This is a genomic window from Mesorhizobium sp. M0923 (assembly GCF_040319365.1).
GTDB lineage: Bacteria > Pseudomonadota > Alphaproteobacteria > Rhizobiales > Rhizobiaceae > Mesorhizobium.
On sequence record NZ_JAMYNW010000030.1, the window covers coordinates 1 to 82,465 of the forward strand.

77 protein-coding genes and 12 pseudogenes are annotated in these 82,465 nt (G+C 60.9%); 56 read left to right on the forward strand and 33 right to left on the reverse strand.

Annotation, left to right across the window (positions count from 1 at the left end):
- Positions 1-710 precede the first annotated feature (710 nt).
- Complete coding sequence (locus NKH89_RS31905) at positions 711-1,100, reverse strand: hypothetical protein (protein ID WP_352453859.1); 390 nt, start codon at positions 1,098-1,100, stop codon at positions 711-713.
- Positions 1,101-1,701: 601 nt separating this feature from the next.
- On the opposite strand from NKH89_RS31905, the gene queC reads away from it, so the two are divergent.
- The 3 genes from queC to queE are packed head-to-tail and all read left to right on the forward strand — an operon-like array spanning position 1,702 to position 3,487.
- Positions 1,702-2,400: a 7-cyano-7-deazaguanine synthase QueC gene (queC, locus tag NKH89_RS31910; RefSeq protein ID WP_031194962.1), complete on the forward strand. Its 699-nt coding sequence runs from the start codon at positions 1,702-1,704 to the stop codon at positions 2,398-2,400.
- The gene (gene queD, locus NKH89_RS31915; protein WP_352911256.1) at positions 2,400-2,756 is read left to right on the forward strand and encodes a 6-carboxytetrahydropterin synthase QueD; all 357 of its coding nucleotides are present in this window, start codon (positions 2,400-2,402) and stop codon (positions 2,754-2,756) included. The genes queC and queD overlap by 1 nt, the downstream gene beginning before the upstream one ends.
- Complete coding sequence (gene queE / locus NKH89_RS31920; RefSeq protein WP_352453860.1) at positions 2,753-3,487, forward strand: 7-carboxy-7-deazaguanine synthase QueE; 735 nt, start codon at positions 2,753-2,755, stop codon at positions 3,485-3,487. The genes queD and queE overlap by 4 nt, the downstream gene beginning before the upstream one ends.
- Positions 3,488-4,046: 559 nt before the next feature.
- On the opposite strand, the gene hemN is transcribed toward queE, so the two are convergent.
- Positions 4,047-5,396, reverse strand: a complete 1,350-nt coding sequence (hemN, locus tag NKH89_RS31925) for an oxygen-independent coproporphyrinogen III oxidase (RefSeq protein ID WP_352901858.1) — start codon at positions 5,394-5,396, stop codon at positions 4,047-4,049.
- Positions 5,397-5,550: 154 nt separating this feature from the next.
- Between hemN and NKH89_RS31930 the strand changes: the two genes are divergently transcribed.
- The 12 genes from NKH89_RS31930 to NKH89_RS31985 all read left to right on the forward strand — a co-directional run bounded on the left by NKH89_RS31930 (position 5,551) and on the right by NKH89_RS31985 (position 18,697).
- Positions 5,551-6,297 carry a Crp/Fnr family transcriptional regulator gene (locus tag NKH89_RS31930; RefSeq protein ID WP_352453609.1) on the forward strand — a complete coding sequence of 249 codons (747 nt, stop codon included), beginning with the start codon at positions 5,551-5,553 and terminating at the stop codon, positions 6,295-6,297.
- A gap of 256 nt (positions 6,298-6,553) precedes the next feature.
- Complete coding sequence (locus NKH89_RS31935) at positions 6,554-6,856, forward strand: hypothetical protein (protein WP_352453610.1); 303 nt, start codon at positions 6,554-6,556, stop codon at positions 6,854-6,856.
- 45 nt (positions 6,857-6,901) lie between these two features.
- Positions 6,902-8,533 (forward strand): cytochrome-c oxidase, cbb3-type subunit I, encoded by a 1,632-nt coding sequence (gene ccoN / locus NKH89_RS31940; protein WP_352911259.1) that lies wholly within the window; start codon positions 6,902-6,904, stop codon positions 8,531-8,533.
- Positions 8,524-9,255, forward strand: a complete 732-nt coding sequence (ccoO, locus tag NKH89_RS31945; protein ID WP_352756841.1) for a cytochrome-c oxidase, cbb3-type subunit II — start codon at positions 8,524-8,526, stop codon at positions 9,253-9,255. The genes ccoN and ccoO overlap by 10 nt, the downstream gene beginning before the upstream one ends.
- Before the next feature lie 11 nt (positions 9,256-9,266).
- On the forward strand, positions 9,267-9,416 hold the full coding sequence (locus NKH89_RS31950; protein WP_023679629.1) for a cbb3-type cytochrome c oxidase subunit 3: 150 nt from the start codon (positions 9,267-9,269) through the stop codon (positions 9,414-9,416).
- Between the two features lie 2 nt (positions 9,417-9,418).
- The gene (gene ccoP, locus NKH89_RS31955; protein ID WP_352516163.1) at positions 9,419-10,282 is read left to right on the forward strand and encodes a cytochrome-c oxidase, cbb3-type subunit III; all 864 of its coding nucleotides are present in this window, start codon (positions 9,419-9,421) and stop codon (positions 10,280-10,282) included.
- Between the two features lie 111 nt (positions 10,283-10,393).
- Positions 10,394-11,953: a cytochrome c oxidase accessory protein CcoG gene (gene ccoG / locus NKH89_RS31960; RefSeq protein WP_352911263.1), complete on the forward strand. Its 1,560-nt coding sequence runs from the start codon at positions 10,394-10,396 to the stop codon at positions 11,951-11,953.
- Positions 11,950-12,447, forward strand: coding sequence for a FixH family protein (locus NKH89_RS31965; RefSeq protein ID WP_352517892.1), 498 nt, complete (start codon positions 11,950-11,952; stop codon positions 12,445-12,447). Before ccoG ends, NKH89_RS31965 begins: the two co-directional genes overlap by 4 nt.
- Positions 12,444-14,732, forward strand: a complete 2,289-nt coding sequence (locus tag NKH89_RS31970; protein WP_352668540.1) for a cation-translocating P-type ATPase — start codon at positions 12,444-12,446, stop codon at positions 14,730-14,732. The genes NKH89_RS31965 and NKH89_RS31970 overlap by 4 nt, the downstream gene beginning before the upstream one ends.
- Positions 14,729-14,881 carry a cbb3-type cytochrome oxidase assembly protein CcoS gene (gene ccoS / locus NKH89_RS31975; protein ID WP_352453617.1) on the forward strand — a complete coding sequence of 51 codons (153 nt, stop codon included), beginning with the start codon at positions 14,729-14,731 and terminating at the stop codon, positions 14,879-14,881. The genes NKH89_RS31970 and ccoS overlap by 4 nt, the downstream gene beginning before the upstream one ends.
- Before the next feature lie 423 nt (positions 14,882-15,304).
- Positions 15,305-16,486 carry a 5-demethoxyubiquinol-8 5-hydroxylase UbiM gene (gene ubiM, locus NKH89_RS31980; RefSeq protein WP_352453626.1) on the forward strand — a complete coding sequence of 394 codons (1,182 nt, stop codon included), beginning with the start codon at positions 15,305-15,307 and terminating at the stop codon, positions 16,484-16,486.
- Positions 16,487-16,789: 303 nt separating this feature from the next.
- On the forward strand, positions 16,790-18,697 hold the full coding sequence (locus NKH89_RS31985) for a putative bifunctional diguanylate cyclase/phosphodiesterase (protein WP_352753278.1): 1,908 nt from the start codon (positions 16,790-16,792) through the stop codon (positions 18,695-18,697).
- Positions 18,698-18,792: 95 nt separating this feature from the next.
- Here NKH89_RS31985 and NKH89_RS31990 read toward each other — a convergent pair whose 3' ends face one another.
- Positions 18,793-19,062, reverse strand: coding sequence for a DNA -binding domain-containing protein (locus NKH89_RS31990; protein WP_352453619.1), 270 nt, complete (start codon positions 19,060-19,062; stop codon positions 18,793-18,795).
- Positions 19,063-19,190: 128 nt separating this feature from the next.
- On the opposite strand from NKH89_RS31990, the gene NKH89_RS31995 reads away from it, so the two are divergent.
- The 12 genes from NKH89_RS31995 (at position 19,191) to rlxS (ending at position 28,726) form a co-directional block, all read left to right on the forward strand.
- The gene (locus NKH89_RS31995) at positions 19,191-19,442 is read left to right on the forward strand and encodes a helix-turn-helix domain-containing protein (RefSeq protein ID WP_352911267.1); all 252 of its coding nucleotides are present in this window, start codon (positions 19,191-19,193) and stop codon (positions 19,440-19,442) included.
- 135 nt (positions 19,443-19,577) lie between these two features.
- Positions 19,578-19,805 carry a hypothetical protein gene (locus NKH89_RS32000; protein WP_023679647.1) on the forward strand — a complete coding sequence of 76 codons (228 nt, stop codon included), beginning with the start codon at positions 19,578-19,580 and terminating at the stop codon, positions 19,803-19,805.
- Between the two features lie 58 nt (positions 19,806-19,863).
- On the forward strand, positions 19,864-20,184 hold the full coding sequence (locus NKH89_RS32005; RefSeq protein WP_352502726.1) for a sunset domain-containing protein: 321 nt from the start codon (positions 19,864-19,866) through the stop codon (positions 20,182-20,184).
- 487 nt (positions 20,185-20,671) lie between these two features.
- Positions 20,672-21,634: an ArdC family protein gene (locus NKH89_RS32010; protein ID WP_352753281.1), complete on the forward strand. Its 963-nt coding sequence runs from the start codon at positions 20,672-20,674 to the stop codon at positions 21,632-21,634.
- Positions 21,631-21,801: a hypothetical protein gene (locus tag NKH89_RS32015; protein ID WP_352706928.1), complete on the forward strand. Its 171-nt coding sequence runs from the start codon at positions 21,631-21,633 to the stop codon at positions 21,799-21,801. Before NKH89_RS32010 ends, NKH89_RS32015 begins: the two co-directional genes overlap by 4 nt.
- Positions 21,802-21,846: 45 nt before the next feature.
- Positions 21,847-22,266, forward strand: coding sequence for a DUF2958 domain-containing protein (locus NKH89_RS32020; protein ID WP_023800968.1), 420 nt, complete (start codon positions 21,847-21,849; stop codon positions 22,264-22,266).
- 77 nt (positions 22,267-22,343) lie between these two features.
- Positions 22,344-24,065, forward strand: a complete 1,722-nt coding sequence (locus NKH89_RS32025; protein ID WP_352911272.1) for a ParB/RepB/Spo0J family partition protein — start codon at positions 22,344-22,346, stop codon at positions 24,063-24,065.
- 541 nt (positions 24,066-24,606) lie between these two features.
- Positions 24,607-24,930: a DUF736 domain-containing protein gene (locus NKH89_RS32030; RefSeq protein ID WP_352474126.1), complete on the forward strand. Its 324-nt coding sequence runs from the start codon at positions 24,607-24,609 to the stop codon at positions 24,928-24,930.
- Positions 24,931-25,081: 151 nt separating this feature from the next.
- Positions 25,082-25,351, forward strand: a complete 270-nt coding sequence (locus NKH89_RS32035; RefSeq protein WP_352468501.1) for a helix-turn-helix transcriptional regulator — start codon at positions 25,082-25,084, stop codon at positions 25,349-25,351.
- On the forward strand, positions 25,348-25,896 hold the full coding sequence (gene lepB, locus NKH89_RS32040; protein WP_352911274.1) for a signal peptidase I: 549 nt from the start codon (positions 25,348-25,350) through the stop codon (positions 25,894-25,896). The genes NKH89_RS32035 and lepB overlap by 4 nt, the downstream gene beginning before the upstream one ends.
- On the forward strand, positions 25,884-26,570 hold the full coding sequence (locus NKH89_RS32045) for a lytic transglycosylase domain-containing protein (RefSeq protein ID WP_352911277.1): 687 nt from the start codon (positions 25,884-25,886) through the stop codon (positions 26,568-26,570). Before lepB ends, NKH89_RS32045 begins: the two co-directional genes overlap by 13 nt.
- 185 nt (positions 26,571-26,755) lie before the next feature.
- Positions 26,756-28,726 carry a relaxase/mobilization nuclease RlxS gene (gene rlxS, locus NKH89_RS32050; RefSeq protein ID WP_352911279.1) on the forward strand — a complete coding sequence of 657 codons (1,971 nt, stop codon included), beginning with the start codon at positions 26,756-26,758 and terminating at the stop codon, positions 28,724-28,726.
- A gap of 751 nt (positions 28,727-29,477) precedes the next feature.
- On the opposite strand, the pseudogene NKH89_RS32055 reads toward rlxS, so the two are convergent.
- Both NKH89_RS32055 and NKH89_RS32060 read right to left on the reverse strand, forming a co-directional pair.
- Positions 29,478-29,677: pseudogene (locus NKH89_RS32055) on the reverse strand (phage integrase N-terminal SAM-like domain-containing protein); the annotation flags it as partial.
- Positions 29,678-30,566: 889 nt separating this feature from the next.
- Positions 30,567-32,213, reverse strand: a complete 1,647-nt coding sequence (locus NKH89_RS32060; protein WP_352684151.1) for an MFS transporter — start codon at positions 32,211-32,213, stop codon at positions 30,567-30,569.
- A 479-nt stretch (positions 32,214-32,692) separates the two neighbouring features.
- Between NKH89_RS32060 and NKH89_RS35905 the strand changes: the two are divergent.
- The 3 genes and pseudogenes from NKH89_RS35905 to NKH89_RS32070 form a co-directional block, all read left to right on the forward strand.
- Positions 32,693-33,129 (forward strand): annotated as a pseudogene (locus tag NKH89_RS35905) (class I tRNA ligase family protein); the annotation flags it as partial.
- A gap of 113 nt (positions 33,130-33,242) precedes the next feature.
- On the forward strand, positions 33,243-33,629 hold the full coding sequence (locus tag NKH89_RS35910) for a hypothetical protein (RefSeq protein WP_502896970.1): 387 nt from the start codon (positions 33,243-33,245) through the stop codon (positions 33,627-33,629).
- Positions 33,626-34,021, forward strand: a complete 396-nt coding sequence (locus tag NKH89_RS32070; protein WP_352453596.1) for an FMN-binding negative transcriptional regulator — start codon at positions 33,626-33,628, stop codon at positions 34,019-34,021. The genes NKH89_RS35910 and NKH89_RS32070 overlap by 4 nt, the downstream gene beginning before the upstream one ends.
- A 626-nt stretch (positions 34,022-34,647) precedes the next feature.
- On the opposite strand, the gene NKH89_RS32075 is transcribed toward NKH89_RS32070, so the two are convergent.
- From NKH89_RS32075 to NKH89_RS32090, 4 genes are all read right to left on the reverse strand, one after another.
- Positions 34,648-35,082 (reverse strand): hypothetical protein, encoded by a 435-nt coding sequence (locus NKH89_RS32075; protein WP_352911285.1) that lies wholly within the window; start codon positions 35,080-35,082, stop codon positions 34,648-34,650.
- A gap of 190 nt (positions 35,083-35,272) precedes the next feature.
- Positions 35,273-35,782 (reverse strand): GNAT family N-acetyltransferase, encoded by a 510-nt coding sequence (locus tag NKH89_RS32080; RefSeq protein ID WP_352835552.1) that lies wholly within the window; start codon positions 35,780-35,782, stop codon positions 35,273-35,275.
- Positions 35,783-36,067, reverse strand: a complete 285-nt coding sequence (locus NKH89_RS32085) for a type II toxin-antitoxin system TacA family antitoxin (RefSeq protein ID WP_352453587.1) — start codon at positions 36,065-36,067, stop codon at positions 35,783-35,785.
- A gap of 538 nt (positions 36,068-36,605) precedes the next feature.
- A complete protein-coding gene (locus NKH89_RS32090) occupies positions 36,606-37,790 on the reverse strand; it encodes a glycosyltransferase family 9 protein (protein WP_352791170.1) in 1,185 nt (394 codons plus the stop codon).
- Positions 37,791-38,110: 320 nt separating this feature from the next.
- On the opposite strand from NKH89_RS32090, the gene NKH89_RS32095 reads away from it, so the two are divergent.
- Entirely contained in the window at positions 38,111-38,287 is a 177-nt protein-coding gene (locus NKH89_RS32095) for a hypothetical protein (protein WP_352911289.1), read from the forward strand.
- Between the two features lie 85 nt (positions 38,288-38,372).
- Here the strand turns inward: NKH89_RS32095 and NKH89_RS32100 are convergent, their stop codons facing one another.
- Positions 38,373-40,439, reverse strand: coding sequence for a carbamoyltransferase family protein (locus NKH89_RS32100; RefSeq protein WP_352911291.1), 2,067 nt, complete (start codon positions 40,437-40,439; stop codon positions 38,373-38,375).
- 1,013 nt (positions 40,440-41,452) lie between these two features.
- Between NKH89_RS32100 and nadE the strand changes: the two are divergent.
- From nadE to NKH89_RS32115, 3 genes and pseudogenes are all read left to right on the forward strand, one after another.
- Positions 41,453-41,784, forward strand: a pseudogene (nadE, locus tag NKH89_RS32105) (NAD(+) synthase); the annotation flags it as partial.
- Between the two features lie 405 nt (positions 41,785-42,189).
- Positions 42,190-43,272 carry a sensor histidine kinase gene (locus NKH89_RS32110; RefSeq protein WP_352911294.1) on the forward strand — a complete coding sequence of 361 codons (1,083 nt, stop codon included), beginning with the start codon at positions 42,190-42,192 and terminating at the stop codon, positions 43,270-43,272.
- A 661-nt stretch (positions 43,273-43,933) separates the two neighbouring features.
- A pseudogene (locus tag NKH89_RS32115) lies at positions 43,934-43,996 on the forward strand (hypothetical protein); the annotation flags it as partial.
- Between the two features lie 198 nt (positions 43,997-44,194).
- Here the strand turns inward: NKH89_RS32115 and NKH89_RS32120 are convergent.
- Positions 44,195-44,513: pseudogene (locus NKH89_RS32120) on the reverse strand (integrase); the annotation flags it as partial.
- 191 nt (positions 44,514-44,704) lie between these two features.
- Between NKH89_RS32120 and NKH89_RS32125 the strand changes: the two are divergent.
- On the forward strand, positions 44,705-46,366 hold the full coding sequence (locus NKH89_RS32125; RefSeq protein WP_352493621.1) for a tannase/feruloyl esterase family alpha/beta hydrolase: 1,662 nt from the start codon (positions 44,705-44,707) through the stop codon (positions 46,364-46,366).
- A gap of 242 nt (positions 46,367-46,608) precedes the next feature.
- On the opposite strand, the pseudogene NKH89_RS32130 reads toward NKH89_RS32125, so the two are convergent.
- Positions 46,609-47,732: pseudogene (locus NKH89_RS32130) on the reverse strand (tyrosine-type recombinase/integrase).
- 536 nt (positions 47,733-48,268) lie between these two features.
- Between NKH89_RS32130 and NKH89_RS32135 the strand changes: the two are divergent.
- Positions 48,269-49,237: a glycosyltransferase family 10 domain-containing protein gene (locus NKH89_RS32135; protein ID WP_352453731.1), complete on the forward strand. Its 969-nt coding sequence runs from the start codon at positions 48,269-48,271 to the stop codon at positions 49,235-49,237.
- A gap of 138 nt (positions 49,238-49,375) precedes the next feature.
- Here the strand turns inward: NKH89_RS32135 and NKH89_RS32140 are convergent, their stop codons facing one another.
- The 8 genes and pseudogenes from NKH89_RS32140 to NKH89_RS32175 all read right to left on the reverse strand — a co-directional run bounded on the left by NKH89_RS32140 (position 49,376) and on the right by NKH89_RS32175 (position 54,523).
- The gene (locus NKH89_RS32140) at positions 49,376-49,732 is read right to left on the reverse strand and encodes a hypothetical protein (protein ID WP_352453730.1); all 357 of its coding nucleotides are present in this window, start codon (positions 49,730-49,732) and stop codon (positions 49,376-49,378) included.
- Between the two features lie 266 nt (positions 49,733-49,998).
- Positions 49,999-50,154: pseudogene (locus NKH89_RS32145) on the reverse strand (ATP-binding protein); the annotation flags it as partial.
- A 71-nt stretch (positions 50,155-50,225) separates the two neighbouring features.
- Positions 50,226-50,512: pseudogene (locus NKH89_RS32150) on the reverse strand (transposase); the annotation flags it as partial.
- A gap of 101 nt (positions 50,513-50,613) precedes the next feature.
- Positions 50,614-51,636 (reverse strand): transketolase family protein, encoded by a 1,023-nt coding sequence (locus tag NKH89_RS32155; RefSeq protein WP_502896969.1) that lies wholly within the window; start codon positions 51,634-51,636, stop codon positions 50,614-50,616.
- On the reverse strand, positions 51,633-52,472 hold the full coding sequence (locus NKH89_RS32160) for a transketolase (RefSeq protein ID WP_352884912.1): 840 nt from the start codon (positions 52,470-52,472) through the stop codon (positions 51,633-51,635). The genes NKH89_RS32155 and NKH89_RS32160 overlap by 4 nt, the downstream gene beginning before the upstream one ends.
- Before the next feature lie 19 nt (positions 52,473-52,491).
- Positions 52,492-53,244, reverse strand: coding sequence for an SDR family NAD(P)-dependent oxidoreductase (locus NKH89_RS32165; protein ID WP_352453729.1), 753 nt, complete (start codon positions 53,242-53,244; stop codon positions 52,492-52,494).
- Positions 53,245-53,279: 35 nt separating this feature from the next.
- Complete coding sequence (locus tag NKH89_RS32170) at positions 53,280-54,056, reverse strand: amidohydrolase family protein (RefSeq protein ID WP_352911296.1); 777 nt, start codon at positions 54,054-54,056, stop codon at positions 53,280-53,282.
- Positions 54,056-54,523 carry an ATP-binding cassette domain-containing protein gene (locus tag NKH89_RS32175; RefSeq protein WP_352457358.1) on the reverse strand — a complete coding sequence of 156 codons (468 nt, stop codon included), beginning with the start codon at positions 54,521-54,523 and terminating at the stop codon, positions 54,056-54,058. The genes NKH89_RS32170 and NKH89_RS32175 overlap by 1 nt, the downstream gene beginning before the upstream one ends.
- Before the next feature lie 122 nt (positions 54,524-54,645).
- Between NKH89_RS32175 and NKH89_RS32180 the strand changes: the two genes are divergently transcribed.
- The gene (locus NKH89_RS32180) at positions 54,646-55,617 is read left to right on the forward strand and encodes a LysR substrate-binding domain-containing protein (protein ID WP_352457357.1); all 972 of its coding nucleotides are present in this window, start codon (positions 54,646-54,648) and stop codon (positions 55,615-55,617) included.
- Between the two features lie 203 nt (positions 55,618-55,820).
- On the opposite strand, the pseudogene NKH89_RS32185 reads toward NKH89_RS32180, so the two are convergent.
- From NKH89_RS32185 to NKH89_RS32200, 4 genes and pseudogenes are all read right to left on the reverse strand, one after another.
- Positions 55,821-56,759, reverse strand: a pseudogene (locus tag NKH89_RS32185) (IS5 family transposase).
- A 584-nt stretch (positions 56,760-57,343) separates the two neighbouring features.
- Positions 57,344-58,477 (reverse strand): site-specific integrase, encoded by a 1,134-nt coding sequence (locus tag NKH89_RS32190; protein ID WP_352911298.1) that lies wholly within the window; start codon positions 58,475-58,477, stop codon positions 57,344-57,346.
- Positions 58,474-58,860, reverse strand: a complete 387-nt coding sequence (locus NKH89_RS32195) for a type II toxin-antitoxin system VapC family toxin (RefSeq protein ID WP_352911300.1) — start codon at positions 58,858-58,860, stop codon at positions 58,474-58,476. Before NKH89_RS32195 ends, NKH89_RS32190 begins: the two co-directional genes overlap by 4 nt.
- Positions 58,860-59,117, reverse strand: a complete 258-nt coding sequence (locus tag NKH89_RS32200; protein WP_031195575.1) for a type II toxin-antitoxin system VapB family antitoxin — start codon at positions 59,115-59,117, stop codon at positions 58,860-58,862. The genes NKH89_RS32195 and NKH89_RS32200 overlap by 1 nt, the downstream gene beginning before the upstream one ends.
- Positions 59,118-59,286: 169 nt before the next feature.
- Between NKH89_RS32200 and NKH89_RS32205 the strand changes: the two genes are divergently transcribed.
- From NKH89_RS32205 to NKH89_RS32215, 3 genes and pseudogenes are all read left to right on the forward strand, one after another.
- Positions 59,287-60,240, forward strand: coding sequence for a DUF1403 family protein (locus NKH89_RS32205; protein ID WP_352911304.1), 954 nt, complete (start codon positions 59,287-59,289; stop codon positions 60,238-60,240).
- 2 nt (positions 60,241-60,242) lie between these two features.
- Positions 60,243-60,608 (forward strand): annotated as a pseudogene (gene scpB / locus NKH89_RS32210) (SMC-Scp complex subunit ScpB); the annotation flags it as partial.
- A 632-nt stretch (positions 60,609-61,240) separates the two neighbouring features.
- The gene (locus tag NKH89_RS32215) at positions 61,241-62,005 is read left to right on the forward strand and encodes a hypothetical protein (RefSeq protein WP_352911307.1); all 765 of its coding nucleotides are present in this window, start codon (positions 61,241-61,243) and stop codon (positions 62,003-62,005) included.
- Between the two features lie 417 nt (positions 62,006-62,422).
- Here NKH89_RS32215 and NKH89_RS32220 read toward each other — a convergent pair whose 3' ends face one another.
- The 3 genes from NKH89_RS32220 to NKH89_RS32230 all read right to left on the reverse strand — a co-directional run bounded on the left by NKH89_RS32220 (position 62,423) and on the right by NKH89_RS32230 (position 68,189).
- Positions 62,423-63,343, reverse strand: coding sequence for a hypothetical protein (locus NKH89_RS32220; protein ID WP_352911310.1), 921 nt, complete (start codon positions 63,341-63,343; stop codon positions 62,423-62,425).
- A 423-nt stretch (positions 63,344-63,766) separates the two neighbouring features.
- Positions 63,767-67,060: an NERD domain-containing protein gene (locus NKH89_RS32225; protein ID WP_352911313.1), complete on the reverse strand. Its 3,294-nt coding sequence runs from the start codon at positions 67,058-67,060 to the stop codon at positions 63,767-63,769.
- Positions 67,061-67,133: 73 nt separating this feature from the next.
- A complete protein-coding gene (locus NKH89_RS32230; protein WP_352911316.1) occupies positions 67,134-68,189 on the reverse strand; it encodes a hypothetical protein in 1,056 nt (351 codons plus the stop codon).
- A 265-nt stretch (positions 68,190-68,454) separates the two neighbouring features.
- On the opposite strand from NKH89_RS32230, the gene NKH89_RS32235 reads away from it, so the two are divergent.
- Positions 68,455-69,624 (forward strand): hypothetical protein, encoded by a 1,170-nt coding sequence (locus NKH89_RS32235; RefSeq protein ID WP_352911319.1) that lies wholly within the window; start codon positions 68,455-68,457, stop codon positions 69,622-69,624.
- 49 nt (positions 69,625-69,673) lie between these two features.
- The gene (locus NKH89_RS32240) at positions 69,674-70,168 is read left to right on the forward strand and encodes a hypothetical protein (protein ID WP_352911322.1); all 495 of its coding nucleotides are present in this window, start codon (positions 69,674-69,676) and stop codon (positions 70,166-70,168) included.
- A 152-nt stretch (positions 70,169-70,320) separates the two neighbouring features.
- Here the strand turns inward: NKH89_RS32240 and NKH89_RS32245 are convergent, their stop codons facing one another.
- Both NKH89_RS32245 and NKH89_RS32250 read right to left on the reverse strand, forming a co-directional pair.
- Positions 70,321-71,598: a type II toxin-antitoxin system HipA family toxin gene (locus NKH89_RS32245; RefSeq protein WP_352911325.1), complete on the reverse strand. Its 1,278-nt coding sequence runs from the start codon at positions 71,596-71,598 to the stop codon at positions 70,321-70,323.
- Positions 71,598-71,849, reverse strand: a complete 252-nt coding sequence (locus NKH89_RS32250) for a helix-turn-helix domain-containing protein (protein WP_352911328.1) — start codon at positions 71,847-71,849, stop codon at positions 71,598-71,600. Before NKH89_RS32250 ends, NKH89_RS32245 begins: the two co-directional genes overlap by 1 nt.
- 2 nt (positions 71,850-71,851) lie before the next feature.
- Here NKH89_RS32250 and NKH89_RS32255 point away from each other — a divergent pair, with 2 nt between their 5' ends.
- Genes NKH89_RS32255 through NKH89_RS32265 form a run of 3 tightly spaced genes read left to right on the forward strand, consistent with a single transcriptional unit; the run spans position 71,852 to position 73,664 of the window.
- On the forward strand, positions 71,852-72,259 hold the full coding sequence (locus NKH89_RS32255; RefSeq protein WP_352911330.1) for a hypothetical protein: 408 nt from the start codon (positions 71,852-71,854) through the stop codon (positions 72,257-72,259).
- Between the two features lie 10 nt (positions 72,260-72,269).
- Positions 72,270-72,719, forward strand: coding sequence for a DUF2971 domain-containing protein (locus NKH89_RS32260; RefSeq protein WP_352911332.1), 450 nt, complete (start codon positions 72,270-72,272; stop codon positions 72,717-72,719).
- Positions 72,720-72,761: 42 nt separating this feature from the next.
- On the forward strand, positions 72,762-73,664 hold the full coding sequence (locus NKH89_RS32265; RefSeq protein WP_352911335.1) for a hypothetical protein: 903 nt from the start codon (positions 72,762-72,764) through the stop codon (positions 73,662-73,664).
- Here NKH89_RS32265 and NKH89_RS32270 read toward each other — a convergent pair.
- Positions 73,640-74,914, reverse strand: coding sequence for a DUF4238 domain-containing protein (locus NKH89_RS32270; protein WP_352911338.1), 1,275 nt, complete (start codon positions 74,912-74,914; stop codon positions 73,640-73,642). The two genes, NKH89_RS32265 and NKH89_RS32270, sit on opposite strands and share 25 nt — an antisense overlap.
- A gap of 313 nt (positions 74,915-75,227) precedes the next feature.
- Between NKH89_RS32270 and NKH89_RS32275 the strand changes: the two are divergent.
- Both NKH89_RS32275 and NKH89_RS32280 read left to right on the forward strand, forming a co-directional pair.
- Positions 75,228-75,329 (forward strand): annotated as a pseudogene (locus NKH89_RS32275) (damage-inducible protein); the annotation flags it as partial.
- The gene (locus tag NKH89_RS32280; RefSeq protein ID WP_352911341.1) at positions 75,319-75,546 is read left to right on the forward strand and encodes a peptidoglycan-binding protein; all 228 of its coding nucleotides are present in this window, start codon (positions 75,319-75,321) and stop codon (positions 75,544-75,546) included. The pseudogene NKH89_RS32275 and the gene NKH89_RS32280, both read left to right, overlap by 11 nt.
- On the opposite strand, the gene NKH89_RS32285 is transcribed toward NKH89_RS32280, so the two are convergent.
- Together NKH89_RS32285 and NKH89_RS32290 are read right to left on the reverse strand one after the other, a co-directional pair.
- Positions 75,500-76,015 carry a hypothetical protein gene (locus NKH89_RS32285; RefSeq protein ID WP_352911343.1) on the reverse strand — a complete coding sequence of 172 codons (516 nt, stop codon included), beginning with the start codon at positions 76,013-76,015 and terminating at the stop codon, positions 75,500-75,502. The two genes, NKH89_RS32280 and NKH89_RS32285, sit on opposite strands and share 47 nt — an antisense overlap.
- On the reverse strand, positions 76,012-77,133 hold the full coding sequence (locus NKH89_RS32290; RefSeq protein WP_352911346.1) for a PIN domain-containing protein: 1,122 nt from the start codon (positions 77,131-77,133) through the stop codon (positions 76,012-76,014). Before NKH89_RS32290 ends, NKH89_RS32285 begins: the two co-directional genes overlap by 4 nt.
- A gap of 275 nt (positions 77,134-77,408) precedes the next feature.
- Between NKH89_RS32290 and NKH89_RS32295 the strand changes: the two genes are divergently transcribed.
- A complete protein-coding gene (locus NKH89_RS32295; protein ID WP_352911371.1) occupies positions 77,409-77,753 on the forward strand; it encodes a hypothetical protein in 345 nt (114 codons plus the stop codon).
- Here the strand turns inward: NKH89_RS32295 and NKH89_RS32300 are convergent.
- Entirely contained in the window at positions 77,699-77,950 is a 252-nt protein-coding gene (locus NKH89_RS32300) for a DUF6074 family protein (protein ID WP_352911349.1), read from the reverse strand. The two genes, NKH89_RS32295 and NKH89_RS32300, sit on opposite strands and share 55 nt — an antisense overlap.
- 75 nt (positions 77,951-78,025) lie before the next feature.
- Between NKH89_RS32300 and NKH89_RS32305 the strand changes: the two are divergent.
- From NKH89_RS32305 to NKH89_RS32345, 8 genes and pseudogenes are all read left to right on the forward strand, one after another.
- A pseudogene (locus NKH89_RS32305) lies at positions 78,026-78,223 on the forward strand (transposase); the annotation flags it as partial.
- A gap of 643 nt (positions 78,224-78,866) precedes the next feature.
- Positions 78,867-79,133 (forward strand): hypothetical protein, encoded by a 267-nt coding sequence (locus NKH89_RS32310; protein ID WP_352911352.1) that lies wholly within the window; start codon positions 78,867-78,869, stop codon positions 79,131-79,133.
- Between the two features lie 240 nt (positions 79,134-79,373).
- On the forward strand, positions 79,374-79,568 hold the full coding sequence (locus NKH89_RS32315; RefSeq protein ID WP_352911355.1) for a hypothetical protein: 195 nt from the start codon (positions 79,374-79,376) through the stop codon (positions 79,566-79,568).
- Between the two features lie 140 nt (positions 79,569-79,708).
- A complete protein-coding gene (locus NKH89_RS32320) occupies positions 79,709-79,936 on the forward strand; it encodes a hypothetical protein (RefSeq protein WP_352457911.1) in 228 nt (75 codons plus the stop codon).
- A 274-nt stretch (positions 79,937-80,210) separates the two neighbouring features.
- Positions 80,211-80,429, forward strand: coding sequence for a hypothetical protein (locus NKH89_RS32325; protein ID WP_352911358.1), 219 nt, complete (start codon positions 80,211-80,213; stop codon positions 80,427-80,429).
- 184 nt (positions 80,430-80,613) lie between these two features.
- Complete coding sequence (locus tag NKH89_RS32330) at positions 80,614-80,856, forward strand: DUF982 domain-containing protein (RefSeq protein WP_352911361.1); 243 nt, start codon at positions 80,614-80,616, stop codon at positions 80,854-80,856.
- 483 nt (positions 80,857-81,339) lie between these two features.
- Positions 81,340-81,585: a DUF982 domain-containing protein gene (locus tag NKH89_RS32340; protein WP_352911367.1), complete on the forward strand. Its 246-nt coding sequence runs from the start codon at positions 81,340-81,342 to the stop codon at positions 81,583-81,585.
- Between the two features lie 736 nt (positions 81,586-82,321).
- Positions 82,322-82,465, forward strand: a 144-nt coding sequence (locus NKH89_RS32345) for a helix-hairpin-helix domain-containing protein (protein WP_352911369.1), incomplete at its 3' end; no start/stop codon positions are given.

An 82,465-nucleotide genomic window follows, 5' to 3' on the forward strand; every position in this document is an offset into this window, starting at 1 on the left:
TGACAAACCGCTCAGCGGCAGCGCAAGATCGTTCATGGTGGGTGTGGTCTCCGGGAAATGGTTCGGATCGGCTTAAGCAACCAAATCCTACGTCATTTCAACGATCAGATCCCGAGCAGCCAGTCAGTATTCGACCGTCGCTGGCGCCTCCGCCCACTGAGGCCTTGTGCTTCCTCCAGCGAGTCAAGCCGATCACCATGCGTGTCGCCAGTTCTGGTGCTCACCCACGTGCCATTTGCGATCTTGTGTCGGTGAGAGCACCGCAAGCACCTCCCCTGCTAGAGCGCAAGGCGGCTCGCGTCGCCGTGTTGTTACTATTCTTCGCTGTGGTCGGAGTTTTTTCCTTGGCTTCGGAATCGGGACATTCGGCTTTGCAAAAAAATAGGCCATCGTGGTCGATCGTCACGCCCCCGAGTTCGGCGGCACGATGGGACGACAACGGCAGCGCAAGCTCCATTTGCGCGAGGGGCTCGTCCCTTCAACTACTTGATGCATTTGCGCTTTGCGTACCTCCGTGCATGTTGCTCGATGCCAGGCGGAGATCTCCGTCTCAAACGATCGCGCATCGATGCAACGCCCACGCGTTGATCGCCATGATCGCGGCGATCGCTTTGCCGCGATCGCCGCCGCCGTTTTCGAGCACGACAATCATGCCGGCGGTTCGGCAGCGATGCGCATGCAAAAATTCACAGATGCATTCTGGCCAAATGCTAGCTGCCCAGCAAATGTCCGGCATTTCGCAAGGCCCCTAGGAAGAGACTGGCATGGCCGTTGGCATCGATCTTGGCCTGCATCGACAGGGGCATGCTGTGCCAGGTCTCCAAGGGCGCAATGAAATGTGAGAACGTACCGTTGACGATGCAATGGTGGGTAACAAGGCCCTGTCTGTCCAACGCCAGCACGCCGATCTGGTCGCCCTGATATCGGATGGCTGCGACCCGCTGGACCCCCGCATGACCGTCGACCCGCACGTCGAAAAGCAGGATGCCGCGGCTCCTGGTGGCTACCTCGGCGGCCTTTTCAGCGAAGCTTAAGGAGAGCGAGCGGACGCTTTCGACCGCCAGCCGTAAAACCATCAAATCCAGTTCATCCACTGCCATAAGGTACCTGCGCGCAACACATGGGTGATAGCAATCGACCACACCGCTTGTTCACAGATGTCGGCTCACGACCGATCATTCAGGGTTTGCCGGTCGTCCATTGACCGAGGGCGTGCTCCGGTTCGAACCGATCCTGAAGCGGAATGCGCTGGATCTACGGAACCCGAGGCCAAAGTTGCCGCGACAATTGATGTCGTGATCATTCCAGACATCTGCATCGGCGTCGCTGAACATCCCACTGGTAAGTCCGTTCTCTTGCGGCAAGCCCATCTTCGGGCCGTCTTGTACCTGAAACCCTCGCGGTGGCGTCCCTCGAAGCTCTGGACCGCCGGGCGCTTGATCGTCGAGAACTTTGTTTACGAAGGTCCGGACCTCCTGCAGAGCATATTCCGGTGCGCTCGCCTTTGAGCATTCCGCTGAAGCGTGACGTTTCGCTAGTCCGTGTTCCTTGCAGGCTCACCGCGAGGGCGCCTTGCACACAGCGGCACGTCAGCGCATGAAACTCGTCCCCCGTTCACTTCACAAAATGGATTTCCTGAAGTACTGGGAGCGCAGAGAAATCTCCGGTCGCAGCCTACCCGGTTAAAACAAGGACCCAAAAATGAAGACTCTCGTCGTCTGCTCCGGCGGATTGGACTCCGTTACCCTTGCTCACAAGGTGGCAGCGGAGCACGAACTCGCCGGCCTCCTATCTTTCGATTACGGCCAACGGCATAGGAAGGAATTGGGCTTCGCCGCCCTTTGCGCGGAGCGACTGAGCGTCCCGCACCGCATCATCGACATCCACGAGATCGGCGGCGGCCTTTCCGGCTCCGCGCTGACCGATAATGTGGACGTGCCCGACGGGCACTACGCCGAAGACACGATGAAGGTCACGGTGGTGCCGAACCGGAACGCCATCATGTTGGCCATTGCCTTCGGCTTCGCCGCAGCGCACGGCGCTGAGGCGGTGGCGACGGCCGTGCATGGTGGGGATCATTTCATTTATCCCGACTGCCGTCCGGCCTTCATCGACGCTTTCCAGATGATGCAGGATCACGCGCTCGACGGCTACGCGGAGATTCGCATTTATGCACCCTATGTGAATCTCACGAAGGCGGACATTGTTAGGAATGGAGCAGCATACGGCACGCCGTTTGCGCAGACCTGGTCCTGCTACAAGGGCGCCGAGCGTCACTGCGGGAGGTGCGGGACCTGCGTCGAGCGGCGCGAGGCGTTTCATCTCTCTGGGCAGCCGGACCCCACCGACTACGAGGACTCCGACTTCTGGCTCGATGCGCTGCGAAGGAGGACCGCGTAATGTTCCGCATCACCAAGGAATTCCACTTCTCAGCCTCGCATCAGCTCACCTCGTTGTCACCCGATCACCAATGCGCGCGCCTGCACGGGCATAACTACATCGTTGAAGTGGAGCTTTCAGCGAATGGACTGAACGACAACGGCTTCGTGCGCGACTATCACGATTTGGCGCCATTCAAACGCTACATCGACGAGAGCTTCGACCACCGACATCTCAACGACGTGCTGGGACATGAGCAAGTCACGGCGGAATATCTGGCCAGACATTTTTATGAATGGTGCAAGGCACGCCTGCGCGAAACCTCGGCCGTGCGGGTGAGCGAAACGCCGAAAACCTGGGCGGAATACCGGCCATGACCGATACGCATCCCGCAATCCGCGTGAGTGAGATTTTCGGGCCGACGATCCAGGGCGAGGGCGTGCTCATCGGTTTGCCGACGGTCTTCGTCAGAACCGGCGGGTGTGACTATCGCTGTTCCTGGTGCGACAGCCTGCATGCGGTGGACAATCAATTCCGCCATGAATGGGAGATGATGTCCATTGGCGCGGTGTGGCAAAACGTGCTTGCGCTTTCCGGTGGCCGCCCGCTGATGGTGTCGCTGTCAGGCGGCAATCCGGCCATCCAGCCGCTCGGCGCGCTCATCGAGCGAGGCCATGGTGAAGGTTACCGTTTTGCGCTGGAAACCCAAGGTTCGGTGGCCAGGGACTGGTTTGCCGACCTCGACGTGCTAGTCCTCAGCCCAAAGCCGCCGTCAAGCCAAATGACGACCGATTGGGCCGCTTTCGAGGCGTGCCTCCAGGCGGCACAAGGCAGGCCGCAAGTCGTGCTCAAGCTCATTGTTTTCGACGAAAGGGACTACGCCTACGCGAAAGACGCCGCTGCGAGATTTCCGCGACTTCCGATCTATCTGCAACCCGGCAATCACACGCCGCCACGCCCCGCAAATGAAGACGCGCCTGTCGACCTTGACGGAATATTGAAGCGCATGGAGTGGCTGGTTGATAGCGTGACCCGCGACAGGTGGTTCGAAGCCCGTGTGCTGCCGCAGCTGCACGTTATGCTCTGGGGTAACAAGAGAGCCGTCTAGCCTGGGCCCGCTTTTCACTGAAACTGCGCCGGCGGATATTCGGGTGGACGGGTTGTCCCACGCTTGACGGCGCTGCCGGGGTGCTTGCGGACTTTCTGCCACCGGCACCAGGAGCGTGGCCAGCCGCTTACGACTCGGAATGTTGCCGAGGCTCGGTTTCGACGGGCGTCGGCTTGGCGCGAACCAATCAAAGGTTAGCGCGAGCCACGGGTGGATAGTGTGGTGGTGCGATGCGGCGGCGCCTGCTGCAGCTGGCAGGGTCCTTGCGGATTCTTGTTGCAAGGCCGAAGGGAGCTGTCGGCCGACAACCATGATCTGGCCAGGACGATTGTCGACTGCTTCCGATACAGAAAAGAGGCCGGACTCGACGTGGCGCTTCAGGGACTGCGAAATGGAATACGGCGCCGGAAGGCACGACCGGACGATATCGTCGCTATACCAAGACGCGTCTGGTCCGCTCCGAATCCTGTCTCGACACGACGGTCGCCGATCAACAGTGAAAAATGTAGCGCAATCGGTTCACGATCGACTGAGAACCATGACCGTTCCTCTGCGGTGCTCAGACTGCCGCTGAGTGCCTGGCCGTTCCACTTTCGAAATATTTGTCGAACTTTGCCGCGATGCTCCTGACAAAGGGCCGGCTTTCCGCAGGCACGACGAAGCGGTCACCATCAAGTTCAAGCAACCGCGCAGGATCTTGGAGGGCCGTGGAACTCGCTCGGACGAGAAGTCTTTGGCCGGCTTCGCCAAAGCGCTCCACCAGCTCAATCGCCGAGAAGGCGAAGTCACACATCAATCGCTCGATGATCCAGCCGCGAACACGGTCGTCGTCAGAAAGCGCGATACCCCGAACAGCGGCCAGCCCGCCATGAGCAACCATGCGTCCATACTCGGCGGTCGAAGGCATATTCTGTGCATAGCCCTGGCGAAACTGGCTGATGGACGATGGGCCGAGGCCGATCAATGTCTCGTAGCAGTCCTCGGTGTAGCCTTGGAAGTTCCGGTGCAAAGTCCCGGCGCGGGCCGCAAGCGCCAGCGCATCGCCGGGCTTGGCGAAATGATCGAGCCCGATTGCTTCGTATCCCTGGTCCATGATCGCCCGCGCTGCCAATTGCGATTGGGCAAACCGCTCCGCCGGACCCGGCAACCAGGCCTTGTCGATCATCGTCTGATGTTTCTTGAACCACGGCACATGGGCGTAGCCAAAAAGCGCGATCCGATCCGGTTCCAGGGTCAGTGCCTGTGCAACCGTGGAGGCGACGCTCTCCCTGGTCTGATGCGGCAGGCCGTAGAGCAGATCGAGATTGACGGATTCGACGCCGCGCGAACGAACGCCATCAACAACCGTCTTGGTCTGCAGAAAGGTCTGCTCGCGGTTGATCGCTTTCTGCACCTTCGGGTCGAAATCCTGGACGCCGAGGCTCGCCCTTGTCATGCCGATTTCGGCAAGTGCATCGAGGCGGGCATCGTCCATATCGTTGGGTTCGATCTCAACGCTGATCTTTGCACCGGGGAGAAACGTGAAGCTGTTGCGCAGGACGGTTCCCAGCGCCACGATATCTTCCGGTTTGAGCATCGTCGGCGAACCGCCGCCGAAATGAACCGCGCGAACTCGGCCCTTGCCGGTGACAAGACTGGAGACGGTGGCGATCTCGGCATGCAGTGAACGGAGATATGTGGTCACTGGTTCGTAGTGGCGCGTCTGTTTGGTATGGCACGCGCAGAACCAGCAGAGCCTGTCGCAATAGGGAATATGCAGGTAAAGCGATATCTCGTCACCACCTTCGAGCGCCTCCAACCAGCCTCGGTAAACGACGGCATCGACCCCCGCATGGAAATGCGGCGCGGTCGGATAACTGGTATAGCGCGGGACGTTCTCGCCAAGTCTGGCAGCTAGCTCCAGTCGCATGTCGTGGTCCACCGTGTTTGCGTCGCCGGAACTGTGGATGCTTGGATGAGCCTAAGCCCTGATTTCGATCAGCGTTCAGCACGGACAAACTGCCGCAAGGATTTTTCTACCGTCGATTGCTATCCTGCCCGCACTGGACAAGTAGAGCGATCGAATGACATTACGGCAGGACATTCACAGTTCCGGCATTCCCGTTCTTTGCCTGTCTTGCGAGGCACGGCACCGCGGTGTCTGTGGTGCGCTCGAACCAGACCATTTGGCTCAGCTCGCCAAGACGTCGTCGCGGCACAATATCGAGCCGGGGGTCGAACTGATCGGCGACGCCGAGGCGGTCGACTGTTATTCAAACGTGCTTTCAGGCGTGGTGAAGCTGACGAAGAGCCTTTCGGACGGCCGCCAGCAGATCGTCGGTCTCCAGTTCGCGCCGGATTTTCTGGGACGGCCCTTCAAGATGAAAAGCGCGATCAATGCGGAAGCGGCAACAGCTGTCTCGCTATGCTCGTTTCCGAGAGCGGCCATCGAACGGTTGATGAAGGAATCACCGGAATTTGTGCATCGCCTGTTCAAGCAGGCGCTGAACGAACTCGACGAGGCACGCGAATGGATGGTGACTCTGGGGCGCAAGACCGCACCGGAGAAGGTGGCGAGCTTTCTCCTCATGATCGCCCGGAACATCGATTCCAGTGTTGACCCGGCGGCTAGGTCGGCGTGCTTCGAGCTGCCGATGACGCGTGCCGACATCTCTGATTTCCTTGGAATTACAAACGAGACCGTGAGCCGTCAGCTGACCAGCCTGAGAATGGACGGCGTGATTCGGATCGAGAACAACCGCCGTGTCACCGTGGACAGCATGAGCCGGCTGGAACGGCGCTGCGGCGGCCGAGGCGCAACCGCCCTTTGAATGACATCGAAGCTGCATGGCCTACGTCACTTATTTCGTTCGGGGCAGGGCATGCTCGCGTTGGGCTTAGAAGAAGCCGCATAGCGACAGCCCGCTCTCCATCCGATCGCCTGAGCCAGGTGTGTTTCGGCCAACTCGTCGGCGAAGCATCCATCCTCGAGGTGCTCGACGTGCAACCGGCTGTTCCAGGCAGGATTGCACTCGGCCGAAGTCAATACGCCTCATACGCAGGGGAAAATCGCCGTCTCCCCGAACCATGAATGTCACGAAGGCAGCGCAACGCTGGCGCTGGATGTCCCAAGGCATTGAAACGATCGACGTTCGGCAAGGCATCGGCCTACTTTCCAGCGTCACAGAAGGCGCGCTTCCCCACACGCCCGCGATCGCCTCCATACCCGGCCCGACCGGGGACGCGGGGCCTGTCCGTAAGCGTGGCGGCCGGTGCCGCGCTTCCACATTCGATCGCCACAGTCTGATCGCACCGAACTCGATGCTGCTCGAAGCAAAATCGTGCGGCTCTGACATGGATCAGGGCGAGCAGGCCACGGCTGCGCAATAAGGCACTGCGGTTGGCGCCCGCCGGAATTGGAAATCGGGGCTTGCGATGAAATTCGGCACAGAGATCGTCCTTCTAAGCCTGTTTGCGTTTGCGGCCCTGGTGGCTGCCGGCTTCGGCGTAGATGAACCTTTTCGCCGGCATATGTGGGTTTTGTTCTTCGCCGTGGCTGGCTTCACTGCGATTCTGTTGCGCAACACGGAGTTCAAGCCGGCAGTTCCGATCGACCCCGCCGCTTACATGGATGGGCCGATCCGCTACGGTGCCATCGCCACCGTATTCTGGGGCGTCGTCGGCATGCTGGTCGGCGTGGTCATCGCCCTGCAGCTCGCCTACCCCGATCTCAACATCCAGCCCTGGTTCAATTTCGGCCGACTGCGGCCTTTGCATACTTCCGGCGTGGTTTTTGCCTTCGGCGGCAATGCACTCATCTGCACGTCACTTTATGTCGTGCAGCGGACCTGTCGTGCCAGGCTGTTCGGCGGCGATCTCGCCTGGTTCGTGTTTTGGGGCTATCAGCTGTTCATCGTCATGGCGGCAACCGGCTACCTGCTCGGTATCACCGAGAGCCGCGAATACGCCGAGCCCGAATGGTATGTGGACCTGTGGCTGACCATTGTCTGGGTCGCCTATCTCATCCTGTTCCTCGGCACGATCCTAAAGCGCGAGGAACCGCACATCTATGTCGCCAACTGGTTCTACCTTGCCTTCATCGTGACCATCGCAATGCTGCATGTGATCAACAACCTGTCGATGCCGGTCTCCTTCCTGGGCTCCAAGAGCTATTCAGCCTTCTCCGGCGTACAGGACGCCCTGACGCAATGGTGGTACGGCCACAATGCCGTCGGCTTTTTCCTCACCGCCGGCTTCCTCGGGATGATGTATTATTTCGTGCCCAAGCAAGCCAACCGACCGGTCTATTCCTACCGGCTGTCGATCATCCACTTCTGGGCTTTGATCTTTCTCTACATCTGGGCCGGTCCGCACCACCTCCACTACACCGCCCTGCCGGACTGGGCCCAGACGCTCGGCATGGTGTTCTCGATCATGCTCTGGATGCCCTCGTGGGGCGGCATGATAAACGGCCTGATGACGCTCTCGGGCGCCTGGGACAAGCTGCGCACCGACCCGATCATCCGTATGATGGTGATGGCCATCGCCTTCTACGGAATGTCGACCTTCGAAGGCCCGATGATGTCAATCAAGGCCGTCAACTCGCTCTCGCACTACACCGACTGGACCATCGGTCACGTCCATTCGGGCGCGCTCGGATGGGTTGGCATGATCTCGTTCGGCGCGATTTATTTCATGGTCCCGAAGTTATGGAATCGCGACCGGCTTTATTCGCTGCGGCTCGTCAACTGGCACTTCTGGCTGGCGACGCTTGGGATCGTCGTTTACGCCGCGGTGATGTGGGTCTCCGGCGTCATGCAGGGCCTGATGTGGCGCGAATACAACGAGCAGGGCTTCCTGGTCTACTCCTTCGCCGAAAGCGTCGCCGCCATGCATCCCTACTACATCATGCGTGCCACCGGCGGCGCGATGTATCTGTCGGGCGCCCTCCTCATGGCCTGGAACATCGCCATGACTATCCTCGGCTACCAGCGCGAGGAGGATCCGATGCCGCGCTCCATCCCCGCCCTCCAGCCTGTGCGATCAGGAGCCAGAAAATGGTCCTGATGGACAGACACGCGGTCATCGAGAAGAACGCCACAGTTCTTCTCCTCGGGTCCCTGCTGGTCGTAACGATCGGCGGTATCGTCGAGATCGCGCCGCTCTTCTATCTCGACAACACCATCGAGAAGGTGGAAGGCATGCGGCCCTATTCGCCGCTCGAGCTCGCCGGGCGCAACATCTATGTGCGTGAGGGCTGTTACCTCTGCCACAGCCAGATGATAAGGCCGTTCCGCGACGAGGTCGAGCGCTACGGCCACTATAGCCTGGCGGCCGAGTCGATGTACGACCACCCGTTCCAGTGGGGCTCGAAGCGCACCGGGCCGGATCTCGCCCGGGTCGGCGACCGCTACTCGAACGGATGGCACGTCCAGCATCTCACCGAGCCGCGTTCGGTGGTGCCGGAATCGATCATGCCGAGCTACGCGTTCCTGAAGGACATGCCCATCGAGGTGAAGGATTTCTCGACGCATCTGATCGCCAACAGCCGTGTCGGTGTGCCCTATTCAGACGACATGATCGCTCATGCCAATGCCGATCTCATGGCGCAGGCCGATGCGAATGCCGACACATCGGGCCTGGAGAGACGCTATCCGAAAGCCAAGGTTGGGGACTTCGACGGCGATCCGCAGCAGGTCACCGAAATGGATGCGCTGGTCGCCTATTTGCAGATGCTCGGCACGCTGGTCGATTTCAGGACCTATGACGAAGCCGCCGGTTACCGCTGAGGAGAATGGCGATGACCTACAATTTCATGCGGGAGTTTGCCGACAGCTGGGGCCTGCTTGCCATGGCGCTTTTCTTCCTCGGATGCGTTGCCTTTGCACTTCGTCCCGGCAGCCGCAGGCAAGCCGAGAGAGCCGCTCACATTCCTCTCAAGGACGACTGATCATGGGCAGCGAGCATATCGACGAGGTTTCGGGTATCTCGACGACCGGCCATGAGTGGGACGGCATCAAGGAACTCAACAACCCGCTTCCCCGCTGGTGGGTCATCACCTTCTACATCACCATTGCCTGGGCGATCGGCTACACCGTCGTCTATCCGGCATGGCCGATGCTGACTTCCGCGACCAGGGGTGTGCTGGGGTATTCGAGCCGCAGAGACGTCAAGAATGAACTGGCCGCGGCCGAAGTGGCCAAGGGTAAATTTGTCGCTGCCATTCAGGCGAAGACCGTCTCCGAGATTACTGCCGACGATACGCTACGCGAATTCGCCGTCGCCGCAGGTGGCGCCGCGTTCAAGGTCAATTGCGTGCAGTGCCATGGCTCGGGCGCTCAAGGGTCCAAGGGTTTTCCCAACCTAAACGACGATGATTGGCTGTGGGGTGGCAACGCCGAACAGATCCAGCAGACGATTGCGCACGGCATCCGCTTCGCATCAGACCCGGATACGCGCCTGTCGGAAATGCCTGCTTTTGGCGACATCATCACGACGGATCAGATCAAGCAGGTCGGCGCCTATGTCGCAAGCCTCTCCGATCCTGTTCAGGACACAAGCCTGATCGAACTCGGCGCCAATGTTTTCGCCGAGAATTGTGCGGCCTGTCATGGTGAGAATGCAAAGGGCAACAGGGAGCTCGGCGCACCCGACCTGACCGACGCGATCTGGCTATACGGGTCTGGCGAAACAGCCATCGCCGCGCAGGTCCGCGCGCCGAAGCACGGCGTCATGCCGGCCTGGATCGGGCGTCTCGGCGAGATCAAGGCCAAGGAACTCGCGGTCTATGTCCATTCGCTTGGTGGCGGAGAATAGGTACGCAGCCTATTCTCGTCCTCCCCCCCACCGCCAAGCGACGAGGCCCGGCGCGAGCCGGGCCTCGGCATCATCCAGAAACCGATGGGTCGCTGGTGACTGGAGCTTCTCGTGCTCGATAACACGCAAATAGAACGGCTCGAAGCCGATGCGGTCAACTCCGCCAAGACCCGTCAGCCGCTCTATGCCGCACGCAAGAAGATCTTCCCGAACCGGGCCTCTGGCAGTTTCCGCCGCTTCAAGTGGTCGGTGATGGCAATCACGCTGGGGATCTACTACCTGACACCTTGGCTGCGGTGGGATCGCGGGCCATTTGCCCCGGACCAGGCCGTGCTGGTCGATCTTGCCAACCGGCGTTTCTACTTCTTCTTCATCGAGATATGGCCGCAGGAATTCTATTATGTGGCCGGCCTGCTGGTCATGGCCGGTATCGGCCTTTTCCTGATCACATCCACCGTCGGCCGGGCCTGGTGCGGCTATACGTGTCCGCAGACCGTGTGGGTCGATCTGTTTCTGGTCGTCGAGCGAGCCATCGAGGGCGACCGCAACGCGCGCATGAAGCTCGATGCCGGGCCCTGGACTGCGCGCAAACTCGTGCTGCGAACATGGAAACACGCCATTTGGCTGGTCATAGGCGCGGCGAGCGGCGGCGCCTGGATTTTCTATTTCGCCGATGCGCCGACGCTGGTTGGGGAACTCTTCACCGGCACCGCCGCCCCCGTCGCCTACATCACCGTGCCCGTGCTGACGGCGACGACCTATACGTTCGGCGGGCTGATGCGCGAGCAGGTCTGCACCTACATGTGCCCATGGCCGCGCATCCAGGCGGCCATGCTCGACGAGAATTCCCTCACCGTCACCTATAATGACTGGCGCGGCGAACCGCGCTCGCGTCACGCCAAGAGGGTCCTTGCCGCCGGGCAGCCCGTCGGCGACTGCGTCGACTGCAATGCCTGTGTCGCGGTGTGCCCGATGGGGATCGACATTCGTGATGGCCAGCAGCTTGAATGCATCACCTGCGCGCTCTGCATCGATACCTGTGACGGTATCATGGACAAGCTCGGCAGGGAGCGCGGACTGATTTCCTATGCGACGCTGGCCGACCACAACGCCAATATGATGCTGGCGACCCCGGGCGGCTCCGGTTCAGTCAACCCGTCACTGGTCAGGAGCGCTGACGGCCTGTTCTCCGACAAGGTGGCCCGTTTCCATATCCGCAAGATCTTTCGCCCGCGCACCTTCATCTACATGGGCGCCTGGTCGGCGGTCGGTCTCGCGCTGCTCTATTCGCTGCTGACCCGCGAACGGCTCGAATTGAATGTCCTGCACGATCGCAACCCGCAGTTCGTGACGCTGTCCGACGGTTCGATCCGCAACGGCTACACCGTCAAGCTGCTCAACATGATCCCCGAACCAAGAACGATCATTGTCACGATGCAGGGCCTGCATGGAGCCGAAATGAGCGTTGTCGGCATCGACCTGCCGGCGGATCGCTCCTTCGCCATCCCGGTCGAACCCGACCGGCTCAAGATGCTCAAGGTTTTCGTGCGTCAGCCGGCAGATCAGGTTCGGGGTGCAGCGCAAAGCTTCAAGTTCCGGGTCGAAAACAAGGCACCGTTCGAGTCGGACGAATACACGGCCACTTTCAACGCACCGGAGAGCGCCAGATGAGCGACACCTCGCGACAATCTCGCGAATTCACCGGCAGGCATATGCTGTTCACCATCCTTGGCTTCTTCGGCGTGGTCATAGCGGTCAATCTGACGATGGCGACGCTCGCCAACACGAGCTGGACCGGCCTTGTCGTCGAAAACACCTATGTGGCGAGCCAGCAGTTCAACAAGAAGGCCGAGGAGGGGCGAGCTCAGGCAGCCCTCGGCTGGACTGGCAAACTGACCATCGCAGGCGGTGAGGTCCGCTACAGCCTCACCGATGCTGTCGGCAAGCCGGTTGCCTTGCATGGCGTCAAGGTGCTGTTTCGTCATCCCGCCTACGAGGCCGAGGACAAATCCGTCACTCTTGCCGCTGCCTCCGGTCAGATATTCGCCGCGCACCACATGCCCACGGATGGCGTCTGGATCGTCGAAATCGACGCCGATGCGAGCCTTGCGGAACCCTATCGCGACGTTCGCCGGATCATGATTTCCCACGGGGCGCTGCAATGAGCTGCTGCGCGCCAGGCGCCGAAATGGCATTGGACCTGGAAAAGGTCACACTGGTCCTGCCTTCTGGCCAGGAAATCAGACTGGCGAGCCGCTCGATCGGCGAAAATCTTCGCCAGACCGACCTCTCGGTGCCGGCAGTGCATTGTGCCGCCTGCATCCAGACGATCGAGACGGCGATCGGTAAGCTGGATCGCGTCGAAGGCGCTCGTGTCAATCTTTCAACGAAACGTGTTTCGGTCCGGTGGCGCGGCGACGAGGTTCCGCCATTCGTCGCCACACTTGGACGGCTGGGCTATGGCGCGCACCTGTTCGATCCCGAGGCTGACGGGAAGGACAGGACGCTCTCGGAACTGATCCGCGCCGTCGCGGTCGCCGGCTTTGCGGCGGGCAACATCATGCTGCTATCAGTCTCCGTCTGGTCCGGCGCGCAAGGCGCGACCCGCGACCTGTTCCATTGGGTCTCGGCCTTGATTGCCATTCCTGCGCTCGCTTTCGCCGGCGGCATCTATTTTCGCTCGGCCTGGAATGCGCTGCGCCACAGCCGCATGAACATGGACGTGCCGATCGCGGTCGGGGTATCGCTCGCTTACGCCATGAGCCTCTACGAGACGATCAACCATGGCGACCATGCTTATTTCGACGCGTCGGTGTCGCTGCTGTTCTTTCTGCTGATCGGCCGCACGCTGGATCACGTGATGCGGGAACGGGCACGGACGGCCGTAAACGGACTGGCTCGGCTGGCGGCGCGCGGCGCCATGGTGCTGCGCGAGGATGGTTCGCGCGACTACTTGCCGGTTGGCGAGATCGAACCAGGAATGGAGCTCTTGATTGCGGCTGGCGAGAGGGTGCCCATCGACGGCAGGATCATTGGCGGGGCATCGGATCTCGACTGTTCCCTGGTTTCCGGGGAAAGCACGCCCAGAACGGTGGGCCCGGGGGCGCAGGTCCAGGCCGGTACACTCAATCTCACCGGTCCGCTGACCATCGAGGCGACGGCCGCCGCGAAGGATTCATTCCTGGCCGAAATCGTTCGGCTGATGGAAGCGGCAGAGGGCGGCCGCGCCCGCCATCGCAGGATCGCCGATCGCGTCTCCGCGCTCTATGCCCCCGTGGTCCACCTCACCGCCTTTGTGACGTTCCTCGGCTGGATGGCGGCGACCGGCGACTGGCACCGGGCAATAACAATCGCAATCGCCGTTTTGATCATTACATGCCCGTGTGCGCTCGGTCTCGCCGTGCCGATCGTGCAGGTGGTCGCTGCGCGGCGGCTGTTTGAAAGCGGCGTCATGGTCAGGGACGGCTCCGCCATTGAGCGCCTGGCCGGGATCGACACGGCATTGTTCGACAAAACCGGCACGCTTACGCTCGGACTGCCCAGGCTGATCAATGCGCCGTCCATCGATCCGACGATGCTCGCCATGGCGGCCGAGATGGCAGCGCATTCCCGCCATCCCTTTTCGAAGGCAATCGCTGGCAATGCAGCCTTTGCCGGCCAGCCGAAACTCGCGTCCGTCAGCGAGCATCCGGGCTTCGGCATCGAAGCCATCGGCGAGGGCAGTACCTGGCGGCTGGGTCGCCGCGGATGGCGTGAGTGGAAAGCTCGGATCGGCGGCGAAGGCAAACAAGGCTATGGCGGAACCGTTCTGACGAAGGACGGGGTCATTGTCGCGACTTTCGATTTCGAGGATGAGCTGCGTGCCGATGCCAAGGCGGCCATCGAGCAACTGAACGGCGCCGGCGTGTCGGTGGAGATGCTGTCGGGCGACACAGAGGCTGCCTGCGGCGAAGTCGCGGAAGCACTGGGCGTCGAGCGCTTCGTTCCCTCGTTGCTTCCCTCCGGGAAGGTCGAACACATCGAAGCATTGACGCGAACTGGCCACAAGGTGCTGATGGTCGGCGATGGGCTCAACGACACGCCTGCATTGGGCGCCGCACACGTTTCGATCGCTCCGGCCACGGCGGCGGATATCGGTCGCAACGCCGCGGATTTCGTGTTCCTGCGTAAAAGTCTTCTGGCGGTCCCACTTGCTTTAGACATTTCGCGGAAGGCCGGACGGCTGATCCGGCAGAACATCGCCATCGCGATCGTTTACAATGGCATCGCCGTGCCGGTCGCCATTCTGGGGCACGTTACGCCACTGATCGCGGCGGTCGCGATGTCCGCCTCGTCCCTCCTGGTCATCGGCAATGCGCTACGTCTGCAAGGTTTCGTGTCAAATGCATCGGTGCAAGATGCCCGACATGACAGGCGCTCGGACATTGGCGCACTGGCACAATCCTCATGACGACGCTCGCCTACCTCATACCTGTGGCCCTGTTCCTCGGAGCGCTTGGGCTGGCGGGATTCCTGTGGGCCTTGAGGAGCGGCCAATATGAAGATCTCGATGGCGCCGCCGAGCGGATCCTGATCGACCGCGACGAGCAACGCAGTTGACCCAGCCTGCCCTGCGAGGACTCGCTCGAATATTTTCCGCGGTTGCTTCGCGTCATGCCGATTTCGGCGCGCGACGGGTGCGAACGGATCAGCCAGAATACGTTGCCGAACTTTCGGCCAGGAAAGGGCCGCACCGAACGGGAAGCCGGCCATTCCATGATGACCTGACCAGACCATGGCGTGGCGGTCGACCAGTCGACCGTGAACCCGCCGTTGCCGCGTTTATCGAGCCTGGTTGATCCACATCAGGGTTATCTCTTCATAGGCATGGTTTCATTGAGCATTTTTGAACGGAGAACGGATGTCTAACGGACGGTTAGGTCGCGTGGAGACGCTTGGGGAGATGAGCCGCAAACCGTGGATCGATTGCGATGCGTTCCAGTGCCCTTCGTCGCAGATAGCCGACGCAATGGCGGCACGCTGATGGCCGGCTCTGTCGATAGATTCGACGTTATTGTGGTCGGAGCCGGGCCGGTCGGACTTTCCTTCGCCGCGTCGCTTGCCCAGAGCCGACTCAAGGTGGCAGTGGTTGAACGGCAGTCGCTCGAAAGCCTGGCGAATCCGGCTTTCGACGGTCGCGAGATCGCGCTGACCCACGCATCGGTTGGAATCCTTCGCGAGCTCGGCGCCTGGGATGCCATCCCCGCTTCGGACAAATCACCGCTACAAGGCGCGCGCGTGCTCAACGGATCGAGCCCTTTCGCCCTGAGCTTCGATTCTCCCAGCGGATCTGGGGAACCACTCGGAATTCTGGTCCCAAATTGTCGGATCCGCGACGCCCTGTTCAAGCTTGTCCACTTCCAGGATCATGCCCAGCTGCTGTGCGGCCGCTCGGTCGTCAATGCAACAACCAGCCACAAAGAAGCAGTCATAACGCTCTCTGATGGCAGGCAATTGGCCGCTCGGCTGCTCGTTGCAGCGGATTCGCGTTTGTCCGCGACGCGCGACCTGCTCGGCATTGGCGCCGACATCAATCGGCTTGGCAACTCCATGCTGATTTGCCGGGTGAGGCACGAGCGCGCCCATCACCAGATCGCGGTCGAATGGTTCGATCACCATCAGACGATAGCGATGTTGCCGCTCATGGAAGGCGTGTCGTCGCTGCTTCTCACTTTGCGCTCAAGCGAGGCCGACAGACTGCTTGCTCTCGACGACGATTTGTTCCTCATGGAATCGACGAGCCGGTGTCGAGGACGCTTCGGAGAGATGACCTTGGCAAGCACCCGCCATGCCTATCCGCTGGTCACGACCTGGGCGCACAAGTTCTGGGCTCCGAGTGCGGCACTGATCGGCGATGCTGCCCTCGGCATGCACCCGGTGACCGCGCATGGCTTCAACATCGGCCTCAGTGGCCAGAAGCAACTCGCCGATAGAATCCTGGCGGCATGTCGCGAGCGCCGCGACATTGCTGATCCCGACATACTCGGCAGATACGAAAGCCGGCTGCGTCTGTCGGCGGCACCGCTCTATCATGCTACGAATGCACTTGTCGCTCTCTACTCAGGCGAGCACCCGGCGGCACGGCTTGCAAGACATGCAGGGCTTCGCTTTGCCCAATATCTTCCCTTTATCCGCCTTGGCATTTCGGCCATGCTCAGGCGGTGAATCGCAGGCAGCGCTGCCGCTCTGGAACGCTATCTCGGCCCGGCTTCCTTTTGTCTCGCCGGGCGCGTTGATGCCGTTGGTAGGGCTGCTTCCATGGTGACGTTGCCGATCCTGGGATGATTCGGATCAAGGCACGCGTGCGGGCAAGAGCTCGATGGTCAGACGGCAAGGCCAAGAGGCAGACGTGCGCCCCGAAGACATGGTGAGCACACTGGTTATCCCCGCTGGATAGTTAACCCGTCCTTCAGTGGGCCTGCGTAGGCTTGTCCTCGCGAACAACGATGGGAGCAAGCTGGTCCGTCCATGGCCCCGAAGAATGAAGACACGCTGGAGGCCAAAATCCGTCAGGATCAGCTTGCTGACCTGAGGGCCGGCCTCTTCGTGTCGATGCCGATAAGCGCTATCCTGTCAGGCCTGATTTGGGCGGTGCACGCCCTTTCTGGCAGCGGCTTTGCAGCTGCAATCTGGTTCCTGGTCGTCAATGCGATAAATGCCGCCCGCCTTGCACTCGCGCGTTATCAGCTAAAGGAAACGGGGCGCCATGACGGATTAGTGGGGGTTTTGCCGCGGCTTCGCTGGTTTGGCATCCTTGCTCTTCTGGCAGGGTTTGCCTGGTCCTTCCTGGCCGTCCTGACTGTTGGATACACGACACCTCAAGCACCTCTGCATCTGGTCATTCTGGCGGGCATTTCAGCTGGTGCGGTTACATACGGCAGTTCGTATGCCGCGGCGGCGACCAACTTCATCACACCTCCGCTCCTCATCACGGTGGCTTGCCTTTTGGCGAAAGGCAATTTTGAAGACTACATTCTGGCTTTTACCGTTCTGCTCTTCATGGGCGGCTTGGTTCGAGCTTCGTTTGTTGGGCAAGCACGGTTCCGCGAAGCGAGCCGCCTGAGGCATGAGGCCGAGCGGCTTGCGGCGGAGATGAAGGCCAGTTCCAGGCAGGACCACCTGACGGCCCTTCTCAACAGGCGTGGCCTCGAAGACGCAATCGGACGTTTCGAGACCGCGGATGGCCCCTTCGTGGCAATGCTGGTTGATCTGGACGGGTTCAAATCCGTCAACGATACCTACGGTCACAGGACCGGTGATGAACTGCTTGTCAGGATCGCCCGCCGCATAGAGGAGGAAGCACCGGAAGGCTCAACGCTCGCTCGTATCGGCGGCGACGAATTCGTGCTGTTTTTTCCCTCAACGAGGGTTTCGCTTTCTGCCAGTGATCTCGCCTCCAATATCATAGCCAAAATTGCCCGACCCTATATCGAGGTCGCGTCCGTCCGTGTCGGGGCATCGATAGGAATATACCTGGCGGAAAGCCCGGGCCTGACCGAAATGTTGTTGCGGGCGGACATCGCCCTTTATACGGCCAAGCGTCGTGGCAGGAACGAATTTTGCCTGTTCGATGCCGAACTCGACAGGGAACTGCAACGCCGCCAGTCCGTCGAACGGGACCTTCATTCGGCGATAAAGACGAGAAGCTTGCAACCTTGGTTCCAGCCGATCGTGAAACTCGACACCGAGGCCGTGGTCGGTTTTGAAGCCTTGCTGAGGTGGTCCCATCCGATTCATGGTGCCATCTCTCCACCCGAAATCATCACAGCTGCACGCGAAACCGGAATGCTTCAGCTGCTGACGCAAACCGTATTCGCCGACTGTTGTGCTTTTATCGACGGCTTGGTGAAAGCTGACTGTCGTGATTTCCGTGTGGCGATGAATGTTTCGCCGCGCGAACTGGAAGCCGGCGATATCGACGACATGGTTTTGGATGGTCTGGCGGCAAAAGGCCTCCCTGCAACGATGTTCGAAATCGAGATTACCGAAGAATCCCCGGTGGACCCGGACAGAGTGGATGAAAAGCTCGGACGGCTTTCACATGCGGGCATTTCCATCGCGCTCGATGACTTCGGCACCGGCTTTTCTACGTTGGCATCGCTCAAGGACAGTCGGATACGCAAGGTCAAAATAGACCAGGGCTTCATTCGCGGCTTGGCCAAGTCCCGAGAGGACCGACTGCTTGTCAAATCGGTCATCGATCTCGGTAACATGCTCGGGATCGAGGTCATGGCCGAGGGCGTCGAAACAGAGGCGGATCGGCAAACCCTGCACAAGCTTGGCTGCCGAACCGCTCAAGGCTACCTGTTCTCCAAGGCTGTGCCTCTGAGCCAAGCACTGGAAATGGCAGTCAAACAGCACGCGAAGCAGTTGTGACCGCTCCCGCCGCGCCGTCTCTCGCGGCCGTGCGCTCATGAGTGACGGGTATCTGAACTTCCTTGTTTGAAGAGCATGACAATCCGTGCTGTGCGTCAGCCGGCGAACAGTTCCTTGTAGCCGGTCGTCACCATCCAGTTCGCCCGGTCGATATGGCTGCGAAGAGCCTTGCGGGCGCGGACCGGTTCAAGGGCCGGGTCGATGCCTAGAATGAGATCGGCCATCTCCTCTTCGCTGGCATTGTCGGCGCAGGCATCCAGGATCCGCAGGTAGATCGTGAAATGCTGCCTATCGTAGGCCGTCAGGTTCTCCGACCAGGGGACTTCGTCGCACAGAGTTGAGTTTCGAGTCTCATCTGTTCCCATTGATCGATTCATGCCTGTTGCGAGCCTCGGCTGTTGAGCGCTGGATGCAACGCAGCATATCCCAAAATGGGATAATCCGAAACCGGGATTAGTCGCTGATCCGGTCTTTACCCGACCGGTTCGCCTACATGCCCAAATCTCTTCGCTCGCCCCGCCACCAGCGGTTTCTGGCCCAGCTGGTTTCCCTGCGCAAGGCCAAAGGCCTGACTCAGGCGCAGGTGGCCGAGAAGCTTGATCGTCCCCAATCCTTCGTGGCCAAGTACGAGGGTGGAGAGCGGCGTCTCGATGTCATCGAGTTTCTCGACTTAACTGCGGCGCTTGACGCTGATCCGTGCGAGATTCTGTCCAGCCTGCGGGCTAACGGGCGCCTGCGCCTCTAACGGCTCGCGCCGGTGCCGTGAACCGAGCGTGCTTTTCTTCGGCAAGCTGCCATTCCGCTGCGGGTGGGTCTTTACCAACCCATGCCGATATAGGATGATAATCCTAGGTGGGGCGATTCCTCAACGGAGATCGCAATGGCTAGGACCAAACTTTCCAAGCAGCTTTCACAGGCTGAAATCGAGCGCTTTCTGGCGGAGGCGGAACGGCTGCACAAGAGCATCGTCCAGCCGCTTCTATCACCTACCAGCAACCATTACCTGGCTCTCCAGCGCACCCATGAAGCGCTGTTAAAGACGGTGAAGGATATCACGGGGAAGGATGCGCCGTTCATTCAATGGTTCGGAACAGGACCGGTGAATTAGACCCGACTTGTAGACTCTAGGCCGCAAACGTCGCACTCTCTCTTCGGAGGGAAGGGGCGTGGGCAACCATCGCTATCAGGACAATCGGTACAACCGTCGCAGGTATGGCGAGCGCCATCGTTCGAACGACGTTCCGTTGTGGGCAAAGATCGTTGCTGGTGGAACAATCCTGGCTGGCTTTCTTGCCTTCGAAATCGGCCCTGCCGCTCTCGGCTGCAACATCAAAGCCAATATCAGCTATAACACGGGCGAGCGCATCTATCATGTTCCCGGACAGGAATATTACTGGGAGACGCGCATCAACCTGTTGAAAGGCGAGCGCTGGTTTTGTTCGGAGGAAGCCGCGCGCAAGGCTGGGTGGCGGAAGTCTCGGGTCTGAGCGTCCGTGGTAAATGCTTGCGAAAATGCTGCATCGCACATGTTTTCGGTGCAGCATTCATTTGAAGTATTTATCGCGATCCGTTCGAAAAATCTGTCCAGCCTGCCGTCCTGGCGGGCGCCCGCGCGCCTGACGACGCGCACCAGGTGCTCGTGAACCGAGCCCGCTTTTCTTCGGCAAGCTCAGGCGGTCTCGGCCATTCGGCTTCGCCCCTTGGCGTGGGCAGCCCTTCGGGCTGAGACGGCCGCCGCCCTTGCGGGCGGCGCGGTTTGTCTGTTGGCCTTTCCCGGTGGCGCGGGGTGGGCGGCACTCCCTTCTAGGCCCGCCGCGGCAGCCCGCAACCCTTCGCGTGCCGCTCAGGGTCCTCCTCTTCGTTCCGGTCCTTCGGATGCGGTCCGCCTACCACGGCGGGCCTTTCCGGTCGCGACTCGCCGCCCACCCCGCTTCCGGGGAAAGGCGCGGCGATTGGCGAGCGGAGGATGAGACGATGCATGCAAACAGCAAGCGTTGTGCCAGCACAGAGGCTGGCGCAGGCAAGGGCGGGCGCCCGGGCGCCAGCCTTTATCAGGAGATCACCGACCGCATCATTGCCGAACTGGAGCGCGGCACCGTGCCATGGGTCAAGCCATGGGGCAGCGCAAAGGCAGGCCTTGGCCTGCCGAGGAATGCATCCTCTGGGCGCACCTATTCCGGCATCAATATCCTCATCCTGTGGGGCGCGGTCATCGAGCGCAGCTATCCCAGCCAGAACTGGCTCACCTTCCGGCAGGCGCTCGTCCTTGGCGGCAATGTCAGGAAGGGCGAGCGCGGCACGACCATCGTGCATGCCGACCGCTTTGTCCCCAAGGACGAGAAGGAGCGCGCACGCCACGAGGGCGATGAACCACAGGCCGTGCCTTTTTTGAAGCGCTTCACCGTCTTCAATGTCGCGCAGTGCGATAATCTTCCGGAAGACCTCTATGCCGCCGCCGAGCCGCTGCCTCAGTGCGAGATCGTGCCGCAGGCCGAGACGCTCATTCGCGCCAGCGGTGCGGATTTCAGGATCGGCGGCGATCGCGCTTTCTACATGCCGGGCAGCGACCACATTCAGGTGCCGCCGCAGCCGGCGTTCCATCACCAGATCGACTATTACCGGACCTGCTTTCACGAGCTTGGCCACTGGACCGGCCACCCGACGCGGCTTGCTCGCGACCTCTCCGGCTCGTTCGGCTCCAAGGCTTACGCGCGTGAAGAATTGGTCGCCGAAATCACTGCCGCCTTCGTCTGCAGCAATCTCGGTATCGAGCCGACCGTGCGTCATGCCGATTACATCGGCTCATGGCTGAAGGTGCTGCGCGAGGACAACCGCGCCATCTTCCGTGCCGCCAGTCTTGCCTCCAAGGCCGCCGATTTCCTGTTTGGCCTTCAGGCCGATGCCGAAGGCGAGGCGCAGGAAGGGATTGCGGCATGACGATGCGCGATCCTCAACTGACCGCGAGCGAGCCGACGCCGCAAGGCGAGCAGATGCTCATTCCCGGTGTCCGGCCGATCACCACGCGCGATCGGCTCACCCTCCTGATGGACGCCGATGTGTCCGCGCGCGGCGCAAAAGCCGCTCGATATCGGCCTCTTCGATGAAGCCAGCAGAAATCAACTCGACCTGTTCGGACAAGGAGTCTTTCCATGATCCTGATCACCGATCCGCTGCGCGCACGACTGCTCGCCAATGGCGCCGCCGACGCCGACATCGACCATTTTCCCGTTGTGAAACTGTTTAATCCCACAGGTGCCGCGACGTGGCTTCTGAGCGAACTCGACGCCGATGGCGACACGCTGTTCGGCCTTTGCGATCTCGGCTTCGGCTTCCCCGAACTCGGCAGCGTCAGTCTGGCCGAGCTTGCATCCGTAAAAGGTCCGCTTGGCCTCGGCATCGAGCGCGACCTGCATTTCCAGGCGCGCTTTACGCTCTCCGTCTATGCCGAAGCCGCCCGCATTTGCGGCCACATCACCGAGGCCGAGCGACTTCTGCGGCAGGCAGCAGACGCCCTTTCAAAGCCCCATTCCGAGCTTCCGCCCGACACGGCGGAACAGCAGCGCCGATAGGCGCAAAAACCGTCCCGCCGCGCCGGCCTTCGGCCTCTGCGGCGGGACAACCTCAACCAAAGCGAAGGAGAGTAACCATGCAGCTTGCCCACATCCCCTTGGATCAGCTCAACATTTCCGCGCTCAACATGCGCCATGGAAAACGCGCGCCCGACATTTCCGACATCCTGCCATCCGTGCGTGCGCGCGGCGTGCTGGTGCCTCTCCTTGTGCGGCCGAACGGCCAGCCGGAAACCTTCGAGATCGTTGCCGGCAGGCGGCGCTATTTCGCCGCGAAATCGCTTGCCGACGAGCGCGGCGAAGGCGATCCCTTGCCCTGCGCCATCATGGAGGACGGTGATGACGCCGATGCGCTGGAAGCTTCGCTGATCGAAAACCTCGCCCGCCTTGATCCTGACGAAGTATCGCAATGGGAGACGTTTTCGCGGCTCGTCAGGCAAGGCCGCACCGTTCCCGATATCGCTGCGACCTTCGGCATCACTGACCTGAAGGTCAAACGCATTCTGGCGCTTGGCGACCTCTTGCCCAAAATCCGCGAAGCCTATCGCCGCGAGGAGATCGACGCCGAGACGGTGCGCCATCTCACCATGGCGTCCAAGGCGCAGCAGAAGGACTGGCTGGCACTCTGTGCCGATCCCGATCAATACGCGCCGCGTGGCTTTCAATTGAAGCAATGGCTGTTCGGCGGCCAGTCGATTTCCACCAAGGTGGCGCTGTTTGCCATCGACGAATATCCCGGCCTGATCACCTCGGACCTGTTCGGCGAGGACAGCTATTTCGCCGATGCCGACCTGTTCTGGCAAAAGCAGAACGAAGCGATTGCCGCCAGACGCGACACCTATCTCAACGACGGCTGGAGCGAGGTGGTGCTGCTGGAGCCGGGCCAGTATTTCCACCGATGGGACCACGAGAAGACCCCGAAGAAGAAGGGCGGCAAGGTCTTCATCGCGGTCACGTATCGCGGCGAGGTCGAGTGTCACGAGGGCTGGCTGTCACACAAGCAAGCCCGCCGCGCCCGCGAGGGCGGCGAGCAAGACGAAACGGCCGCCAAGCCGCCGCGCCCCGAACTCACCGGCCCGATGCAGAACTATATCGATCTGCATCGCCATGCCGCCGTGCGCGCCGCCATGCTCGACCATCCCGCCGTGGCGCTGCGCCTCGTGGTGGCTCACGCCATCACCGGGTCCGGCTTGTGGCAGGTGCGCCGTGAGCCACAGCGCGCAGTCAACGAGACGGTGACTGCCAGCCTTGCCGGCTGCAAGGCTGAAGCTGCATTCGGCAAAAAGCGGCGCGAAGTGTTGGCCCTGCTCGGATCACCGGATGCGGATGGCGTGGTCGCCGGCGGCAATGGCGACGCCTTTGCTATCGCCGGCGTGTTCGCGCGCCTCTTGGCGCTGTGCGACGACGATGTCATGCGCGTTCTCACCCTTGTCATGGCCGAGACGCTTGCAGCCGGCAGCGCCGTCATCGAGGCGCTCGGCAACCATCTGGACGTCGATATGGGCGCATGGTGGCAACCGGACGATGCCTTCTTCGACCTCTTGCACGACAAGGAAATCGCCAATTCGATGCTGGCCGAGGTCGGCGGCAAGCTGGTCGCGGACGGCAATGTCGCCGAGAAGGTCAAGACGCAAAAGAAGATCATCCGTGACTTCCTGGCGGGCGAGAATGGCCGCCTCAGGGTCGAGACCTGGCTGCCGCGCTGGATGAAATTCCCGGCCGAAAGCTACACCAGCCGCGGCGGTTTCCGCACCGCCGATCAGTGGGCACAAGTGCAGCCGCTGTTCGTCCGCGAATAATCGATCAGGACCCAAGCGGCGGTTCTTTCGAGTGCCGCCGCTCAGGTCGCGCGCGCCGCTCCGGGCCGCGCCGGCTGCCGATCGGTCGTCTTGTCGAGCCGGTGCCGCGCGCGAGAAATCCCGACGCCAACTCGCCCCATTTCGGCAGCCCTGCAGCGCCGGGTTGCTTGCTGAGGCGCCCCGCGCATGGGGCCAATTGTCCGATCGGGTTGCCGACAGAGCCCGCGCAGCCAGCCCCCTGCATTGCCGCCCCCGCTTGTGCCACCGATCGCGCCACCTGTCTCCATGTGTCTCAGGGACCATTCCCCTGCGGCTGGCTTGACGACCTATGGGCGGATCCGGCCCGCCCGAAACCCTCGCCAGCAGCTTTTTTCCCCGCCGCCTGCGGCGGCTTCCTCGCGCCGCTTCGCTTCAAAAAAGCTGTCCGCTCGGGTCCTCCGCTATCGCTGCGGCCGTCCCGGTTCCGGCGGTCCGGACGCGCCCATCACGGTCCGCCATCGCAGGGGAATGGTCCCCGGCGAGCACCAAAAGGAGACTAAAAATGACCGCGATCGGATACGTCACCAAACAGGAAAACGGCGGCTACAAGGGCCAGCTCAGGACGCTTAGCGTCCGCGCCGACATCGACATCGTGCCCAATCAGGCAAAGAGCGCCGACACCCATCCCGACTTCCGGGTGCTGACGCAAGGGGTCGAAGTAGGGGCCGGCTGGATCCGCACCGGCGAGACCTCCGGCAAGGACTATGTGAGCCTGTCGATTGCCGCCCCGGAGTTCGGTCCGCGCAAGCTCTACGCCAATCTCGGCCGCGCCGCCGGCCAGGATGACGACGACACATACGCCATCATCTGGAACCCCGTCGACTGAACCGCCAGCCTCGAGCCCCGCGCCGCAACCGGCGCGGGGCTCTTCTCAAGAAGGGGCGGCGAAAACTCGCCCCCCACTCTTCGCCCGTCCCCAAAACGATCTCGCTCGCCGATCCTCGCCTTCGCTTGTCCGTAGCGAAACGAGGATCATCATGGACGACGAAAACGAACGCGCGGCCCGTGCCAAGAAGGGCAGTCCGTTTCTCAACACCGCGCAGGCCGCCTTCTATATCGGGCTGTCCCAGCGCACGCTGGAGAAGATGCGGCTCAAAGGCGGTGGCCCGCAATTCCGCAAGCACGGCCGCTATGTTCGGTATCACATCGACGAGCTCGACGACTGGTCGAAAGGGCGCGCGCAGGAGACCAGGCCCGAGGATGGCGGCCACGATTCCGGCTCGGCCGGTGCGGGAGGCCGCTCATGAGCCGGCGTCCCACTATCCGTCTGATCGGCAGCCATCTGCGGCGCGTTCGGGCGCGCAAGACGATCGCCGTGGCCACAATAGGCCTCGGCCTGATCGGCTTCGCCGCTTTCGACAACCCATCGCCCTGGCTGGTCTGGAACGCCTCGGCCAGTGCGCCGGTCGGCCTCTATCGCGTCGCGTCCGGATCGCCGGCTCGTGGCGATCTCGTGCTCGTCCGCCCGCCAAAACCGGTCGCCGATCTCGCCGCCGAACGCTTCTTCCTGCCCAGCAACGTGCCGCTGGTCAAGCGCCTTGCCGCGCTGCCTGGCGAGCATGTCTGCGCCTTCGGCGACGCCATCATCATCGGCGGCGAAATTGTCGCGCGCCGGCTGGCAACCGACACGCAGCACCGTCCGCTGCCTTGGTGGAATGCCTGCCGCAAGCTCGCCGCCGCCGAGGTTTTCCTGCTCGGCAACGATAGAAACCGCTCCTTCGACAGCCGCTATTTCGGGCCGGTGCCGGCCGAAAATATTGCCGGGAGGCTCGTGCCGCTATGGACCGAGTAACCCTCCTGATGCTGGGCATGGTCGCGATAGCGCCATGCGCCTGTTCCGCCGCGACCGACGCTCAGCCGGCCGCCATCTCCCGTGGTCCGCAGCTGGCAAGATGGCAGCCCTTGGTAGCCGAAGCAAGCCGGCGTTTCAGCATTCCACAGCCCTGGATTTATGCCGTCATGGATGCCGAAAGCCGGGGGCAGACAAAGCTGAATGGACGGCCGATCGCGTCACACGCCGGCGCCATTGGCCTCATGCAGGTGATGCCCGGCACCTACGAGGAGATGCGCGCAGAGCTTGGCCTGGGGGCCGATCCGCACGACCCTCGCGACAACATTCTGGCAGGCACTGCCTATCTGCGCGCCATGTATGACCGCTTCGGCTTTCCCGGCCTGTTTGCCGCCTATAACGCTGGGCCGGACCGTTACGAACAGCATTTGCAGCGTGGGCGACCGCTGCCCAGCGAGACGGTTTCGTATCTGGAAGAGCTCAAGGCTGCGGGGATCTCCGCCGCTGACATGGACGCGTTCACCGGCAAATCCCGTTCCGGAAAAGCGCCGGAAATCCCGTCCGGGCAGTCGCTGTTTTTCCTGCGAAACGGTGTTTCCGCGACCGATCCGAATGGCCAAATTGTGGTGCCGCTCGGATCGGAGCGAGCAAGGTCAGGCCGGCCGGATCGCAGGTGAGGGCAGGGGTGCCGTGGGTCGGGCGGGGCAGGGAGGCAGGTCCGCGGAAGGCAAGATAAAGGCATCGCCTCCTGGAGGCGGCGAAGTCTTTGTCTGCACATCGTTTTTCACGGAGGCTGCCTTCAGCGTCAGGAGAGCTTCTGCCGACAAACCTCTGATTTTGCTTAAGATCACTAGGAGGCTCAATGCAGGATGAAGAGTTCAAGCCGAGCCTGGGCAAAATCGGATCGCGCGGCTCGAAGGCAGGCAAGCGTTTCGCCGGCCAGATCCGCGCCGCGATCAACCGAGCCGGCGGCGGCAGCGGTCGCCGTGGCCGCTTCATCGGAAGCCGGGCGGGGCGCGGCGGGGCTGCTGCCGCCGTTCTCAGAGCGCGCGACCCCCACGCGGCGTTTCGGCAGCGGCGCGCCGTCGTCAAGGCCCGTATCGTCAAGCTGGCCGGCAAGGGTGTTGACGGGGCACGTGCACACCTTCGCTACCTCCAGCGCGACGGCGTGACCCGCGAAGGCGAGCCTGGCGAGCTCTATAGCGCCGACAGCGACCGCGTCGATGGAAAGGCCTTCATCGATCGTGCCGATGGCGACCGGCATCAGTTCCGCTTCATCGTCGCCCCTGAAGACGGCATCGAGTATGATGACCTGAAGCCGCTCACGCGGCGCCTCATGGCGCAGATGGAAGAAGACCTCGGCACCAGGCTCGACTGGGTTGCCGTCGATCATTTCAACACTGGTCATCCGCATACCCATATTATCGTCCGCGGCAGGGACGACCGCGGCGAAAATCTTGTCATCGCGCGAGACTACATCTCGTCTGGAATCCGTGAACGGGCGGCCGAGCTGGTCAGCCTCGACCTTGGCCCGAGAACGGACCGCGAGATCGAGCAACGCCTGCGCCAGGAAATGGAGCGGGAACGCTTCACCAGCATCGATCGGCAGCTGCTCCGCCTGCGCGACGATGACGGGCATGTCTCACCGGCCAGCCGAGACACGTTTCGCCAGACGCTGCACCAGGGGCGCCTGCGTAAGCTCGAGCGGATGGGTCTGGCTGAGGAAGTCGGCTCGGGCCGCTGGCGCCTTGATGGCGAGCTTGAAGCGACGCTGCGCCGCATCGGCGAGCGGGGCGACATCATCAAGACCATGCACCGCGAACTGACCGGCAAGGGGCTCGCCCGCAGTGTCGCCGACTATGTTGTCCATGATCGTTCTGCAGAGCAGATGCAGCCTGTCGTCGGCCGCATCATTGCGCGCGGCCTGGCCGACGAAATCACTGACCGCCATTACCTCGTCGTCGACGGCGTGGACGGCAAAAGCCACTATGTTGATATCGGCAAAGGCGAGGCCACCCAACCGACGCCAGAGGGCTGCATAGTGCGGGTCACGCCGAGCGACACCGGGCCAAGGCGAGTCGACCGCACAATTGCCGAGATCGCCACAGCCCATGACGGGCGCTACAGCATCGATATCCATCTCAAGCATGACCCGTCGGCCACCGAACGCTTTGCCGAAACGCACGTGCGGCGACTGGAGGCGATCCGCCGGGCGACCGGTGGTGTCGAGCGCGAGCCGGACGGCACATGGACTATCGCGCCGGACCATCTCGACCGCGTCGCGGGCTACGAGCGTCAGCGAGCGAGGGCCGAGCCTGTTGTCGTCGACAAGCTCTCATCAATGCTGCTGGAGAGCCAAGTCAGCTTCGACGGCGCCACCTGGATCGACCAGGAGCTCGTATCAGCTCATCCTGAGCCCTTGCGTGACTCTGGGTTCGGTCGCGAAGTACGTCAGGTCCAGGCCCGTCGACAGCAGTGGCTGATCGCGCAAGGTCTCGCGCATGAAGCCCAGGATCGGGTCATCTATCGCGCGAACATGCTTTCGATGCTGCGCCAACGCGAGTTGAACCGCGTGGCCGGCCAGTTGTCGAACGAACTCGGTCTGCCCTATTCTGAAGCCCAGAGTGGAGATCGAATAGAAGGCACGCTCCGCCGCTCCGTCGAGCTCGCCGGCGGAAAATACGCTGTCATCGAGAAATCGCGCGAGTTCACGCTGGTGCCATGGCGGCCGGTGCTTGAGCATCATATCGGCAAGGAGGTTTCCGGCGTCGTGCGTGCAGAGGGGATTTCATGGACCATCGGCCGGCAGAGAAGCGGACCAAGCATTTCGTGACATGGCTACACAACTTCTTTTGCCCGCGTTGAAACAGGTACTCAGTCCGGACGGAGTTCGCCTGCTAATTGCCCGCGGCATTGATCTCGCGAGGGATAAATGGCTGGTCGTGCAAGACTTATCGTTCGCTCTACAAAATGCGCCGCGATGATTCATCGTGTTCCATGATTCTGAGCCAAAACCCTCCTGCGCCACCACGGCACTCTTCCCGGTGCCACGGAAGCCGCGCCGACGCGGCGGTGCCGGCCTGGTTGCACAGGGCTGCCCCCGACCCAAACAGTTGCGGCGCATTGAGGACATTGCAATCACTGACGGTGCAGCCATCGGCGCGCTCGATGAGATGGTCCGCCAGCTAGAGAGGTGGGCTGGCGCCTGGTGACAGCGCCTAGGGCTTTCGGCGGCCGTGGTACGGCGAAGCAGGCTCGCGGCGTCGAGGATGAAGCCGCACTTCGCGATGTTCTTCTGCTCACACGACCGGGAGACAAGGTCGACCCCGCGGGCCGGATGCTGTTGACCGGGCGTGAACTGGCAGCCCATCCCGCTGAGGATCTTCTAACGGGAGAAACCTCGCTGCGGTGGGGAAGATTTCGATCGTCGCCCGCGACGACGAGGCGGTCAGCGACCTGACCAGACGAGCTCGGCAGCTTTCCGCTGCGGCATGGTGACCGGCGCGATCATGGCCGCCGAATGAGATCGCTTCGAACGCACCGTCGGATGCTGGCTCGCCGACGCTTTACTGGCGCAGCGCCTGGGAGGGGCACGAGATTCCGGTAGAGACCAGATGCACCTGGGAGGCGCGAACGTCCTCCAGGCCGAGCCGGTCCGGCGAGCGGTCGAATATCGCGAAAACTTGGCCACCGCGTGCACGTAGGATCGCTGGGTGGCCGGCGACAGATTGCGGATCGTCATGTCCTCGATCATGCGTCGGCGAAGAGGGCTCAACTCGGCCATCTCAAACTCTCAAACTCCTGTTCTCAAGATTGCGCTTCAACAGCCGCAATCCTTCAAAACAGAAGCGTCATCCGCAAACCCACGCACCAAATGACGCGTCAGCGGCTTCGTTCAATCCCTTTATGGGTCCGGATCCTAGCAGGTTGTGACCATTGCTGTGGCAATGCAGCAGTCCTGGATGGCTGCATCAAATAAGTTCCAAGATGCCCCGGGCGCGCTTCCACCGGACCACCTGGACGCTGCAGTTAAATGCACAAATCCACGCGCGTGCTGAAGCATCGTGAAAAATTCATGGATTATGACCCGATCCAATTTCGGTCGATCAATCAGCGCCCTTCGCCGGGGCTGTCGGTCCGCATCGCGCCTGACAGCGGCGCTATGCTGGCGCTCCCATGGCCGCCCTGTTGAATCGCTTTCTCCAGCACCGAACTGAATTGGTCCCGCTGGCGAACATTTCGATGCTTCCGCCTTGTAGGCCTTCTTTGTTGCGGCCGCCTCTGCGGCACGGCTGCGCCGACGTGAACGTGCTTGGCGGCACGTTTTGTCAGGGAGGGGAAAGAGGCGCGCGGCCCTCTCCCAGCAAGCCGCCGCTGGCGGATTCCTCCGTCTGCCCGCTGCGCTCCCTGCAGACCGGGGAGACCCTTCCGCCCCCCTTGCTCCCGCTGCTCGCCGCGATGCAGGGGACAGGCGACCTGAACCCGTGCCCAAGCCGATCTGATGGCCGCAGAGGCGGTGGGGCTGGACATGGGCCCGTGGTGGACATACGTGCCACACAAATCCTCATGCTCGCCTAACCGGCTGCAACGTATGGCAATCCGGGCAGACCCGACGAAAGAAGGAGTAGGTCTCGGCCATTCCCGTGTCCGAACCCAGAAAAGTTACTGGTTCCTTACGGGCGCGATACAAAGGGCACAGGCTGGACTTGGCTGCCGGGGGCGGGGCTTGTCGACCGCTCAATCGAAAGTGAGAGACGAGGAGGAGAATCACCGACCTGCAGAGCGGCAAGGCGCTCGCCTACTTCCCTGTCAGTCACCGTTAGCCGATGGTTTAGACGAAGATAGTCCGTCCATGTCGGCGTGCGGAATGTCTCGGTCCAAAGAGTCGAGTTCTGAAGATCGCGCTGGAGGGTCCAGTCCCGCGCACCGGCACGGCTCTGAACGCGCCGCCTTTCGCGCATGCAGCTCAGAAATTCCTCGATATTCTCCTCGGGTATCGAGTACTCCACCTTGATCACGATCGGGCCGCTCCTGGGCTTCAAATCGAGGGCCAGTTCTGGTGGCCTGAAGTCGAAGGCCCCTTGATCCGATTCCTCCCATAGGCGGACCGGCAATAGCTTTCCCACAGCTGCAACCAGCAACAGCGCCGCTGCAGCACCTTCCAAAGCCCACGTCAGGGAATAGTTCTGCGCGACAGCACCCCAGATCCAGCTGCCCGCTGCCATGCCGCCGTAGGTCAGGGCGTAATAGATCGACAGGGTGCGACCAACGACCCACCTTGGGCTTGCCAACTGCACACACACGTCGGTTCCGGTCCAGGTGACAACCCAGCCTGCGCCAGCGATTGCAAGCGCGATCGCTGCTACAGCCACCGATGATGTGAGAGCCAGTAAAAGGCAACACGTTGCGCAAGCAACGGACGCGAACGTGATCAATCGATTTTGGGACGTGATGCGTCGCAAGTAGCTATTGCCAATGCCCGCGATGAAGGCGCCTGTGCCGAAGCCGGCCAACAGGACGCCGTAAACAATTGGCCCCCCCGCCAGTTGGTCGCGAACCAGGAGGGGGAGCAGAGCAAGGATCGAGATGCTTGACAGCCCGAACAGGGTTGCACGCACGATCGCCACTCTGATCTCCGAGGAGATTGCCGTGAAGCGCATGCCATCATGAATGGCCGTCGTCATCCGCTCGCGCGGAAGAGGCGAAGAGCGAACTTGCCACTTGGAGCGCAGTACAGCGCTCAACGGGACCAGGTCGGTCAGCGCAGCGAAGGCGAAAGCCGTAAGGGGGCCCAGCAAAGCCAAAATTACACCGCCAAGCGCCGGTCCTATGCTTCGAACCACGTTGTACCCCACCGACATCAGCGTCACTGCAGCGGGTATGTCGCGCTTTTCCAGGATGTCGCCGACCGAGGCGTGCCAGGCTGGATCATTCAAGGCAAAGCCGCATCCCGCCAAGAAACTCAGTCCCAAGATCAGCCATGGACTGACAAAGCCCAGTCCAACAGAGAGAGCCAGCGCCGTGGATGCCAGTGCGATCAGGCAATGTCCGGCAAGCATCACGCCGCGGCGGCTGAAGCTGTCTGCAATCGCTCCAGCAAGGATCGACAAGAAGAAGGCGGGCAGTGTCGATGCAGCCTGCACGAGCGCAACCATCAGATCGGAGGCTGAAATCGTTGCCATAAGCCAGCTTATAGCCACGCTCTGCACCAGCCAGCCAAGGCTGGATATCTGCGTGGCTGTCCAGATCGAACGAAAGACCGGATTCTGAAGAGGGATCAGTGTGTTTGCCGCAAAGGGCGGGGAATCTTGACGCCGCATGACTTCTCACCTCCACCACGTAGTTCTTTCGCTCACTCACTTGCTGACAGCGGTGCGCTTACGCACAGCTGCGTCACAACCAAGTTCCGATATCGCGCTCGCAACAAAGTAGATGTCGCATCCACGGTGCTGATGCGCGATGAGTGTGCCAGTTGGGCGTCAGCTGGTCTGGGTCGCGCAGCCCGATGGGGTGCGGTCTGCCCTGCGACTCTTGGCCTTGGACGGTGCTACCGCCCCGATGGCCGGGTTGTCAAACTGCCACGGTGCTAGCAGCGCCCATCCCATCCTGACAGGCATGAGCGTACGACGCAGCGCATCGCTGGTATCGGAGGCGGGTGCAAGATCAAGGGTGGCATCGTCTTGACAAGTACGAGCTGGTGGACGCCTTCGCCCGACCTATCACATCGGCGATTTATGGGGCCGCCGTTCAACTCGTTGGTCTATGCACAAAAAACATAATACGCTTCAAAAGACGTTTCGTGTCGGCGCAGGCGCCGAGGAGGGCGGAAGCCTTCACCATCGTCATCCCGCCACCGAACGTCACTGGCTCGCTGCACATGGGCCATGCGCTCAACAACACGCTGCAGGACATTCTGGTGCGCTTCGAGCGCATGCGCGGCAAGAACGTGCTGTGGCAGCCCGGCATGGATCACGCCGGCATCGCCACGCAGATGGTGGTCGAGCGCCAGCTTATGGAGAAGCAGATCCACCGCCGTGACCTGACGCGCGACGAGTTCATTGAGAAAGTCTGGGAGTGGAAAGCCGAATCCGGCGGCGCGATCTTCAACCAGTTGAATCGGCTGGGGCCTCGGCCGACTGGAGCCGAGAACGTTTCACCATGGACGAGGGCCTGTCCAGGGCGGTGCTCGAAGTGTTCGTCACGCTCTACAAGGAAAGGCCTGATCTACAAGGACAAGCGCTTGTCAACTGGGACCCGAAGCTCTTGACCGCGAGTCCGACCTTGAGGTCGAACAGCAGGAGGTCAACGGCAATCTCTGGCATTTCCGCTACCCCGTCGAGGGCGAGGTTTTGGATCCGGAAAATCCTAAAACCTTCATCACCGTGGCGACGACCCGCCCGGAGACGATGCTGGGCGATATGGCGGTCGGCGGTGCATCCCGACGACGAGCGTTTCCGGCATCTTGTCGGCAAGAACCTCATCCTCTGCCGATCGTCGGCCGCAGGATCGCGGTGGTGGCGGACGAGTATTCTGATCCGGAGAAAGGCAGCCGCGCGGTCAAGATCACGCCGGCGCACGACTTCAACGAATTTGAGGTCGGCAGGCGCCATAAGTTGCCGGCGATCAATATTCTCACCATAGAGGGGCGGTCACCCTCACGGACAATGACGACTGTCTCGCCGGGCTGGAGGTGGCGCCGTAGCGCCATGCGGTCCGGGACGAGCTCGACGGTCTGACGCTTACATCTCGCCGAACTGGTCCAAGCAAGCATGAATTCCATAACCAGGCGCCGACGTGGAACTATCTCGTCGTCCACGCCCACGGACGCATCACTGTCCGGGATGATGAGCGCTATGTGCGCCGTAACGTGGCGAAGCTCACTCACATGCATGAAGCCTCGCAGCCTGCCCCGTGGAAGATGGGCGACGCGCCGAAGGACTTCATTGACACGATGGTGAAGGCGATCGTCGCCCTGGAAATCGAGATCACCAGCCTGGTTGGTAAATCAAAACTCAGCCAGAACAAAGAGGTGCGCGACATTCAGAACGCTGGTGAAATGCTGAATGCCCGAGGCGTCAATGGGATGGGAGAAGCGATGCTCGCGGTTGCGGCGGCCAAATCCCAATAGCAACTATCTTGTCCCGACAAGCCGCTGGTGCTGGATTTCCAACGGGTGACCTTGAGAGACAAATGCTTCGGCTCGCCGGAAACGTGACCAGCATCTGACCACCCGCTATGCGGCAGATGGACAAGAACTCAGGCCGCCATCGCCAGCCACATCCGCAATGCCGCCGGATCGATGGAAGCTGCTTACCCCGCCAGTCTCTCCGGTCATGCCGCCTGCGTCGTTAATACCTTGAACAGCAGCCTGGCGGTTAAACCGCCTTGCGTGTTCGGTATGGCGGCACAGCGGTTTGGAGATCGGCGAACGCCACGCCCCACGGTAGCGATGCCTCGCATGACCAAGCAGCGGCATGTGCGGCAGGCTTGCACCCGCTTCAGATGCGAGACGGGTCAAGACAATCATCCTGCACAACGCCACGCGGCGGTGAGCCGGTTTCGAAAAGGGCCGGCCCCGGCCGTTCATACAAGTGGAGTTGGGGGCGCGGGGCCGGATCAAGCCTATCGCGTTGGACCCGCCGGGACCGCGCGTACATCATCCCGGCAACGCCAGGCGCTCGCCTCGCGTCATGCGGGCTTCGGCTTGGCGCGCCGAATGTCTGGACCGGCATCGCGGAGCAATGGCGCACCAGTCTACGACATGGTGCGTAGTCGCCATGCTGCCCCTGGCCAGATCGTAGATGACCTCGGCTTGTTCGCCATGGCGAGCCGAAGCACGTTGACGGCCGTGCCGGGTGATGCGCCGTCCCAGACTATCATCCCAAAATCGGCGCGCGCTATCTCCCGGTCTTTGGCGGCGTAGATCCAGTATCCTCTAGCACCTTCAGGAGACGGGACCCGGTAGGCAGCCCAGTCGCCCAGATCATTGCGGGGTTCCTTGGCCGCATGGAAGACCCCGACATGTTTGTAGCCGTAGCCCGCGAGCAGGCCCTGCGCCTCGGCATCGGCTCCAGACGCGTCGCCAATCAGCACGCCGTGCACGGCAACAACGATTGGGCGGATCCGAGCGATGGCAGGTTCCGTCAGCTCAAATATCTCGCGTGAACCCCCTATGAATATCATCGACATCATGACTTTCCCTTCTCTCCAGGGCTCCCTCGCTCTGACCGCCGTCTCCCTCTGGCCCTGCGTGAGGGGTCACCCGAACGCCGAGACGGCGAAGCCGGCTCGGGGAGCGGCGGGACGCCGCAACTAGAGCCCGGTCGGCGGCAGGCCGGCGCGCAGACCTGCCGCTTCCGGAGGCGCTACGCGCGCGGAGCTAGTGGCCTTTGTCGGCCAGCCAGAGGCTCACGTCCTGGATCGAGCGCATGAGGACCGACGGATTGTCCCGCGCGGGAATGAAGCCCCAGCTCTGCCAGTAGCGCTCTGCCTCGGCGTCGATCGCCCGCACCACCACCGCGCGGCCGCCGACGATGTCGGCGCCGGCGACGCAGCGATACAGCGCGTCCTTGACCAAGCCGCTACCGACGCCTTGTCCGGCATAGCGGTGGTCGATGGCGAGTTGTCCGATCAGCAGGCAGGGGATCGGATCGGGCGGGCGTCCGGTGCGGATGGCGCGCGGTGCGCTATTTGGCTGGATCACGCCCGGCGCGAGGCCGTAATACCCGACGACTGTTCCCTCGTCGTGAACGACCAGGACGCGGGTAAACCCGCGGGCCTGGTTCGTTCGCGCGAAGCCGGCCAGCCAAGCATTGAGCGCCGGCTTGCCGCAATCGAAGCTGTCGAGGCGGTGTGCGTGGTCGAGGAGTTCGATGCCTGAAAGCGCCACCTAGCGGTCCCAGGGCGGGGACCGACGCAGCCGCTCGGCCGCCTTCGCCGGGGGCGCAGCGGCCGGGGCTGAGATCGCCTGCATGAAGGCGTCATAGGCTTCCGGGGACACGCGGATGACGGTTTCGTTGAGGATGGCCGCCTGCGCCTCGTGCAGCGCGGCGCGCCGCATGAACTCCGTGCGCGACAGGCCGAGCAGCTCCGCGCCGCGGTCGATGATGGTGAGATCATCGTCGCGAAACCGCATCGAGACAGGTGCTTCCTTCCTGGTGGGTGTGGTGGCCATGGCGCGCTCCTGTGCTGCGGACGTATATACGTTAGTGTAACGCGGAACGCAATACTACGTTCCCTGGCGACGTCTCGTGGCGGATGGTCTCAGGATTTCTCGCCGCATCGGTTCTTCTCGGCTTCTCGCCCCAGTCGCCATTGCCGCAACCCAGAGCAAGGTGGCTTTGGTCAGCTCCGGCGGATCAATTACGGCTTAGAAAGCGCATTTGTTTTTGGCGGCCGGATGAGCGGGTCCAGAAGCGAAGTCGCTGCCATGACTGTCGCCGGACGAGCCCCGGCTATCCCGAAGCTGTTGAACATCTGACGCGATGGCGACTTTCGGGCCGTCACGCCACAAAGGAGGAACGGCTATGAAGCCTGGGCGGCGGCACTTTCATTCTCAGGCGCCGCTCTATGCCACCTGTCGGCCAATGTGACATCGCCACTGCGGTCCTTCGAACAAGTCGATTCGATTCTGAATTTCGGCCTTTAGATGATTGTAGCGATTGAATCAGCGACAAGGGCTGGGCAATCGCGGTTGTGGTGACCGCGAGCCACTAAGTTTGTGCCGTACCCTTACAATGATTCATCAAGGCGTTTACCTCGGCAATCACGAGATCCGGCGTGATGTCGAACTTGCATCGGACTTTGACCGGACAATGCCGCACTTGGTCCAGACCACATCCGCGACATTCAATAACACTCATAAGCATGCTGACCAAGGGACCTCGAAACCCCCAAATCTCCGGTAGATGTGACGCCGTGAAAATGCCGATAGTAGGGCGGCCAAGCTGGGCAGCGACATGGCCGGTGCCCGAATTGTTCGAAACGACGAGGGCGGCCGAATTCACGAGACAATTGAATTCCAATTCTGACAAGTCGACAGCCGTCCGAATGTTCGCGGCCCCACGTTCCCTAGCTATCTTCGCAACCTCCTCAAGCGCTTCCAGGCATTCGCCACGGCCAACGAGGACCACCTCACCACGGGTCGAAAGAGCAGCGACAACTTTGCCAAAACTTTCAATCGGCCAATCTCGCAGGCTGGAATTGGAGAACGGAGCCACGACAATCGGGGCATTGCCTGTAGTCGAATTCTGTGGGTGACCCGCTCCGCTTTCGAAATAGGCAGCTGCCTTTGCGACCAGAAAGAGGAGGATTTCTGACACATGCTGGAGACGCACCTGCTTACGGTCAATGAACCAATCAAGCCATCTACGGGGGATTTTGTTAGCAAGCCCTATTTTTTGGACCAGCTTGTAGAAAATGGTTCTGCGCAGTTTCAGATTGAATGGCGCTATCGCAATATCGATCTGATGCATGCTGTACGGATCAACTATCGCCGCACGGTGCCTGGCGGGAACTTCAAGCAAGATCGGCCTTGTTTCTTCCGGAACACGCATATCAATGGCAAGATCAAACTCGCCGGTCAGCAGCGGCCTTATGTCCGCGGCTTCTTTGCGCGTTTTGACTTTTGGGTTGCGAGGAAAAAAGTCAAAAGCAACGTGATCGTCGGCGAGGTCGAACTGTTTTGCAGTAGCGATGTTCCAGCTTCCCACCACCAGCGTAATGTGGGCATGCGCAAAACGCTGACGAAGGTCCTTTAGAGGCCCTAGAGACATCCAAAAGTCGCCGACATGATCAAGCTTGAGGACCAAAATTCTCATCCTTGCGCTTGACTGTTCCGGCTCTTCCCAGCTGCGGTATATAATTTGATTGCCGTCGTGCTTTGTAAAATATGCCATTGCCATTCCGAAAATTATACGGTCAACACTGATAGCCCAGTGACGCGTGTGTAGGTTGGAGTGCTCCCCACTTTGTCCGCGTCTCCGCAAGAATTCTGCCATCAGATCCAAGCCGCGCTCCAGCAGGAGCTGTTGGGCGAAGTCTGCATCTCTAGCGATGGTAGCGCGCCAAGAAAGCCAGCTATGTCCCGACCCGCAATGTGAAGGGCTTCGTCACGGTCTCGCATGCAGTGAGTTCGGCAACGCCGAGTAGACGGTGATCGCCAAGCCGCCGTCCCCAGATCTCGGAGCATAACGGCAGTGGCCTCGCTCTTTGGTCGATGCTGATCCTGAATGCGACCGTCGCCGCCGGCGACGACATCGCCGGCCGCATTGACCGTCTCGGGCACGCCCTGTCGCTGTGGTCCCGCATCACGGTCGCTAGCAAGGACCCGCCGCAGCCGCTTTTTTCTGCGCGTCCGGTCGTCCAAGGTGAAGTGGACGAATCAACCCTGTGATGAAGTCGACTGCCTGCCAGCGGTGAGGTGGCAGGCGGCATCGATGAACACCATTATTCGCCGAGCTTGGATAGCGGCACCTCTATCACGCTGAGAGCCTGTTATGCTGGTCCAGCGTTTGATCGCAGTCTTGATCCATGCGAGCAGCTTGTGAGGGATGCAATCGAACGAGGCGCTGCTCCCACAGCCGTCGCAGGCCCTCCATCAGAGCTTCACGCTTAGCCTGATCCGGCGCAATTGTATTGAGGAGATCTCCCAACACGGCTTCGCCCTCAATCCGCATCAGCAGATTAAACAAATCGTGTGAAATTCGTACACTGTCACTGCTGAAGTGGGTCGTGCTGATCTCGCAGTGAGTCTCCCGACGATCTGGCGCTTTGTAAGCGCGGGTTTGATGGAGGGACACATAGGGCGGCAACGAAACCGCAAGCGCAGTCCAATCCTGCAGCGTTGCAGCCCGCTTTTTTACCAGGAATGGCCCGACCACAAGTCCATCCAGCTCTGTCGTCAGAAAGGTGGCAATCGCGTCTGCAACCGAATCCACGATCGGTTCGGCATTGTTGTTAAAGGACGTATTGAGCAGAATTGGAGTGCCTGTGCGCTTCTTGAACGCATTGATGACCTCCCAGTACGCGGGATTGGCGTTGCGCGATACTGTTTGCAGGCGAGCGGTACCGTCGACGTGCGTGATGGCACCGAGCAAGGCGCGCTTTGAGTCACGCACGCGAACGACGAAATTCATGAATGGAAATTCGTGCCTACCGTCCGGGAGGTCGAAAAATTCGCTCGCATCCTCCTCCAGCACAGATGGCGCGAAGGGCCGATAGCCTTCGCGCTTCTTGACCATCGCATTGATCCGGTCCTTGTTTGCGGCGGGCCGAGGGTCGGCAAGAATGCTGCGGTTGCCCAGCGCACGTGGCCCAAACTCCGAACGACCCTGCACCCAGCCGATCACGGCGCCGTTGGCGATCCAGTCGGCTGCACTGCTTGCCACGTCATCAGAGCGTTCAACCTCGAGATGTCCGGCCCATGCATTCAGTTCCTGTTGCACGGCGCGCTCGCTCCCGAGATCAGGACCCCAATAGACCCCCTGCAGTCGCTCACACGGCGCGGGGCGGCCCATCTCGTTAGAGACTATCAGCGCAGCTCCCAATGCGCAGCCAGCGTCGTGAGACGCGGGTTGCACGAAAATGTCTTCGAAAAGCCCTGAATACAGCAGCTTACCGTTCATCGTGCAGTTGTGGGCCACCCCCCCCGCCAGGCACAACCGCTTCATGCCGGTGGCCTCACGGTGATGCCGGAGAATGTGGAACACGATCCGCTCAAGCGCTTCCTGCAGTGACGCACTCACATCTCGATGCTGCTGGGTGAAGGGCATTCCCTTTCGCCTGACCTCGATATTGCGGAGCAACGCCGTACCGATGCGGTCGAGGTGAACACGGTAGCCACCGCCGTTGGCGGAGAGCTCGTAGAACTGCTCGAAGAGCTCGCGATAGGGAGCGGGGTCGCCGTAGGGCGCGAGTCCCATTACCTTATACTCGTCGAACAAGCCGTAGCCGAGATAGCGGATCGTCTCGAGATAAAACAGCCCAAGAGAATTGTTCTCGGGGAAAGCCTCGAGTTGCGTAATTTCTGTGCCAGACCCTACCGCCAAGAGGCCCGATAGGAAATCACCAGAGCCATCAATCGCTAGAATGAGACTTTGTTCGAAGCCCGACATTGCAAAGGCGCTCACGGCGTGCGCCTGATGATGACTTACGAATGAAATACGCGAACTGTCCAACTTAGTGCCGAACTCACGCGTTAACAGATCCTGCACCAAAGTTTTAGCATCCAACGGAATGGAGAGAATGTCCGGGTGGGATGCGGACATACCTTCAAGCATGGCGTTGGCATAGGGCTCGCTGGCGTAGAGCGCGACACGATCAATGTCGTTGAGCTGAACCCCCGCCGCTGACAGACAGTATTGAATCGAACGAATTGGGAGCTTGTTGGAGTGTTTCATCCGATTGAGGCGTTCCTCTTCGACGGCTGCTATCACCCGTCCGTCTCGGACGAGCACCGCGGCGCCATCGTGCATAAAGGCGTTCCGAAGCTCGAATCGGTTTTCATGGACTTGGTCAAGTCCGCCGCTAATTCCTAGACACAGCATTTCTTTCTCCACATAGTGACGGGCAAGCCAAATTGGCCTGCCTCAGACCGTTTCCAACTAAATAGGCCGCGTTGTCGCTTGCAGCTGCAACCGCCTGTCAGGCATCACCGGCATCAAAGAACGCCTCATAAGGGTCCGCCTGAATCAACATGAGATGCTTCGATCGTGGCGCCTGCCATTCCATGACGCCGAGAGCTTGGCTGGATCATCGAATCTTGAGCGGCTGCTGACTTGCATGCCGGCGATGCCGTTTTCATCTGCAGCACGAACTTGTGACGCGGGCTGCCTATATCCTTGCGAAGGGGCGGCTGTTGACGAATAATGCCGCGCCGTGAACTGGCCCGATTTCATTCCCCGAAAGACCGTCGCACAGGCGACTGACATGTGCTGCACTGTCCGCCTGCTTCCCGGTCGCACATCCGATAACGCCTTCGCTTGTGCAGGAGGCCGCATCGCGTCATTCGTCGGCCAAACATGGCACCGACTGGAAGCCCGGCAATACCGCGTAGATGTAAAGTGCGCTGATGTTGTATGGTAGCGCTGCCGGCCGGGTCTCCAATCCGCTGCCCAAAACGAGCGGACTGCCTGCGGCAAAAGCCCGCCACAAGCAGAATCGCGCTGGGCAGCTGGCTCGCCTGCAAGACTTCGCAGCTCAGGAACATTGGGGACGACTAGCGTCGAACCGCCGACATGATCGGCCAGTTGCAACTCACTTCTCGGCACGACCTCCACTGCACGTCAGGGCGCATGGAAGATTTTCTCCTTTGGATGGGTGACCGGTGCGGACGTGCTTTTGTCCATGCAAGATTTCCGAAGAGTTATGAAATCGTTTGTTTCGATCAAAGTCATCCACGCTATGAATAGCTGCCGGACATGCGCTTCAAAGGGGCTTCAGGCTTCCCGGATGGCTACTCCGATTCGAAGCGCGTGGCATTCCATGCGCTCTATGACAACATTTTTCAGCAAAGGGTATGAGAGCAAACCCACACTTCTTTTTCAGAAGTCGCTTCGAAGCAGCCGAGGCCTTGATGGGCTTCTTCACCAAGTTCGGCGATGGTGCCGCAGACATTCTTCCTTTTTCCGGGCTGAGCAAGCGCAGAGTTCGCGCCTTGGCAGTGTGTCTGGGCGCTCCGTCTGATCTTGTTGAAAAGATCCCGACCGCCCACCTGGAGAACCTCGTCCCGGTCTCACATACGATGAGATTGACGACTTCCTCGAAGGCCAAGAGATCAACGAAGCGGCGCACAGGCGTATACTTCATGCGCATTCCAGCACAGCCCATAAGCGAGCGCTTCCCGTCACAACGATTGCCATGACGGGTTCGATATTTAGGCATCGGCAATAGCGTCTCAACATACACGATCGATGGGCTTGCCGCAGTTAGGCAGCTAGCGGCCTGAATTACCGCTGGAGCGAAGCGCTGCTCTTTCAGCCCGCATGCGGTCATGAGGTTGACAGTGTCGGCACGTATCGCCGAGGCCGGCACGCGAACTCATTCTCCCTGAATGCCTGCTCTATCGATCTTCCGCAGCGTACCCACTTGACCGGTCGCTTCGACATTCCAAGGCACCTGGATTGTAGCCGATCCTTGCCGCTCTCCTTCGGCCGGTCGCAATGCTAGACGTGCGGCCGTTACGCTATGCAGAGCTGGTTGTCAGATGCGTGATGCGAAACGTGAGATGCAGCTCCAGTTTTGGCGATGGCGGGCTCGCCGCATTGTTGATATCATCCGCACAGAACAGGCGCGCAAATGACATCGGATTCAGAGAAGGCTGAGGCGGTCGAGCAGTTACTTGATACACCTGACCTTGCAACCGCACTGGAAAGCGAACAGTTCAAGAAATTCCTCGACCAGGTGCCGATCGCCATAGCCGTTTCGGACCTTGCCGGTGAAGAGCGCGTGGTCTACGCCAATCCGGAATTCGAGAAACTCTCAGGCCTGATGGCCGCCAGGCTCACCCAAGAAAACTGGGCGGCCCTTTTAGGCACGGGCCTCCATCAGCAAAAGGACAGGCCGCTAGCCGAGGCGGTGGTCGAGGGAACCGATTTGGTCGGCACCTTCAGGCTGGAGCGCGGCGAGGACAAACCCGCGATCGTCGACGTTTATTCCAACGTGATCGAAGACGACAACGGTAAGGTTTGCTTCCGACTGGTGGCCCTGGTCGACGTATCGGCTCACGGCGAGGCGGGAGATCAGCGCTCGGCCGAGGAGCGTGTCAGCGAGAAAGACACGCTGCTGCGCGAACTGCAGCACCGGGTGAAGAACAACCTGCAGATGATCACCGCGCTGATCCGGCTGGAAAGCCGCAACGCGACCGAGGCCGACCGGAGACGGTTTGAGCGGCTCGCCGGTCGCGTCGACGCTCTGGCGATCCTCTACCAGACGCTAACGGCCGACGAGCCGAAGGAGGAGGTCGATCTTGGCGTCTATCTCAGCCAGATCGCGTCCGCGGTGATGAGCTCGCATGCAGTCGAGGGGATCCGGCTGGATATGAAGGTGGATACATATCCCGTGTCAATAAACGTCGCCATGCCGGCCGGGCTGGTCGTAAACGAATTGCTGACCAATTCACTAAAGCATGCGTTCCGGGGCCGCGATGGCGGCACGATAACACTGCACAGCGTCGTCAATGGCGACGGCTGCCGGGTTATAGTGGCGGACGACGGAATCGGCCTGCCGGAAGGCGAGACGTGGCCCAAGCCAGGCAAGCTCGGAGCGCTGATCGCGCGCTCGCTGACCGAGAACGCCAAGGCGCAGTTCGCAGTCGATTCTAGCGCCAGCAAAGGGACGAAGGTGACCATCGTTTTCAAGCGGTCGGCGGCAGCAAGCTGAACGGTTGCTGTCGAACTAGCAGGCTGGCGGCTGGCTTCATGTCGCGGCTTTGAGCAGGTGGCTGCAAATAGGCTAGGTCGCCCTTCACGGCCTGTTTCACATGGTCGAGGTCTTCCATTATGCTCCAGGCTTGCTGCTTCTGACTTCGGCGGCCAGTCCATCCCCACCTAGCGGAAGGCACTCCCGCCTGATTACGTTGCGGCTTGAGTCTTGACGGCGGGGGCACCTGACGCCTTCGCGCTCATCACGCGCGGGCCGGCAATTCAGCAGCGAGTCATCGCTTGGCCAATCTTGCCGAGGACGAAGGTCTAACCTACAAATAAAATTGGTCCGACTGTTCGTGGCCGGAGGTAACCGCGAATTTGCGCTATCGGGACAGGAGAGCAGTGCTGTAGGCAAACCGCGATGCGTGCATTCGTTCGATTGGTTCTACGATTATCCTGACGCCTGGGGTGACCAGTTGCACCAGTATTTCCTACTACGCGCAATCTTTGTAGGGTCATGTGCAGATCATCGCGGCCCGCCAAGACATCGGAAAACTGATCGACGATCCTTCAACCCCTGAGATATTGCGCGCCCGAATGGCATCGGCGGCCGCCATATAATAGTTTGCGGCAAAGACGGCCGCGATCGAACGGCTGAGGACGCGCTCGCCAACAGATTGCGCGACAGACGATGGGGTGGATACCGCGGATACGACGCCTGGTTCGATGCTCCGATCAACAACGCGAAGCTCGCCGCGACTTCCGTCTACAGCGATTCGGTTCAAAGGCTTGGCGCGTTGGACAAAGGTCGCCGCGCCGAAGCGCGATGCATAGAAGCCGGGATAAGTCGCCCGAACACAAGTCGAACAAGCGGAGTGGTCGACCGTTTCGTCCTCCCCGGGGACGAGCCGGTTGCTCTGGCCTGGGGCGACCTGATGGGTCTTGCGGAGCACCGTCTCCAGCATGGCGATCAGGTCTTCGGGAAGTATGGCCTCATTCTGCACAGACGGTTTTGCGTGGCTGTTACGGATGCCGGCGGGCACGGTGGCGATATGGCGGTCCTTTCGATCGAGCGGCTCGCCACGCTGCGTATAATTCCACGCCAGGGAGGAGAGACGGCGCTCGATCGTCGCCACAGAGTTTGGTTTCTTGTCTCCTGTAACCTTTCTGGATGCACAGGCCGTGATGTAGAGGCCGACGGTCTGCGGATCAGGCGGCAACACCTCCGAGGTGCTGCCGGCGCGCCCAGGCGCAAAAAATCCGCTCTCGACCGAGCGGCGTCAGACCGGTATTCTTATGGATGTTCATCCGGTCCCCCTGGAGTCACTGAAGCTTCGACAATCTCAGCTTTCCCGGTTCGGACCGGATGGACAAGCTACTGAAAGCTCACAACTAGCTACCAATGCGATCAGCTTTCGGGCTATCGGGCGCATCCAGGGAGGATGGGTATGTTCTTGGCTAACGGGCTCAAGCTGCGGGACCGCGGGTGCACGCTGGCACTGATGTTGGCGATTATATGTGTATGTGCGCCTGCACTGGCGGCAAACGCGTCGGATCAGGCGTGCCGGTCCATCGCCAAGCTCAAAATTCCAAGCGTGATCTTTACCGAGGCTAGCCTTCAAAAGCCGCAGGAGATCCCCGCAGATCCCTTCACTGCATTCACCGGCGCCTCGCCTCAGGCGGTAAAAGTGGGCGGGCACTGCCTTGTCCGAGGTGTTATCGGGAAACGCCAGGGGGTCGATGGTCAATCATATGGCACCCGGTTTGAGGTGCGTCTTCCGACGACCTGGAACGACATGTTCCTTTTCCAGGGCGGCGGCGCAGTTGATGGCTTCCTGGCGCCGGCCGTCGGGACCATTCCTTGCCGGAACTCGACCGCGGCTCCCGGGCTCTTGCGCGGCTACGCTGTTGTAAGCATGGATGGCGGGCACCCAAGCCCCGATCCGGCTTTCGGGGTCGATCAAGCCGCACGCATTGATTTTGCGTACGCCTCCATTGGCAAAGTCACTTCGGTCTCGAAGCAGGTGATTGCAAAGTTCTATGGGGCGGCTCCGAAAAAGTCGGTGTTCATGGGATGCTCGAATGGCGGTCGTGAGGCGTTGATAGCGGCTCAGCGATATCCGCTCGAGTTCGACGGCATTGTTGCAGGTAGCCCGGGTTTTCGTCTCAGTGCCGCCAACATTGCCGAAGCCTGGGATACTCGCCAGTACATGAGCATCGCTCCCAAGGATGAGGCCGGCCATCCCATTCTGTCCCGCGCCTTCTCCCAGCAGGATCTGAACATCGTCGCCAAGGCGGTTCTCGCTGCCTGTGATGCCCGCGATGGCATTGAGGATGGCGTCATCAACGCCTGGCAGCAGTGCCGGTTCGACCCAAAGGTCCTGTCCTGCCAAGGCGATAAGACGGACAGCTGCCTCACGGCTGGTCAAGTGCAGGCCATGAGCCGCGCGTTCGCGGGTCCGGAAAGCTCCGATGGCGAAAAGCTTTACAGCGATTGGCCATATGATACGGGCGTTGCGGGCGCGGACTGGAGAATGTGGAAGCTGGGCAATTCCCCCACTTCCCAGTCGGATGCAAATAACATCGTTCTGGGAGCCCGCTCGCTTCAATACTACTTCATGACGCCCCCGGCGCCGAATTTTGACCCCCTGAAGTTCGACTTCGACAAGGATCCGGCACGCGTTGCGGATACGGCCAAGCTCAATGATGCGACCGGCACGTATCTCGCCAGCTTCGCTGCCCACGGTGGAAAGCTGCTCTTGTTTCAGGGACTTTCCGATCCGGTCTTCTCAGCCAACGATCTGGTGCGCTGGTACAAGCAAGTCGTCGAGGTCACAAGCGGCGGCGATTTGGAAGCGACTCGCCGTTTCGTGCGCATGTTCATAATCCCGGGGATGACCCACTGCGGCGATGGCCAAGCCTTCGACGACTTTGATCCTTTGGCCGCCATCGAGGGCTGGATAAACCAAGACAAGGCTCCGGATTCTCTCGCGGCTGGCAGCAAGGCATTCCCCGGCAAGCACCAGCCGATCTGCGCTTATCCCACTCAAGCTGCCTATGGCGGTAAGGGAAATCCCGATGAGATCGCGAGCTATTCGTGTCGGGGATAAGAGACCTCGTCATTTGTTCGCTTCAATCTGCGCGCATTCCCGGAACAGGTCTCCCGGACCAAGGATCGGTTGGAAAAGCTAAACCCGGAATTTGTGGGCCGTGCCATAACGCAGTTGATGATCATGCCTGACTACGAAGCGTCGGCCGCCGATAGTCTGGACACAGCGCTCGCTGTGCTCGATGAGGTAATTGTTATCGCCTGAGATCTGACCGCCTCATCCCAGCGGACAAAACGGGGGCATCAGAGCCCGGACGCCTTGGTGAGATTTACGCGGAAACGATCGCGCCGGCGCTGATAATTTCGCGTCATCTCCGCGGAGGCATGGCCGAGCTGTTTTTGCACATAGCGTTCGTCGACCTCGGCCGACGAGGCGAGGCCGGCGCGCAGTGAGTGGCCGGCGAATTTCTTGGCCCGTTCGCCCTCCGACAGATCGCCGCGCACGCCGGCGGCGAGCGCCGTGCGCTTGACCAGGCGTGCGACCTCCTGGTCGTTCAAGCGATCGGCACCGACGGCTCTGCCTTGACCAGCAACGCGCCGAAACAGCGGTCCGTGCGCAATGCGCGCCAGTCTTAGCCAGGTCTGCAGAGCGACCACAGGGCAGGTGGCGTCGGAGGAGCCGCGGCCGATTTCGACCTCGCGCCAGCCGGTTTTGCCGCGCAATGTGACAAGCAGACCCTTATCGGCAAAAATCTCGACCCAGCCGCGCCCGTCCTCGGTCTGATCCCTGCCGACGTCGAGGCCGACGATTTCGGATCGGCGAAGGCCGCCGGCGAGACCCAAAAGCAGCATGGCGCGGTCGCGCAGACCACGCAGCGTGCCGCGGTCGAGGGTCTCGAACATGCGATCAGATCCTCGGGCAGGATCGCTTCCTTCTGCCGGGGAGGGGAGGCGTGGGTGTTGCGAACGCCAGCCATCACCGTGGCGATATGCCGGTCCTTGCGGTCCAGCGGCTGGCCGCGCTGGGCAAAATTCCAGGAGAGCGACGAAAGCCGGCGCTCGATGGTTGAAACGGTGTTGGGCTTTTTGTCGCCAGTGGCCATACCTGACGCGCAGGCGGCGATATAGAGCCCGACGACCTGAGGATCGGGCGGGAACATCTCGATGCCTTGGCGCCGGCACCAGCTCGAAAAATGCTTCCAGTCGGCTGCGTAGGCGCGGCGCGTGTTGGCCGAACTCGCCGCCTCGATATAATCGCGAACGCGGCCGGCGAGCGCCTCAAGATGCGCAGGCAGGCTGGGATTGGCAATGGCTGGAAGGGGAGGGGACGAGGCTAGGTCGGCATCGCCCATCTGCATGACGATATCGATGATGTCGGGCAAAGCCGCGGCGCTTTGTGTGTGAAGCTTGTCCGAAATTCGTAGCATGTTTCGGACATCTTGACCGTCACTTCGTCCGAAATCGGACCACAGATTTCGGACAAAGCCCCGGCATCAACCCGCCAATATCTCGATCTGCCGTCGCCGCTGCAAACGTCGCCTGTGAGAGGCGAGCCGCCTCTAAACTGGTCGTATATCCCGATTAATAATAAGAATGTAGTCAACTTCCATATTTTAGAGGGCACGCATGCTGCCACTCAACCGGCCTGATCACCACACAAAGTGAGGAAGAACCTGGTTAGGTGCAAAGCGACAATTGCCTCGACAGCGGGTCCCGGAAGGTTTATGCTGCCCAATCTTACCGCAATCCGAAATGGCGATTGAGTACCTTCACGAGTGAAGGGATTCCCGCGGTCTTAGAGATGAGTTGTCGAATGGCGCGAAGTCGCACAGAATCGCGAAGTCGCACAGAATCGTGTGTTTGATACCGATCAGGATCGCGAGCTATTTCAGGCGCAGAGAGGTCTTGCGCCCGATGCACGAGTTGCTCCCGGTCCAACGGAAGTGAATGGGGTGGAACTGCTTTGTCGACCAAATTGTTGACGGAACGTCCGGCGCCCATTGTTGCTACATGTCTGGATTCTTGGGGCGTTTTGGATGATGCAATCCACCATCTCACTCCAAAGGGCAGTGGAATCTGGAACAATGTCGCTTTTGTACGCAGGACATCCTTCGCGCCCGATTGGCATATTGTCTTTAACTCTGCTTCTATTTTTGGGCTCCCTGTTGATATCGAGGCGAGTCCAAACAGGACAATTTTTGCAATCGGCGAACCGCCGACGAAAGCTCATCGCGCATTTCATGAAGGGCAAGGGAAAAATACCATCGTCCTGACGTCTGACGCAGAGCTGGCTGCTCGGCAGAATGCAGAGCGCCGATTCGTTTTGTCTCCACCTATCACTCGGTCTTGGTCTGTAACAAAGACATATGACCAACTTCTGGTCAGCGAAGTCGTGGACAAGCCGCTTCGGCTCTCATGGATTACCAGTAACATCGCCCTGCTTAAAGGGCATCGATATCGGCTGGCGTTTCTGGAACGGCTGAGAGAGGAGCTCGATTTTGACCTGTTCGGCCGAGGTTTTCGGCTGATTGGAGATAAATGGGACGCACTCGCACCGTACCGTTACAGTATAGCTTTCGAGAATACTCGTGCTGATTACTATTTTACAGAGAAGCTTATGGACTGCTTCGTTGCTGAAACAATGCCGATCTATTACGGCAGCCCGGCAATCACGAGATTCTTCCCTTCCGACTCAATGGTTCTGATTGACCCAGAGGACAAGAACGTAATCCAAAAAATTCAAGAAATCATCGACTCGGACCTCTGGAAGGAGCGTCGCGGCGCAATACAAGAGGCGAAGCGGTTGGTTCTTGAGAAATACAATACGTTTGCTTATCTCGCGGGCTTCATCGAAAGCGTTCACGATAAACCCTTACCGCCGGAAGTTATACACATCGGTTCGCCTGCGGTCGATTTTGGGACAGACGAATGAAGTACTCCAACGCTCGCTTCGCGTGCCCGGCGGTTGGTGGTCTGGCGAGATCGGTACGGAGCGCTCGGCGGAGAATGCCTACCTGCGCAGACGGGCCAGCACGGGCGCACGAGGTCATGCGCCCCCGGCTGCCGCTGATCAGACGAACTGGGGAAGGCCAGGAACGGAATTGAGGACCTCGTCCACGAGTTCGTCGCCGGCATGTTCCTTGGCGAAGGCGATCGTCTCGTTGGCGATGGCGGCGATCTTTAGAATGCTGAGACCCTCACTCATCAATTGCTGGCCGAGCCCCATGAGGCCGCCTCCGCCCTCTGGGTCGTTGCCATGATACTTCGCCACTAATTCCGAAGCTCCGGGAATGGCCGCGATCATGCGCGCAACGGGACCGTCGGCCGCGTGGCGTTGCAGGAAACCCAGCATTAACCCAACGGCCTTCTCTGCGAGAGCCGGGCCGATGCCGGCACCAGTGGCGATGCGCGATAAGAATTCTTCCATGGCAGGGTTCGTCTCTCTTTAATGAGGTTTACACGGGGCCGGTCCGGCGCCCAAAGCGCCCTTGGCCGAACCACAATTGAACTCCACAAAAATAGGCCGGCGGAAGTGCTATTGCAACTGCGCGTAAAACCGCCTCTGTCAACGCAAGCTGCGTCGGACGTGCGTATTTCGCAAAAACGGGACAGTCGTTCCGCTAAATCGCGGACAGCAGTTTCACTAATTCGCGGACAGCAGGATGGGGTCGGCGCTCGGTTGCCTGGTTGAAGTCATTTGCGATTGATTTCGCCGTTTTCGGCGCCGGTCAAGGGCGGCGGTGTTTTTTGCTTTCTCATGCTGTCGCCTTCGAGGGTGATGCGATGGGCGTTGTGGATGATCCGGTCGAGAATGGCGTCGGCTATTGTCGGCTCCGCGAATGCTTCATGATGCACCTTTCCTTGATCGCCTGGTCCGTTGCAGTCGGCGTTGAAGTTGATCGATCTGGTCGCTGGAAAGGTTTCCGCTTGGCCGCGGGCGTCACCATTTCTTTCCCACAAGATCCTTCAACGCGGCATTGTCGAGCATGGCGTCGGCCAAAAGCCGCTTCAGCCGCGTGTTCTCGTCCTCCAGAGCCTTCAGTCGCCGAGCCTCGCAGACATCCATCCCGCCGAAGCGGGCCTTCCAGTTGTAAATCGAGGCGTCGCTGACCCCGTGCTTGCGGCACAGATCGGCAACCGATACCCCGGCCTCATGTTCCTTCAAAATTCCGATGATCTGCTCTTCAGAGAAGCGGCTACGTTTCATGTCCTGGTCCTCTCGATGGGCCAGAACGAACTTCAAACCGGATTAGATAAGAGGGGCAAGGTCAAGGTCGATGACTCAACTGTTGTAAGAGCTCTTACTTCTCATTCGCTCCAAATGCGGACGCGGCGCACGAGCTCGGAAGTTGAGATCCCGTAGCGATCGTGAAGCGTCGGCAGCGCGCCCGCGTCGAGGAACTCGTCGGGCAGGGCGATCTGGCGAAAGACTGGGGTCACTCTCTCGCGCATCAGCAGCGCGGCAACGCCTTCGCCAAGGCCACCAATGATGGTGTGGTTCTCCGCCGCCACCACCAGCCGTCCCGAACGGCGCGCGGCAGCGAGTATCGCCTCCGTATCCAGAGGTTTGATCGTCGGAACGTGCAGAACGGCGCAGCCGATCCTGTCGGCTTCAAGCGCCTTCGCGGCCTCCAGCGCGCGCATGGTCATCAGGCCGCTGGAAATGAACAATACGTCCGCGCCCTCGCGCAGCATTCGCGCCTTGCCGATTTCAAATGTATAGTCGTCTTCGTCGAGCACGACAGGAACCTTACCGCGCGAAAGCCGCATGTAGACCGGCCCGTTGTAGTCCGCGATCGCCTCCGTGGCCTGTTCGATGTCGAGCGCGTCGCAAGGGTCGATGATCGTCAGGTTCGGCATCCCGCGGAAAATCGCGATGTCCTCCGTCGCCTGGTGGCTGGGGCCGTAGCCGGTCGTCAGCCCCGGTAAGGCGCAGACGATCTTCACATTGAGTTTCTCCTCGGCGATCGCCATGCAGATGAAATCGTAGGCACGTCGCGATGCGAAGACGGCGTAGGTGGTGGCGAAGGGCGTAAAACCCTCCCGCGCCAAGCCGGCGGCGGCGCTCATCAGCACCTGCTCCGCCATGCCCATCTGATAGAAGCGGTCCGGATGCTCCTGTGCGAAGACATGGAGATCGGTGTATTTCGCGAGGTCCGCCGTCAGGCCAACTATCCCGGGCCGCTGGTGCGCCAGTCTGGCCAGTGTGTGCCCGAACGGCGCATTGCGTGTCGGTACGCCATCGGGCGCGATCGACGCGATCATCGCCGATGTGGTCTTGCGCTCACCGGCATTGGCGGCGTGGCGCGGCGCGAACTTTGACAACTTCAACGCGGACGTCCCTTTTCCAAAGCTTCGAGCGCTAACGTCCATTCGTGCGGTTCGACGCGGATGAAATGCGTGATGTCGCGGGTTTCCAGGAATGGCACACCCTTGGCCATGCGCGTATCGCAAACGATCACACGCGGACGAGGTTCCTTCAGGCCGCGCGCCATGTCGAAGGCCTTGCGGACCGCCTCGATGTCGTTGCCGTCGACGCGCTGCGCATGCCAGCCGAACGCCTCGAACTTGTCGGTCACCGGTTCGGAGGAGAGCATGGCCGTCGACGGACCATCGGCCTGCTGATTGTTGAAGTCGACAATGGCAATGAGATTGTCGAGCTTGTGGTGGGCGGCCGACATCGCGGCTTCCCAGGTCGAGCCCTCACCGAGCTCGCCGTCGGACAAAAGATTGTAGACGAAACTGTCGCTTCGCTTGCGCGTCAGCCCCATGCACATGCCAACGGCAATGCCAAGGCCGTGACCGAGCGAGCCGCCGGTGATCTCCATGCCGGGCGTGTATGGCGCCATGCCGGACATCGGCATACGGCTTTCATCGCTGCCATAGGTTTCGAGCTCTTCCTCCGGCAGCACGCCCGCTTCGATCAGAGCCGCGTAGAGCGCGAGCGCATAGTGTCCGATCGACAGCAGGAAGCGGTCGCGTCCCTCCCACAACGTGTCCTCCGGCCGGTAACGAAGCGCATGGAAATAGGCGACGGCAAGCACGTCGGCGACACCCAGCGCCTGTCCGACATAACCTTGGCCCTGGACTTGACCCATCCGCACGGCGTGTCGGCGGATACGATAGGCTCGTTCGGCCAGGCTGACATTGCTGCCAGCGCGAGGCATCTCAAGCTCCGTTGTCCACTCAGCCATGGATTAGCATCCCACCGTTGACATCGATCACGGCGCCGGTGATGTAGCTGGCCAGATCGGAAGCCAGGAAGAGATAGGCGCCGGCTACGTCGCGCGCCTCGCCCAGCCGGCTGAGCGGGATTCCCTTGATGATGTCGGCGCGCATGGCGTTGGTCAGTTTGCCGCCGGTGATGTCGGTCTGGATCAGGCCCGGTGTGATGCAGTTGACGCGGATGCCTTCGGGACCGAATTCGCGCGCCATGGCCTTGGCAAGCCCCAGAACACCCGCCTTGGCAGCCGAATAGTGCGGGCCACCGAAGATGCCGCCGCCGCGCTGGGCCGAAACTGACGACATGCAGATGATCGAGCCGCCGCCATTTTCGCGCATGTTCGGGATGAATGCCTGGCTGAGATGGAGCACGCCGCGTAGGTTGACATCGAGGATGCGGTCCCAGTCAGCCGCGCTGATCTCCAGCGTCTTGACCGGCTGCGTGACGCCCGCATTGTTGCAGAGCACATCGATCCTGCCCAAGGTTTCTGTCACTTGCGCCGCCGCCCTCTTGCAGGCGTCGAGGTCCGCGACGTTGCACGCAAGGCCGATATGGTCGGGTCCAAGCGACGCAGCGGCGTCACGCGCTTGCCCGTCATCCAGGTCGAGTATTGCAACGCGAGCCCCGTGCTGTACCATCAGCGCTGCCGTGGAGCGGCCAATTCCCCGGGGGCCCGCGGCCCCCGAAATCACCACGGCCTTGCCCTTCAGCAACAAGTCGAACTCTCCTGCTATTTCTGTTTGCCGGTGATCTAAAGTCGGTAGAACCGGGCGGCGTTGTCATGGAACAGCGCGAGCCGCTCCTCGTGCGGGTGGGCGATCGTAATTTCCTTGAAGGCGTTCAAAATGGCGTCGAAGCTCGAGAACAGCTTGTCGACGGGGAAGTTCGTCGCGAACATCGAGCGGCCGACGCCGAAGGCTGCGATCGCCTCCTCGACATAAGGACGGATCGAGAACGTGGTCCAAGTCCAGTCGCCCATGCCGAGGCCCGAGATCCAGGCGACGTTCGGCGCTTGCGCTAACTGGTGCATGCCTTTTTTCCAGGCGCCAAAATGCTCGGCGCCGTCGACCTGCATGCCGGTGTGATTGAGAATGATCTGCACGTCGGGAAAGTCGCGCGCCAGTTCGAGGAACTCGCTCATCTGCGGATAGTAGAGCTGCGGGTCGAAGCTCAGCCCGCGCTTCGCCAGCTCCCGGAAGCCGCGCCGCCATTCGGGCGTACGACTGACCTCCGGCCGCGCCAGATAGGTATTGGCGGGGTCGGGATGATAATTCATCGGCTGCCGCATGCCGCGGAAGTTCGGATATTCCATGTGGCGGTCGAGGAGGTCGCCGACGTCGGGTTGGGACAGGTCGGCATAGCCGACGATGCCATGCGGAAAGCCTCGCTTGTTGGCGATCTCCTGCAGCCAGCGGGTTTCCCCAACCGGATCGCCGGGATCGAGAAGCAGCACTTCGGCTGCGGTGGAAAGGGCACGAGCGATCTGGACGATCTGGCCTTCGTGGAGGGACAATTTGCGTGCCGGCATTATCGATGATCGCTTCGCCGATCGCTGGGTCGATCAGCTGGAGCGCTCCGAGCGCAGTTTCGCGCGTGCGGCGACGGCTGATCTGCCACCAGCCCGACCTCGCATGCACAATGCCGATGTTTTCCGCGACCGGACAGCTCGGGCAACAGCGCCAGCTCCTGATGCACCACCGCGATGATCGGGCTGTTGTGGTCGGCCTTCGACGAGGCGAAGCCAATCTCGCCGGCTTCGCGTGAGGTCAGCCCTGTGACGATGCGGATGAGAGTGCTTTTGCCGGCGCCGTTGCCGCCCAGGAGCGCGTGGATTTCGTCGGCCCGGACCTGAAAACTCACACCCCGCAGGACACGGGTTGCGTCATAACTCTTCTCGATATTGGCAGCTTCGATCAGGGGCTTCCTGGTCAATACCTGTCCAACTCCCGGCACGTTGCCGGCGCTACCCAAGCTTTGGGTTGAACTCGGCTCCATCCTGTATCTCCTTCCGGGACCACTGTGCGACCGATTGACATTCGGCTCAATTTTCGTTTCTTAACATTCTGTGTAGCTGAGCTTAACTGACGAGGACGAGGTCAGACATCAAGTTCAATTCGATGACGCATTTCGAGGCAGTCGCGCGGCTCGGCGGCGTGGCAAAGGCCGCTCAGGAATTGCAGGTGACACCTTCGGCGGTTAGCCAGCAGCTGCGGCTGCTCGAACACCAACTCGGGGTGCGGCTTTTTCAGCGCGAAAAGCGCCATCTCTCGCTCACGATCGACGGTGAGCGGCTCTTCCAGACCACGACCCAGGCTTTCGAATCCATACGCGAGGTGCGTAATGCCATTGTGCGGCAGCGCGAAAGCTTCCAGCTTAGCCTGCGCGTCAGTCCTTCCTTCGGCGAGAAATGGCTGGCGCCGCGGTTGGCCGAGTTCAGCAAGGGCTATCCGAGCTGGAATTTGCGCGTCGACGCCACGCCCAATTTCTCGGATTTCGAAACGGAGGTCATCGATCTCGATCTTCGTTATGGCGACGGCGGCTGGGCCGGCCTTTATTCGGATTGCGTCGTCAACGATCTGATCCTGCCGATGTGCTCGCCTTCCTATCTTGCCGAACTGCGCGCGATCTCACCGGATCCGCGCGAGCAGCTTCGCCATGCGCGGTTGATCGACAGTGTGAAGGCCTATTTCCGGTGGGATTATTGGCTGCCGTGCAACGGTATCCAGGGCGCCCGCATGACGTATCCCTATCGTTTCGACCGTTCGTCAATGTCGGTTCAACTGGCGAAGGACGGTGCAGGTGTGGTCCTGGAAAGCACATCCATCGCATTCGAGGACCTGGTGTCGGGTTCTCTGGTTCCGGTCTCGATAGAGTTCGAGGTCATCGAGTTTCCGGGATACTGGCTGGTCTGTCCTTCGCGGCATATGAACCGGCGCGCGGTTCGCCTGTTTTCGGACTGGGTGTCACGCGTGGGTAAGCGCGACACCGATCTGGCTCGCCGGTTTCTGGCGGATAAGCAACTGCGCATATCGTTCGAACGACGGCCTCATTTCGGGGCACGGGATGACAAAGCGGCGCCAATGGCGTGAACAGTTCGGCGTTCAAGACATGGCAAGACGAAGATTGACAGCACGTTGCGGTTGAGGAGCTGGCAAAACGCAGGCTGTGTGCAAGCGAATGGGTTGGCCCCGCTTTTCATTTTCCGCGTAGCCTGTGCCTGCGGCTGCCCGCGCCACAAGGCGTTGGTGCACAAATGTGGCATTAGGCACAATCAGCTCTTTGATGCCGCCTGCTATGTCGGCCTTGCCGGGCTGCGAACGGACTCCGGGCGTGCGCACGCCGTCATGCGGTTGAGAACGGCGCAGCCGATGGCGACCTCGGTCTGCTGAGCCGAAAAGGAGCGGGCTCGCAGGCGACGTCCGATCAGCCCCTTGTAGCGCCCGACGGCGGTCTCGATCAGGGCGCGCTTGCCATAGCCGGTGGACGCCTGCCAATTCAGCCTTCCATCATTGGCGATCGCCGTGATGTGACCGTCCCTTTGACCGGGTGGTCCGGTGTCATCACTCTCCACGGCCGTTGAACGTGGCGGGACGACTATCCTTGCGGTGACGCTGTGTTGCAGCACCGCGCAGTAGGTGGGACCGCTATCATATGCTCCGTCGGCCGTGAATTGGTCGATCTCTGCATCGATCCGGTCGAGCAGCGGCTTCACCTGCGAGGGATCGTCGCCGTCCTGGTCGGTCAGACAATGGGCGATGATCTCGCCGCTGTCGGCATTGAGAACCAAATGCAGCTTGCGCCAGGTCCGGCGTGATCTGGCACCGTGCTTGTCTTCCAGCCATTGGCCGGCGCCGTAGACTTTCAAATCCGGTGCTATCGATCAGCACATGCAGCGGACCGTCTCGGGATGCCGCTGCCGCTTGGCCGATGGTTCCCATATCTGCCCCCGGCGGCTTAGCGTCGTGTGATCGGGAACCGGTAGATCAAGCCCCATCAGATCGAGCAGCGAGGTCGCCAATCCCTCGCTCTGGCGCAGACGAAGCCCGAAGACGCATCCCAGTGTCAAGACCGCCTCGATGGCGAGATCGGAATAGCGGGGCTGGCCGCTGCGGGTCGTTCTTCGCGGCGCATGCCACCTGGCCAAGGCTTCTTCTGTCAACCACAGCGTCAGACTGCCGCGCCGCCGAAGGCCCGCCTCGTATTCCGGCCAGTTTGTCACCTTGAATTTCATCTTCGCGACTCGGTGACGGCGGCTGGCATTGACGGCAGGGGCGGCGCACCATGGTCACGGCCGATACCCCCGCCATGTGGCTCGTGCTGGAAGCCCTCGGCCCAATGTCAGCTAAACAGATGACGGCCACCGGAGAGCATCTGATGGGACTTATCCCAGCGTTGTGCCCGGGGTGCGCGAATCGAAACCGCGCGGATCGACGAGTCCACTACATCTCGTGTCCCTTAGGGCATGGCCCCACCTTCCGGAAAAACACCCCACTCAGCCCTGTCCGGATCTGGCGCTCCTTGCTCGCTCCGCTGGCCTACACAGTTGATTGCGAACGACCCAGAACGGCTCTCGAAAACGAGCGTCGAACGAAATCAGATCACCGTTTGTTCTCCCTTAGCGTTGTTTGGCGTACTTTTATCGCGATGCCCTCTTGTGGGCCGTGCCATAACGCAGTTGATGATCATGCCTGACTACGAAGCGTCGGCCGCCGATAGTCTGGATACAGCGCTCGCTGTGCTCGATGAGGTATTGTTATCGCCTGAGATCTGACCGCCTCATCCCAGCGGACAAAACGGGGCAGGGAGGGGGGCTTTTCAGAGCCCGGACGCCTTGGTGAGATTGACGCGGAAACGATCGCGCCGGCGCTGATACTTTCGCGTCATCTCGGCCGAGGCGTGACCGAGCTGCTTTTGCACATAGCGCTCGTCGACCTCGGCCGAGGACGCGAGGCCGGCGCGCAGCGAATGGCCAGCAAACTTTTGACCGCGTTCGCCCTCCGACAGATCGCCACGCACGCCGGCTGCGAGCGCCGTGCGCTTGATCAGGCGTGCGACCTCCTGGTCGTTAAGCCGATCGGCGCCGACTCTTTTGTCTTGCCCTATTACCCTTCGGAACAAAGGGCCATGGCCGATCCGCGCCAGCTTCAGCCAGGTTTGCAGCGCGACCACCGGGCAGGTGGCGTCGGAGGAGCCGCGGCCGACCTCGACCTCGCGCCAACCGGTTTTGCCGCGCAGGGTCACCAGCACGCCCTTGTCAGGAAAAAACTCAATCCAGCCAGAAGAATCCTCGGTCTGGTCGCGACCAATGTCGAGGCCGACGATTTCGGATCGGCGAAGGCCGCCGGCGAAACCCAAAAGCAGCATGGCGCGGTCGCGCAGACCACGCAGCGTGCCGCGGTCGAGGGTCTCGAGCATGGCGATCAGATCCTCGGGCAGGATCGCTTCCTTCTGCCGGGGAGGGGAGGCGTGGGTGTTGCGAACGCCAGCCATCACCGTGGCGATATGCCGGTCCTTGCGGTCCAGCGGCTGCCCGCGCTGGGCACAATTCCAGGAGAGCGACGAAAGCCGGCGCTCGATGGTTGAAACGGTGTTGGGCTTTCTGTCGCCAGTGGCCGTACCTGACGCGCAGGCGGCGATATAGAGCCCGACGAGCTGAGGATCGGGCGGGAACATCTCGATGCCTTGGCGCCGGCACCAGCTCGAAAAATGCTTCCAGTCGGCTGCGTAGGCGCGGCGCGTGTTGGCCGAACTCGCCGCCTCGATATAGTCGCGCGCGCGGCCGGCGAGCGCCTCAAGATGCGCAGGCAGGCTGGGATTGGCGATGGCTGGAAGGGGAGGGGGCGAGCCGTGGTCGGCATCGTCCATCTCCATGACGACGTCGATGATGTCGGGCATGTCGTCATCGCCGGAAGCAGCCGATGATCTTGGAGCGTCGTCAGTCAAGCTCATGCCGCTTCGATATCCGTTTGGGAGAAGTCCTTGCCGACGAAAAGCAGCGGTTCGTCCGCACGCTTTGCCAAAGCATAGGACAGGCAATCGGCAAAATTCAGCGCCGCCGGGTGGTGGCCCTTGCCGTAGGTCAGCCAACCCTGGGTCGCCAGATCAACCAATTCGGAGTCGACAGGAATGATGTCGGCCTCGATTTTGCGCAGCCAAAGATCGATCTCGGCCAACGCGTGTTCGCCGCGCCTGCTGACCAGCACCATGCGTGCCTCGAGCACGCAGGTTGCCGGGACCAGACGGATTGGGTCCAAGATCAGCGCTCGTTCCAGCCTTGCTGCCTCAGGCTCGCTCCGAAGGATCGCTACAACGGCTGAGGTATCGATCACCATCAGTTCGGGATTCCATGCTCGTCATACCCGATGATCTCCTCGTCGCTGCGACTATCCAGTTCAGGCAATCGTGCCACTCTTTCTCGGATGGCGCGCAATTCTGCCAGCAGACGCTCCTGAGCGGTCTCTCCAAAGCCCAAGCGATGCAAGCGCTCGCTCAGGGCCTGATGAATGGCTGCCGTCTTGCTGATGCCCTGGCGGCGTGCGAGTTCGTCGGCGAGAGCCACGGTGGCCGGATTTTTGATGTTCAGGGACACGAAAGACTCCAAAATTCTACCTTTCTGGCGTATTCTACCATGGCTCCGAAGGCTCGTAAACAACGAACGATAAGGCAAGATTATCGTTCGTTTTGTCGCCACGACAGGCTGTGCGTTTTAACGCGGAATTGATGGCGAAAAGCGCACGGCCACTTTACCCTCCAAAATCATGATTCGCCTTGATCCCGCGACTGCCAGCCGCGCCGCGCCGCCGACCGTGCCGGCCTGGGCACTCACGCCCGCCCGCGACGTCAGCGACACAGACGCCGCCTTCCGGGCCGGCGCCGCCTTGGGCGCGCTCGACACGCTCGCCCGCGCGCAAGCCAGCTGGGCCGGGGCCTGGCGGCAGCGGCTGGCGCTTCGCTGTGCCGCCGCCGGCATGCGGCTCGCCGGCCGCTCAGAAGACGAGGCCGCCCTGCGTGACGCCTGGTACCTGCGCCCGGCCGGCGCCGATCCCGGCCCCGCCGGCGCCATCTATAGCGCCTGGCGGCAGCTTTCCGCGCAGCCGCCCATCGCCAGCGCCGATCGGCTGGCCAAAACCCTCGACCAGCTTGGTCTTCACTGGAACGGTCCCGCGCTCGCCAACCTCTGCACGGAGATCGAAAACCTGGCGGGGTTGCAGCGGCCGGCGCCGTTCGCCGCCGCGGCGATCGCCGCCCACGTCGTCGCCATGCGGCCCGATGCCGAGCTCTTCGCCTGGTGGCTCGCCGACCTGGTGCTGGCGCAAAACCTGCGCTGGCCGCGGTCGCTGCCGCTGCTGATCGCCCAGGCCTTTGGTCCGGCTTTTCGCCCCGACGCCGGCGGCAAGCGCATTCGGCCGGGGGACAAAGATTTTGAGCGCGCGGTTTGCGTCGCGCTCGTTGCGGCCGCCGCGGACGCCTGCCGGTTGGCCGCCGAGTTGTCGCGGCGCGCGGAGCGGCTCATCGCCGTCGCACCGAAGCTCAGGGCAAAGGGGGCGAGCGAGGTGATCCAAAAACTGCTCGACGACGACGCCGTTTCGGGCTCGCTGACGACCAAGAACCTGTCCCGCTTTGCGGCGCGGCGCCTGTTCGACCGGCTGCAACAATTGGATGCCGTCCGCGAGCTCTCCGGCCGTACCACCTTTCGGCTGTTTGGGTTGTAGCGATGAGCGAAGCGTCTGCCCGCCGGAAGCCAAACGGTCAGCCGGATTTGCTGGATACCGAGCTGGAGCATCTTCCGGCAGAACTGCGCTGGCGCGAGTGGATGGGCCGCGTCGAAGCGGTGATCTTTGCGGCAAATGAACCGGTGACACGTAGTGTGCTCGCGCGGGTGGTGGGAAAAAACTGCAATATCGAGCTGATCATCGACGACATCCGCGCCGAGCTCGCCGGCCGCCCCTATGAGCTGGTCGCGATCGCCGGCGGCTGGCAGCACCGGACCAAGAAGATTTTTGGCGACGCCATCCGCGCCGCCTTCGGCACGGCAGCGGGCGAGGGGGCAAAAGAACTGTCGCAATCCGACGCGCTGGTGTCGCGCAGCACGTCATCCATTCGAACCTGCGCGGGATCGTCCAAAGCCCTCAGAAGCTCGACGTTGGACCTGGCGGCGACGATGTTCTGCAGCCGTCGTCGGATGGCACGTTCGGTGCCGGTGTCCTTGCGGGGGCGCAGGAAAAGCCGTTGCCGGGCCTGGATCGCGAGGTTGGTGCCGAATGCGAACGCTATCTTCCCGTTGATCAGGCCGCTGCCTTCATAGGTGAGTTCCGGCACGCGCTCCCGGCCCATCGCCAGACGCGCCGTTTGTGAAAGCGTCCAGTTTGCCTTTCCGTCGTCATACTTCAGCTCGCGCCTGAGGGCCTCAGCAGCCGGGCGCAGCCCTATTGTTTCACGCTGCGCATCCCGCCCTGCGTCATCGGCGGGCATCAGCCAGACGACGTTGGTCTCGGCATTGGCTGTTGGAAGCACATGGACCGGATAGAGGCGAAACTGTTCCCTTAGCAGGGTAAAGGCCTCGAGGAGGATGAGAGCAAACCATATTGGAACGTCGCTCGTCCCGTCGGCGGGCCGGATGGGTTCAAGGAGGTCCCGCCAGCGCTTGGCGCCTGGCCCGAGGTTTTGGACCCGCTCTTCCGAGCTCGCTCGATTTCGGGAGAGATGCAATTGATGGACGATGTCGACAGCGCCGTGCATCCATTCGTTTGGGCGACGCTGATGTGCCGCTACGATCATCCCGACAGAGTCGCTCATGACACGAACATGATAGACCGCGAGGTCTGTCATGACGCGAACGGTGTCCTGGTCGGCCGGGACAAGGCGGACGCCGGCCGACAACAGATTGTCGGCAACAAACTGCATGATCGCAGCGCCATCCGCTGCGGGTATCGTGCCCGAAGAGAGGGCCGGCAAATCGCTCTGAACCACGTCCCGGGAAGGATAAAGAACGAGTTCGCCCTCCGAGCTGGAGCCAACCCTGTGGAGCTCGGTGACGACATTTCTCAATTCGTCGAGGACGACCGCACCGTCGAACAGTTGAAACTGCGGGGGACTGGCCAGCCGTTCCAGCATTCGACGCTCGACGGAAAGAAGCGCGGGCGGGTTGTCACCATCGAGGCCGAGCAGCGTGCCGGCGACCGCAGCCAAGTCCATCCAGTCTTGTCGGAAGGAGATGACAGCAGACGCGCGAAGCAGATGCCCGGGCTCTTTGAGATCGCCGTCCGCAATGTGGACGCATGCCTCGACGCCACCGAGCCGATAGTCGGCACTATCGTCTCGCTGCGAGAATATCGAATGCAAGCTGACGCCGCCGTGCACGATGCCGGCGTCGTGACACAGCGCAAGCGCCTCTGCCATGCGGACCATATTCCGCCAGAAGACCCCACGACTTGCGCTCGTAAGGTAGCGCCCTTCCCTCGTCCTCCGGCGCTGTGATGCTCCGGAAATCGGACTTCCGGGGTCTACCATAACGATAGCCAGCTCATACTGGTCTTCTGCAGTTTCGAGAACCTCGACCAGGACGTCTCTCGCGCGACGGGAGGAAAGCACACGCCGGATGCGCCTCAGGCCACGCCCGACAATTACCCGGAGATCATCGTCGAGCGCAGTGCCCGTCTTCTTGAACAAGCGCAACAGATATGGCTCGCCGTCTGCCACGCCCACAGCAGGGCGCAGGTGAGAGTCCCACCCGCCCGTCAACCGGGAAAACGAGTCTTCTGCGAATGTGAAACGTGCATCTAACGGCGGATTAGTCTTCTTTTTGACTGCAGCCATATAGTCCCAGCCCATCAATACTTACCGCTTAGCAGATTCGAGTGCGCCTTGCCGTGCGAAATGGCAACAAACTGGGGATCACGCCAAAACACGATCGTTGAGGTCGGCGTAGGGTGGCAGCGCCTCCGCATCGCGTCGAGCGGCATAGAGGCGGGCAACACCGTCCTGCAAGGACTCGACGTGGGGCTCGAACAGGTGAGGCATGATGTCGGTCAGCATCGGCAACTCGAAAATGCGATGGCGCTGAAGGTAGCCGACGGCACTGTTGCGAGCGGGACCGGAGGCCCATATGGCGGTTCCAGGACTGCCGAAGTGGTTTTCTTCCGCGATGTCCTTAATCCATAGCCAGGGAGCAAGGCGCTCCGTTCCATCGTCCGATATGCGCCACATCGGTAGGTAGTCGCGCGAGAACAGGACTTCCGATTCGTCCGTCAGCTGCCAGACCCCGTAGGGCAACCAAATCCGCGAGGGCACGAAGTCCGGGAGCGGGGAGCGCGGAGTGGCCACCTCGAAGTCGGCCCGCGTACCAAATCCGGTGTCGAAGAGCAGATAGGTGGGACGGCCGGGATAGCGAAGATAGGCCGGGGCGCCTGAGCCATAGGCCTTGTCTCTCACGACGGTTCCGGGTTTGCCGCGGCCCGGTGTCCCGAAAACACGTCGCCTCCAGATCGATGCGCGCAGGACCATGTGCTCATCGATCGACCACGGCGTCGCTCGGAGCAGGCGCGCTCTCGAAACGGCATATTGGACATGGCCGTCCGGAAGGCCAAGGGCATCAGCCAACTCGAGAATCGTGAGAAGCGCGGCCTGGAGACCTGGACCATCTGGAGCAGCGAGACCGTTCGGGTGACTCGTGATCGAAAGCTCGTGCCAGTCTCGATAGCCCAGAGCCTGCGCCAGTGCCTCGTGCACCGCTGCCAGTTTCAGCTCGGTCGAACCTCGAGCGAGATGTTTTGCGGCCTGTTTCGGCCGAATGAGATCGGGAAAATGGATTCGCATGGAACCGCTCCGGCGGTGCTGCAATGGCGCGTCCACTTGGCCCGCGCACCTTGGAGAGAGGTTCATACGGGGTGATCGTTCATTCCTGCCCGCAGGCTTCGCCAATGTGGACGGCATGGCCGGATCAGCCATGCTCCAGCATATGCGATTCGAATCTATCCGCAAGCTACGCCGGTGGCGCGGGCAGCCAATCGCCCAAGCCCTTCGTCGGCAGGATCGGCGCGCTGAGGTCCAGGATTACGCCATGCAACCGGACGAGTCCGTCGATCCGCGTTCTATTGTCTTCGGAGAGCTGGCTAGGAACTCGACCAGATCTAGGCCAGCCCATCTTGGCGAGGGTAAGCGCGCCGCCCCAATCGATGAGGCAGGTACTGCGCATTGCCACGGCCTTTGTGGATGCAGCGGTGAATCCGCGAATCTGGGCTATCGGTTGATGGCCGTTGCGGATGTCTCGATTGCACGGATGACCTCTATGGCCTTTTGCGAAAACGGGTGATCTGCAGTTACACGCCGGAGCCTACCGAGATCGTTGCGGTTGCCGTGCTTCGCAATCACGCCAAAGGCGAAATGCAGGTCCCGATCACGAAAGCCGACCCGATGATACGATGTCGGGGGGACGCCCTCATCAACCAACTTCCGGCTGACCGCGAGCAGGTCGGCCGGAAACACATCGACCAGGTTGAGGGCGGGATAGTTGGGCGGTCGCTCCGCCACGTGACTTGCCGCCAGCGACTCGTTGATCTCTGCAAGGCAACCGATGACGCGTTGCGGACGGAGTGCGTGCAATTGCTCCCACGCCGCGCGAGCCTGTTCCCGGTCGGCGTCGCGCCCGGACTCGGCAGCATAGACCAGCGTTCTGATGAGTACCATGCACTGTTGCGCATCGTTCTCGGCCTCCACAACCGGGAGCGGCCCAGCGTGTCGTGCGAGGAAGCGAACCGCCAGCACGAACGCAGCCATCTCGTCCTGGCTCATCGGGTTGGTCTGGGACGGAAGTCGCGCCAGGTTCGAGAACAACGGAGCGTCTGATGCCTCTTCGTATTCCGCGATCCTTTGCGCCAAGTATCTCACGCTCATGGAATCGCCGATCCCATCAGCCTGAAAGGCCCGCCGATACAGCAGACGCTGAGTCTCCTCCGGCAACGCGTAGACTTCCTCGGCATAAATCCAATCAAACGGGTGATCGAACATCCGCGTGTAGACGCTGAGAGCCTGCTCGCGGATGTCGTCGCTGTCCGCTTCCCCGATCACCGCCACGACCTCCTCACGAATTGCAGCTCGCTGCCCTTCGCCCTCGTCGTCAAGCGCTCCCAGTATCTTGAGGGCATCGATCACGCTCGAATTCAACGCCCAGTTCCAGGCGTGAATCTCGAGGGAGTTGATCGCCTCGATAAGGCCAGCCCTCGCCGTCTCCTCGGCGTCCCGCACGAACCCGACGATGTGCAGCAGTTCCAGCCGGACATGATAGGGCTCGTATCTCCACCGCGTGCGCAATACCTCGGTCAGCTCAAGCGTGAATCGCGTGACATCCTCTTTGCCAAACAGCTCATGGCGTTGCTTGAGAACGAACAGGAGCTCGCCCGAGGTCAAGCCGACAAGAGACCGCATCGCGATCTTCGGTGGCCGATTGCCGATGATATGCGTGAACCTCGTTGCGTCAGCCTGCGTCGCGGCGAGCGTGAAGTTGTGTCGCGGCCCGAAGCCATAATAGGCCAGTGCGAAAGCTTCACTGCGCAAGGCGACGTTGCCCTCACGAGCCGCCTCGGCAAGCTGTGATCGTTCCTCCAGCAGTTTTGCATCCATCGCTCGGCACAAAACCAGGTATTCCTCGATGCCCGTGCCCTTGGCCGCGCGAACGCCCAAGGCCTGATAGCGGGCTCGACTCGTCGGCGGAGACTCGATGTGCCCTTCCCATTCGAGGCGCTTGAAAGCCTCACCATTCGTCAGGACCAGCTTGGACTGCGCGATCTCGGCGAGAAGACTAGCGTGGCTGGCCTCGAGAATAGCCCAGGCGGTCGCTGTCGCCACGCTACCAAGTTCACCGTCGGCGGCATCGGCAATGATGTCTGCGTCCGTGATTTCGTCCAGCACCGCACGGCCAGCCGGCTCCGTGCCGAGAGCGGCGATGATGTCGCGGGCCAGTGGACGAAAGAGCGGCGTGCCCAACTGGACGCCAAGTTTCGAGGGATCCGTCTGCGCCAGCCTGACCAGTTCTTGAGCGGCGTACGTGCTCTGAAAGATTTCGTGACTGAAGGACACGCTGCCGCCTCGAGTTTCCAGAACGCCGGCCCGCAGAATTGCCTCGCAATCGTCGAACGTCAGGTGCTGTGCCAGCATGAACTCATCGAAGGCAGTTTCCGATAGGGAATAGGCCATTTCGTCGGTGAGGCGCGCCGCGAGCCGTCGAAGGCCCAGCGAACCCGAACGCGCATGTGGACCCAGTCGCGTGCGGATGAATTGGTCGACGAGTTCAAGGCGCGTAACGTTTGACCGCAGCTCGTTGCCGATTTCACCTACGATGCGCGCCTCAAACCCGCTCCGCACGCCGCGCAGCACGTCCTTTGCCGCCGAGGTCAAGACTCCGTGTCCCTGTTCGGCGATGCGTGCCTTCAAGGTCTCTGACGGCTTCCCGACGCTGACGCTGCTCAGGCCAGCCAGACCTTCTGGACGGGACTCCTGGCTCGTCACAACCACCCGCGCCTCATACCGCCTTGCGAGAGCCCTGAGTCCACGCAGCGCTTGTCGCGCATTGTCGGCCGATAGCTCGTTCAAGCCGTCAAAGATCAGGACGACCGGTATCCCCAATTGCGTGGCCCGGCGCAGGAATCGCGGATCGTAGGAATCAACAAGCAGCGAAATCTCGCGCTGAACCGCCTCGGCCCACGAGCCCGAAAACAGCTTCGCCGAAACGAAGAGGCAGATGGCGCCCGTCGCTGTCAGTTGGAGGCCCAGCCACTTTGCCATCAGGCTCTTGCCGCACCCGGATGGTCCCCACAAGAAGCTGCCAGCCTGCTCATTGGTGGATGCGATGAGAGCCTCTGCCTGCTCGTCATCTTCCGGGATCCATAGATCGGCATCGGGCTGGTATTCCGCAGCGAACGCCCGCCGATATCGTTCCGCCCACTCGCTAAACGCCCAGGAACTTTCGGCAGCCAGCGCGACGTCCACGGACGTAGCGGTCAATTTCAAGGATCGCGCAAAGTCCTGCCAAGCCGCGAGTGACCACGGGCTGCCTCCCGTCGCTCCTAACGCAGCTAGGACTTCGTCAGTAGACCCGATCCGAACCTTGAAGTCGCCCGAAGTGACGGTCGACCCCGCAGGGAGCTCGCCGGTCATCGCGACGAACCCATCCGGGTAGAAATCGCCGATGGGCGCCGCCTGAGCCATGGCATCACGCAGACGGTTCTTGGCGTCGAGCGCCTGCTGATAGGGGTTGCGGAACGATGCCCACTCCCCGGACGGCGACAGCCGCTCCCACGCGCCATTGATCTCGCCTCGAACCGGAAGCTTGGTGGCTTTTGCTTCGACGAGGGCGACGGCATTCTCCGTCGCCACGACGAAGTCGATCTGTCGACCTTTGAGCTGAAAATTGCACAGGACGACGGCCGCCGTCGCACCTCGCGCCAGATGGTCAACGAGGGCGCGCAGGAAGACACGTTCCGAGTCGTGTTCCAGCGGTCCCCCGCAGAAGATCGTCAGTTGGCGTGTCTGGTTCATGATGTGGATTCTACAGCTTCACTGCTGAAAAGCACTCCTCGATGCAGGTCATCATGACCGCACCGACCGAATGCTATCGGCTGTCCATGGCGACGTCTTCGAGGTGCTGGTGCCACCCGTGCATGTCCTCGATGGGTTCGGCCATGATTTCTTCCAACTGGTCAATCTCCTTCCTGATCTGGTCAAACATCTCCAGTGCGGTCAGGGCCGTCCGTTTGGCGCCAATCGAGTTGGCTCGTTTTCTCCAGCTCTCGAACGGCAACTGCGGGTATCTGGGCTTCCAGCTAGGCAGCAGGCGCGCATTGAGATCGACTAACACTTTCGTCCCTCGCGCCATTCCGAGCGCGTCCACATCGAGTGGCTTGGGCGGGAGGCCCTTCGCCTTCAGCGCCTTGTCGCCATCGCGGCGAAAACGAACGATTGCGGCGATCGTGTCAGCTTCTAGCTGGATCGTCCGCAGCGTATCGACAGGGTCGTCTATTCCTGAGCGTCCCTTGGCGATTATGCCGAAAGCCGCCTCCGCCTGGTCGACGCGAAACAACAAATGCGCGCTCAACGCTCGCTCGACCGGCATTGGCGGTTGCGGACAAGCCGCGACCAGCCGATCGCGTAGTCCGGTCATATCGACCCTGGCTCTGCGGTACTTCGTCGTTACCAACTCAGGCAAAAGTCGACGTGCCGCATCGCTGACGACTTCAGGTTCCCAGCGCAGATGACGCTGCGCACTCAGGAGCGGCTCGAGCAGCCCAGCAGCCAGGCGGAAATAGAGGTGCGCAAGCTGCCCGATGATCGGATCGTCGCGGAGCCCGACATGATAGAGTTGGTTCCGGTACTCGTGCAGGATTGCCATCGCCCGGACCTGATCGGGCGGGATGTGACCGAGCTCTTTTAGAAATTGGGTCTTCCTGTCGAAGGCGCGGCCACGTGCGTCGCTGCGCTGTTCCGGCGTGAGCCTGCGGGAATTCCTGTGCCTATCCTCGAACAATAGGTCAGCGCATTTTTGATGGCACATCAGCTCAAGGCCATTGTCGACGAGGATGAGTGCGATCCGCCCATTGAGGGGGTGATCAATCGCCAGTTCAGCAAGTGCGCGGTCCAGTTGTTCTGCAATGGGAACGATTGATCGCACGGATCTTCTCCTAATGCGCGCAGCAGCCGTGACATTACAGCTCGCCGCACCTTACATTATTTGACCCACCGCATTCGGACAGCTTCCGATAGTCAAAGGAGTTCGCGTCCTGAACAACCCGCTCCCCTTTGAGCTAGTGTCCGCGGTCGACGCTCTGTGGCGCCACGAAGGTCCGGTGGCTGGCAATCTATATGCGTCCCCCGCCTTTGTGAGGCTTGGGGAAACCTGCCAGGGGCTGTATCAATCAGCGGGATCGAAGGACGCCGTGAACGTCGCCCTCAGCCAAGCCCTCTACGGTCTCGGATTTCGCTGGAGCGACGACGAACCCGCCCGCTTTGCTGTCTCCCCGGCTACCGCAGCGGCCCGCCTTGACCAAGCCTTCAGGCAGACGGAAGCGCATCTGGTACATCTCTGTCCGCTTGATCTCGGCGACGATGTCCCCGAACTGCGTTTTGGACCCAATGCCATTCGAAACTTCACAGCAGAGGAGCTGGACGATCTCCTCGACCCCGATGGGTTGTCGCAAAAACGGCCCGGCTGGCGTTTCGACAGCCAGCGCTTCAGCCGGTTTGCCTGGCTCGTCGTCGAAGAAACCGTGGTCCTCCCCGGAAAATCTGGCGGCCGCGTTCTCCCCGGACTGTTCGCCGATCTGCGACAGGATTTCGGGCGGATCGAACCGCACAAAAGGCACTTCCCCGCTCCGGTCGAAGCTGCGCTCTTCGCGCTACTGACCGCCCCCTGGGAGGAGGTCACCAGCTATTCCGACTTGGATTGGCGCCCCTTTCGCGTGCCATGGGTCCATACGCTGTCAGACGACCTGTTTGCGCGCCGATCGACGCCGCCCGATGCCGACACATTGTCGTGGGAGCCGGACTTCTACGAAGATGAGGACGGCGCCATGGTGGAGATTGAACGGCCTACGCGGTTGCCCCTGACCGACGCTGCGATACCCCAAACAGCCTATCTGGATGATGCAGCCTGGACTGAACTCCTGGAGGCTCGACGTTCCCCGCTATTTCATCGCCCGATCGACCACTTCGCGATCCAGGCCTTCGCGAGCGATGGGATCGACGAGTTTCTTGCGCATGTCACGGTGATCGAGGCCGCATTGGGACAGCCGATCGACCATGACCCGAGGAAGCGCCCGAAAATTAACAGACAACGGCGCCAGGGCGCGACGGCCCGGGTCGCATGGCGCCTGGCGGCGCTCCTGGACGATGCCTCTGCCGGCGAGCGATACCTCGCGCTCTTCAAGGAGAGAAGCGACTTCCTCCATGGCCAGGCGATGCAGGACATACCAAGCCAAGTGCGACTGGACGCTCGACGGCTTGCGCGTGGATGCGTGTGTGCCTTAATCGGCGCGGCAACCTCACCGTCGCCTCCAGAAAACCAGGATGCCTTTCTGCAGTGCGGTTCGTCGCAGGCTTCGGGCTAGAACGGCGCATGACGGCTTCGACACGCGCATATTCGATTGGAGGTTCGGTGTGACAGAAGATGTCGATTTGGCCAATGTTGGCGCAGCATCCGAAAGGTTCTTTCGGCTCTACCAGACGCATTGCGTCTCACCGAGCCGCGACACACTGTTTTCGCTCCTGGAGGCGGCACACAGTCTCAATGACCGACTGAAGGTTGGAGCTGCTGCCGATTTCTTCGACGTCCAGGAATTTGCGGCGCTCAAGTGCCTCCGCAACTACTTCCACCATCAACAGGAACTGCGGCACGTCGTCAGACTCATTCCGATCGGCGGCTATCCGATAACGACAGATCTGATGACGTTGTGCCTCGTCCCACGCGACAACGTCGTCGCGGCGATAGAGACGACAAAGCGGTATCAGGAGGAGACTCGGCAGGCCTGCCAACAGATGTTCCATTGGTATGGTCCGGTCGTGAACATCAACCCCGCTCTGTTCAACTTTGTCGTCGCTGCCTATGAGCGCCTGAGGGATCGAGGCGTGCCCCCTGGCGGGGGAAGCCGTTGAGGATTTCGAGGCCAGCTATGACTATGAAGAAGAGAACAACCTTCCACATTTTGTCGATGGAAGGCTAGCTACATCGGCCGGCAGCATCGACGCGCTCCTGACGGACATTATGAAATCCACGCCGAGCAGCGGCGCTGCTGGAAATCTTTGAGCTATGCGCTCCAGGCGCGCACTGCGGTGCAGCGCTGAACGATGTCCTCGACTGCAGGCGCCAGCAGCTTGCTGTCGGCCTCGGTCCCTTTCACTTCCGCGAGCAACTTCTCGGCTGCCGGGATCAGGCGCTCGGCCATATCGAGCAATTGCCGAAGTACGTAGCGGGGGCGGAAGTCGGTATCCTTGGCGAAGGCTTCCCAGTTTTCCGGCGTCAGCGTGAGCGGATCACGATTGCCACCGACGAACATCGCCAGCCGCGGACGCTGCTCCTTGTAGAAGGACCGGAAAGCAGCGGCGTTGTTGACATCATAGAGCTGACTGAGCTCGATGCGATCGAGCCGATAGACCAGTGAGTAGTTCTTGGCGTGGGCGTCCGGGTTGCCAACCAGGAACTGGAAGATCGCGCGATCAAGAAGTTGCGTGCGAGCCGTGACGACGTCGCTGACCTTCTTCATCAGCTCGAAGCATTCCTGCCAGCCCGGCCCGCCATCCTTTTCGTACTTCTGCCGCGGAAAGCGCCCGAGCGCCTGGCAGAAATCCTCCTGATGCAAACGGCGGAAAACCTCTTGCCCGTTCACGCCGACACGGTCGTATCGCCGGATGACCATGTAGGGCGTGTCCTTGACCACGCGGATGGTCGAGAACGGCACCGGAATGCCGACGGCCGCAGCCAGGCGCAGGCAGAAATGCTCGACGCGGATCGAGTCCGGCAGACCGTCGATGTCGACCTTTAGAATGTGAGTGCTAGGGGTGTGCCCTCTCGGCAGCGCGATCCTGCGATCGACGACGCCGACCCCAGCCTTGTGATGGACCCCGGCAAGTGACAGCCGCAGCTCTCCGTCGGCATCGATGAACAGCGGCCGCCGCGGCAAGGCCTCGATGTATTCGGCAAGCCGATCATCGTCCAGCACGTCCCACTTCGTCTCGACATTCTCGTCGGCGATCACCTCATCCTCAAGCGGCATAACGGTGACCGCGCCCGGGCAATCACGGCCGAGCTGGTAGAGCAGCGCGTAATCATCGGTGGCATCGACCTGCAGATAGCGCGCCAGAGCCTCGCGCGTCTGTTGGGAATCCGGCAGCAGCCCATCGAAGAACGGGCCGGCGTGGTCATGGTCGTAGGGATCTGGCGAGAGAGGGAGCGCTAAAGAAAGCGGATGATGCGGCAATTGCGTGCGCTCGAGCCAGCCCTGCTCGTAGCGAAAGGACAAGGCGCCATCCCTGGCAACATCGAGGACACCAACAGGAAGACCGTAGAGTCGGATGGATGCGGGCATCAGAATTCGGATCCTGCGTCTGACGGGTCGCTGGCCGAGATTGTCGCCGGCGAGAACGCGATCGTCACGCCCAGCAACACCAGCACCTTGAGTACGATCGACATTGGCGGATCGACGCGGCCACGCTCGAAATCACTGATCCATTTTTGCGAGGTCGCCGTAAGATCCGCGAGCTGGCTTTGGGTAAGCCCACGCCGCTTGCGCTCCTCCCGCAGAAAGTGACGAACGTCGTCGACACCCCGAATGTGCATGTTTGACATCCTATGACCGTTCAGTGATAAGACGGTTCGTAGGGGAAAAATATCACCGACTGGTGAAGTTTCAAGGCAAGGCACAGAAAAATAACCGTTCGGTAATAAACGTCGGGCGTTGCGAGAACATGGGCGGCATCGTGCGGACGGTTGGCGACATTGCTGTCGAGGGCAACGAGACGCTCTGGAACTACTTTCGTTTCGAGCGCTTCCTTTCAACGCTCGCGGAGAGCCGGCTCTATTTCGCATCGGCAAACCAGTTCATCGATCCGTTCGAAGGCGCCGTCGCCGTCCAGTTGAACGTGCCGCCGCCTGATCCGCGCTACGCCGAAATGGAGAGTGTGGAGCGCGCCTTCTTCCAACTCAAACGGTTGACCAAGATAAGCTGCCTGGCACCGTGCCGCCTATGAGAGCGATGCGATGTGGAAGCTCTACGCCGGAGAGCACAAGGGCATCGCCATCTGCACGACGCCCGATCGCATGAGCGCCGCCTTCAAACCCTTTCGGCTCAAACCTGAATATGGCGTCGAGGATCTGTGGGGTGGTCCGGTTCAATATGTCGACCTGACCCAGGTTCGGATGCGCGGCGTCGCCATGCTCGACCGGTTCTTCTTCAAGCACAGGGCCTTTGAATGGGAGCGGGAATATCGGCTTGCAATCTCCGTTAGGATGGCCGAGGAATTTGGCGTCCGGGTTCCCGAACACGGCATCCTCGTCGACGTCGATCTTCCCACTCTGATCGAACGCATCGTGCTCGGCTCAACCACAACCGAAGCCGAGCGCGCCACCGTCGCTCAACATGTGGCAGCCGCCGGGCTAAGCGATCGCCTTGAGCTTTCCACCCTTCTCGGCCAACCCCGCTATATCTGAGACCCAGCAAGCAGGCACCAGAGCAAGGCGAGGCCCACCAGAATGATATCGTACTCGGACACCGCACTCACGATCTCGGAACCGTTGCAGACCAACGCGATCGTCTGGATCCACTCGCTACCGGAACGTGAGATGGGTCCCACCCGGCGCATCCTCGAAGATCTTGAGGGCCTCGCCTCCGCCGGCGGTTTCCCCGTCTTCGCGTATGCTGTTCGAGATCGCGCCGAACTGAGCGATCTCTTCAGGCAGTTGATGACGGAGGCCGAGCAGGGATTGAGGCCGGTGCTCCATGCCGATGCTCACGGAACAGTCGCCGAGGGGCTCCTGCTTGCGCCCAGCGGAGAACGCGTCGGCTGGGGCGAGATTATTGAAGATCTCCGGACCCTCAATGTTGCGACGGCCAACAATCTCACCTGCATCTTTGCTCTGTGCTTCGGCCTGCATCTCTACAAGCAGGTGAGCCTGAGGCAGCCCGTGCCGTCCTATCTTTTCTGCGCGCCGCCCGCGGAAATCAGCGTCGGCTTCCTCGAGGCACAAACACTGGCTTTCTATCGGGAGATGAACCGCACCTCGAACGTCACGGCCGCATTTGAGGCAACGCTGGGCGGGGTCATGGAGTCGTTTCACTGCCAGGGTTTGTTCCTGCAATCGCTGTTGCGGTACATCCGAACCTACTGCATTGGGGGCATGCGACAGGATCGCCTGGAGCGCATGGTCACGGCCGTCCTGCAACGCGACGGCATCGTAAACCCGTCCAGCGCGCAACTGAAACAGGTCCGGCGCAGGATACGCGAATCCGTGCAACCAGGTCAGAAGCTGATCGATGTGTTCGCGCCGTCGTTCCTGATCGGCCGCGCCCCGGCCTTCAGCTACGCCGACCTCGACCGGATTCTCAAGCGCTCTGTCGCCACCGGGCGATCTCAACGGCGCTCGGCGTCGAGCTGAACGCTGAGCGATCTCAGGCTGGGATCGCGATGGACAACGCGAAACCAGCCGGACGATGGTTCGCCAAAGCGCTCGACCATCACTTGGCCCATCCCACGCCTCATCTGCCGATCGACATAGAGTTCGACCCGCAACATTCCCTTGTCGGCAGCGACTTGGGCAAGCAGATCGACCTGCCTGGTTCGTGCCGTCAGGCCTTCACCCGCCTCGTCGATCTCTTCAATCGCCACCACGCAGTGATCGAGGGGACCGAAGACGACGAGGTGGGTCCCCGCGGGCATGCCCGATCGCGGCGGGGGCGCGTGCCCCATCTTTCCCAGTTCGGTATGCGCCTCGACGCTCCGCAGGTCCTCGTCCTGCTGCAGAATCTCGCGTGCGAAGTCGAACGCGTCGGTATCGGCATAAAGGTAGCCGGCGCTTTGCGAGACCTGGAGACCATTGAGGTAGCGTACCATGTCGCCATCGATGGCGATCGCCTCACCGGACCGCAGACCATCCCGATAGCGGATCATTCTTGCCTTGCGTTCAGGCTCAAGATCCGCGCTCGCCGCCAGTTCGTAACGCTGGGCAATCGTCGCGCAATGCAACGCAAGCGTCAGGCCAGGTGAAACCGGCAGCATCACCATGACACCCGGCGAAGTGAGCCCGACATCTCCGTAGGGGAAGGCGTTGATGCGGCTGACCGGATGGTCCGAGATGATGAAGCGATGCTCGCCGTCGCTCCCATAGAGGGCGGGATGAAGACGAAGCAGCGCGACGGTGTGACCTTCCCGTTCAAGGAACGCCTTGACGGCACCAAGCCTCACTGCCGTGTCAGAGGGCATGGCCATGTGCGGATCGGCATCCGGGTCATAGCCGACCTGGCGCGTCATCTCCCGCAATTGGCCCGCCAGATGCTTTGGTCCCGTTCGGCTTAAATGAGTCCGTAGCATCTGGGTCGCGAAGAAATCGGCCAGTGCAATACGATCGTCCGCCGTCATCCACGCCAGCGAGCGTCGCGAGAGGATTTCGGCGACGAGGCGGGCGGAGCGGGCATCGACCTCCTGAAAGAGGTCCTCGAAGTTCCATCTCGTGTCCCCCAGGATCACCGTATTGAAGTCGTTCTCGGAGCCAGCGTTGGCAATCGACGTCAGAAAGGACCGGTCGGACCGCTTGGCGAAAACGTAGATGGAGCGCCGTTCTGGATCGGCGGCAAAGTGCCGAAGTTGGGCCTGAGGAACGAAGTGATGCTTTTTCGATGGTCGACTCATCGTTTCCTGCCGTGATGCGGCCCCTCAGCACAGTTGATGGTGCGGAAGCAGTCCGAAGCGCATCATAGCAGCAAACTTCGTTTGCATCCGATGACCGGCAATGGCTCACCGCGTCGCGATTGACGGGCAGCCGCATTCCCATCGAGTAGAACAAATAAGGAACATATCAGCCCGAAATCCATTGGGAAGACTGTTTGAGAGTGATTTATCCATGGGTCAGCCGGCCGCCAGCCCTGCCATCGCTGCGCTTCGCGAGCGAATCGCACGCCTCGAAGGCGGGCCGGCGCGCCATCGCGCGGTGCTTCCGTTCGGCGTTCCCGGTATCGACTTGCCGGTCCCCGGCATCGGCCGTGCTCGCTGGCAGCTCGAACTCATCCGGGTGAGAGCGGGAGAAAGCGCCGATTTTGAAGTGGAACCAAGAGGTCCAATTCGCCTTGCTTGCGTTCGGCTACTACAGCGGCGAGATAGACGGCGAAATGAATCCCGACCTGAGGGCCGGACTGCAGAATATGCAGGCGGACTACTCTCTGAAGGTAACCGGGACGATTACGCCCGAGACGCTAACTGCGCTCAGGATCGAGCACGCTAGTTGCAGATCTCGACCATGGCGCTCGCCACATCCGATACGCTAAACGAATCCAAAGTCCGACTGACAATCAGCCTTGCTTGTTCGGGCTTTGCCAGGTTCTCGGCATGCACCGTGCATTCGACAATGCCGCGGGCTTCTCCTGTCTTTGTGAACAACACCTCAAATTCGAAAACCTGTTCGCTAGCCTGGTGACGCCAAAGGTCGCACGTCAAGGCACCCTTCTTCACGATGCCGGTCGTCGGCCAGTCCTCATAGTAGAAGGATTCCGGGTCATGCGGATCTGGAATGTAGGTTCGTAAGGGCCGATACGAAACTGTCTCGGGTGATGCCTGACCGAAAAACGCGTCGGGACTGAAGGTGCGAAACACATCATGCTGCAGCAGACGGGCTGCTGCACTCACCGCGGAAGTATCCAAGCGCCCAAGCATTTTGGACATCTCTGCGATGTGTCGGGGGTTGTCGCCTAGTGCTCCAGAAGCCATCAGTTTCGAGATGTCGAGTCCCTGCGTCACCTTCGGTTTCGGTTCGGCAGATGGCGATATACGCGTAACCTGCTTTTGAAATGACGGAGGTTTGGGTGGTAGCGGAAACTGTGTGGTGGGGGGTGTCGGCGGCAATCGCAAAGGCGCACCAGTCGCGGAATCCTCGTCGTCGTCTGTCCGGATACGCCGGAGTGCCAGCGAACCTTTCGCCTCGAACTCGAGGCGAACCTGCGATGCAGGGCGGGTGCCGTTGTTCGATATCGGCCAGCGCACCATAACGGGCGGCTCGATCTCGTCGCGGCCGTGATGGAGCTGCGACAGGATCGCGTGGCACCGTTCAATCCATTGCGGGTAAAGCACGTCGCGATAATGCTAATATCGTCTTCGGCAGGGGAAGAGTACTCGATCTTCGTCACCTCGCCCGAAGCATCGGTCGTGCTCGACGGAGAGGGCGGCGTGAAGTCTGTTACGAGCGCATGCTTAAGTTTGAGTGCCGCGAGAAATCCCCCAATTTCCATTTGCGTGAGCGGGGTCGCGACCTTTCTAGTCGCGGCTATCGTGTTCGAACCGTCCGCGCTTTCGCAGGTGCCGATCGAAATCCTCGGCTCCTGCGCCCGATAGGCTTCTATTTCCCTTTTGAGCTCTTTGATCCTTTTGGCATCGTCCGTTGCCAGCGGAGGGCGTCGCCAGCTTTCGTCGATCATAAGGTACGGGATAGCTAGGCCATCAGCGGTCATGGCTGGTCCGGCATCTTCGGTGAACAATATTACGCGGTGTTCTGGGGACCGCGCGTTCAGCGTGGACACGATGCCGATGAGTCTCTCGTCGGTTTTCGTGTAATCGAGATGTTCCTCCAGCGCGGGATCCGGTTTCACGCTGGGCATGCGGCGCAACACGACCTTTGGCGAGGATGTCCGGATTTCGGATTCCAGTACCGAAAACTTCAGCATTTGGCGGACGCGCCGAAATATTTCGAGCGCGCGATCGCGCGTGCGGCTATTGGCATTCTTGTGCTTGTCGATCTCATCCAGGACGGGCTTCGCCAAGAGGATGACAATCGGATCGTAGCCGAGCTCTTGCCACGGCAGCTGGTCGAGTGGCTTGCACTCGAAGAAAAGGTTGGTGTCCGCAACCAGATGGATTTCCATTCCCGCCCCCTCGTCTGCCGGCTCGGATATTTGCTCTCCTTCAGGCAAATTCAAGCACTTTTGCCAATGGCCAACCAAAGCTTGGTATGTTGCCGTACGAAGAGCGGACGCGTCCTTCGCTTCCGTCACTCACGCCTGGCGCATGGGTTGCGTGTCAATTTGAAAGTTTGACCGGCTGCTATCCTCCCCGTTCCAGCCAATCATGACGCCGAAACCACATAAGCCGCCACTGGATGTTCGCTTTTTGTGCCTCAAAAGTCGCATAAGAGTGCAGTGTGGAACTCAACGGCGGCTCATTGGTTTTGCGGGTTCAGCTCGTGGAAAAGGTCCGTCGGCCTTCCATGAATGCGGGTTTCCGCATCGCCTACCTCGATTTGGTCGATGAACGCCGGACAGGCGAGGCGGAACCGTATCTCGCCCGAGAGCACATTCGCGCGCATGATTTCGACGAACGCGGCTATCTTTTCATCCGCAGTGAGAAACCTGCGTTTGACGGATGCAGTGGTGCTACGCTTGTGGAGCCCCGGGGCGTCTCTATGCGGCAATCCCTCATCGTGAGCCGATGCTATTGTGCAAGTTTCGCAGCACTGCGGGTGGCGATATCGCCCAAGACAGCATGAAGAAGCGTTCCAACTTCCTGTTCGGCGACCCCGGGTGCAATTCCTGATTCGGACAGTTGAACGAGAATTGCCTTGGCGGTGTTGCGCCAGAAGGCGTTCGCGTCTTCCCCGTTCTTGGATTCCAGGACCCGGGCGATCCCTTCGACCAACTTCCGCCGCCGATGCAGCGGAAACGCGCTTATCTTTGAATCACACATCGATCACCTCACCCCTTCAGTCGCGCGAATAAGCATTGGCGGGTGAGAAAATTTGGTTAACAGCGCTTTTGGACAATGGTCAGCAATGGAATAAAGCGTCTACCCAACAAGCCAAGAGGTGTACCGCGTGTTGATGATCGGCGCGTGCTGAACGGCATCTTCTGGGTGCTGCGCTCCGGTGCTCCATGGCGCGACCTGCCTCAGCGCTATGGCCCGCGCACCACCTGTTGCAACCGCTTCGTCCGATGGGGAAAAGCAGGTGTGTGGCTGCGCAGTAACGAGTCTACGGCCTAAGGTTTGCGGAGCCTCACGCCGGCGCGGCTGCCGTTCTCCGGGATGAACTCGACGCCGGCGGCCTAGAGGGCGACGCGCAAGGCAGCAACGGTTCGCTCTTGTGTGGGGCCCTGTCGGGCCGCGACATCTACTTAATGTCTACTCTAGACAGTAGCCGCGACCATAACTTTTGATAACAGGTCAGGGTCGCGGGATGCCGAGCCGCTTGAAATACCGAGTTACGTCCGGGTGCTCGCGATCGTCCTGCCTCAACCGTGCAAGCGCGTCATCATCGCCGGCGAGCGCCATAGCCAAACCGGGAGCGCTTATTCTCCACGGAGCACCGGGCATTGTCTGGTTGTGAAGACGGTGCTTGATCACCAGCCGCCTGAGTGTGTCTTCGCTTACGTTGTAGTCGTGCCTGAACAGATCAATGGCCTCTGGACCGTGATCGCCTCTGCCCGTGGGATGTAGAGCGGCCGAAGCCGTTCGCCTGTTTCTGGCGCTGTTTTGACAGGGAGCGCATTGGTCATTCGGCTCATCGCGCTTTTCTGCGGCCCGCCGTTTCGCCCGACATCAGGGAACGATATCTCCCCCCATGTATTAGAAACCCATGGACACTATGGAACCCCACGGCCACGGGATGGCGGCCGATCTTTTGACATCGGAAGTTGCCAATGCCAGGCAGCGCATCCACCGGACCGAGCTCGCGCTTCAACGCACTGAAGAAATGCTGGCCGAAAATCTCGCGCTGTGCAGCAGGATACGAACTGCGGTCGAGTCCGCAGACCGCTTGGTGAAGATCGATCCCCCCAGCTTTGAAGGACGTCGCGCGGTTGAACTGGGCCGGCGTTTCATTCGCCTTGCGGCACCCTGCCGCAAGAGCCTGCCCGTTGGCATCACAGCGTGAGCAAACATTGGACAGAAGCATTTCAACGTTCACGATGTGCAACGCCGACGCTAGATAGACACGAATTTCAGTTCAAAGAGCGAGGTTAATGCTGCGGCAAACGAAGGGGGCACGGGGGGGTCTTCGCGCGAGCCAGTTATCCGATCTCCCGCTCAGAAATTTCTACCAAATATTCCGACCTCCTGATGGAACCCATTCGTTGCGGGCGAGTTGCGGCTGATTGGGACGGACTTCCCGAACATGACAACCAGCAACAAAGCAGACCATCAGTCTGTCTCCGAAGCGTTTCGGAAACTGATCCGTTCCGAAGGCTATCGTCATCACGTACAAACGTTCTTAAATCTGGGGGTCGAACCAGAACTGCCGCCAACCCTTCAGTCATTACTTGCGGCTATTGATCGGGCCAAACAGGGGCCGACGGAAGAAGGTCCCTAGCCGGCTGGCTGAGCGTCAGGCTCGCTTCGTGGCTTGTTCCCCTGATTCCCACTCAGAAGCTATCAAACATTCTTCTTGATTTTTCCCGACAGAGGATCATGAATGTTCCCTTGGCTTCTCGCTGAGGTGGGAGGCCTTGTATGAACGTTTGGACGAACTGCCGACCCGACAAGGTGACTGCCAAACACCTTGTTCACGAGCTGATCCTACAAGCCCGTCGCGGCCAAATCATCTCCGTCAAAGAGACTATCGCAGCGGTGCGCCGAGACGGGCCACATCTGGCGGAAACTGACTGCGAGCTGGTGGAGTTTATTGTCAATGTTGCCCCAGCCTTTGGCCTGTTCGTCGGGTTCGATCTTCGCGAATAGCCTCATGGCAACCCGTTGGTTCTCGCCTGCGGTGTACGTCAGGACAGACCGACCTAGGATTGTGGGAGAAAGGCGGCTCGAGGCGCGTCAATAGGATCGAGGAGGAGCATGAGGGTCTTCGCGAGCCGGTGTCCGATCCCCACCACAGAAATTCTACAAACATTCCTGACTGTCGCGGCCCAGCGCCGTACCAATTTGTACAATTCGTACATGGCCTTGATGCCGCTCAGGTAGGGAGTAGAGTACCCTTCGGCGTGTTCCTGGGGAGGGCTGGATGAGCGTCGCGCGAAGGGTCGGTCCGTTTCTAGAACAAGCAATTACTGTACTCCTCAACAGGGCGGACCGTCGCGATACGGTCTCGATCAAAGCGGCACTACGCGAAGCTCGCGAGACTGCGCCTAATTTGGTGGCCTCCGACGAAGAACTAACCGAGGCAATCGTCGAGGCAGCAACTGCCATGGGCCTCTGCGTGGCTTTCGACGCCCGGGAGTAGCTGTCAGCCAACTTCAGTCACTGTGGCATCGCAACGGAAGCGCGCAGTCCTGCGTCATTTTCAATAGTCAGAGGTAATCCGCAATTACCGTCGCAAGCTGCTAAATCTGCCTGTAGAACGGAAGCTCCCGGCTGAGCAAAGGTATTTGCTGGAGAAACTTGATCGGGCCGACAAAGAGTGACGTATGGCTCTCCACTGGTTCAACCCTCCGGTCCCGGTCAAGACCGAGCGTCCCGGGATCATCCACAATGTCAACAACGCCGAGACAGCCGGCGAGGAGCTGATGAAGTGGACCAAGCGTGGCCCTTGGTGGGACCTCGCGGTGCGTGTTTGCATGGCCGTGATTTTCGACGAGATGGAACCTGAGGAGGCTCGCAAGGCGTTCCTGGCTGCTGCAAAAGAGGAGGGGACATTACTCCCCCAATGAGAACTAGCTAAATTGGATGCGGTATAAGGTTCTAGGTGTCTATTACCAACACCGCCTTCGCGAAAGGAGCCCGCCGCCGGTGAGGGAGAGGCGACGGACCCCCCTACACGGCTGCAGATCACGAAGAATCCCGCTGCCACCTCTAAACCCGCGAGGGCCTACATCGTTCCGTTAGCTGCGGCTAAAGCGGGGTTGGTCGGCGGGCTCTTGCCGCTCTAAGTTCCCCCTTATGGGTCCTCTCTGGTTCTCTCCCCCGGTCTACGTGAAGACGAAACGTCCGGGCATTCGCAATGGGGTCAGCCACCTCGAGGGAGCCGCCGAGGAACTCATGGCGTGGGACACAAAGGGCCCCGAGGTGGACCAAGGCGGTCCAATCCTGCGTCGACGCGTTCGAGGGCAGGATGTCCCCCATGAGGTCCGTGAAGCCTTTGAGGCGGCTGCCAGGGAGGCCAACGTGTATCTCTCCCCTGAGTAGGAGGTATCATGGCGCCCATCTGGTTCGTCCCTCCGGTGTTCGTGAAGACTGAAACCGGTGTCAGGCATGGCTGCAACAATGCGAAGGAAGCCCTTGAGCAGCTCAACATGTGGACCCGGCGAGGGCCTCTCTGGCACAAGGCGGTGATCCTCTGCATGTCAGCCTTGGAGGGCGATTCGATTGACCCGCACATAATACGAAAGGCCTTTGAGGCTGCCGCTAAGGAGGCCAACGTGTATCTCTCCCCTGAGTAGGAGGTGTCGTGGTAACCCATTGGTTCTCCCCTCCGGTGTACGTCAAGACCGACCGACCTGGGGTCACCTACGAGTGCAACAACGTCGAGGGTGCCGCCGAGGAACTCATGAAGTGGACCAAGATGGGACCTAAGTGGAGGAAGGCTGTGCAACTGTGCGCCGACAGGAGGTCCGTCAGGCTTTCGAGGCTGCTGCCAAGGAGGAAGGGGTGCTCCGTGAGTAGCAGGCCGGTGCCCATGGCTATGTTGGGACGGACCCGCTAGGCTGTCCGAATGCTGACCAAGTCCGCGCTGCTCGAATAGACCCGGATACGAGAGCATTCACTCTGGCCGGCGCATTTATGGGCCATTTTGCACTTCTTGAAACTGGCATCGGAGCTTGCTCTGGGCGAGGTACTTGGCGTCTATGGGGCACGTCGAGGTAAGGGGACCGGAACCGGAATGTCAGGCATCTAAAGCCGATGGCAGAAACCGGATACGGATGTCGAAAAGGCCGACCGCCTCGTGTTCGACCTCGACCCGGTGAAGGCCTCGATTTTGAGGCCGTCCGCGCCGCTGCCTTTCAGTTCCGCGCTATCCTTGAATCGCTGGGGCGGGGTCGCGCTGACCAATCCTTGCCCGATCTGTAGCGGCCGACGCGGGAAGAAGGCAGTAAAGCCGGGATTTAAAGGGCAACGCGGCGCTCATGGCCTTGCCTGATTGGAACCTGCGGAGATCGGCCTCGTTTGGCTGAAGCAATGGCAAAAATCGATCCGAGGACCGTCGCCAGTCTTTTGAAGGAATACGCACAACGGGCGTCTATGCGCGGCGACAATCCCTATCGCATAAAGGCGTACTTGCGCGCGGCAGACAGTCTGACGGCGCTGTCGCAGCCGCTTGAT

Bases quoted from the DNA above. Each gene is read 5' to 3' on its own strand.
- NKH89_RS31905 (WP_352453859.1), bottom strand. From the start codon at position 1,100: ATGGCAGTGGATGAACTGGATTTGATGGTTTTACGGCTGGCGGTCGAA.
- NKH89_RS32175 (WP_352457358.1), bottom strand. From the start codon at position 54,523: ATGGAGCCGAGTTCAACCCAAAGCTTGGGTAGCGCCGGCAACGTGCCG.
- NKH89_RS32320 (WP_352457911.1), top strand. From the start codon at position 79,709: ATGAACGTTTGGACGAACTGCCGACCCGACAAGGTGACTGCCAAACAC.
- ccoO (WP_352756841.1), top strand. From the start codon at position 8,524: ATGGTCCTGATGGACAGACACGCGGTCATCGAGAAGAACGCCACAGTT.
- NKH89_RS31970 (WP_352668540.1), top strand. From the start codon at position 12,444: ATGAGCTGCTGCGCGCCAGGCGCCGAAATGGCATTGGACCTGGAAAAG.
- NKH89_RS32025 (WP_352911272.1), top strand. From the start codon at position 22,344: ATGCAGCTTGCCCACATCCCCTTGGATCAGCTCAACATTTCCGCGCTC.
- NKH89_RS32000 (WP_023679647.1), top strand. From the start codon at position 19,578: ATGGCTAGGACCAAACTTTCCAAGCAGCTTTCACAGGCTGAAATCGAG.
- NKH89_RS32310 (WP_352911352.1), top strand. From the start codon at position 78,867: ATGGCGGCCGATCTTTTGACATCGGAAGTTGCCAATGCCAGGCAGCGC.
- NKH89_RS32325 (WP_352911358.1), top strand. From the start codon at position 80,211: ATGAGCGTCGCGCGAAGGGTCGGTCCGTTTCTAGAACAAGCAATTACT.
- NKH89_RS32225 (WP_352911313.1), bottom strand. From the start codon at position 67,060: ATGAACCAGACACGCCAACTGACGATCTTCTGCGGGGGACCGCTGGAA.
- NKH89_RS32195 (WP_352911300.1), bottom strand. From the start codon at position 58,860: ATGGTGATCGATACCTCAGCCGTTGTAGCGATCCTTCGGAGCGAGCCT.
- ccoN (WP_352911259.1), top strand. From the start codon at position 6,902: ATGAAATTCGGCACAGAGATCGTCCTTCTAAGCCTGTTTGCGTTTGCG.
- NKH89_RS31990 (WP_352453619.1), bottom strand. From the start codon at position 19,062: ATGGGAACAGATGAGACTCGAAACTCAACTCTGTGCGACGAAGTCCCC.
- NKH89_RS32180 (WP_352457357.1), top strand. From the start codon at position 54,646: ATGACGCATTTCGAGGCAGTCGCGCGGCTCGGCGGCGTGGCAAAGGCC.
- NKH89_RS32190 (WP_352911298.1), bottom strand. From the start codon at position 58,477: ATGAGCTTGACTGACGACGCTCCAAGATCATCGGCTGCTTCCGGCGAT.
- NKH89_RS31995 (WP_352911267.1), top strand. From the start codon at position 19,191: ATGCCCAAATCTCTTCGCTCGCCCCGCCACCAGCGGTTTCTGGCCCAG.
- ubiM (WP_352453626.1), top strand. From the start codon at position 15,305: ATGGCCGGCTCTGTCGATAGATTCGACGTTATTGTGGTCGGAGCCGGG.
- NKH89_RS32260 (WP_352911332.1), top strand. From the start codon at position 72,270: ATGTGGAAGCTCTACGCCGGAGAGCACAAGGGCATCGCCATCTGCACG.
- NKH89_RS32265 (WP_352911335.1), top strand. From the start codon at position 72,762: ATGATATCGTACTCGGACACCGCACTCACGATCTCGGAACCGTTGCAG.
- NKH89_RS32140 (WP_352453730.1), bottom strand. From the start codon at position 49,732: ATGGAAGAATTCTTATCGCGCATCGCCACTGGTGCCGGCATCGGCCCG.
- NKH89_RS31930 (WP_352453609.1), top strand. From the start codon at position 5,551: ATGACATTACGGCAGGACATTCACAGTTCCGGCATTCCCGTTCTTTGC.
- NKH89_RS32160 (WP_352884912.1), bottom strand. From the start codon at position 52,472: ATGCCTCGCGCTGGCAGCAATGTCAGCCTGGCCGAACGAGCCTATCGT.
- NKH89_RS32090 (WP_352791170.1), bottom strand. From the start codon at position 37,790: ATGGCATATTTTACAAAGCACGACGGCAATCAAATTATATACCGCAGC.
- NKH89_RS32095 (WP_352911289.1), top strand. From the start codon at position 38,111: ATGCTGATCCTGAATGCGACCGTCGCCGCCGGCGACGACATCGCCGGC.
- NKH89_RS32330 (WP_352911361.1), top strand. From the start codon at position 80,614: ATGGCTCTCCACTGGTTCAACCCTCCGGTCCCGGTCAAGACCGAGCGT.
- NKH89_RS32205 (WP_352911304.1), top strand. From the start codon at position 59,287: ATGATTCGCCTTGATCCCGCGACTGCCAGCCGCGCCGCGCCGCCGACC.
- NKH89_RS32170 (WP_352911296.1), bottom strand. From the start codon at position 54,056: ATGCCGGCACGCAAATTGTCCCTCCACGAAGGCCAGATCGTCCAGATC.
- NKH89_RS32075 (WP_352911285.1), bottom strand. From the start codon at position 35,082: ATGTCGATGATATTCATAGGGGGTTCACGCGAGATATTTGAGCTGACG.
- rlxS (WP_352911279.1), top strand. From the start codon at position 26,756: ATGCAGGATGAAGAGTTCAAGCCGAGCCTGGGCAAAATCGGATCGCGC.
- NKH89_RS32020 (WP_023800968.1), top strand. From the start codon at position 21,847: ATGATCCTGATCACCGATCCGCTGCGCGCACGACTGCTCGCCAATGGC.
- NKH89_RS32290 (WP_352911346.1), bottom strand. From the start codon at position 77,133: ATGGAAATCCATCTGGTTGCGGACACCAACCTTTTCTTCGAGTGCAAG.
- queD (WP_352911256.1), top strand. From the start codon at position 2,400: ATGTTCCGCATCACCAAGGAATTCCACTTCTCAGCCTCGCATCAGCTC.
- NKH89_RS32245 (WP_352911325.1), bottom strand. From the start codon at position 71,598: ATGCCCGCATCCATCCGACTCTACGGTCTTCCTGTTGGTGTCCTCGAT.
- NKH89_RS32015 (WP_352706928.1), top strand. From the start codon at position 21,631: ATGACGATGCGCGATCCTCAACTGACCGCGAGCGAGCCGACGCCGCAA.
- NKH89_RS32300 (WP_352911349.1), bottom strand. From the start codon at position 77,950: ATGTGTGATTCAAAGATAAGCGCGTTTCCGCTGCATCGGCGGCGGAAG.
- NKH89_RS31950 (WP_023679629.1), top strand. From the start codon at position 9,267: ATGACCTACAATTTCATGCGGGAGTTTGCCGACAGCTGGGGCCTGCTT.
- NKH89_RS31935 (WP_352453610.1), top strand. From the start codon at position 6,554: ATGAATGTCACGAAGGCAGCGCAACGCTGGCGCTGGATGTCCCAAGGC.
- NKH89_RS32215 (WP_352911307.1), top strand. From the start codon at position 61,241: ATGGACGATGTCGACAGCGCCGTGCATCCATTCGTTTGGGCGACGCTG.
- ccoP (WP_352516163.1), top strand. From the start codon at position 9,419: ATGGGCAGCGAGCATATCGACGAGGTTTCGGGTATCTCGACGACCGGC.
- NKH89_RS32315 (WP_352911355.1), top strand. From the start codon at position 79,374: ATGACAACCAGCAACAAAGCAGACCATCAGTCTGTCTCCGAAGCGTTT.
- NKH89_RS32010 (WP_352753281.1), top strand. From the start codon at position 20,672: ATGCATGCAAACAGCAAGCGTTGTGCCAGCACAGAGGCTGGCGCAGGC.
- NKH89_RS32250 (WP_352911328.1), bottom strand. From the start codon at position 71,849: ATGCACATTCGGGGTGTCGACGACGTTCGTCACTTTCTGCGGGAGGAG.
- NKH89_RS32125 (WP_352493621.1), top strand. From the start codon at position 44,705: ATGTTCTTGGCTAACGGGCTCAAGCTGCGGGACCGCGGGTGCACGCTG.
- NKH89_RS32085 (WP_352453587.1), bottom strand. From the start codon at position 36,067: ATGGCCACCACACCCACCAGGAAGGAAGCACCTGTCTCGATGCGGTTT.
- NKH89_RS31985 (WP_352753278.1), top strand. From the start codon at position 16,790: ATGGCCCCGAAGAATGAAGACACGCTGGAGGCCAAAATCCGTCAGGAT.
- NKH89_RS32035 (WP_352468501.1), top strand. From the start codon at position 25,082: ATGGACGACGAAAACGAACGCGCGGCCCGTGCCAAGAAGGGCAGTCCG.
- NKH89_RS32110 (WP_352911294.1), top strand. From the start codon at position 42,190: ATGACATCGGATTCAGAGAAGGCTGAGGCGGTCGAGCAGTTACTTGAT.
- queC (WP_031194962.1), top strand. From the start codon at position 1,702: ATGAAGACTCTCGTCGTCTGCTCCGGCGGATTGGACTCCGTTACCCTT.
- NKH89_RS32270 (WP_352911338.1), bottom strand. From the start codon at position 74,914: ATGAGTCGACCATCGAAAAAGCATCACTTCGTTCCTCAGGCCCAACTT.
- ccoS (WP_352453617.1), top strand. From the start codon at position 14,729: ATGACGACGCTCGCCTACCTCATACCTGTGGCCCTGTTCCTCGGAGCG.
- NKH89_RS32045 (WP_352911277.1), top strand. From the start codon at position 25,884: ATGGACCGAGTAACCCTCCTGATGCTGGGCATGGTCGCGATAGCGCCA.
- queE (WP_352453860.1), top strand. From the start codon at position 2,753: ATGACCGATACGCATCCCGCAATCCGCGTGAGTGAGATTTTCGGGCCG.
- NKH89_RS32340 (WP_352911367.1), top strand. From the start codon at position 81,340: ATGGCGCCCATCTGGTTCGTCCCTCCGGTGTTCGTGAAGACTGAAACC.
- NKH89_RS32100 (WP_352911291.1), bottom strand. From the start codon at position 40,439: ATGCTGTGTCTAGGAATTAGCGGCGGACTTGACCAAGTCCATGAAAAC.
- NKH89_RS31965 (WP_352517892.1), top strand. From the start codon at position 11,950: ATGAGCGACACCTCGCGACAATCTCGCGAATTCACCGGCAGGCATATG.
- NKH89_RS32060 (WP_352684151.1), bottom strand. From the start codon at position 32,213: ATGCGGCGTCAAGATTCCCCGCCCTTTGCGGCAAACACACTGATCCCT.
- NKH89_RS32030 (WP_352474126.1), top strand. From the start codon at position 24,607: ATGACCGCGATCGGATACGTCACCAAACAGGAAAACGGCGGCTACAAG.
- NKH89_RS32220 (WP_352911310.1), bottom strand. From the start codon at position 63,343: ATGCGAATCCATTTTCCCGATCTCATTCGGCCGAAACAGGCCGCAAAA.
- lepB (WP_352911274.1), top strand. From the start codon at position 25,348: ATGAGCCGGCGTCCCACTATCCGTCTGATCGGCAGCCATCTGCGGCGC.
- hemN (WP_352901858.1), bottom strand. From the start codon at position 5,396: ATGCGACTGGAGCTAGCTGCCAGACTTGGCGAGAACGTCCCGCGCTAT.